Raw genomic sequence first — 115,343 nt, 5'->3', positions numbered from 1 at the left:
ATAGCCATAATAACGTTGCGCAAAATAATCTTCCTGATAGTCCTTAATCTCAAATCCGCCTAATGCGGTTATGGTATGTTTTTCATTGATTACATCGTCATAACTAAGTTGTATCCTTCCGTACTGGGAACGGATACTGGTATTAAACCTGTCAACTATTGCCCCCAATCCCACAACTCGGTTTACCGTGCCTGTTTCATCGATTGATGAAAACCTGTTGATATAATTACGGGCGTAAAATGAATTCTGATCTCGGTTAATAACATCTTTTTTTTCATCCTGTTGGTATTGATAATTAGCCTGAAGTTTTAAGTAGTCAGTAATGTTATAGGTAATTCCAGAGAGAAACCGGTATCCTGTTAGCTTAGACTCACGGTTTTCGTTGCGTTCATTTAAAGGATAATAATGCCAATCCAATAATCTACCGCTTCCGACAGTATCCACATAAGAAGCTCTCAGGTTTTGATTGAAGTAATCGGTTACTGGCAAAGGGTTTCCATTATTGTCTGCTAAACGGTCATAGGGTCTGTATGGCCTGTAAGTGTCTGCATTACTACCTGTGGTATTTTGGGAGAAATACACTCCTGTAAACACCTGTAACTTGTCTCTCAACAGGTTATAGGTATTGTTGGCATTGATGGTTACCCGTTCAAAGCTATTCGTGGTCAGGTTGTCAAGGTTTTTGTCAAATCCTCCCGAAATAAAATATTTTTGGTAATCATTCCCGCCACTGATATTAACATTGAGTTGTTGATTAATACTGCTTCTGTAAAAATATTTTTTCAGGTCATCCCGTACATCATAACTAGCCAATAGTGCTATTTTGCGACCATATTCATTTTGTGAAATCCCTCCCTCCCTTAAATGTTGCATTAATGCTACAGCTGGGGATATTGCGGAGTATCCGTTACTAATCTCATTATCGTAAAATCCTTGGTCGAACAGAAACTTCTCAAGCCCTATAAAATCAGGAGATGATATTTGGGATGGATAGTAAAGGTCTGGTTTTTGACCTACAGTAACATTTGAATTAATGTTGATGGTAGGTTTTGTATTTGGACTTCCTTTTTTAGTACTTATTACTATTACTCCGTTTCCTGCACGAACTCCCCATATACTTGCTGCCGCAGCATCTTTTAAAATGGTTATATCTTCAATATCATTAGGGTTAATGGAGTTAATATCGCCATCATAAGGAAAATTATCCACTATAATTAGTGGGTTAGGATTGGCAAATATGGTACTACGTCCACGTATAGTAATATTGGAATTATTATTCCCATCCTGAATTCTAGAGTTAAATAGAAGGCCACTTGACAGACCTTCCAGCCTTTCTAAAATATTTGTCCCGACGCGTCTGTTAATTAGGGCACTGTCAATATGAACAAAACTTCCTGTTGCCCGTTCTTTTGGCAAGTGCTGATATCCTGTATTGAAACTCAAGGTCACTTCTCCCAATTCACTCACCTGTTCCATAAGTGTCACATTAATCACTGTTTGGTTACCAACGGTTATTTCCTGTGGTGCAAATGCTAAAGCAGAAAACACGAGTATGCTCTCTGGGTTGGGTACAAGGATGGTGTAAGAGCCATCAAAATTTGTTGCAGTTCCTCTGGTAGTTCCTTTTATAAGGACTGTTACTCCGGGGAAGGGAAGTCCAGCGTGGTCATAAACCTTACCTTGTATCGATTGTTGTGGTTTGGTATTATCTGCGCCCTTTGGGTTTGGGGGAACTACCTTTTTTACAGTAAGTACAATCTGTTTTTCCACAATGTCATAATCAATAACAGTGTCTTTAAATAAGGCTTTCAATACAACATCAAGAGGTTGCTGTTTTATTTTAAGGGTAACAGCGCGCTTGGTATCGATATCTTCCAGATTGTAGAAAAACCTATAATCGGTCTGTTTCTCGATTTCCTTAAAAACCGTTTCAAGTGTTGTCCCTTCCGCATTCAGGCTTACTTTTGCCTTTTGTCCGTAAAAGGTAAAAGCCTGTAACTGGAATAAAGAAACAGCAACAAAGAAAACGGTGAGTTTCATCTTTAGGTCAAATTTAAAAGTACAAGGAACTAAGCCTCTTGTACAAAAAGTATTTTTCATATTTTTGTCTTTTGGTGGTTTGATTGTTACGATCACTAAATTTTAGTCATCGTGGGATGTTAGCGCATCCCACGATTTTTTAATGACTAATTCAAATTAAGAAAAATGGGGGTTCTTCCTATGGCGGTTTTCTAATAATAAAAGGGAAACTTTTCATATCTCTATAATTGTTTTAAGGGTGTTATTTATTTTCAGGTTTTTCAATAATTAAGGTATTGTTCTTTATGGTATAACTGAACAGACGGCTTTTTGCAAATGTTTTCATGATCTGTTCTATGGATTCATCTTCGAAGCGCCCTCTATAGCGTCCTGTATTGAGTTCGCTATAGCGGTTTTCGATTGAAACGTTGTATTTACGCTGCAACACCCTAAGCATTTCTTCAAAGGTCTTGCTCTCAAAAACCAGTTTTCCTTCTATCCATGAAGTGTAATCTTCCACATCTACCTTAGTAACATTTATTTTTTCAGTGGTTTTATTCCATAAGGCTAGCTGGCCAGGAAGCAGAATAACATTTGTACTTTTGTTGGTTTCTTTTTCTGTAATTTTTACTGAGCCTTCCACTAAAACCGTGGCAACTAGCTTTTCGTCTGGATATGCAGAAACATTGAATTTGGTGCCTAATACTTGAATATCAGTATCTGATGTTTGTACTATAAAAGGTTTGTCTTTATTAGGAGTTACCTCAAAATAAGCTTCTCCTTGCAAATAAACCTTTCGTTTAGATTCGGTAAAATTATTGGGATATTTTAACTGTGACCCAGCATTAAGATGTACAAGACTACCATCGGACAATTGTACTTTAAAGGTTTTGCCATAAGGTATCTTTAAGGTATTATAGGTTGTTTTATTATCTTTTGAGGTGGTGTCATAATACAGGATATCATGTTTTTGGGTAGAAATTTTTTCACCTTTTGCTGTTTGGATTTCACGAGTTTCTCCTAGTTGGATTTTCATTAAGGAACCATCCTCCAATTCAAGGGTAATCTGCGTTTCAGGTATTATGAGTTTATCATCTCCAGCTAACAATAAAGACCGTATAAGCCATGCTGAACCCAATAACATAACCATAAGGGCTGCATATTTAAATATAGATACCCATGGGAATCTCCTTGTTGCTTTTTTATGGAGCAAAGCGGTATTTCTTTTATAGGCTTTCTCAGTATCAACTGAATGTAATAGGGCATTAAGACGATAATACAGCTGGGTTTCTTCTTTTAGGAAATGGGCATTGTCAGGATGTTCCATCCACTTTTTTAAAGTTTCTGCATCCTGTTCGTTTAGTTTGCCGTTAAGAAATTCTTCTATAAGCCTATTGTCTTTGTTTTCCATTTTATATGGGATTATAACGGTTGTTTTATCTATAACACGCCATAATTCCTAAAATCCCCTACGAAAAAAATATTTTTTTTTAACAAAGGTTATCTTATCTTTATTTTTTCGTTACGTGACTGGCAATGGATTTTTCACCTGAATATGAACTTAGGATACTCCCCGAAATTAGGTGTGGTAACCAGCAGGCCTACCAGTCCCTTTTCCATTATTATTACGAGCGTCTTTACCACTATGCCTTAACTTTCACTTCTGACCAAAGTAAAGCTGAGGATATTGTTCAGGAGGTATTTTTAAAGGTGTGGACCAAACGAGAATCCTTCCATCCAAATGGTTCCCTTAAAGCTTATCTCTATCGAATGACCTATAATGAGTTTATTAATGGATATAGAAAAGAGAAACGCTATCATGAGGAGCTAGACGCCTTTAAATTCCAAGCACTAACACCACTATTGGAAGAAAGTGAGGAAACTTGGCAATTAAAGCTCAATAAATTAAAAGAAGCCATTGACAAGCTTCCACCACGTTGTCGTGAGATTTTCCTGCTCCATAAACAAGAGGGCATACCGCAAAAGGAAATCGCCAAAAAATTGGATATCTCTGTAAAGACCGTTGAAAATCAGGTTGGAAAAGCCGTCAGTATCTTGAAAAACAAACTTACCTCAAAAGTAATGACTTTGCTTATGCTTGTTCGCAAACCTTTTAAATAAGGATAGTAAATACCACTTCTCCCATTTTTTAAAGACATACATAAGAATTTCTCAAAAAAGGGAAGCTTTCCCAAAATAGAGGTTATCTCCTGAAAATTCCAGATTCTTAATAGAAAAAGAGTATGGATTTTCAAAAAATCCATATCGAAAATACGGTAAATCAACACATCATTGGTTGCAGATGAATCATTCTACAAATAGATTTGTCATGAATTCAAAAACAACGATTGTTGACCAAGTTACTGTTTCTTTATGTGTAAATTTTAACAAAAAGTATAGAAAAACTGTAAAATTTATTCTTACAAAGTTTATACTATTGTGCGATTTTATTTTCGTGTTATTATTAACACGTGCTAATTTCTATTTTATTAAAAATTAATTCTCGTAAAAATGACTGTATTAACCCGTACTTATATAACAGCGATACTGTTATGTACCACTATTGTGTCAGCCCAAGACATCCTTTGGGAGAAATCCTATGGAGGCAAACATGCCGAATTTCTATATGATGCCATTGCTACACCAGACTATGGATTTATTCTAGCAGGAAGCTCTATTTCTGGGAAAAACGGCAACAAAGAAGATGATAATAAAGGAGACCTAGATTATTGGCTTTGGAAAATGGATGAAAATGGCAATCTCGATTGGCAAAAAAGCTTTGGAGGGAACCAAGTAGACCTACTACAAAGCATTGCCATTACCCAAGATGGCGGTTTTATATTAGGAGGAACCTCTACTTCAGATAAAGGAATCGACAAAAAAGAAGCTTCAAAAGGACAAGAAGATTTTTGGGTGATAAAATTAAATGCCAAAGGACAAGAAATTTGGCAAAAAACCATAGGAGGCAGTAGCATGGAAAAACTACTAAGTGTAGCTCCTACAAAAGATGGTGGTTATATTTTAGGAGGCACTTCCAGTTCAGATGCTTCGGAAGATATTGAAAAAGACAAATACTCCAAAAATGAAGATTCCAGAGGGAATTTAGATTATTGGGTAGTAAAATTAAAGTCAGATGGCACGATGCAATGGCAAAAAACCATTGGAGGGCAATACCAAGACGAATTAAAAAGCATCCACCAAACTACAGATGGTGGTTATATACTAGGAGGTTATTCCAATTCCCCAATTTCGGGAGACAAAACCGAAGCCAATTACGGATTAGGTGATTACTGGATAGTAAAACTAAACGAAGAGGGTGTTATTGAATGGCAAAGCACATTAGGTGGTGATAAAGACGACAACTTATTTGCGCTTTCTCAAACGAAAGACGGTGGCTTTATAGTAGGAGGAAATTCCAATTCTGGAGCTACGAATTCCAAATCAAAATCCAACAAAGAAGGTACTGATTTTTGGGTACTAAAATTGGATAAAACAGGAGGCATCGATTGGCAAGAAACCTATAACTATGGTAAAATTGATGTCTTAACCTCGATTGTAGAAAACCCAGATGGAAGCTACTTGATTGGAGGCTATGCACAGAGTGAGGCACAAGTGAAAAGTCAAAAGTCAAAAGTGAAAAGTTTGCAATCAGACAAAGAAGGGATTAACGATTATATAGCTTTAAAAATCAATGCCAAAGGAGAAGAAATTTGGAACCAAACGGTAGGAAGTAAAGGTGATGAAGTACTAAAAAAACTACTAGAAACCAGAGATGGTGGATACTTATTAGCAGGAACTTCAAACGGAAATGCATCAAGAGACAAAAACTCCACAAAAGGAGGCACCGATTTTTGGGTAGTAAAACTAAGAGACAAAGAAAAAGAAGAAGAACTAAAAATCACAGTAGAAGCGATGCCCAATCCAGCGATTAGTTTTACCAATGTCATAGTCAACTTTGACTACCAAGACGGTACAGCTACTTTATATGATTTAAACGGAAGAAGCTTGCAAACCCAAACCTTAAAAGGAGAACACACCATTCCTATGGAAGTAAGCCACCTACCACAAGGTATTTATCTTGTAGAGATAAATACCAATACCCAAACAGGAAGCGTAAAAGTGATTAAAAAATAAATTTAAGATGAAAAAAATAACAAAAATAATTACTTCATTAATTGCAATTGTTTTCGTAACAACTTTACATTCACAAAATGAAGATATAGCATATCCACATGTGGTGCCCATGACTCCAAACGCTGCTGAACTTGCTAAATATGCAGACTATCCAGTTTCATACTATACTGGTACACCAAATACAAGTATTCCAATTTATGAAATTAACGTTGATGGTTTTAAATTACCTATTTCACTGAATTACCATGCATCAGGAATTAGAGTAGATCAGGAAGCAACTTGGGTTGGATTAGGTTGGTCACTTGATGTCGGAGGCAGAATATCAAGAACTATTAATGGAGCTGATGACTTTATGATGACTTCAGATAGAGGCTATCCTTTTATGCTTAGAGGTTATTATGACGCTCCAGATATTGATTCAAATTTAATCAATCACTATGGGCAACAGGGTAGTTCAGAATGTAATTATTGGCCTTCAGGATGTCCAGAATACCAATTATTTTACGATCCAGAGCCAGATATTTTTTTCTACAACCTGCCAAATATGAATGGTAAATTTTTAATAGATAAATCAAGAGGAGCTGTGTTGTTTGATAAATCACATAATTTAAAGGTTGAAGTAATTAGAAATGGATTAGGATCCAATGTGACATTTAAAATTACAGATTCAGAAGGAAATCAGTATCAATATAATCAATGGGAAACTACTAAAAATTATTCTGTTGTTGGTTGGTTAAATCAGAATATACATTCTTCTAATTCTGTATATGACACAAGTGCTTTAAGTTTCAATAATTGGTTTAATATAAGAGGAGATTTAGGCAGCGATGGGGGTTCTTCAGGCATGGGACCTCCAACAAATGTAACTAGTTGGTGCTTAACAAAAATAATCACTAGTAAAGGTAGAGAAATAGATTTCACGTATGATTCTGAAACGCAGCACCTGCCAACTCAAGAATCTCGTGAAAACTATCGTTATGGTACACCAATAGGTTCAAATAATTATAGTGATAGTCAATATAGCTACAAATCAAAAGTTGTAAATGAAGGTCTAAGGTTAAACAAAATAGAAGGCGATTTTGGAAAAATTGAGTTTAATTGTTCCTCAAGATTAGATTTAAAAACTACTGCTAAAAAATTAGATTCAATTGCTATTTATAATAATAAAAACGATTTAATAAAGTCTTACAGATTCAATTATTCTTACTTTAATAATGATTATTCTGGAGATATTCAGTATGAACACGTTTTCAAAAGGCTCAAATTAAATTCTTTAATCGAATATGTTGGAAATAATCCATTAAACAACGGTTATGTTTTTGATTATTTTGCAGGTAATTTTCCGCCAAAAAACTCAAAAAACGTAGATTATTGGGGTTATCAAAATGGGAAAAATTATGGCTCAAATTATTGTATAGGATTAAGAATTAATAATGATTTAACATTTGACGGAGTCGTAAAAGATGCAGATTTTGATAAAGCTATAATAGGTACTTTAAAAAGAATAACATATCCAACAGGAGGCTTTGCTGAATTTAAATTTGAAAGTAATAAAATGCCCTCTGGCTATTTTGAAACACATACTTACGATCCTTTATCAACTCAAAATAGTACTATTATTGATTTGCCAGTTTTTAATAGTATAAGTAATGCTTCTTATGAATACCCTTCTCAGGACACTCATACATTTGTTATTAACAATCCAACCACTATAAAAATTAGTTGCGATTTAGAAAACACAAATGGAACGCCAGATTTAAATTATAATTATAATTCTACTTCAAATCCTTTAGGTAGATTAAGGAAAATTAGTCCAACTTCAAGTACTATTTATTCTTATGTATGCCCATACGTTTTTGGGACATCTTACAGCATATCAAATCAAATATTTGGTCAAGGAGAGGAAGTTACTTTAACAGAACAAGAGTTTACATTAGATGCTGGTACTTATGAGTTTATAGCTTATACTCCTCCAAAAGATGTACTTGCTTATTGGAGATTTTTAATTCAAGAAAATTTTTATATAACACCAGGAGCAACTTATAATGCTGGAGGTATTAGAATAAGCGAAATAAAGACGGATGCAAAAACTAGAAAATTTAATTACCCAATTGGACAAATGTTAGTCGAGCCAGTTTTATATTATAAAGGTATTCGATTCGGAATTCCTAACGAGGCTATTGATAACTGTCTTGTTCAAGTTTCGGAAAGTAAAACTCCTTTGTCAACATTTAGTAATGGAAATTTTATAGGATATGACTGGGTCGAAGAATATATTATTGATGAGAATAATAATGTTTCTAAAACGAAATACACTTTTTTTAATGATACAGAATCGGATTTTTTTGACGATAATTTTCCTGACTCCCCACGTTATATCAACTACAAAAATGGAATGATTAAATACATAGATAAATATAAAAACTCTACTCTTGTAGAAAGAAATGAAATCAATTACAGTTCTACTTATAGTTCTATTATCAAAGCATTTAAAGATAAAGGCCCTGCTAACGGTCCAAACGGAGTGATTGGAGTTGGACCAAGTGTAATTGTGGCTAGAAAAATATTACAGTACCATTATCAGATTGAATGGCCATTAAAATCAAATGAAATAAACACACTTCATTTTGATAATGGACAAAGTATAGTTTCCGAAACAACTTATAGCTATAATTCTAGAGACTTACTACAGTCTTCTTCATCTCTTGTAAACAATTCTACACTAGTTCAAGATTTTAAATATCCTTTTGAATTTACCGATGCTGTAAGCTTAGCTATGGTGGACAAAAACATGATAAGCATTCCATTAAAAACAGAGACTTTTAGAGATAATGAAAAAACATCAACTAAGGTAACACAATACAAAGACTGGGGTAATGGGTTATTAGCACCCGAAATTGTCAAAACCTCTAAAGGAACAGCAACACCTGAAGACCGGTTGATATTTAATGCTTATGATGAAAATGGAAATATACGTGAAGTGCAACAAGAGAGTGGCATAAAAGTCACTTACATCTGGGGTTATAACAAAACCTTACCCATTGCCAAAATAGAAAATGCAACGTATGCAGAGGTACAACAATATGAAGCGAATCTACAAACGCTTTCCAATGGTACTAATGAAGGGAATCTAATCACTGCTTTGGATGCTTTAAGAACTGCCTTGCCCAATGCCTTAATAACAACTTATACCTATAAGCCACTGGTGGGAATTAGCACTGTTACCGACCCAAAAGGGAACATGATAACCTATCATTATGATAACTTCAATCGCTTGGAATTTGTAAGAGACCAAGACGGTAATAATTTAAGTAAGAACGACTATCATTATAAAAACTAAAGCCAGATGAAGAAATTACTATACATACTAATGCTAATCCCTGTTCTTGCTTTAGGACAAAGTCAAGATCAGAATTATATTAAAACCATAACCTATAAAAAGCCAACAACTTCAGGAAATGTGGATGTCACAAATCCAGCTAATGCTGTTGTTCAAATAACTTACTTTGATGGTCTGGGAAGACCCATCCAACAAGTAGCACATAAACAGTCCAATTCAGGGAATGACATTGTAACTCACATTGAATACGATGCATTTGGTAGACAAACAAAAGATTATTTGCCTTACGCCAATCAAACCCCATCCTTAGATTATACCAATCCTGCAACAGTTGCTACTGAATTAAGCAATTTTTACAGTTTCTATAATGGAGGTACAACCCATCCTTATAGTGAAAAGGAACTGGAAGCATCACCTTTAAACAGAGTGTTTAAACAAGCAGCACCAGGAAATGTATGGGCAATGGGCAGTGGAAAAGAAATAAAATTTGATTACCAAACTAATGTAGACGGTGAAGTAAAATGCTTCAAAGCCACTACTACTTGGAATGCAACTTCACAATTGTATGATATTGCAATTACAAGCCCACAAACATACTACAACCCAAGCCAACTTTACAAAACCGTTATCAAAGATGAAAACTGGACTTCAGGATTAAAAAACACGACAGAAGAGTTCAAAGACAAAGAAGGTAAAGTTGTTTTAAAGAGAACCTATAACGTCAATCACAAAGGAAATACCGAAAACCTTGATACCTATTACGTATATGACATATATGGAAATTTAACTTATGTTCTACCTCCTTTAACAGAAGGAGTTGGAACACAAGCCAATCTTGATAATTTAGGCTATCAGTACAAGTATGATTACCGCAATCGTTTAGTGGAAAAGAAATTACCAGGCAAACAATGGGAATTTATCATTTATGACAGATTAGATAGACCAGTAGCCACAGGGCCTGCTTTTTCCCCTTATGGAGGAAGTGATACAGGATGGATGATAATCGAATATGATGTATTTGGAAGCGTAACACAAACAGGTTGGAAGCAAATGCCAGCCACGGCGAGCACAAGAACAACTAACCAAAGCAGTATTACTTTAGGAAGCAACCCTTTTGTTTTAAGTATCAATGACATTTTAACTAAGAATTATTATGACAACTACAATTTTCCAAACGCTCCATCTCCATTACCTACACAAATTCTAGGGCAGACGATAGCGACCAATTTAAAAGGACTACCAACAGGTTCATGGACAAAAGTCCTGGATGCCAACAATCCAAATGCAGCGGAACTGTCTTACACATTGTATGATGATAGATATAGACCAGTAAGCACTTATACGTCAAACTATTTAGGAGGTCTTACCCAAGTAGACAGCAAGCTAGATTGGTCAGGAAAAACCGAATACACCATTACAACACACAAATATGACATTAATGCATCTGTTATTACCATAACCGATAGATTTGAATACACCGACCAAGACCGTTTACGCTTGCACAAGCAACAAATCGATCAAAACCCTGAACAATTAATTGCTGAAAACAGCTATGACGAACTGGGGCAATTAATTAGTAAAAACGTAGGTGGTCAATATGCTACAGGAGCAACAGGACTACAAACAGTTGATTACAGTTACAACATCAGAGGTTGGTTGAAAAATATAAACGATGTTGAAAACATAGGAACCGATTTGTTTTCGTTTAAAATTAATTACAACGATTTTGACTCCTTGGGAAATTATGACTACAGCGCTGACCCTTTATATAATGGAAATATATCATCCACCTATTGGAAAACTTCCAGTGATAATGTTTTAAGAAAGTATAATTACTCATACGATGGCTTAAACCGTTTGTTGGAAGCTAATTATTTAAAACCAACCAGTGCATCCACTCCCGATAACTACATGGAAAAACTTTCTTATGATAAAAACGGAAACATTTTACTCTTGCAACGCTATGGAGACAGGGATACGGATGGAGCACAAGCTCTAAATCGCATTGATGATCTGGCCTATACTTATGATGTAAACAACAAAAATCTATTAAGAAGAGTAACAGATTCGTCAATTTCACCACAAGGATTTAATGAAACATTGGACACAAACAGTAATGGTTTTACAGATACCGTTGACGACTATGATTATGACACCAACGGCAACATGATAAAAGATGAAAACAAAGGAATTAGCAGTATAGTGTACAACCACTTAAATTTGCCTACAGAAATTAATTTTGCAGGTTCTGAGAAAATTTCCTACATTTACAATGCAACAGGGCAAAAAGTATCTAAAGTAGTGGCCCATAATAGTACAATAACAAAAACGGATTATATGGCTGGAGGATTTCATTATAAAGACAGTTATTTAAAGTACTTTCCACATGCAGAGGGTTATGTTAGCAATACCATTGTAAATAGCAATAATGTTTACAATTATGTGTTTAATTACACCGACCATTTAGGAAACATACGGGTGAGTTATGGAGTTGACCCAAGTACACAAACCATAAAAATACTGGAAGAAAATCACTATTATCCATTTGGTTTAAAACACACTAATTATAATAGCGATATTAATCTATATACCAAAAGTTCAACTGGAGAAATAGCCCTAAGAAGGCCTGCTCCTAGTGCCTTAGTAGATCCTAGTTACCAGCTTAAGTACAACGGGAAAGAACTACAAACAGAGCTTGGACTTGACCTTTATGATTATCATTTCAGAATGTATGATCCAGCAATAGGAAGAATGTTGCAAATAGACCCTCATGCTAGTGATTATGGTAAAATGTCTCCATATAGCTACGCTTTTAATAATCCAGTTTTAGCTATTGATCCAGATGGTAGAGATGGTATAGTAACTGGTTCAGGTACAGCAGACGATCCATATGTTATTACTGCAAATTATTATTATTACGGTTTAAATTCTGATCAAAAAGATGGATTTAATAATTCTATAGCTGCATATAACAATAAAGGTAAGGCTTTTGAAATAAAAGATGCAGATGGAAATAAAACTCATGTTAAATTTAATCTCTCTGCTACAGAAGTAAAGGATGAAGATGCAGCTAAAGACAGAGCCTATGCAGACGTTATTAGTTCAGAAGGCTCAGACGGGAAAATCACTAATGTTTACTATGGCAATACTGTTACAGATGGTCCAGCAGGTGGGTCTACTGATTTAGGGGATGCTGATAATAGACATATTAATCTTGATTCTTCAAGTGTGAATAATATTTATAACTCACCAAATCCTTCATCGTCTCTTGCAGAAATTTACAAAGGTGTTAGTACTCATGAAATTGGTCATAATTTGGGAGGTAATCACAATGATCCTGGGAAGCTAATGGTCAAAGTAGATAGGTTATACAATACTGGAAGTGGTATAAATCAAACAGAGAGGACAAGTTACACCTTACCAATTGTGAACTCTCAGGGAGTTTCTGCTATGTTTGGAAGAGTTGTGAATTATAATGATGTAGTAAAAAACAGTCAAGCTGGCTATAATCAAGTAACAACAAGGAATTTTGGACCAAAACAAAACGCTAAAATCAAGGGAGGTTCAGTAGGTAGATTAGTATTTAGTAAAAATTAGTAAAGATGAAAAATATATTGTTTTTTCTTATTTCAATTTCCTCATGCTTTAATTTATTAGCGCAAACGGATCTTAAGTTCAATTTTGAAGTTTGCAATAGTGATTTTCAGTTTTATATAAAAAAAATATACTCTAAAGATATTATAGCTCAAATCAAATTTAACAGAGATTCATCATATAGCTATTATTCGGATTTTTATACATCAAAAAATCGAACTATAAATTATAAGAATAGTGATTCATTAAAGATTGTCCCATATCAATATGTTTTACAATATGATATTCATGACACTAATAATGACATTATAACTTCATTAAAAGTAGATTGTAGATGTTATGATAACTTGCTGAGGATTGATAAAATTGAAGACTTGGATGAAATTCTAAAACCTGCAATAGACGTTATTACAGGTAAAGCCATTACTGTTAAAGAAGCTTGTGAAATTGCTAAAGACAAAGGATATTCTATTAGTGAATGGGATATTGATTATGAAAAGAAAAAGGGTTCTAATGATTATAAACTTTTTCTCCCAAGATTAGTATGGACATTAAAAGAGAAACTTCCTGAGAAAGAAGGTGGTTACTACAAAGTTTTGAAAATTAATGCAAAAAATGGCAACATAATTAGCCAATATGAAGAATATGATTTATAAGTGGCATCAAAGTTGGTAATCTATATTTTAAGCTTAACAAATTATATAATCAGATAGTATTTAAAAGGAACACAAATTTGTGTTCCTTTTTTGTCTTATAAAATCTTAATAAAATGACAAAACTTTATTTTTTGTTAAACCATTTAATTTTCCGATTCTATCCCATCAATGGTTTCTAAGTTCCTCAATAAAATAGGTAGGTGAAATACCTGTTCTAGATACAAAGGCATTGGTAAAACGTTGTGTACTACTAAAACCAACTTCCTCAGCCAAGGCTTTATTGGTATAATTTCGCATTCTTTTATCCTCTTTTAATAACTCAATTACATAATCCACCTTCAAATCGTTCAGATAATCAACAAACTTCTTTCCTCTGTAATGGAAAATGATTTTAGAAAGATAGGTATTGTTGGAATTAAAGGAAACAGCAAGTTTTCCCAAAGTCCAATCTTTTTCCAAAAACTTCTTATCGCGTTCAAATTTCTCCAGTTGTTTTAACACAACCGCCACGGCGTCTGGGTTTATATCCAATACGGTCTTATTAGAAGAAGATTTAACTTGATCTGTGTCATTCTTTCTCATAAGCTCTTCAAACTTTTGTTTGTAGAGTTTCTTATTTTTAAAATAACGGTGTGCCAATAGTAATACCATGAAGAACAAAACCACTATTGCCGAAACACCTAAAATATCCCCCTGTTTTCTTTTTTGTAGCAACTGCTCAATAGCGTTCTTTTGCTCAAGTAATTCCTTGGTATCATATTCCTTATGAATCTTTCCCGATAAATACCTGAAATTAGTGCGTAAGATGCTATCTGCCTTTAAAAGCTTTTCTATATAATGGAGTTGGCTTTTAGGATTCTCTTTAGATTTGTAATATTCAATCATGAGCTCAAAATTCTCTCGAAGATCGGGGCGGATATAGTTTTTTTCGGTAAATGTTTTGTCCACCATTCGAAAGAAAGCCATGGCTTTTTCAGGTCTTTTCAACTTCCAGTAACTCTTTCCAATATAAAAGTACCCTACGGCTTCATTGGCAAAATCATGATTTTTCTTGATAAAAGGAATCGCATAAGTAATCTTACCTATGGCTTCTGCATAATTGCTTTTACCGTACTGATTGATTCCCTCCAAGTGGATAAAATAGGAATCCATTTCCTGATTGGAAAGTCGTTTGCCTTCATGGAGCCCGAGCGTATTAATATCCGAACAAAGACCATAGTCCCCAATCTTATTGTAACATAGTGCAATTGAATGTAAAGTGTTAAGATAGGCACGCTTACTATACGCGTCATTTTTAAAATAGGCAAGACATTCTTGAAAGAGATCTAAAGCTTCGTCAAAGAAACCCAAGTAATACTTAATATGGGCAATGTTATATTTTACCTTATTTTTAAGGTAATTGTTATTGGTCTTTACTATATATTCATTGGCCTTAAGATAATCATCCAAGGCTTCGGTGTGCATTTTCTGCCCGTAATAGACAATCCCTTTTGAGAGATAAGAAGATCCAATTAAGGCATTATCCTTTGATAGTTTGGCTGTATGAACCATACTATCAGCGTAAATGAGTTTTAAATCGACAGGTGAATAATACAAATAGTTTTTATACCCATTGACCATTTCCTCCCAATTATTTTCAGTTTTTGCTTTTTTTAGAAAGGCATCCAAATATATCCGCCGTTTAACCCGATTCCCATTAGAACTTTCAATCCGATCAAAGAGATAATCATAATCTTGATTTCTAAGGGTATCGTTCAGGTTTATAAAAGTCTGGTCGGCATATATGTGTTGAGCGATACATATACTGGCTATAATTAAAAATTTATGAATCATTATTATAAATAAAATTGGGGCTACACTACTTAAATAGGCTAATCTTTAAATATAGTCAACAATCTTGTAAGAATGCTTCAAAATAGGGAAAGTTTTTTCTAAATGTGAGGCAATCCCTTGAAAAGATTGGGTTTTCAGCAAAATAAGCAGTATGGATTTTTTGAAAATCCACATCGAAAATACGGTAAATCAATACCTAATGGGTTGCAGATGTATAGCTGTACCAATAGATTTGTCTCGAATTCAAAAGCAAAAAAGGCTAGCCAAGTGCTCATCCAGGTTCTGCTTATCCGGGTAAAATGAACTGAAAAAAAATCAGTCACATTTTAACAATCGTAACCATGAAAAAAATTTTCTTATGTACCCATTTATTGATTCTTTCTATTTTTGTTAGCTGTACTACAGATGATGTATATACAGTAGAAACAATCACACAAACTAAAGAATTTCAAGAACAGAATACCAACGTATTTTCAAAGGGCTTAGGTCACTACGATACCTTAGGGAGTTTCCATAACCTAGTTCTGGAGACCTATGTATCGGAAAACTATAGTTACACTACCCTTGAGGACATCTTCCTGCAAGTGAAAAACACCACCGAAGATCTCGGTAACACCACATATCTTAGTGGATTAGTTCCCTTGGAGGATTTGACATATATGGTGAATAATCCCGAGAGTAGTTTGGATACCTTTATTGAAAATTCCGATTTAACTGATGTGGCGAAAGCAAGTTTTTCCACTTTTGCTACCTCTCTTTCACTTATTGAAAGTTCGGATGATGACACCTTTTATAACACCATAACAGCTTATGAGCAATCAGTAAAAGCGGATGTGAACCTGAGCAGTGAGGATAATGAAAGTATTCTTACCGCTACAACCCTGCTAAAATATTCCTCTACCTTCAGGAAGAAGCGAAGAAAGGACAAAGATTGGGAAGTATCCGTAGGAAACAAGGTTAATATAGCGGCAAAATTCCAAGGCGCAGTTGCGTATGATGACACAACAGCCGTTATAATGAGTGTTACTATGGAGATCTATCTGAATATTAATCAATAAAATTATTAATCATGTATTCTTTTATAGTCTCAGCTATGGGGTCAAAACTAACCATTACCTTATCCATAGTCCTGTTAGTAGTGAATTTAATAGGCCTTTATTTCATCATATCTTTATATGGCTATGATGAAATAATAAGCCATGATGATAGCGGTATGGAAGTGAGCATCAATCTGCGTAATCTGATTTTTGTGTTCTTCCTCATATCGGTATTAAACCTGCTTTTTATCTCTATTTCTATGATGTCCAAGTTCTTTTCTTACGATAAGAGGTAACAAAACTGAAGCTATCTTGAACAGAAAGAACCGTAAATATCAGTATGCAGACCTTAAAGTCTACGTGCTAGGAAACCCGTATTTTGAAGAGCACCTTCACAGACGGCGTTATGCACACCATTTTACAATTCTTTTGGTTGCATATGGCATTATCAGACTACAAGTGAATGAAGAGGTTCAGCTTATAACGGCCAAAACATTACTTGTAATCCCTAGTAAAAACTTTTACAGCATTGTAGGTATGGAAGCCCAAGGGCTGGTTTACATCGTTAGCTTTCCTTTAGGCTTCGCTTTTAAAAACAACATCAAAAGGCCTCAAATGAGGCTTTTTGGGTTTTTAATGATGTCATTTTCCAAGGAAGTGGTACTCACACATAAAGAGGCAGCCTTATTATCAAATTTGATTGGGCTTTTGGTTCTGGGCATGCAAAAACCGGATACCACACTATTCAAGGAAAGAATCATAGGATTTAAATTCAATGTGCTATTATATGAGTTAATAGGGATATATTACAATCAGGACCCCCATTTCAGAATTAGAGCTACTAAAAAAGCGCAATTGGTCATCCGCTTTTTTGATCTCCTATCAAAACACTTTAAAAAGCAACATGGCGTACGGTTTTACGCCACACATCTTACGGTAACCCCAGAACACCTAAGCAAAACCCTAAAACAAATCACTGGTAAGACAAGCAAACAGCACATAAATGGGTTTATTATCGAAGAAGCTACGTTTTTGCTTCAAAATAATTTAACTATAAAAAACATTTGTAAGCGGCTACACTTTGGCACCCCTAGATCATTTGGTCGCTTTTTCAAAAGACAAACAGCAGTATCACCTTTGGCCTATCGCAGAAAGATGACCAGTATATAAGACCAGGAGCGCTATGGAGATTGCCGTTTTACTTAAAAACATTACCATATGACGCATTCTATTTATAAAAATACTCTTTTGAGTATTAGCAAACATGAAGAAGCACTAAGTTTAAAAGCAGCATCCATTATTGAAGAGTGCTATCAAATGACTATTTTTTTACGGGAGTTATTATCAGATTTGAAAAAAAAGGTCCAGGCTTCCGGTTTTAACACACCCAATGATGAGATCGATTTTTTTAGGAAAATCAAGCCTCAAGTATTAGGTAAACTAATTTATTACAATAAAGTATATCGAATCGAAAGTGGCTGTCCGGTAAACAATGGAAAAATGTACCATGATTATTTCTCAAATGAGCTGCAACTATTAAAACAAGAATATAAGGATTACATCCGTAATTCTGATTTTTATCGGTATTATAAAACCGGGAGAACAGACCGTGACCATGAGTTCTTTCGATTGGGAAAACTAAACCTTCCTATAGGATTAAACAGTTTTGTTTTTGAAATAGATTCCCAATTCTCTACCTATTACGATTATAAAGTGTCCCATATCATTGCCAATGAACTGCTCTATACCTATCTTCTTTCACGCATTACGCCTGATGAGATACAAGGGCCATTTTCCCCAGAAACCCCAGCAACCGCAAAGGATGTTTTCTGGACAGATTCAAAGAATGCCCTAATTGAGCTCATTTATGCCCTATATGTATCTGGTGCCATCTCGCATGGAAAAATAGGTATTAGAAAGATTAGTCTGGTCTTTCAGATCCTATTTCGCACCCCTTTGGGCGATATCCACCATGCCTTTCACCGTATGAAGGACCGTGCCGGTTCAAAAACCGCATTTTTAGACGAACTTAAATCTTCATTGGAAGAATATATGAACAAAGGATTGTAGTCCTTCGTTTCATATCTTCAAATCAGAGCAGTGTTTCCCTTCACTGCCTTTTTTATGCCCATAACTACCCATTGGCAAAACGCCCATTCCATTTCATTTTATTTGCTTCAACAAAAATAAAACCCCTGTATTTCAACATATTATTTCGATTGTAAAAATTTCAAGAAATCGCTTTTTCAATGGGCAAGGCTTGGCAGACAATCAGCGTCAAAGGCTTCAATTTTGTACAGACAACATTAAAAGGCTTAAGTATGAATATCGATAAAATGGAATTTACAGCATGGATGGAGCGCATCATGAACCGCCTGGACATCCTTAGCGAAGATATCAACGGTGCTAGAAAACACCACGCTAGTATTGACGGTGAGGAACTTTTGGACAACCAAGACCTGCTTCAAATGCTAAAAATCAGTCCCCGTTCCCTTCAGCGATACCGGTCTTCTGGGAAATTACCCTACTATACCATAAGCGGAAAACTATACTACAAATTATCAGATATACATCAGTTCCTACGGGAGTGTTTCACTACGCCCATATCCAAATCGAAAGCCAAGAAATGACACATGTTGCCAACTAGAGCCAACTAAGGGAAGAAGGTGAATGCTTTATTTACTTTGGGAATTGAATTTTAAAATATCAGATTATGAGCGATCAAAATGTAGAAAAGCAAGAAGCTCCTGAACAATTATCGGAGATCTTGTTGGTACTGGATAAGGAGAAAAAGAAAATCCAGGCAGTAAAGGGCATCGATGAAAACGGCAAGCTGGAAACCGTGGATGCCACTAAAAAGAACCAGAACCAGTTTATGCGCGTGGACAAGCATGGCGATTTCCTCTCCAACTTCTTTACCAACTTCGTAAGTCAACTAAAAAACCCTACCAAATTCTCATTTTTCAATGGACCCGCAAACTTCGCCGTTGAAATAGCGGAAGAATTGCAAAGACGGATAGATAATCCAACGCCAGAGAACAAAGAATTTTTTAAAAAAGCTGAGTTAAAAGCTGAACAAAAACAAGTAAATAAAAATAATATGGAAACAACGCAAACAACACCCGAAACAAGCGAGTACCGCTACCAGCCAGAACAAATAGATTGGGAGACCATGAAAAATCTGGGATTAAGTAAAGAAAAACTTGAAAAGATGAACCTGCTTGACCCGTTACTTAGAGGGTACAAAACCAACGAACTTGTGCCAGTAAGTCTTAATCTAGGTAGAGCCATAACCCGTATGGATGCTAGACTATCCCTGCAAGCCAATGATGAGGGACAGGTTGTAGTGGCCATCCATGGCATCCGAAGAACACCCAATTTGAACTTTCCTTTCTTCGGACATGAATTTAGCAAGGAAGATAAGGACAATCTGCTCCAAACAGGAAATATGGGACGGGTGGTCAATCTGACCAATCCCAAGACAGGCGAAACCATCCCATCCATTATCAGTGTGGACAGGCTCACCAATGAGCTGGTAGCCCTCAGAACAGAATATATAAAAATCCCCGAACATATCAAAGATGTAAAATTGGACGAGCAGCAAAAGCAAACCTTAATGGAAGGCAAACCACTTTACATCGAAGGCATGACTTCCAAAAAGGGAGATCCATTCAACGCCTCCGTTCAGTTCAATGCCGACAAGCGTTATGTGGAATTTCTTTTTGACAGAAGCAACTCCAATCAGCAATCGCAAAGCAACGGCCAGAACAACCAACAAAACCAATCCAATGAAGTGCCCAAGGTTTTCAGGGGGAAAGAACTAGACGATGCCCAATACCAAAAATTCAAAGACGGTCAGACCATATACTTGGATAACTTAATAGACAAGAAAGGAGAAAAATACCAAGGCTATATCACCCTTAATAAGGAAACCAATAAAGCAGACTTCACTTTCCAGCACCCCAATAAGCTGAAGGAACAAGCGAAGCCCACCGAGGCTCATAAAACACAAACAGCGGTCAATTCAGAAGGCAAAACCAATGAAGCGACCAAGCACACCAAAGAACCTTTGAAATCGGGGCAAAAAAATCCCGATAGCAAGAAACAGCAACAAGAACAGGAAAAGCCCAAAGTACCTGCTAAATCCAAAGGAAGAAAAGTATAAATATCCAAATACGTTAAGAGATGAAAGCCGTCATTGCAGAAAAGCCAAGTGTGGCACGTGAAATAGCTTTCCTATTGGGAGCTACAGAAAAAAGAGAAGGCTACCTGATGGGCGGTGGCTATTTAGTAACTTGGGCATTTGGCCATTTAATCCAATTGGGCATGCCAGAGGATTATGGTATATCTGGATTTCAGAAAGAAGTTCTACCCATACTACCCAATCCCTTTTTACTAAAGGTACGGAAAGTAAAAAAGGACAAAGGCTATACAGCAGATAAAGGTGCCTTAAAGCAACTGAAAGTCATTGAGCACGTCCTTACCAGATGCGATGGGATTATTGTCGCTACCGATGCTGGACGTGAAGGAGAACTCATATTCCGTTACATCTATGAGTACCTCAAATGCAACAAACCCTTTGAGCGCCTTTGGATCAGCTCCCTTACGGAAAAAGCCATAAGACAGGGATTTGACAATCTGAAACCCGGACATGATTTTGATGGTCTATACAGGTCCGCACAAGGCAGAAGCCGTGCGGACTGGTTAGTTGGCATCAATGCATCACAGGCACTCAGTATTGCAGCAGGTAACGGTGTTTATTCACTGGGAAGAGTACAGACACCAACACTCGCTTTAATATGCAGGCGTTATCAGGAAAACAAAAAGTTCGCGATACAGAAATACTGGCAATTAGAGCTCACGCATACCAAAGGGTTCACTGATTTTAAAAGCCTTTCCATTTCGAAATGGGATACTAAAAATGAGGTAACAGATATTCTTAAGTCCATACAAAGAAATGGGAACACAGCTACGGTTATATCCGCAGAAAGTAAAACCATTACCCAACAACCACCTTTGCTATTTGATTTAACGGGACTTCAAAAAGAGGCAAACAAGAAACTAAACTTTTCTGCCGAGCAAACCCTAAGTCTTGCCCAAAGCCTTTATGAAAAGAAATTCATCACCTATCCTAGAACCGGAAGTAAATACATACCAGAGGATGTATGGCCTGAAATACCACATCTTATCAGGGCTTTGCAGGACAAAGATTCCTGTAAGGAGGCTGTCAGCAAAATAAAATTTGGACGGTTCAATAAACGTATCGTGAACGACCTTCGGGTAACCGACCATCATGGTCTGTTGATTACGGGCAAAATCCCTTCGGCATTATCGGCAAAGGAAAATGCGCTTTACGATATGATTGCCCTTCGACTGCTCGAAGCGGTTTCTGGGGTCTGTACCAAAGAGGTAACCGACGTTACCCTACAGGTATTGCACTATGATTTTGCCTTGAAAGGTTGCAAAGTATTGGAACCTGGTTGGAGAGCTATTAAAGGTAGTTTCTTCGAGGATACTGAACCCCTGCAAGAATTGCCCGAACTAAAAAAAGAAGACGCACTTAAAATAAAAGAAGCTACCGTTTTAGAAAAGAAAACCAGACCGCCCGCTCTCTATACCGAAGCAGGACTTTTATCAGCTATGGAAAGCGCAGGAGGGGAGATTGAGAACGAGCAGGAGCGTAAGGCATTACAAAACCTTGGTATCGGTACACCCGCTACAAGAGCCGCTATCATAGAAACCTTGTTCAGTCGCAATTATATCCAAAGGGAAAAGAAATCACTGATTCCTACTGGTAAAGGCTTGCAGGTGTATGAATTGGTTAAGGACAAAAAAATTGCAGATGTAGCCATGAGTGCCCAGTGGGAACTTGCTTTACAGAAAATTGAAAATAATGAGGCTGATGTTGGGGCTTTTCAAAAAGAAATGGAAACCTATGCAACATCCATTACCCATGAGCTGTTGCAAACTTCCATAGCACAGATGAATCTACCCAAGCTTGTCTGTCCTAAATGCAAAGCGCAACAGCTCATTATTAGGGATAAAATCGTCAAATGCCCTGATGAGACATGCAGTTGGCTACAGTTCCGCAATGTGTGTGGTGTTCAGATTAGCATAATAGATATTGAAAGCCTAATCAATACAGGTAAAACGGCTCTTATCAAAGGAATGAAAAGCAAGGCTGGAAAGAAATTCAATGCCTACATCGTACTGAATGAGAAAGCCGAAAGCTCCTTTGAATTTGAAAAAAACAAAAGCTATAAAAAATAATGGAGCATAATCCGATTATAACCCGTCAAGAAATTGAAAGCCAAATTTATACCATTCGAGGACAACAGGTGATGCTCGATAGTGATTTGGCACGGATTTATCAGGTAGCAACCAAAGTTTTCAACCAAGCTGTAAAACGTAACAGAGAAAGGTTTCCTGAGCACTTTTGTTTTCAGTTGACACAAGATGAATATGATACCATCAACTTGAGGTCACAATCTGTGACCTCAAATTTGAATTACGGGGGAAGACGCTATTTACCCTATGTTTTCGGCGAATCCGGAATTGCGATGCTTTCTGCCGTACTACGAAGCGATATAGCCATAAAAGTGAGCATTGAAATTATGAATGCTTTTGTAGAGATGCGCAAAATGCTGATTGGCAATGCTTCCTTGTTTTACCGTCTGGATAAAATAGAACTCAAACAATTGGAATCAGAGCAAAAATTTGAAGACATCTTTAAGGCATTGGAAAGTGGCAAACTACACAGTGAAAAAGGTGTTTTCTACAATGGGCAGATTTTCGATGCCTATACTTTTGTTGCGGATATTATCCGCAGTGCCAAAAGTTCCATAATCGTGATTGATAATTATGTGGATGATACTGTACTGACCTTATTGGGCAAACGAAACGACAACGTGACAGCGACTATTTATAGCAAGACCATCTCCAACCAGTTAAGATTGGACCTGCAACGATACAACAGCCAGTATCCTTCAATTGAGGTGGAAATTTTCTCCGATGCCCACGACCGTTTTTTGATTATCGATACTACCGAACTCTATCATATTGGAGCTTCACTGAAGGATTTGGGGAAGAAATGGTTTGCCTTTTCCAAAATGGATGTGGAGCTTGGCAGGATGCTCCAAATTCTAAACAAACAATAAACCCTCTGGAAATTCCAGAGGGTTTTATTTTAGCCTTTTGAAGCTTCCAAAGAGGCTTTTCTAAACTCCTTTAAAAGTTTTTCCAGTGCCAATGTAGATTTACGGGCTCTTGTTCCAGCCGCTTTATTTCCTTTTTCCAGTTGCATTTCTGCATCCGTTTTGAATGTTTCAATCTCTGAGGAAATCTTTTCGAGTAGGTCTTTCATTTGTATATTATAAATTGTTATTAATAAAGGTGCAAAAATAAACTTTAAATTTGCATAATTACCATCCTAAAGTCAAAAAAGGACAATCTACGCCATCGAAAACCACCCCTTTTAAAACCTGTCAAAGCTGTTCTATATTTAGGGTTTAAATACAATATTTAATGAAAACACCACCAAAAAACCTTTCGTATTTCACCCTTCGATTGAAAGAACTCCTAAATACTAGTTTCCCCGAACATTCTGGCGACAAGGTATTTATCCATCACCGTTCCCGACTTGCTGCCAATGCGTATGAAGGGGCATTCATGGCAGGAAACACGCTTCCTCAGTGTGATGAGATTGCCAACTACATCCTCTTTGAAGGCTTGCACTTCTCCAAGTTCGATACTGTTTTCAAGGTAATCTGCAACGAGTTCGATATGATAATGGCAGATGAAGCATTACGACCATTTGCCCTAAAGATGCTACCAGTTTGCGAACCAGTCTTTGCAAACTACGAGCTTACGGATGATTTCACTGGTACCGCAGCATTTGACCTATGCTATACCGAACTGACGGGCACCATTGCCCTATGGATCGAAGAAAATGGGCTTCAGTAAACGACAACATCTCCAATCGAATATCAATGCCCTACGAATTGCCTTTAAATTAGAAAAGGAGAAACGCAAAGCAACCCAAGGGGAAAGACAGCAACTGATGCAATACAGCGGATTTGGCGGTCTAAAATTTGTGCTTAATCCAGTACAGAACCCCATAGACATCAACCAATGGAGAAAGACTGAACACGACCTTTTTCCTCCAACACAAGAGCTCCACCAACTTTTAAAAGAACATGCCACAGATGAAAAACAGTACCGTAGGTATGTGGATAGCATGCGAAATTCTGTCCTTACCGCATTTTACACACCTCCCTTACTCATTGATGCCATCTCTGGTTCCTTAACCAAAAACGGTGTACACATCAATAAATTTCTTGAACCCGCTGCCGGTATCGGTTCTTTTATCCAATCCTTTGCAGGTGATACCCCAAATGTTACCGCTTATGAAAAGGAGCTGCTCACAGGTAAAATATTAAAACAGCTGTATCCCGATAGCCATATTCACATTCGTGGTTTTGAAGAAATCCCTGAAAAGGAGCAGGGCAACTACGATGTGATAGCCAGTAATATCCCTTTTGGCGATACGTCCGTATTTGATCTTTCCTATTCCAGAAGTAAGGACACCGCAAAAGTACAAGCTGCCCGAAGCCTGCACAATTACTTTTTCCTAAAGGGAACCGATATGCTCCGTGATGGTGGCATACTGGCTTTTATCACATCACAAGGCGTGTTGAACAGCCCGAAGAATGAGCCCATACGTCGGGCGCTTATGCAAAACAACAACTTGGTTTCAGCCATTCGTTTACCCAATAATCTCTTTACCGACTATGCGGGTACGGAAGTTGGAAGCGATTTAATCATTCTACAAAAGAATACACAAAAGCAGCATTTGACCGAAACTGAAGAACTATTTTGTCAAAGCAAATTGACCCAGTACAACACACCAAGCAACGCTTTGTTTGGAGATAATAAAAGGACTATACATACAGATCAAGTGTTGGGTACCGATCCTTACGGACAGCCTGCGCTTATCTACACCCATAGAGACGGCGTGGAAGGTATTACCAACGACCTGAAGCAAATGCTTTCGGAAGATTTTTCCATGAGATTGGATAGGAACATATACCAAGGCAAACGGAAAGAACAGCCTGTTATACAAGTTCCTGTAATAGCTAAGCCAACATCTCCTGCAAGCGCACCTCCAATCCATAAACCAGAAGTAGAAATAGTATCTACTCCGTCACTAAATAATAGAGCGATAAAGGAAGAAGGGCAACTGAGCATTTTTGACCTGTTTGAGAATGAGGTGGAAACTGTTGCCTATGTTCCTGTAGAGCCAGTCAAAACCAAGAAACAACCTGCCAAACAAAAGAAAACGACCAATAAAGCCTATCAGACCAATCTGTTCAGTGGTTTGAATAAGCTACCTGATACGTCTTCCGTTTCCAAAACACAAAATAATGGAAGTACATCAAATAACAAAAACAAAGAAGATATCATTGGTGACTTGTTTTCGGGAACAAACGCAAACGGTCAGAATGAAAAAACTATCTCGAACACAATTCCAGAACCGGCAATTTATACCAAAGAAATACAGCCTTTCCATCGGAATGATTGTCTTGCCATCGATCACGATTGGGTGGGCTATCTCAAAGATTTCGCTAGTGATAAACAGCAGGCCATGTTCCATCCCCTGCAGTTGCCATCTTCACAGAAAGCAAGAGCCCAAGCCTATATTGCCCTTCGGGATGCCTATCTGGATCTATATCAAAAAGAAGCAACCACTCAAACAGAGCATAAAGAAGCACGTGAAAATCTCAACAGCCACTACGATGCCTTTGTAAAAAGATATGGCAATCTGAACAGTGCCAATAATATCATGTTCATTAAAACCGATAGTTCCGGTAATGAAATCCCTTATTTGGAACGTGTGGTGGGCGGTGTCGTTCACAAAGCAGACATCTTCCACCATCCGGTAAGTTTTTCTATAGCCGTATTGGCTACGGACAATCCCGATGAAGCATTGGCAGCTTCGCTCAACAAATACGGTCATGTGAATTTGGACTATATGTCAGAAATCAGTGGTATACAATCCGATGACTTAAAAGAGGCATTACAGGGACGCATTTTTTATAACCCACTCCAAAGGGAATATGAAATAAAAGAGCGTTGGATAGCTGGCAATGTGGTAGAGAAAGCCCAAGCAATAAATGGCTATCTCGAAGCCAATCCTGAAGATGCACAAGCCAAGGAAAGTCTTGGGGCCTTGGAGGAAGCCCGACCAAGGCGCATTGAATTTGAGGAACTTGATTTCAATTTAGGAGAACGATGGATCCCCACAGGAGTCTATGCCCGTTTCGCTTCACATCTATTTGATACCGAAGTGCGCATCCATTATTCCGAAAGCAGTGATGACTTTTCTATAGTATGCGACCAGAAGAACGTACATATATGGGATAAATATGCCGTAAAATCCCAAAGCAGGACCTTTGACGGTATAGCCCTTATCAAACACGCACTGGTAAATACCACACCGGATATTACCAAAAAGATAATGATTGGTGACAAGGAAGTCAAGGTTCGGGATATGGAAGCCATACAAATGGCAAATTCCAAGATCGATGAAATCCGTACAGCCTACACGGAGTGGCTACACGCCCAAAATGATGAGTTTAAAAAACGACTCACCGACCAATACAATGACACCTTTAACTGCTTTGTCCGCCCGCAGTACAATGGAAGCCATCAGGATTTCCCGGGATTGAATCGTACAGCGTTGGGAATAGAAGATCTGTACGCAAGCCAAAAGGATGCCGTGTGGATGATAAAGCTCAATGGAGGCGCTATTTGCGACCACGAAGTAGGTGCTGGAAAAACGCTCATCATGTGTACGGCCGCACAGGAAATGAAGCGCTTGGGACTGGCCCATAAGCCCATAATCATGGGATTGAAAAGTAATGTCCACGAGATAGCCCAGACCTACCGAACGGCTTATCCCCATGCTAAAATCCTGTATCCCGGCAAAGAAGATTTTACGCCCAAAAAACGTTTGCGCATTTTTGGGGATATTAAAAACAACGATTGGGATTGTGTGATCCTTACCCATGACCAGTTTGGGATGATACCGCAATCTCCCGAAATGCAAAAGGAAATTCTGCAGGCAGAACTGGACAATGTAGAAGAAAATCTTGCCGCTTTGGAGTCACAGGGTAAGGAGATTTCAAGGGGCATGCTAAAAGGCGTTATCGTAAGAAAGCAAAATTTGGAAGTAAAGCTCAAAACTTTAGAGTACGACATCGATAATCGAAAGGACGATGTAGTGGACTTTAAAATGATGGGCATCGACCACCTATTGGTGGACGAAAGCCATCAGTTCAAAAACCTGATGTTCAATACCCGTCATGAGCGTGTAGCGGGACTGGGTAATATGCAAGGAAGCCAGAAAGCCCTAAACCTGCTCTTTGCCATAAGAACTATACAAGAGCGTACCGGAAAAGATTTGGGAGCCACCTTTTTATCGGGCACTACTATCAGTAATTCACTAACGGAACTGTACCTTTTGTTCAAATACCTGCGACCACAAGCATTGGAAAAACAGGGTATCAGTTGCTTTGATGCTTGGGCAGCTATCTATGCAAGGAAAACGACCGATTATGAGTTTTCGGTTGCCAATACCATTGTACAAAAAGAACGTTTCCGCTACTTTATCAAAGTGCCGGAACTGGCACAGTTCTATTCTGAAATTACGGATTACCGAACCGCAAAGGATATTGGTATTGACCGTCCCGATAAGACCGAGGTGTTGTACAACATACCACCGACACCAGATCAGGAAGCGTTTATCAAAAACCTGATGGAATTTGCCAAATCAGGAAATGCGACCTTATTGGGAAGACCACCATTGACACCGAGGGAAGAAAAAGCCAAGATGCTCATTGCTACGGATTATGCACGTAAGATGTCATTGGATATGCGGATGGTAAGCGGTAAGTATGCCGACCATCCCGATAACAAAGCCTCGCATTGTGCTGTTAAATTAGCTGAGTACTATAACCGTTTCAAAGCTCAGAAAGGAACCCAATTTGTTTTTTCGGACTTAGGTACTTATAAACCTGGAGAATGGAATGTGTATGCGGAAATCAAACGCAAGCTCGTAGAAGACCACGGCATCCCTGCACACGAAATTCGTTTTATACAGGAAGCCAAAACCGATAAGCAGCGTAAGGAACTTATTGATGGGATGAACCAAGGGAAGATACGCATACTGTTTGGTTCTACTAGTATGCTCGGAACAGGTGTAAATGCACAAAAAAGAGCCGTTGCCGTTCACCATTTGGATACCCCATGGCGACCTAGTGATCTAGCCCAACGGGACGGACGGGCTATCCGTAAAGGCAATGAAATCGCTAAATTTTTTGCTAAAAATAAAGTGGATGTAATTATCTATGCTGTCGAAAAATCATTGGATAGCTATAAGTTCAATCTTTTGTACAACAAACAGCTTTTTATTGATCAGTTGAAAAATAACAGTTTAGGTAAGCGTACTATTGATGAAGGCAGCATGGATGAAAAATCCGGTATGAACTTCTCTGAATATGTAGCCATACTTTCGGGAAATACAGACCTGTTGGACAAAGCTAAACTGGAAAAACAAATTGCAGGACTGGAAAGTGAAAAACAGGCATTCAATCGCTCCAAATTCAGTTCCAAATATAAATTGGAAGATGTTAGCGCCATGCTTGAAAGTGCTGAATCCCGTCTAACGCGTATGAGTCTCGATTGGGAAAACCTGCAAAAACGCATACAGAAAAGACCAGATGGTACTATTGCAAATCCTGTAGAACTGCATGACCTATCTACGAATGCCAATGTAAAACTAATTGGAGTTAAACTTAACCAAATTGCGGATAAAGCTCGCACGGGAGGTCAGTATGAAGAAATAGGCAACCTTTATGGATTTACCTTGCTCGTCAAAACTGAAATGTCCCAAAAAGAAGGAATGGATATAAAAGTCAACCGTTTTTTAGTACAGGGTGAAGGCAATATAAAATACACTTACAATAACGGTATTATGGCCAAAGATCCTGAAACGGCAGCCTTGAACTTTTTAAAAGCGTTGGAAAAACTGCCTGGCTATATAGGACAGGAACAAAAGAAAATAACAGAATTGAAAAAGGATTTACCTGTACTTCAGGAAGTAGTCAATGGAACTTGGACAAAGGAAAATAAATTAAGCGACCTCAAAATAGAACTGGCAGCCGTTGAAAGGAAAATACAGTTGTCTATTGCTCCCGATTCTAAAGAACAAATGGTTGAAGAGCAGGAAGGATCTGTTAAAATCAATGATGCTCAGGTTCAAGAAAGTTCACCTGTACGCTTAAAGACAATTTAATGATAATCGTGCATGTTAAGTTAACTTTTGATTCTGGCTGTTTGCAATTAATTAGTACATAAGACTTTATTTCCTTTATGCCTTCGTCTTTCTTTTTCTATCGTCAGTTTCGTCGTCATTTCGTGCCGTTTTGCCAGACGTTGGTTTAGTGGTTGTTTTGCAAATGTGCCACCAATTGTGCTGCCATATTATTCTATCATTGTTTTGAAATATCCAAATTCGTTGTGTATTACTAAATTTCTGTCTAAATATAGGTTTGAAAGTTCGCAAGTCGTCTCAGGTGTCAAAGTACAGGAATGGCAAGCTGCAAGATTTAGCTGTCCAACCCCTTGTCCTTCAGATTCAATGCAAATAGGGTCAGAAGAACAGTCTGTTGCTCTGAATATTGCACTTTCAATAATTCTTCTCAAATTCTCTAAGTCATTGCAAAGATTTGAAAGTCCCCCCAAGTAGCCATCTGTACCGTCAAATGCAGATATTAAAAATCCGTGCATTGTTCCACTTACATAAAGTCTTTCTGAGAGTGAAGAAGATGGATAACCGCATACATATTCCAATTCTCTCATTACGAGATGTGAAAGTGTATGTATCAGTACTTTTCTTGGAGTTAATGTCTTTGCTATAATTTGATGGGATTTCCAATCTGCATTTTCTGCGTTGGATTTAATTTTTTCCGTTCTTTCAATTACATCTTGTTGCTTTTCCCATTGCTCTAATTTGCTTTTGTCTAAGATGAATAAAATACCTTCTCCATAGCTTTCTAAAGCAGGTAGAGTTTTAGAATCAAAATTGTTCTTTGAAACAGATTGTCTTTGAACCGTATATTCATATTCATTTTGGTCTTGTAAGATTGAATCAATATCAATTGGTTCGTTTCTGGTAAATGAAGTCTGAACTGTAGTTTTTTTCAATTTGTCAATTTTGACCAATTTTGAGAAACCATTAATTTGTTCAGCGCAGTCAATTACTTTGAATTTTATTTGCCTATTGTCTGGTTGCTCTTTCTCTAAGAAGTATTCATACTCAGTTTGACGGTAAACATTATCGGGAATATATTTTATCTCCCCTGATTCTAAATATTGCTGAATAAGTTCATTGTCAATTTTCTTTTGGATGCTAATAAGTTGAACAATTTGTTCAGTTGTAAATTGTTCACTTTCTAACATATTGTCAATATCTATTCTTATTTCATTAGATAGAGGGTTTTGAAGCTCAGGAATGAAAAGACTGCTTAGGGTATTTGCATAGTATACACTATTACTGGTTTTTAGCTTTACGGAAATGCTTGGTTGCATTGTAATGCCACATTCTTCTTCGTGAAATTTGCCGTTAAGTTGACCTAGCCAATATTTTTTACCGTCACACTTTTTTTCAAAATTGAAAACACCTTTTAGGTTTGCCTTTTTCTTGCACTTTTCATTTTTACACTCAATCCAAATACCTGAAAGTTCTGTATTTTCTCGGCTTATTCTATAAACTAAGTCTTGTTGGTCACCACAACATTTTTTTGTGTAATCTAATTGAGGACCACTTGGCTTTTCATTCTTGTTGTCGTCTTCTTCGTTTTCTTCTGCATTATTTCTATCAGATGCCAATCGATTATTCCAATACTCCCAAGGTAAATCGTGAATATGACCGTTACTACAAGTCATAACAAATCGAATTTGCTCTAAATGATTTTCCTTACAGTCTTTATTACTGCATTTTGGAGGGTTGAAAAAATCACGCTTTTTTCCTGATGCTAACCATCTTTTTAACCATTCATCATAAGTTGCTAATCTTGCACATTTAGGATTAGTACAATAGAACCATTTTGGAAAATAACTTGCTTTAGGTCTCACTTGATGTAAAAATGAATCTCTATCAGTAGGGATTGAAACTAAATGTCTAAGATTTAGGAATCTATTTTTAAGTCGCTGTAAAAGCCTATCATCTTTAATGATGTAATGAGCTAATTTCTCATTTAAGTCGGAATAGCCCCAATTGTCAAAAGTTTCAATGATTATTGAATTATCTGTTGTTTCAATTAGCGAACCAACTCCACCATAGTTTGATATATGCTTGCTTCTACCGTGCTTTATTTTATCGTTTGGCATATCTTCTAATATTGTCTGATTAATATTTCTGCACTTGGTTCTACGCTTCTCATTGATTGCATTGCTTTCAATGGATATTCTTCATCTGAATTTTCACTAGAAGGCATAATCAAACTTTGTTCAGGTTTGAAAGGAAGATAATATTTCATATCACCTTTGTCTTGAACTCTTGTTCGCCAACTATCTAAAATTCGGTCTATTTTTTCAAAAATTAATTCCAAATCATTTTGTGCGAATTGATGGGTTTGGAAAAGTTGAACAAGATTATTTTTTAAATCATTTTTGACTTCATCATAAGACAATGCAGTTGCAGTATCATTATGTGTGTATTGCGTTGTATGCCTGAAATAGGCAAGAATAAGCGTAAACAACATTTTGTCTAAGGCATTTTCTGCAAATGGTGTAACACTCAATGGTTCCACTTGCTTGTAAAATGTTTTATGAAACTGCACGAAATCTTCATAAAACGATAAATCTCTGCTGTTAAATGGGTCGTAGAGTGTAAAGACAACCCCTTCGTTTTTTCTAGCAACTCGGCTACTTGCCTGAATATATTCGGCTGTATTTGGTGGCATTCCGTTCATTATCATAACTCCTAAACGACCAACATCAAGTCCAACACTTATCATATTTGTTGCAAGAACAAGGTCATAGGCTTTATGGTCTTTTAAATCGCCATTGAATTGTATATCGAGTTTATCGAGATTCTTCTTGATCTTTTCGTTTGGTATTCTACTTGTCAATTCAATATTTCTGTAAGAAAGTTTGAGATAATTATTTGCCGAATTATAATTGTCAATTAAATATCTCACTTGTAGTTGCTTGATAATAGGTTTCAATTCAGAGTTTATCTTGTTTGAAAAGCGACCGATTTCTTTAAGACTTTTGAAATATGAAAGTAAAGTCCAAAAACTATCAGCATCAGTTTTATCAGTGGATTTTTTCCAAATTTCTAACCTTGCAAACATTAGCGAAGCTAATAATTGAAGATTGGTAACTACAGTGGTTTTACCGGTAGGTAAAACACCAATATATTTTCGTTTACTTTCATCAATTACTTTTGAGAAAAATGTATCATCTGAATTTGTTGCATATTGCGGAAATACTTTTGCTTCACGTCCGTATAACCCCAATATTTGTTTGTCTACGTTCTTTACTGTTGCAGTTGAAGCAATTATTTTTGGATTGTCGCAAAGCGTTAAAAGGGCATTTTCAAATAATCCTACTAAACTGCCTAAGGTGCCATTCAATAAATGCAACTCATCCTGAACTATCAATTCAGGTTTTCTATTTGAGCCATTATTAAAAAGTGTTGTCGATTCACCTTTCCAAGCTAAAGCAGCAAATTTGTCAACTGTTGCAAATAAAATAGTTGGTGGTTTTGAATAAATATCATCATCAATTAGAACAATTGGTAAGCCACCATTTTTTTCTGAAAAGTGGCAAGCGTCATTTAAACAATGGCTTTTAAGTTGCCTGTCAATCCTGTGTCCAATTTGGTAAGTAGAACTTTTTTGCTCTAACCTTGATATGATTTTTGTATTGCACCATTGACAATTTGAAAGTTGCAGTGGATTTGTATCATAATTTGGATTATAGGTTCCGTTATTAAATTTGGACTGCAATTTTTTTAGTTTGGCTTCCGCATCCTTTCCATTGTCATTTTTGAGTTTATTTGGAACGGTTTGTTTCCCAACCCAAAATCCAATAGAAATCATTTTATCCCCTAAATCTTTGTGATTAGTTCTAATAAATTCACAAGCTAAAATCATTTTTGAAGCTCTTTCAAATTGCTGTGCTGAAAGAAGTCTTAGCGTATATCTTATGATGATGTTTACACCATCATAACTTGTTGCGTACTGAATTCTTCGCCAAAAGATTAAGAAGGCTGAAACTGCTAAATATGCTTCGGTTTTTCCACCTCCCGTAGGGAAATACAATAAGTCAATTAACTCCTTCTCGTTACTATTCTCATCAACAAATGACGCTAAACATTGCAAAATAAACGCTAACTGAAATGGTCTCCATTCAGGAACTCTGTCAGAAGGAAAATCTAATTTTCCGTATTCTTGAAAATTATGTTGTAAAATTTCGCTTCGTTCCCAAACTTCAAATCCTTCTTTTTTTGTGCTAAAATGTTGTGCTGTTTGGAACATTTGCAAGTAAATAGCTGTGTTTGCTAATTGAAATGCTCGTAAAGCGTTGTCATTTTCTGAAAGTAGTTTAATTCCGTTGCTTATTCGACTGTAAATCTGTTCACATTTTGTAATGTTTTTTAAACCTAATTCATTTCCGCTTGCAGATTTCCGTTCATCTTCAATCCAATTCTTATAAGCTTCTGAAACCTTAATAAGATTTGAAATTATGCTTTTCGTATCTGTATTGTAAACTGAAAGTTTTTTGATATTTAGAATTTCGCCTTTGATTTTGTCTGTTTCGGAACTTTGACTTTTTACATCATATTCGGGCAAAAATGTAGATTCAATCCATTGTGGAGTATTTGGAGATTGTGCATTTTCCCAATTACAAGCAGTATTATGACCTATTCCAAATGCTAATTTTTCTCTATACAAATAATCTAACATTTTATCCTCGTCAGTTTTGTATAAGTGAGTTTTGTAATCTCGAAACGGCAATAGGTTTTCACTTTCAATTTTCACTTCTGATTGAAAACAACTAACTTGATTGACTTTTTCTTTTGATAATGAAAACTTATCCTTTGGTATTTGCACTTTGTTTTCAAGGACAGCTTTGATGTAATATTTGTCAGCGTAGTTAGAATACAGTTTTAAATGGAAAACAAGGTTTTCTTTCAATTCCTTATTCCAATTTTCAAAGTTGCAATTTGGCTGTTCAGAAAGTTTTAATTGTAAATGTTTGTTTGGAGCTGCATCTATCTTCGAAATATCAATGTCCAAAGAAATTGAGTTTTCAAATCTCTTGTATTTATCTTTGAAAAACAGTTTTGTAATGACTTTATATAGAGCAAAATCTTTGTCTGTATTCTGCCTCAATGATTTAAGGCAATCTTGAAAATGGAGATACTCAGGTGTGATTTTGCCGTCTTTGGTTCTTTGAATTTTTTGTGTTTGTGATAGTGTTTTGCTTTCTGCATCAAAAGTTACAAAATGGTTAAGCCCGAACTGCTCTAAAAAATGAATGCCTTCTCCGTTGTATGGAATTTTAATTTCTTGAAAATTGGCTTTCTTATAATTACCGAAATTGATTGTTGCTCTAAAGCTTTTGCAAGATTTGTCAACGGCAAATGTTATCCCGAAATGCGAAGGAAAAAATGTGTTTGAAGTATATTTTGGTTGAGTGTCTGTTTTTTCTATTTCGTCTTCTTCTTCAAACACCTCAATTTCTTTGGTTTCGCCTTCAGTTAAGTCAGAGGTTAAATCAGTCAAATCGTCCTCGTCTTCCTCTTTCATTTCCTCCTGTCCATTATCACTTCCATTGGGTTGAAGTTGCTTTGGAAAAAGAATTCCTGAAAAATATCTTTGCAAAGGCTTGCCTTCAATTATTTCATTACTGAAATCCTCATTGCATTGAAAAATATCTGAACCTGGACCTATTATTTCCTTTTTTACTCGTCCAATTAGTATATCTCTATTTTCTTTTACACTCATAATTCAATTAATTGTAAAGTTGATTCATCCAATGTCTCGATATTTTCACTAAAAACCTCTTTGCTATTTACGAGATGTAAAGGCATATACTCATCTACAAAAGCCTTTAATGTCGTTGCATTAAAATTTCGCTTTTGTAAAATCTCTCCAATTTTATTCTCTTTTAAAAACAAGCGTAATTCTTGTTTTAAACCTCGCCCAAGAACAATCATTGTGCTGTTATAGGTTGTTTTAGATTTAAAAATTGGTCTTGTCATTGAGTCTATTTCAATATCTGAATTCTCAGAATAGTAGAGTTTGAAAATAGCCCGTAAATCATTATTAAACATCGGAAATTTTCTGTGCCCTTTGCCATAAGTTGCTAATGTGTTTGGCAATATTCTTAGTCCTCTTTCTTTTAATTTTTGATAAAGCAATTCATCTCCGTATTTATGTCTCATTTCATTTATTAGTTGTTTCCAATAAATAGAATGTTCCTCGACTTTTCCAAATATTTCAGGCTCAGTTTCAACCGCCACTTGGTATAAGTTTTCAGCCAATTCCTCTTTAGGATAAACTCTAATTCTATCGCCAACTTTTACTTTATAGGTTTTATTCAATTCTCCACGCTCCGTAAAAACTGTATCGTTACTTTCAAGGTATAATTCAGAAAGGTTTGTGATTATTTTGTAAACAAGTTTTTCCTCACTATCATTTAGTAAAATATCACATTCATTTTTGTAACCATCATAAGCTCTATTTCCCAAATCATCCAATTTTGAAACAATGCCATTTATAGTCGAACTTACATCAATTGAATAATTTCTCGTTTCTTGATATTCAACTCCGCAAAGTAAAAATCTGTCAGTTGACTTTATTTCGTTTTCAATCAGCTTTTTCCTGTTATCTAAATACTTGTAGTAAAGATTTTTTTCTTGTTTATAAACTACAAGGATTACTTCATTATAAAGGTTATATAGTAAATCAAAATCTTTTTGACCATTGAAACTGTGAAATACAAGTGTTCTGTTCTCAAGTTGCAATTTCTTTAAGGCAGAAAAAGGCTGAATATCTACCTTTCTATTTCTGATTTGTTTTGTAGCAAAGTCAATATCATTATTGTCAAAAAAAGCAATTGTCCTTTTATTTATTTGGTTCAAGTGTTTCAATAAAATTTCTTGCTTTGGTAAATTTGATTGCAAAAAATCAAGAATTTCAAGCAGTTCATTTTTAGGATTATTTTCTCCGAGAAAATCAATTGTGTAGCCACCTGCGTTATCTAATGCCTTTTCAAGTTCTTTATTGATTTTTACTCTTTCAATTAGATTTTCAATAGTATCATTTTGAATTGCATTTATGGCGACTCTTAAAATATTTCCGTATGATTTTAATTCAATTCCAAACTTAGAATTGATAAAGGAAATTTTGTTATCAAGTCTGTCAATGAAGTTTTCTATTTCGGCACTTGGTATGTTTCTGAATTTAATCATATTGCATTTTTAATCATATTGCATTTACTATGTCCATTTCTTCTTTAAACCAATTCCAACTAGGTATTGAGGTGTTTTTTTGAGGAGAAAGGCTATTTGAAAGCACAATCAAATTAAAGCCGAATCTTTGTTTGTCAAGTATCATTTGTTCAATGTTGCTTGCCTCTGTATCGAAAACAATTATTGATTTTATTTTTTTGCCTTGCTGTATAATTTGCTGATAGCACACCTCATATTTTGGAGTGAAATAAACAAGACAATCTGATAATGCTGGAATTGATTTAATTTCAGATAGGTGGTTTTCTTCTCTAGGATTAGGTAAATAGATTGATGGAATTTTATTCTTTTCATTTAAGCTGTCCCATAATGGCTTTTTAGAAATAAATACTGTTTTTCTGTCAAAGTTCAGTCGTGGGAATTCGCTTTTTTCATTGTTGAGTTTTTCAAAAAATGAAAAATAGTTTTTTATTGTTCTTTCACTGATTCCCGTTCCGCTATCTATTTTAAGAAAATTCTTCGTAAGCCTGTCGTAGGTTATACCCGAAAGCGTTGCTGGTGAAATTTCGGTTTTTCTCTTTCTTAAAATTTGTCTGAGAGTATAATCGTCTTTTGCACTGTTGGTTATTTCGTAATACTGGTTGTCTCTAATCCTTTTTAGTTTATCGCCTATACAGTAATTGTCTGGCAAGTCATAATGGTTTTTATAAATGTCATTCGCCAATTCTATATATAGATGTCCTGCAATTTTCAATAGTGTTTCTTTTGAGTTTTGAAAGTTTATGTGGAGAGGGTAATTTTCTTGGGAATGTTTAAGGATAATCTTTACAGTCAGGGCGATAACATTATTAGAAAAATTTGTTTCAAGATGTTGAACATTATTGAATTTCTCCAAAAGTTTCTGATAATATGTCTCGTTTAATATCATTTATGAAAAGTTTGTTAGTTGGTCGTATGGGTAGGGGTAAAAGCAAATATACTGTTTTTTTCATGCTTTGAATGTTGCGATACAGCTCTTTTGATTTTGCTGGAGCATTGGCATTTTGTCCTTCATTTTTCTGTTCGTTTATTGTCGGTTGTGTTGTCTTTTAGGGTGTTGTATAACTTATTTATATACTCCGTTTTTTGATTAATTGTTGAGCAAACACACAAATTATGCACTATAGACAAAACTCATATTGAGTTTTGTTTGTTTAAGTACTTAAAAACTCTTAATGATTTATAGGCTTTTTACACCAACAATCTATATTTCTATAAAAAACACCTTATTATTATAAAGCTAATATATAATATTTTCGTAATATTCTTACATGTAGTTTTGCCTGTTTTTGAAAAAAAAGTATTTGATTGGTTCTATTTTACGAGAAACCGTAGTGGAAATAGATATTTAATCAATGAAGAATGAGTAGTGAAAGAGATTAGTTGTTGATGTTTATAAGAAATAAAAAAACAACCTCACTTCAGGATTGAAAACAGAGATATATTCGTCTTTATTCATACCTATTTCGATTATCCCTTTTGTACCAAATGCTGTAAATCAGGGTCATTTTTAATACGCTCCAATTCAGTTTCAATAACCTGAACAATATCCTGTTTTATCTGACGGTAATTGGCTTCTATGTCCTGCTTCATTCTGTCTTCACCATGTTCATTTGTAAAGGATAAAATTTGTGGTATCTTTTGATAGGCTTTTGTTTCAGCAGTTACCTTGTCATTATCCACTACAATTTCTGCATGGAATATTTTTTGTTCGATGCGTTGGTCAAAATTATCCGATACCGCTCCCACAAACATGCCTTGTGTCAATGTAGATATCTTCGAAGCTGGTATTAAGCTGTCCAATTGTGTGGATATGGAAGTCGATTTGTCATTTCGGTTGATGGTCATACTTTGCCGTTTTTGCAATACCTTTCCAAAGCGTTCAGATAGGCTTTTAGCAGTTTCACCTACTACCTGACCACTAAATATATTTCCCACTGTATTTTGAATCACTTTGCTTTCTTTATCCCCATAATCACGGGTCAATTGCGAAAAATCCTGAAAACCTAAACACACTGCAACCTTATTGCTTCTAGCTGTTGCTATAAGGTTATCCAATCCCCTGAAGTAAATGGTGGGCAACTCGTCAATAATCACTGAACTCTTCAATTGTCCTTTTTTATTGATGAGTTTCACAATACGGGAATTATACAAACCCAAAGCAGCGGAATAAATATTTTGACGGTCGGGATTGTTTCCTACACAAAGGATTTTCGGCTCATTGGGATTATTAATATCCAATGAAAAATCATCTCCAGTCATTACCCAATACAATTGAGGTGAAATCATTCTTGATAAGGGAATTTTAGCTGATGCAATCTGTCCCTGTAATTGGTCTTGAGCTCCACCTTGCCAGGCATCCATAAAAGGTGATAGATAGTTTTCCAGATCAGGGTAGGAGGTTAGAATAGTAAATACGTCCGAATACTTTTTGTTCAGTAATTCAATGGCATGGGGGAACGTACAATAAGTACCGTTTTCATATATTTTCAGAAACCAGATGATAGCAGCCAATAAAATAATAGGTGATTCTACAAAGAAATCGCCCTGTTTCTGTATCCAACTTCTATTAAGGTTCAGCATAATGGTATAGGCTGCCTCATATGCGTCGGATATATCGGTCATAAAATCAGGATTGAGCGGATTGCAGCGGTGGCTTCTTCTAGGGTCATCAAAGTTTATGACATAGAACTTGGGTTTTATTTTGTATTTATCAGAATGTTTCAATAGATGGTTGTAGGCAATCGTAGAAAGGTCGTCGAACTTAAAATCGTAGATGTACATTGAAAAACCTTTTTCAATTTGTTGCTTGATGTAATTGTTGACTATCGCATATGATTTACCTGATCCTGGAGTACCTAGCACAATAGTTGCCCTAAAAGGATTTACGATATTAATCCAACCGTTATGCTGTTTTTTTTGATACCAGAATTTAGTAGGTAGGTTTACGGAATACTCATTTTCCATGAGCTTGGTTTGCTGCATAAAACTTTCGTTTTCATTGTTGAAAACATCATCCATAAGGTTGTTGCTGAGCAAACGGTGCATCCATACACCAGCCATAAGCAGGGCAATATAGCCCAAAGCAAGGGTAAGTATATAAAAGAACGTTCCTATAGTTGGTGGTAACTTCAGGAGAGGGGTATTCAGAAAAAACAGTACAAAACCAATTCCCAAAGCGACTTGAATTTTTGGCCAAGTTATTTTTTCGTTCTTCACGCCCTTGGTTCCCAGACAACTTAGTGCCAACAGTACCAGAGCAAAAATTTTGGTGTAGAGCGTATGGGAAAATAGTCCAGCCGTACGCTGAAAATTACCAAGTATCTTATTGATTACCTCAAGTGTCCAACCTCTTTCAACAAAGAACCCGTAACAGTACCAATAGAGGTGCATCAGTACCAAAAGGATACTTACCGCTCTCATAAAAGCCATAATCTTTGCCAGTCCCCGTAAATCGTCTTCTCCTTGCATTATTTAACTATTTAATGTTCGGGCATGAATGTAAGAGGTGTGAAGATTTGACAAGGGAAAATGGAACTGTATTGCGGCAAGTGACCTTATTTGGCTAGTGATTATTTCCCATTCCTTTTTCGTTTTCTTTTCTTTTTCATTTGATTTTCAAAATCTAGTTCTTCATAATCTTCGCCCTGCATAATAGGTAATAATCCACCCATGTCTTCTAAAATACTGGTATCATTATTGCTGAAAACATTAGTATCTTTATTCAGAAAATCAAATAGTTTATGTGGATTTTCAATAGATACATCTTCCAATGTGTTTTGTTGATGTTTCCTAGATTTAGTCGCATTAAGGTCTTTTGCTTCTGGCTTGATACTATTGTTCCAGTAGTCATTAAAGGTTTTAGCAGTAAGAGCAGTCCCCAAGTGCGAACCGTTCCAAATGGTCTTGGAATTATGGTCAATAAACGTAATACCATAAATACGCCCAGTATTATTTCTTCGGACAACCACATTAATTCCCTGCTGTATTAATTGTTTTTTAAAATCTTTTTCGTTGTCTACAGATTGCAAGGCAATCGTAATGGCAGCTTTAAGAGTCTCTTTTGCACCGCTGCTTTTTAAAGTTTTTTTGCATTTTTCGAAATGCAACTCCAACATCGAAAGCCCTGCATTTTTTCCAAACAAAGATGCTTTGAAAGGATTGCTAGCTTTTTCGCCTTTGTCGTTAAGTGCAAAGTATAAAAGCCCCTGTTGAGGTTTTCCATGTAGTTCACCTTCCACTTTTTCAGCAGTAATATTAAAAAGGGACAGCAAGGCATTGTACTGTCCCAAAGTCTGGAATTGGTAATACTTAGGCAAATGTCGAATCACAGAAGCAATCTGGCTTTTAATATTGCCTGTTTGATAATTCACTTGACGGAAGATCTTGTCATTTTGTTGATGCTCTTTCTCTGTTGCCGGTATCAATCCATGTTTTCTTTCCAACTCCCTGCATACTTTCATGGATCGTCTTTTTTCGAATTTATCTGAAATCTTTTTGCCTTCTTCATCCACACAGACCGATACAATATGGATATGGGTACGTTCTATATCGGTATGTTTGAAAACCAAATAAGGCTGCTGGGCATAACCCATTTCCTGCATATACTGTTGCGCCATCAATTTGAACTCATCATCACTTACATCATCTTTTGGGTCGGGATTGAGAGAAATATGCAAAGTTGTTTTCTCCGTATTACGATTGGCTATCAGATATGGCTCAAAAGATTGAACTAATTGAGACACTGAATAATGTCCATTTGGTGTTTCTATGATTTTATTGGTAAGCAGAACCTGTCCGTTTTCCTTCTCCACTTTGAGCTGATTGTATGCCAGTGCTCCATATAAATTGCTACCTCTTCCAATTTTTGCCACCATTTCAAACGTCCTTTTTCAAATGTTTTGCTTCAAATTCTGCTGTTAACTGTATTATCTTTTGACATAATACTGCCATTTCTGCTGTTTGTTTTTCCAGTTTATAGAGATAGGCAGCCGCTTTTTTTTCTGAAAAATTACTGTTCAACAGCTTTACAATCTGGTTATAATTCACCCCAACGGAGCGAAACTGACCGTACAATGTCGTGAGCCGCATATAATAATCCAGAGCTGCTTTGTCGATTTTGACCGTTTTAATCTCCTTTCCAAAGAGTACGGAAATGATAAATTTTGCTTTATTGGTCATTCCCGATGCTTCAAAGAGCGCCAATAACTTGGCATTTTCCTCGTCCGTCAGACGAAAAACATGGCGGTGGATGCTCGGGTCACTTTTGGGTGTCCGTCCTCCTTTATTGCGTTTTTTGCTATTGTTTCCGTTCATCATTCATCCATTTTTAATTTTCACAAAAACCCTGACTTCGGAAGGTGTTTTCTGCTCCCAGCAAGGGCAAGTTGTTTTGGGGCACGAACTCAGTTTCGAGTGCCTCAAAACACAACTTGCTGTGTTCCAATGAACACAAAAATCCGCTCTTTCAGGCGGATTAAATATAGCAGGGAAAAACAGCTTCAGGCTGTTTCCTATCTTACCAGATAAGTCAGTGTGTCTTTGCATAAATCCGTTTATAAAAACCATAATGCAAAGTAAAACCTTGTTTTTCAGAGTGTTGTAATGTGTTATAGAGATAAAGTGTGCCAGGAAACGCCAATGAGGTCCACCTCGATATAGGAACATATATATCTACATTTCTTTGTAGGAGCAACTAATTGTAGGTAAGTGCATTTGTAGGCACATACGTATGTATGTCCGCAATCACCTAGGGATGTGTAGGCATATGAAATTAAGTAGTAACAGATAAGCGTATAAAACTATATGCTTGGATAAGTGATTATATATTCCTCTAGGTAAACAAAGACCAAAATAAGTATATGAATAAGTCTTTACATAATTACCTGAATAGATAAAAAGTCATGTAGCGAGAGCCATACATGAGCAAGTAATCTATCAAATAACTACGAAGCTATATACAAAAGTGGCTAGATAGCTATCAGCATATGGATAGTTATAAGTATCAACATATGTGAATAATTAAAAACAATGATAAAAATGAAAACAAAACACAAAACAGTATTTGTAGCCTTTTCTTCCCAAAAGGGAGGTGTGGGCAAAAGCACCTTTACGGCACTTTTAGCAAGTACACTACATTATCGACTTGGCTATAATGTAGCCGTATTTGATTGTGATTTTCCACAGCACAGTTTAATAAAGATGCGTGAACGTGACATCACCACCGTCATGGGAAATGAGGTATTCAAACAGATGGCACACAAACAGTTTACGACCATCAGTAAGAAAGCCTATCCTATAATTAAGCATAAGGCGGAAGGGGTGCTTGAAGCAGCCCATGATTTTATTGAAGTCTCATCGGTTCCTATTGATATCCTCTTTTTTGACCTTCCCGGAACGGTAAATACTGGCGGGATACTAAAAGCTTTGGCGGGAATGCACCACATTTTTACGCCCATTACCGCGGATCGTGTAGTGATGGAAAGTACACTTATTTTTACACAGTTAATGCAAAATGTAATCATGAAAAAAGGAGAAACCTCCATAGAAACTATAAGTCTTTTTTGGAACCAAGTGGACGGACGGGAACGTTCTGCCTTATATGAAATCTATAATAATCTTATTGAAGATTTGGGACTCAGCCTGATGCAGAGCCAGATAAAGAATAGCATGCGTTTCCGTAAAGAAACCGAAGTCAATGCAAAGGCTGTATTTCGTTCTACCTTATTACCTCCCGATGTACGACTTATGAAGGCCTGCCGTTTGGAGCTGTTCATATCGGAATTTTTAAGAACCATCAAATTATAGACTTATGGAAAACGAGAAAAGAAAAAATGTCACACCAAATATCGACGAAGATTTGATGATGTCTATAATGGAAGATGGCGTAAAAAAAGAAGGTCTACATATTCCGCCCAATCCTCCTAAAGAACCAGAACATAAAAAATCTGTACCCAGAGAACCAAACCGAATAAAGAAAACCAATAATGTAGATTATGAGGAGATTTTTTTTAATAAACCCGACACTAATGCGCGAGATGGGAAAACTGTGTACATACGTCCCGATTTTCATGAAAAACTCTCTCGCATTGTACAGGTTATAGGTGAAGACAAGATAACCATTTACGCTTATCTGGATAATGTACTGGACTACCATTTTCAGGAGTTTGGTAAGCAGATTACAACAAGTTTTAACAACAAATATAAACCCATTTTATAAGTAAAGTTATGGAAACAGTAATAGTCATCTGCCTGTTGATTGTCATTGTCCTGCTATTGCAGGACAAGATTGTTGTCCTTAAAAGGACTGAACAAAAGCAATCGCAGGAAAAAATAAATCCAAACCTGCCTGATATTATGGGGCAACCCAAGCCTGTAAGAAGCCTTTCAGTGCCAAGACAGGTCACTGAAAGTCAAAAGAAAGAACAGGAACCACAAAAGGATAATTTTGATTCAGATATTGATGACAAGAAAGTCAATATGCAAATTCCGCAGGAAGAGCTGGACGAAGTTTTCAGAAATATACCTGATTTAGAACAAGAGGAAGAAGAATGGAACAGGGAGGGAATATCTGGTGAGCATGAGCATGACGGTTTTGCCCAAGGGGTTACCTTTGAAGAACTAAGCACCGTGGGGATGTTGCTACAAAAAGAAAAATTGGAGCCCTCCCAAAAGGAAACAGCGGTTACTATTGTTCAGAAAATACAAGGAACCGAATTATTTAGCTTACTGGAAAATTCTATGGAAAGCGCTTCCCGAAAAATAGCTGAGCTATTGGACGATAGCCTTTCTTCTGAAACAGATACCAGTTCTTCCAATTTGCGGAAAAATGATTTAGAAGAGTTTGATATTGGGGAGTTTGTGTAAAGAGACCTCTATATCCCTACTTACAAATAGTTGATTATGAAAAGAGAATTGCCAATAATCAATATCGAAGGAACGGAGTTCCTTGTTGATGTAAATAAATTAGAACTACGGCAAAAAGCCAATGAACAAAACGTGATTTTCTTTAAGGATATGACTGATTTTGGAGAAGGATATTCTTTTGAATATAATTTAAAAAAACGGAACATTCCCCATAGATTTGAACGTAGTGATAAAAGAATAGAAATACCTGAGTTCGTGAATCTTGATCCTTTGGGTATGGCGCGTAAGTATGGTCACAGTGAGGAAGAGGTAAAAACAAAAACTGATTTCCAGTTGATGGTAGACCAAAAGGCATATGATATGCGGGTCAATAAAGGTATGTTGCCAACTGTCGATATTTCTGGACATACATTTTATGTGGACATACGTATGGACATGCTTAGACCAAAAGATGATTTTCTCTCCAAGGGAATTGTCTTTTCGAAGATTGGCAGATATTATGACGAAGACCTAAGAACTTATACAATTCCTTACAATCCAAGCAAACATGAGTTTCAGGAGATTGACTACGCCACAATTAAAGAATTGCCAAAGGATCTTATTGCCATAGAAATACCATATGAAAGAATTTTGGATCGCATTGGTTGGAATAGACATTATGGTTTAGAACCGACACATGGACTAAAACAAACAAATCTACAGGCACATTTCAAATCAAATATAATTCCTTGGGAAAAGACATTTTTACCTGAATTAATTAAAAGAAATCTAGAGGTGGATTTGAGAGTAAATAAACCTGAAATTTCCTCTAAAAATCAACGGAGTATAAAAAATAGAAAAAAGATGTAACAAATACTTTTTTCAAAAACACGTACCAATTCTTACAATTCATAAAAGGTGAATGAATGGTTTTGATATTGTGGAGTCTAAATATACTCCCAAGGTTAAATCCACATTTTTAATCTATCATTTATATTACTTTTCAAATTCAGTTATTCTTGCGTAGTAATGCTCGATAAAACTTTGTAGTGTTTGTTTTTTCTCATTGCTCAAGGTGAATTTTTCTAGTACGCTACAATGTATTGCTTTTCCGAGAATATAATTAATTTCTTCATTTGTTAAATCATCGAAGCTGTTTCGTGAAATTTCAGGAACAAATATCCTAGATGTTAGATTAACTACTAAACTTTCAATTTCAAATAGTGAAGCAGTATACGGTAAGTTTAATTTAAATTCTTTGATTAGAACACTACGTACAAATAATTCTTTTCTTTTTTTATCGTAGTTTCCTCTGTAATAGAAATATCTTTCTGCCTTATCAAAAGTTAGATATAATTTATTTTTTTCCCCCTCATATATATTTATAGTTTCTTCAAATATTGCTGTTGTACATTTTGTAGAATGTCCCAATTTATATAATTCTTTTAGCTTTAGATTTTCAAATATTCCACTATCTTCATCATCGAATGTGCATTGATATATCTCCTCTTGAAGATCTTTCTTGACAATTATAGATATCCATCTCAAATCGGTTTCTAATTTTTCAATCACGTCTTCAATAGCTGAGTTCGTGAATGTAATTCCATTAAGAAATCTTTCTTCTAAATCTTCCTCTACTAATGGAATCGAAATATATTTAATTTCATTGTCAATAATATATTCATCTAAATCAATAGTAGAGTGTTCATCTACTTTTTGAATACCGTTTATATCATCGTATGTATAAATATCTCCTTTGAAATCTAGATTTTCAATATTTGTAACGTAATCTTTGTTATTTTTAATTATAACATATCCTTCAATATCGTTGAGATAATCGCTTAAATTTATTTTAATGAAATTATTAGGTTCTGCGATTTCAAGTAAATTAATAATATCATGTGTAATTTCTTCTTCTTTAAGAATTAATTGTAGTGTGATTCCATCAGTTAGGAAATAGGTGTCTAAGAATTTTTTTATTTCGGCAACATTATTTCCGAAAACACTCATAAAATTTGCATAATTTAAGATAACTTCTGTTCCTTCGAAGTTGAAATCATCAATTTGAGTTAAAGAAGTATATTCATTATATTTCTCTAATTCTACTGTAAATTTACTTTTACCTTTATAATCTCTTGTAACTACTTTGACATTGTCTGATAACATGAAACATGAGAGAAATCCAATTCCATAATTGCCTATCGGTTTGTAATTTAAATCACGTAATTTAAAATCTGTGGAATTATAATATGAAACACCGATATTCAAAAAATGCTTTTTTATTATTTCCATAGACATTCCCATGCCATAATCTCTAATAGTTACAGTGTTGTTTTTTGAATCTAGGATTATTTTAATTTTTGGTTCATAATTGTCATCCCCAAATTGGTAGTTTTGTTTTTCGATTTCTTGCCTTACTCTGGAAGCATCAAGGGAGTTTTGAATTATCTCACGAAGTCCTAATGATTTGCTTCCATATATTTTTTCTCCCATTAACAACTGACTAATCGCGTGATAATCGAGGGACATTTTGTATTCTGAAAATGTGAAACCAATAGGTTTAATGTGTATTTTAGGAGACGAATCGAACAATAAATTATATTGATTCGGCATTATATTTACTAGTTCCATTGAACCAATCAATTCTTTTTCTACCCAATCAATATATAATAGAATTTTACGATGAATATTTGCAGTAGATGATTCACCATGAAACACCAATTGTTTTTGTTTCTTAACACTATCAAATTCAATTTTTTTGGTATTTGTTATTACAAAATGTTGTTTCCATTCATTTTCACTAATGCCTTTTGGATTGACTGATTTATATAAAGTATATGGTGTCCTGCTTGAATCAATATCTAAAATATCACCTAATCTTAATATGCAAGCGATGAATTGAGCATTATAATGAAAGTGTCCTTTTTTATCATTTTGCGTTAAATTTGCAGATATCCAATCAAAATCTTTTGTATGACTCTCACAAATTAACGCCAAGTCTTCAGTGAAATAGGCAGTTATTTGACCTGGAATTTGAAAAAACTCATTAAGGTTTTCTCTAATGTATTTTGCAGAGAGAGAGGAATGAAATCTTCTAATGTATTCTGTTAATGCTAAATCTTCATCATTATCCATCACTTTTTTCATTGATGAGAATTTTATGTCGATCGATTTAAAATCATCGTTTTTAATCAAAGTGATATCATTTTCACTGACTGCCATACCAATATCATGTAATAGAGCAGAATATATAAGTAACGTAATTTCTAACTCACTCAGTGCAGTAATATCCTGAATGATATCTGCCATATATTCCATTATTCTTATACTATGATCAATATTATGAAGAGTATAACTTCCGAAAATTTTTGGAATGCGATTGTTTAATAGAGGTTGTATTTTATTGTAGACAGTTTTGATGTTTGGTAAAAATTCACTGTTCTCTAAGTGTTTAATTAAGGCTAAATCATCAATTTTTAGCGTAGTATCGATTGTTAAATTTACATTATCTTGGTTCATATTTATTTGAATTACAATGTGTCTTGTGATATAGTGAATTGCTTATCTTTCATATTTATAGAAGTGGTCCTAAGATTAAATTCACTAAACTTAAATCTCATAAAATAAGATATTTCATCTTCATGGGTTGAAAGAATTATTTGTTTGTCCTCAAATTCATTTCTCAATAACTCGATAAAGGAGGACATATTGATTTCGTCCATAGTTTGTGTAGGATCATCTATCAATAGGATACCAAAATTACTTTTATCAAAAACTTTATTCATAGCTAAAGTAAAGGAAATGACTAACGCGGAAAGTTGTCCTGAACTCATTGAATATAATGCATCATGAGAAGTTTTATTGCCTTGAGTAAACTTTAAAATATCTGTACTTGTTTGATTCCACTTAATAAATAAACCAATGCCATATTCCAAACTTTGGAGTATTTTACTACTGAAAATAAAGAATGGTAATTCAATATTTTTACCTATTTGCTTTCGATGATCCTTAATGTTTTTATTGTAAATGTCTAATAATTTATGTGTCTTTTTTTCTATTTCTGTCAATTTTGTAAGTTGTTCATCTTCAATAAATTTATTTTGAGTTTGTAATTCTATAATACTTGCAGAATTTCCTTGAAAATATTGTTGATCGATATATGCCATTTTTGTCTTTAACTTTTCAACGCTAAGATTATCGATATTTGGGGTATATTCTTCTAAAAAATTAGAATAGTTATACTTAAAAGCAATATGATCATAATCTTCACTAATGAATTTTTTTTCAGAATTAAGTAAATTTATTAAACGCCCTCTACGTTCGTCTATATCTGAAGGATATACATCAATATTTTTATAAATTAACTCGTCCAGATCAATTAATTGATTTTCAATCCATTCTAATGTTTTTTTGACTTCAATCATTTTTTGTGAATCAATACTGATTTCTTCAAAATATTTGGAGTCAATTATATTTTCAGGTTTTGAAAGATATTCTTTTATTGTATTATTTAAATCATTAACAAATTCGTTGTAAAACTCTTCATATTTTTTCTCAATTTCAAGACTTGTACTACTTTTTAATTTTTCAATTTTATCTCCCTTTTCTTTAAATTCTGCTAGTAGTTGAGTATAACCTCCTTGCCAATAATTTCCACATAATGGGCATTCAGTATTATCAATATCAATATCTTTATTGTCTGTGATACTATCGAACAAAGAAATGATTTTTACCCGCGTATCAATGAAATCTCTTAAAATTTCATCGACATTCTTTTCTTTTTCTTTTAATGATATAATCGCATTTACATTGTCAAAAAAAACTTCGGCATATAAATAATTAATGTCATCAGTTAACTTATTAAAATCTATTTTTTCTATTTTTTTTAATAAATTTTCTTTTTTCAAATCTTCTAAAAGTGTATAAAGACGATTGTTCTTTTTTACTTCTGAATTAATTTCGTCGAGGTCTTCAATGAAATTGTAGATTAATAAAATAGTATTAAGATTTTCAGTATTTTCAATTTTGAGATCAATTTCTTTATTTGTATTATACTGTAGAAAATATAAGTAGTTCTCGTGAAAATCTTTTATAAAATTGGTTAAGGAAATTATCTCATTTTTATAAAGTTCTCTTTTTGATAAATTTTCATCATTTAAATCATTCAAACCATTAAGTATCTCATTATCCCACTCTGGTGGATATAATAAGAATTTAAAAATTTCTTCATATTCTAAATTATACTCCGTTTTTTCTTTATTAAGAAGTTGAATATTACTTATTTCTTTATTATTATTATCCCTTTTTTCGGTTAGAATAGAAATTTGATTTTTTAATTCTTGATGAATATTTTTAATTTTAGAGAATTGATGCTCCTCTTTTTCTGTATCAAAAAGTTTACCTAAAGTGTCCATTCGAGTATTCTCTTTCATTTTTAGGAAAAATGTAGAATCTTCTTGTTGGATGTAATGATATAAATTATAAAATCTATTTGGAGAATTAAACCATTGATCTATCTGTACCTGTGAAATGGAATTTAATTGGTCTATATTTTTAATATGGTCATTAAAACTATCTAATACAAATCGTTTGAAGTAGTTATAATTGTCAATTCGTCTTGCAGATTTTCCTAAATTGGCACCAGGTTCACCGTATACATATATGATTTTTGAATCAAATTTGCTTACAAATTCAATTACAATTTTCATGACAGAATTTTGATCATTTAAATATACAATATCATCAGCACCTTGATTACCATGTACAATATTATTTAATGCTAGTCTATGAATTTTACCACTTAGAGCAATTTCAATTACATCAAATATTGTTGTTTTGCCATAACCGTTTGGACCATCTAGAATAATAAAATCTTTGTTGTTAAAGTCATCGATCAGTATCCCGTTTTTTATCAATTTAAAATTTTCAATATAAATTTGTTTTATTTTATACTTCATCTGAATCTTTGTTTGTGGGAATACTAAATAACTTATACACGTCTGTTGTTGATGAATTTAAACATATTTGATGAATCTGTTCTAGGTCATCAAAAGTTGTTGATTTATTTACTTTTCCGTTTATTATATTCGTTAAATCATCTAATTCTTTTTCTTGAAAAGGTACTTTTAAAAATGGAATTTTAATGAAAAGATTTATTAGTAATGGTATGTAATCGTCACTTGCAGGATCGTTTTTAAACGATTCAAAATCTAATTGTTTTATTAGTTGATTTATTGAATCGACTGAGACAACAGGAAGCGCTTGAGTTATACTTGTAAATTGATTCAGAGAATATCTAATAATATATTTTTTAAAAATATATGGATTTTCTTCTATTTCAAATATCTGTCTTTTTATTTTTTCTTCGATTATGATTGAACCTTTATGTAATATAATTAGAGTGGTATTTTTGTTGAAATCAGTATGATAATTTTCACTGGATTTAAGCCAATCATTTAATTTAAAAACTAGGTTATCTTGCTCTAAAATTAACGGAATTAAATCAATGACTTCAATAATAATGTAATACTCCTTTCTTGCTTTATTATTAGATATAGCTAAAAAACCATCTAGAATTACTTCTGAATCTATTTTAATATTTTTAATGTCGAATAAATTATTGTCGGCGAATATATTTTTTAGTATTTCTATCATTTTAATTTGTCAATTAGATCGTTAATGTCAATGATTTTAAAGTTTTGAGAAACCATTATTTTTTCTAGTGGGATTATTTTTGAAACTAGTGGTGCTTTTGTTTGATTTGAGAGTACTTCATTAAATTTTTTTCCTCCATTTCCTTTTCCAATACAACCTGCGAAAGATTCCACATTGAAATTATAAGGTATTTGTTTAGAATTAGCTTTTATACGATTGTAAATTGATTGCTCTCTAGCTGGATTAAAATTTGTTTCATGGATAGTTGTCACTACGCACGATTCGTTATCAGCATTTTGAAAGCAAATATCAACTCCCTTATCGTTTCCACATTTACTAAAAAATTCAAAGAATGAATTACGAATACCAGAATCTTCTAATAAACTTGACTTAATACTAAGATTTTTTGTTTGTGGAGCAATCTTTTGACAAAATTCAATTAAACTTTTACCAGAATATGTCTTTAAATGAAAATCTGAAACTTTAATTAAATATTTACAGATTTCATCATCTTCAATTTTCTCATTTAAAAATTCTTCTAGAGATTTCGTGTAAATATCTTTTAAAATAAATGCATCATAGTCATCTGACTGATTATGATTTTCACTTATAATTTGTACAAAATCAGTAAATTTTATAGAATCAATTTTGTCCGTTTTTTTTTCTCTAATTGCTTGATGTCTTTTATTGACATGTTTATCAATATGTGCAGAAAGCATACAAATAACTTTAGCCAAATAGACATCTTGTATTTTCCAAAAATCCGGTTTATAATGTGGTTCAAGAATGGATATTAAATTTTTTAAGCGTAGAATTAAAAAAGACTCTAAATCATCATTTGTACAATTAAAGATATTGTGATCATATTTATATAATTTAATTTGTTTTAATGCGGTTTCAAAATTAATATTTTTGCATATGCTCGATTCAATTATTAATGTAAGATTTTTTATGTTATCCATTGTAAAGTCAGTAACTTCTTCTGCGACATGTATGTATGAGTTTTCAAGGTTAGTGCAATTTTGAGCAATAGCAACATAGTGCTTTATGACTTCCTTTAGGCGAAAAAGTACTTTTGTATGATCTTTAAATTTGTTTTCTAATTTATTAGGAAATGAAAAGTTTAATAAAGAGCTTTCGTCTATTTGTGTACAATCAAAGAGTGAAATTTTAGCGTTATTAAGCTCGTTATAAATTTCGATTGCCAAATTGGATTTCTCTTCTTTTGTGAGTCCTTTCTGTGTTATAACTTGCGTAAGTTCATTTGTTGTGAAAGTGTTCAATGATTTACATAGTAAACTAAGCAAAGCTTCGTCATAACTATTTAGATTATTATCTCCATAATTTTTGACTTGGTGTATAGAGATGTAATCATTGTTTTTCTTTATCGAAAAGTCTTCGAGCCATTCTAGCTCTAGATGAAATTCATCTATAGAATCACCATTTTTTTTTAATTCTATTAGTTTATCGAGAACTACTAATAGCGCAATTTTACCCTGATAATTGAATCCATTCCATGTTGGAGTTGCATCGTGTAAAAAGCTCATTTAAAATGTATTAATTTAATGTTACAATTATGGCAATTTAACAAAAATATTTGTAAGATTTAGAATATTTTTCGCACGTTTGCCTTTAATGGAATAGAATATTATTTTTGTTTATATTTGTTATTAAAATTTATTTCCATGGAGTGTAAAATAGTTTTCAAGTTAAATAATGGTATTGAATTTATTGGTAAAAATTCTATTGAAGAAAATCTTTATCATTTTCCTGATGGTATTCTTGAAAAACTTAAACCAATATTTTTTAAGACCTTATTAGAAACAACTAATTGGAATCAATCAATAATTACAGTACATCAGGACGGTAGTTATGAAATTGTTAAAAACATACCTCCTGATATTCCGTTTTCTTTAGACGATCTCTTTTTTTATAATAATCCAGGATAATTTCCAATCTTTTAAAAGGAATCAAATCGGTTTTCATATTAGTTTATACTATAATTACTTAATTTGTATAGGACTTTTGAGTTTTCAATATTCCATTTCTTTTTCTTGATGCAGTTCGACCAAGAACTGAAAAAAACTTCTTATAATTTTTAAAAGAGTAACGCTTCTGCTCACTTTTTATCGTTTTCACCTCAGTTGAAAAACAAAAAGCCCAATTTATATTTTTACATTAAATAATTGTTCTAGAAATTTTTTATTTAAAAACTTACATTTTAGCAATAAAATATATAATTAAGTTATTTGTTTAATACCTATCCATAATCATCTTCTCTAAGTGTCTGAATTTGAATTGTGTTCCTCTTTATGCTATAGCTTAGCAGTAAGGTTTTAATCATAACGCCTCATAGCGCCAAATAATACCCCTCACTACCAGTTTATTACAATACCACCATTTCCATAAGACATTTGCCTTTAAAGCCCACAGCTGTGGGAAAGCAATAACAGTTAAATGTGTTTAATTATGGAAAAACAAAGAAAAAAAGTTTTACTGGCAGTTATGGGAATGCTGTCCAGTTTAGGTATGCTGGCACAGGGAAACGGTACCGCTGGTATCAATGAAGCTACCCAAATGGTTACCTCATATTTTGCCCCAGCCACACAGCTCATCTATGCCATTGGGGCAGTGGTCGGTCTTATAGGAGGTGTTAAAGTGTACAATAAATTCAGCAGTGGCGACCCCGATACCAGTAAAACGGCAGCAAGCTGGTTTGGAGCCTGTATCTTTCTTATCGTAGCAGCTACTATCCTACAGTCATTCTTCCTTTAATCCTAACCTTATGAATACTTACAATATCAATAAAGGAATTGGGAGAACAGTGGAATTTAAGGGACTCAAAGCACAGTACCTGTTCCTCTTTGCAGGAGGACTGCTCGCAACGCTTGTCCTAGTGATGATACTTTACATGGTTGGGGTCAACTCCTATATCTGCCTGTTTCTTGGAGCTGGTGGTGCTTCGCTAATCGTATGGCAAACCTTCACACTGAACAAAAAGCATGGAGAACATGGACTAATGAAGATTGCCGCAAGAAAAAGACATCCCCGTTACATCATCTGCCGTAAACCCGTACACCGCTATTTAAAGTTCACTCCTAAATATAATGCGGTATGAGAAATGTAGCCAAGACCACTACACTAGAGAATAAGTTTCCCTTATTGGCTGTGGAAAACAATTGCATCCTATCGAAAGATGCAGACATTACCGCTTGTTTTAAAGTACGCTTGCCGGAACTCTTCACGGTAGCTTCAGCTGAATACGAAGCCATTCACTCCGCTTGGCATAAAGCCATCAAGACTTTACCAGACTATACGGTGGTACACAAACAGGATTGGTATATCAAGGAAAACTACGCGCCTGATATGGCCAAAGAGGATTTAAGTTTTTTGGGAAAGTCCTTCCAACAGCATTTTAACGAGCGTCCTTTTTTGAACCACTATTGCTACTTGTTCCTAACCAAGACCACTAAGGAACGCATGCGAACGCAGAGCAATTTTTCATCGCTTTGCAAAGGGACTCTAATTCCAAAGGAAATCAGGGATAAAGAAACAATCCACCGCTTTATGGAATCGGTAGCACAGTTTGAGCGTATCGTAAACGATAGTGGATTTATAACATTCCAACGCCTTACCGAAGCCGATATCATTGGTACTGATAGCAAGCAGGGACTGTTGGAACAGTATCTCACTTTGTCAAGGGAAGCTGCAGCACCGATGCAGGACATCGCCCTGGGCGCTGAAGAAGTCCGTGTCGGTAACAAAAGGATGTGCTTGCACACCCTATCCGATACGGATGATTTGCCCAGTACAGTATCGGCAGATGCTCGATACGAAAAGCTATCCACCGATAGAAGTGATTGCCGCTTGTCATTTGCTGCTCCAGTGGGCTTGCTCTTAAGCTGCAACCACATCTACAACCAATATCTGTTTTTGGATAACAGTGAAGACAACCTGCAAAAGTTTGAGAAGTCCGCACGCAATATGCACTCACTGGCTCGTTACAGCCGTGCCAATCAAATCAACAAGGAATGGATTGAACGCTATTTGAACGAGGCACATTCATTTGGTCTTTCTTCCATTCGTGCGCATTTCAATGTCATGGCTTGGTCGGATAATCCGGGTGAGCTTAGACAACTAAAAAACGATAGCGGTAGCGCATTGGCGCTGATGGAATGCAAACCCCGTCATAACACCACCGATGTTGCCACGCTCTATTGGGCGGGCATGCCAGGCAATGCAGGAGACTTCCCAAGTGAGGAAAGCTTTTACACGTTCATTAAACCCGCTTTGTGTTTTTTTACAGAGGAAACGAACTATCACAATTCACCATCCCCATTTGGTATCAAGATGGCAGACCGTCTAACTGGAAAACCCATTCATTTGGATATTTCCGATTTGCCCATGAAACGGGGTATTATTACCAATCGGAACAAGTTTATATTGGGACCTTCGGGAAGCGGTAAATCCTTTTTTACCAATCACATGGTACGCCAGTACTACGAGCAAGGTGCACACGTATTATTGGTGGATACCGGTAATTCCTATCAGGGATTGTGCGAACTTATCAAAGCCAAGACCAAAGGTGAAGATGGCGTGTATTTCACTTATACCGAAGATAATCCTATTGCCTTTAATCCTTTCTATACCGATGACGGTGTTTTTGACATTGAGAAAAGAGAGAGTATCAAAACACTCATATTGACTTTGTGGAAACGGGATAACGAACCACCAACACGTTCGGAAGAGGTAGCCCTGTCCAATGCCGTAAGTGGTTATATCGAAATCATCAAACAGGACGATGTCTATCCCTCATTCAATGGCTTCTATGATTATGTACAGGGTGATTATCGTAAGGTACTTGAAGCAAAAAAAGTCAGGGAAAAAGACTTTGATATTGCCAATTTTCTGAACGTCCTAGAACCTTACTACAAAGGAGGTGAATACGATTATCTGCTAAATTCCGATAAACAATTGGACCTGCTGTCCAAACGCTTCATTGTCTTTGAGATTGATGCTATTAAAGACCACAAAATCCTTTTTCCAATAGTCACTATCATTATTATGGAGGTCTTTATCAACAAGATGCGTAGGCTCAAGGGCATCCGTAAACTTATCCTGATTGAAGAAGCTTGGAAAGCCATAGCCAAAGAAGGCATGGCGGATTACATCAAGTACCTCTTTAAAACGGTCAGAAAGTTTTTTGGTGAAGCTATTGTGGTAACCCAAGAAGTCGATGATATTATTCAGTCACCCATTGTCAAGGAAAGTATCATCAACAACTCCGATTGTAAAATACTGCTCGACCAGCGCAAGTACATGAACAAGTTCGATGACATCCAAGCCATGTTGGGGCTTACTGACAAGGAAAAGGCACAGGTGCTTTCCATCAATATGAATAACGATCCCTCACGGCTTTACAAGGAAGTATGGATTGGATTGGGCGGAACTCATTCAGCCGTTTACGCTACTGAGGTATCCGCAGAGGAATATTTGGCTTATACCACGGAAGAAACCGAAAAACTGGAAGTCATGAAACTAGCTGCGGAACTTGATGGCAATGTAGAACTCGCTATCAAACGTATCGCTTCTCACAAAAGAGAAACAAAATAATTATTAACGCTTTAAAAAATCAAAAACAATGAAAAAGTTAATCACAATGGTGTGCGTGGCAATGGTATTGTCGGCAACATCAGCCACAGCCCAATGGGTAGTAACCGATCCTTCCAATCTGGCACAGAGTATCGTAAACAGCGCCAATGAAATTGTACAGACTTCCTCTACGGTAAGTAATGTCATTAAAAACTTTAAGGAAGTGGAAAAAGTATATAAGCAGGGCAAAGAATACTACGACAAGCTACAAGCGGTAAACAACCTTGTGAAAGATGCCCGAAAAGTACAGCAGACCGTACTGCTGGTGGGCGATGTATCTGAAATGTATGTCAACAACTTTGGAAAAATGATTAATGATCCGAACTTTTCTCCTCAAGAACTGTCGGCTATTGCCAATGGTTACTCAGCTCTGCTAAACGAGAGTACCGAACTCCTGAAAGAACTCAAACTGATTATCAATGCATCCACACTGTCCTTAAATGATAAGGAACGAATGGACATTATTGACCGTGTGTACAAGGAAGTAAAAGAGTACCACAATCTGGTACGCTATTACACCAATAAAAATATCTCGGTCAGTTTTCTAAGAGCAAGGAAGCAGAACGATACCGAAAGAGTATTGGAACTCTATGGAACGGCTAACCAAAAATACTGGTAAGCTATGGAATTTAACAATCTTCATGAGGTTTTGCGCTCCCTGTATGATGAGATGCTACCGCTATCAGGCGAGATGGCGGGCATAGCCAAAGGACTTGCCGGATTGGGCGCCTTGTTTTATGTAGCCCTAAAGGTATGGCAGGCACTGAGTAGGGCAGAGCCCATTGATATGTATCCACTGCTCCGTCCTTTTGCCTTGGGTATTTGTATTATGTTCTTTCCGACCCTTGTGCTGGGGAGCATCAACGCCATACTAAGTCCCGTGGTACAGGGAACACATGGCATTCTCGAAAATCAGGTGCTTGACCTAAACGACCTACAGGCAAAAAAAGACCTATTGGAACGCGAAGCGATGCTCCGCAATCCAGAAACCGCATATCTAGTGTCAAACGAAGAATTCGATAAAAAACTGGAAGCGTTGGGCTGGTCGCCATCTGATTTGGTCACCATCTCGGGTATGTATATGGAACGTCAGGGATATAAGTTTGAACAGACCGTCAAAAACTGGTTTAGGAAATTATTGGAAGTGCTCTTTCAGGCGGCCGCACTGGTAGTTGACACCATACGGACGTTCTTTTTGATAGTACTTTCCATTTTAGGACCTATAGCTTTTGCCATATCGGCCTGGGACGGTTTTCAATCCACGCTTACCCAGTGGCTTACCCGTTACATTAGTGTGTACCTCTGGCTTCCGGTAGCAGATTTGTTCAGCTCCATGCTCGCTAAGATACAAACCCTGATTGTTGAGAGGGATATCGAAATGCTGTCCGATCCCACTTTTATCCCTGATACCTCAAACACGGTCTATACCATTTTTATGATCATTGGTATTGTGGGCTATTTCACCATTCCCACAGTAACCGGCTGGATCATTCAGGCTGGTGGTGCAGGGAACTTTACCCGTAATGTAAACCAAACGGCAATGAAGGCTGGAAACGTTGCCAGTGCTGGTGCTGGCTCCGCTGCAGGGAATATCGGAGGACAACTATTAAAGTAATGAATCACTAAATAATTTAAAAAATGGAATTTAAAACCTTAAGAAATATTGAAAACAGTTTTCGGCAAATACGGCTGTATGCCCTTGTATTTGCCGTGCTCTGCCTTGGGATAACGGGATTTTCCCTTTGGAAATCCTACCAGTTTGCGCAGGAACAACGTCAGAAAATCTATGTACTGGATAATGGAAAATCCTTGATGTTGGCTCTTTCACAGGATGCGGCTATCAACCGTCCGGTTGAAGCAAGGGAACACGTCAGACGCTTTCACGAGCTGTTCTTTACCCTAGCACCAGATAAGAATGCCATTGAGAGCAATATGAACAGGGCTTTTAACCTTGCTGATAAAAGTGCTTTCGATTATTACAAAGACCTTTCGGAAAAAGGATATTTCAGCCGTATCATATCTGGCAACGTACAACAGCGCATTGAGGTCGATAGCGTGATCTGCAACTTTGATATCTACCCTTATGCGGTACGCACCTACGGCAATCAATTCATCATCCGCTCCAGCAATGTGACCAAACGCAATCTGGTTACTTCCTGCTATCTGGTCAACTCCGTGCGTTCGGACACTAACCCGCAAGGTTTCAATATCGAAAAATTTGCCGTGGTGGAAAACAGGGACATCGAGGTCATCCAACGTTAAAAGACAATCTTATGGAAAATTCACATAATCTGGACACCTTCACAAAAATCCTTACTGACAAGGGTTACAACGGGTACTTCCATACGCAAGGAGCCTATCCTGGCAAGCTAAAGGAAAGCATCAGTGCCTACTTGGAAAATTGCCATAATGGTGTGGAAAGTAGCTCTAAGCCTATGTTGTTGCTGACAGGCTACCTGCGATGGTCAGGAGATGATAAACCTCTCGTTCAATGCTACATGTATGTAAAACATCAAAGCGGAACATTTGACCTCCAAAAAATGGAGATCATAAAAAAAGACCGTTTTGGGCAATTATTAAAAAGTTCAGAATTAACAAACCTTTCTGTAGCCACTTTGCCAAAAGCAAATGAAGCAATCGCAATGGTCAGTGATGCCCCAAAGCAAAAGGTCGTCCATGGTAAGCGTTTCAGATTCTAAAAACACGATAATAGTTTAAGGTATGAAAAAATTAAAAACTAATATGGACAAATGGCTGGATAAACAGGACAAGCGCTGGCAGGCATTGCCAATAAGGAAACAACATAGATATACGCTGTACTTTTTTGCAGTTTATCTACTGATTACAGCTGTAGTCATTGCTAAAATATTGGACGACGCAGGAACCTCTCAAAAAGGTATGGTCATCGAGCCAATTGAAAACCCAGCATTAAAAAAATTAGAAACAAATAAAAATAGAATAGATGAAAGAAAATGAAAAAAAGGTCAGCTTCCTAGTTGAGGAAGGTAGCCAAAACAAAGTCTCCAACCTGCTTGATGACAAGCAGAACAATAAGGAACGTCTGAAAAAACCACTCATATTCAGTTTGATGGCTGTGGTATTCTTCGGTTGTATGTACCTCATATTTAAACCATCTACCGATAAAACGGAAATCGAAAAGGCTGGATTGAACGATGTGGTGCCACAGGCAACTGGAGCTGGAATGCCTGCCAACAAAGGGAAGGCATATGAACAGGAAATGCTTAAGGCCAAAGAACAGGAAAAACGAAATGCCTTATTATCTCTTTCGGATTACTGGAATACGGATGATAATGAAGAACCCGTTGAAGCCCTTGATGAAGAAGAGCCTAGCTATAGTGGTGGATATGAAAGACACAGTAATCCGGCATTGAACAGTTACCATAATGCGCAAAGCACATTAGGTTCTTTCTATCAAGGAGATAATTCCCAGACGCTGGAACTCCAAAAGCAATTGGATGAGCTAAAGGAACAATTGGCTGAGAAAGAAGTGCCAGAGACCGTTACCGTTGAGAACCAATTGTCACTCATGGAGAAATCCTATCAAATGGCCGCAAAATACCTTCCCTCGGGTACGAATACGGGAGAGGTTAAAGTTACTCCAGCTTCGTCCACACAAAAGGAATCCTTCGTGGCATTTACCTCCAGAAGGAAAAACGTCGTATCTGCCTTGTACCGTGAGCCTACCGATAGTGCTTTTATAGCCTATTGGAGTGAAAATCGCAACAGGCAGTTTTACACGCCTGGTTCCTCGCAACAGGCGGTAGAACCCAAAAACAGCATCAAAGCCTGTATTCATGAAACACAAACTGTTACAGGCGAAAGTTTTGTACGCTTACGGTTGTTGGAGCCTGCACAAACGCCCAACCGTGCCATTGTACAAGGAACCATCCTTACGGCCCATACCAAGTTTCAGTCTGGACGTTTACAGCTAAAAGTGACCTCCATGGAAGTGGATGGCAATATTATTCCAGTTGATATTACCATTTATGACCTTGATGGTCAAGAGGGTTTATATGTACCATATTCACCTGAAATGAATGCCCTAACTGAAATGGCTGGCAATATGAGTCAGACTTCAGGAACGAGCCTGATGCTTACCCAATCGGCAGGACAGCAGGTTGCAGCTGACCTGAGCCGTGGGGTGGTTCAGGGCATTTCAGGCTATTTCTCCAAAAAGGTGAAAACTCCAAAAATTACCCTAAAGGCTGGCCATCTACTGTTTTTGGTCTCAAAAAAATAAGTTAAACCATTATAAAAATAGAAATATGAAAAATCACTTAAAGACCTTTTGGGCAATTGCCCTTGTAATCGGCTTTGCCGTAACATCCTTTGCACAAAATAGTGCAAAAACCTCGCTTGCTTTGGGCAAGATAGAGCCTTATTGTATGGAAGTCACTTACGACAAAACTTCCCATTTGATTTTCCCAGCTGCTATTCGTTATGTGGATTTGGGCAGCGAATACCTAATTGCATCAAAGGCTGAAGATGCTGAAAACGTACTTCGCATAAAAGCTTCAGTAAAGGGTTTTGAGGAAGAAACCAATTTTTCGGTCATTACCGATGATGGACTTTTTTACAATTTTAATGTGTTTTACAGTCCTAGTCCTTTCCATCAAAACTATGATTTGTTAAGCATGCAGCAATCAGTAAGCAAGCAACAAGGAGCGGATGTGCTCTTTGAGGAATTGGGAAACAGCTCCCCATCCTTGGCAGGCCTGTTATTGGAAATCATCTACAAACAGGACAAGTGTATTATAAAACATATTGGGGCGAGAAGCTTCGGTATACAGTTTATACTGAAAGGAATCTATATCCATAGCGGAAAATACTATTTCCATACCGAAGTAAAAAACCGCTCGAATGTACCTTTCCAGATTGATTTTATCAATTTCAAGGTCGTGGATAAAAAGATTGCCAAGCGTACGGTGGTTCAGGAAAGACCGATGGTGCCGCTTCGTGCCTACAAGCCATTGGGTACCATAAACGAAATGACCATTGAACGAAATGTGTTCCTATTGGACCAGTTTACCATATCCAATGATAAGGAACTCCTAATTGAGATTTTCGAAAAGAACGGTGGCAGAAATCAAACGCTTCGGGTAGAAAACTCGGATTTGATAAGAGCACGACTGATTAAGGATATGCACCTGAAAATATAGTAACCTAAATAAAAACAATAAATGAAAAAATATCTATTTGCAGTGCTGTTTGTAGTAACAAGCATCACTACCGGTCAGGCACAACGCATGTTGCCCAAGCAAAAAGGATTGGAAATAAGTACAGGAACTTTATCCTATGATAGTCCAGGTAGGAACTATTATCTCAATATAGGGTTGACTGTAAATGACAGAAATGGAAATTACAAGCTTTGGGCATTGGAATATACCCACCAATATTCAAAATACAAAGGTCTGAGAATACCACAGGAAACCTATAGTATGGAAGGTGGATATAGTTTCTATCTACTGGGAGATATACCAAGAAATATTTCCCTGAATACAGCCATTACAGGACTTATCGGATATGAAACCATTAATCGTGGCACTGACATATTATATGATGGTGCAAAGATTCTTAATGAAGAGAATTTCATTTACGGTGCTGGAGGAAAATTGTCCATTGAAGCCTATCTATCCAATCATCTTGTATTGTTGCTTCAGGCAAAGGCTAAACTATTCTGGGGAACGTCCCTAGAACAACTTCGACCATCCGCAGGGGTGGGTTTAAGATATAACTTTTAAAAACAATAATTATGAAATCATTAATCAATTACAGAAACATCCGTTTTACAATACATTTAAAATATCTATGGCTATTTTTTGCCACAATGCTAAGCATGAGCCTTCTTTCTTCATGTGAAAAAAAGGATTTGGAAATCCAAAAAGGAGTTCCATTTGAAGTTAGTGTTATGCCAATTCCAAAGCAAATTGCCAACGGTCAAACCATTGAAATAAGGCTTGCGATTCAAAGAACCGATCACTATGTTGGCACTCAGTATTTTATTAGATATTTTCAATATGATGGTCAGGGTAGGCTACGATTCGACCACAAGTATGGTTTTCTTCCCAATAATTTATATCCAATACCAGCGGAGCAATTCCGCTTGTATTATACTTCAGAGTCTTTTGTGACACAATCCTTCACGGTATGGATTTCTGATAATTTTGGAAATGAAAAACAGCTGAGTTTTCAATTAAACAGCATAAATAGATAAAAACAGTAACGGTTACTATAAAGTAAATTGACCTGCTAAAATACAGCAGGTCAATTTTTTACAATTTGTTTTTTATGTTTTAAATCTCTAATTTAACTTCTTTGATTATATTTTTATATTAATATAAATAAATAAATAAATAAATAAATAAATAAATAAATAAATATGGATTATACCTTACTGATAATGGGAAGTTTGGCACTGTCAATAGGACTGTTTTTATGGTATTGGATAGGCAAAAGGCGGTTTGGCAGACGTAACTCCAATGGCGTAGAAGGCTTTACCAGCTATGAAAAAGCAGTAGTGACTCGTTTTTTTGAGCGAATCGGTCGTTGGCTAGCTTATATATTAATTATAGCTGGCGTACTGTTCTTATGGGGCTATTCCAGAGAAGAAAAGGAAGTGGAACAGCAAGCTGTCACTGAAAAACCGCTATTGCCCCAGACTGACCTGACGGAACGTTAAATTGATTCTTGGCAATACATTCCGAGCAGTTTTAGGTACCTGATGTTCCCAATATGAGTTTGTATTTCCTGCCATCAATAGGAAAGTACCGTGATGCAAAGGAATTTCTATCTGTGGAATATGCTTTAAAAGTTTATGACGCAGACGGAACATACGGGTTTCACCAAATGTTAACGAGGCAATGTTCATGTTTTTATTACTGCTCACAGTTTTATCACTATGCCAGGAAACACCATCATTCCCATTTCTGTAGAGATTAAGTAATACGGCATTGAACTTCATCTGTGTTTCATTTTCTACCCTTTCCCGGATAGTCAGCAATTCCAGAGGCCAGTTGGGATTGGATTTTCGGGAACTCCGGTTCGTTTCACCATACCATGAGACCATTCTAGGTGCAGTAACTACTTTGTCATACATTGGCATTTCATATTCACGCCATATAGTTTGATGGAGCAAAGTGTTATAATACCCATCAGACTCTTCCTTGGAAAAAAAATTATCAATCAATAGCAAATCAGCATCAGGAACGTCAAATATTTTTTTGCCACCTGTGCCAGATGCGAAAATTTCGGTGTCATTAAAAAGTGTCATCTTTCTATGTTTTTTACTTATTGTTCTTATTATGTCATTTTGTATCGTGGCATATGGTAGTCATGTTCCTGTGGATAGGGTTCCCGATGGGTCATACTCACATCTTCACGAATCTGCTGTTGTGTATGGAATCTTCTTTCATCGGTAGCAGAATAACGGGGGTCGGCAATAAAGGGCATCTTTGCCATTTTTGATATGGTAATGGTCGGAAAATGATAATCCACTTCTACTTTACCTTGTAACAAATAACAGCCACCACCTTGAAAAGGGTAGTTGTGCAGGCAATCGGCAAAATGGGCTGTGTCGAAATATTCCCCTTCACTATCAATCCAAGTCCCAAAATACATGTCCCCCCGTTTGGTGGGAACGTGTTTTCGTGAAATCAGATAGGCAAGCATCCTGACTGTTTTTTTATGGTATTTAGTCAGATCCTTTGCCATGACATCCCCACGAAAAGAAGTCTTCAATAAATTAAACGGTGTAACGGAAACAGGAAAATCAAGCAGTTCAATTTCATCAAAAGCGTCCTCAAAAGGGGAACGTTCCAGTACTGGCAATTTATACTTTTTTACAGGTTCTTGAAGCAATAGAAGATTGCGGTTCTCAGGTCTGAAATTGATTAAAATCAACCTTGCTATAATCAGCAATTCGTTTTTCTGCTTACCAGTAAAGCGAAAAGCATTAATGAAAATCAAGGTCTGTATGCCTTCAATGCCAATAGGGACACGATTGATAAAATCCTCAAGTGATTGATATGGGCCATTTTCCTCCCTTTCACTTACAATCAATTCTGCTATTTGGGATTGCAGGCTTTTCAAATGTTGAAACCCCAGATAAATATTTCGGCCTGATACATTGGTCTGCACATCACTTTTATTGATACATGGATTATGGATTTTCGCCCCTGACATCCGAGCCTCATGCACATAAACTTCAGTACGGTAGAAACCTCCAAAATTATTGATAACAGCTGTCATGAACTCAATTGGATAATAGGCTTTCAGATAAAGGCTTTGGTAACTTTCCACCGCATAAGATGCCGAGTGTGCCTTGCAAAAGGAATATCCAGCAAAGGATTCAATCTGCCTGTAAATTTCCTGACTTAATTCTAACGGATGCCCTTTTTGCTCACAGGAAGCAAAAAAGTTGTCTTTCACTTTTTGCAGGGCTGTTTTTGAGCGCCCTTTTCCACTCATGGCACGTCTGAGAATATCACCATCGGCAGCAGGCAATCCACCATAATGCAGTGCAATTTTAATCACATCTTCCTGATACACCATGATACCATAGGTTTCGCCCAACTGTTCCTTGAAAACTTCGTGGAAATATTCAAAACGATCAGGATGATTGTGTCGGAAGATATATTCCTTCATCATGCCTGATTGAGCCACTCCCGGACGGATAATAGATGATGCTGCCACAAGTACTTTGTAATTATCACAATTGAGCCTTCTGAGCAGACCTCGCATTGCTGGGCTTTCAATATAAAAGCAACCAATGGTTTTGCCACGACTTAGGAACTCGTTGCATTTTACCTCATCTTTAGAAATTGAAGTGTCCCGAATATTGACGTCGATGTTCTGGTTTTTTTTGATTAGTTTGACGGCATCATCAATATGGCCAATACCACGCTGGCTTAAAATATCGAATTTATCAAAACCAATATCTTCTGCTACATGCATATCAAACTGCACAATGGGAAAACCTTTGGGAGGCATTTCCAAAGCAGAATAATGGGTAATAGGCTTTTCAGAAATGATAATGCCACAGGAATGCATACTGCGCTGATTTGGATATTTTTCGAGCATCATTCCGTATTCTTGAACCATTTTGACAACATCATTTTTGTGATGTTTTGTCATTGGGTTCTTTGCCAATATATCCAGTTCCTCTTTTGGCAAGCCAAATACTTTGCCCACTTCACGGAAAATGGAACGGTATTTAAACTCTACGTTTGTCCCGCAAAAAGCCACATGGTCAGTTCCGTATTTACTGAATATGTATTCCAAAATTGTGTCACGTTCCCGCCAGGACCAGTCAATATCAAAATCGGGAGGCGTTTTACGGTTGAGGTTTAAAAAACGCTCAAAATACAGATCAAGTTCCAGTGGGCATATATCCGTGATATCAAGGCAATACGCAATAATACTATTGGCACCACTACCACGACCAATGTGAAGAAAGCCCTGACTGATGCTGTATTGGACAATATCCCATGTGATAAGAAAGTAACCGCTGAATTCCAGTTCATCAATTACCCTGAGTTCTTTTTCAACTCTAGCTTTGGCTTCACTATTCTCATGACCATATCGTCGAATCATCCCTTCATAAGCCAGCTTGGTTAACAATTCAATATCACCTTGCTTGTTTGTGGTATAGTGCCTTTTATTTTTTGGTGTATTGAAATCGTATTCGAAATTACAGGCAGTAATTATGGTTTGGGTATTTTGGATAATATGTGGATAGTCTGTGAATTTTTCCAGAAGAGTGTTCAATGGAATCATTACCTCAGAAATTTTGCAATAATCCGATTCGACCAATTTTGAACCTAGAATGTTAAGGTCAATCGCTCTTAATATTTTATGGAGATTGTACTCTTTTTTAGTTCGATATGTAACTGATTGTAAAACAACCATTTTGTCAATCTTATTTTTCCAATTGGCATTGTATAGTTTAAGTAACTGTTCTGGCGTAATACCTATAAATTCATTTTCCTGAAGCTCGTCAGGAACATTATCTAATGGATAGATGATAAAGACATTTTCAAAACAAGGCGCCTGATTGGGAAGCAGGCTGTTTTCAAAATTATGTTTGGTCAATAGTCGATTCATCTCGGCTATCCCTGCACTATTTTTTGCAAGTCCCACATAGAGCTGTTTGGAGCCATTACGGAAATCAATTCCAACCAAAGGTTTTATGTTAAAAGCTTTGCAGCTCTTCATAAAATCATAAATTCCCGTTACCGTGTTAATGTCTGTGAGTGCCATTGCCGTTACACCAAATAGCGTAGCCTGTTCCACCAGTTCATTTAGTGGAATAGTTCCGTAACGGAGTGAATGATAAGAATGACAGTTCAGGTACATTATTCAGTATATGTAGGGTTAATAAATTGGGCTCTCGGATTTGAAATAATGTTTGCTGCTTTTGATTTAAGGATTCTTCCTCCGCATCTTGTGACAGCATCAAAACCAAAACGATTTTTAATTTTGTCCATCGTCTGGTATAATGCCATCATTTCTTCAGTATCCTCAAACATATTAATCTGATAGGTTCCCCTGACCAAACCAGTAAATGTTATACCAACCAGTCTAATTCTCATACGGCGGTTGTACAATTTATGGAATAATTCCAATGCCGTTTTTGCTAAAATATGGTCACAGGAGGTATAGGCTATCTTTCTTTGTTGATTTTCAGTATCAAAATTGGCATACCGTATTTTTATGGACAGCGTTGAGACCAGCCACCCTTCACATCGTGCCTGATAGGCTAATTTTTCAACCATTCCCAATATCAATGATTCCACTTTTTTAATATCTATGGTATCCTGTAGATAAGTGTGTTCCGTAGAAAGAGATTTTCTTTCCCTGTAAGGTTCAACAGGCGAGTGGTCAATTCCATTGGCTTTTTTCCACAATTCCAGTCCATTTTTACCAATGAGGCTCTGTAATACTTCAGCAGGTGTTTCCGATAGTTTTTCTATATTCCGAATACCCAGTCTGGATAGCAGATTAAATGTGACTTCACCTACCATTGGAATTTTACGAATGGAAAGGGGGTTAAGGAATGGCTGTACCATGTTTTGCGGAATCTCCAAGTTCCCTTTTGGCTTTCCTTCGCCAGTTGCAATTTTAGAAACTGTTTTATTGACCGATAGAGCAAAACTTATAGGCAGTCCCGTTTCCTTGGTAATGCTATGGGAGAGTTCGTTTGTCCATTTGTAACAGCCATAGAATTTATCCATACCCGAAATATCCAGATAGAATTCGTCAATACTTGCTTTTTCAACTAGTGGCGCATTCTCTTCAATAATCTGTGTGACTTCATGCGATTTGTTGGAGAACAATTCCATATCACCTTTTATAATTTTTGCCTGTGGGCAAAGCTGCATAGCCATCCTGATGGGCATTGCTGAGCGAACTCCAAAATATCTTGCCTCATAGGAACATGACGCTACAACACCTCTTTCGCCACCTCCAACAATGAGAGGAATACCATTGAGTTGGGGGTTTTGCAGTCTTGCGCAGGAGACAAAAAATGTATCCAAATCCATATGTACGATGGCACGTGTCATGTTATCTTGAAAATTTTAGGTAGAAATATATTTTTACAAAATTAGGACGTTAAATCCTTATAATGATTATATTTGTGGTGACTTAAAATCCCTTTAACATATGTTGTACATTGCTGATAATCTTAAGTGGCTAAGAAGCAAGCGAAACTTGTCCCAGCAGGAAGTGGCTGACGGTATGCATTTACCTCTTGACCGCTATAAGAAATATGAATATGGAAAGAACACACCGCCAGCAGAAACGCTATTGGTTATTTCACGGTATTATTATATCAGTATTGATTTACTTCTCACCGTGGATTTAAGGAAAATCTCCATTGAAAATTTATTGCAGCTGGAAGATAACAGGATTGTACTGCCAATTGTAGTGGACCATGAAGGAAACAACTTAATAGAAATTGTGCCACATAAAGCCCGAGCAGGTTATCTTACAGGATATGCCGATGCTGAATTTATGGAAAGTCTGCAACAGCTGACATTGCCTTTTTTGGGTTCTGGGAAATTCAGGGCTTTCCCTATTGACGGTGATTCTATGCCACCTCATAATAACAAGAGTTTTGTGATTGGGAAATATATAGAGAACTTGGGCGAAGTAAGAAATGATAAGACGTACATCCTAATTACGGTTAGCGAGGGGATCACTTATAAACGACTGAGCAAAAAAAATTCGGACTCTTTTACGGTAGCACCAGACAATGTTATTTACAGCCCTTATGATATTAAACTCTCTGATATCTTGGAGATTTGGGAATATGTGGCTCATATTGGCAGGGATGACAGTAAACAGGAAACTGCGTCGACTTTAAGCTTGGAGCAAATGTTTCAACGGCTTAGCAATGATATGGATGAAGTAAAGCGAAGATTGTCTTAAAAAAGGATCATTCAGCATGTTACACATTGCACCTTTACCTAAAAACAGAGAGGTTTTATTCGGGAACGGCTTTGCTGTTTGCTTATTGGATAATACTTTGCCTGAAATAAAGACAAATATATAACATACAATCAAATAATACCTCTATAAGTTCATTGGATATCTTATTGAAAAGTAATATATTGCGTACATAAAAAGATTTAATTACATTTGGATTACTATTTATTGTGGTTATATGATTGTTGCTATTAATTGAGGAAAAACATAGATGAAAGAAAAAGAATTGGAATATTTCTATCCTTATAAGACTGATAAAAAGTATAATTATCGAGCCCTTGAAAAGAAATTTCAAAATGATAAAAACTACAATTTTGAAAATGACCCATACTATGAATTTCTAAATAGTGTATCAAAAGGAAATGAAAAATTAGCAGGTTATATTTCAGATGATTTATCAACTTGGTCTCTTTGGAACAGATTAGGGAGAAATATTTTCTCTTTTTCAAATGACTTACTTTTAATGTTAGAGAAAACAGATGTTGATGATATTTCATTTGATATGTTCAGTCTTCCATACGATGATTTTTATCTTTCATTAAAGTCTTTAGGTTTATATGCAAATTCAGATAATGAGAATTTAATAGATGGAGTCTATGTTCACCTTGAAAGGAGTGAAATGGAGGCAATTCCAAAATCTGAACGTGACCCAAAAATGAGAGACGATTATTACGAGCCTGAATATAAACTTTTAATCTACTTTCACTTTGTCGGAAATTTTGAGAATTTTGTAAAAGAGAAACCTGATGAAGTAATTTTTGACGAGGAAATTAAATTAAGCTGGAGTTATGGACTTGCCTTTCCAAAATATGAAGATTTTATTACAGTTGGAGATGCAATTGACCAAGAAATTGAAAAATTTGAAAGCCAAGTCTATCAAAATTTTCCGCAAGATAAAAATAAGCGAGAGAAAATAATAAATGAATATAAAGACTTTGTTGACAAGACAATTAGAGTATTAATTAACTCACTTTTATATCTTTCTCAACCAAAAGAAAAGATAAATTCAGAACAAGAATTTCCTCAAAATCTACCTTTCAATTTCAATCGAAAATTGAATTTTGCGAAGACAGATAAACAAAAGAAAAAAATTGAAAAGAAAATAAACGAAACAGGATTTTCAAAAATTTTATATTTTGGTAACAATAATAACAGAAATGTTAATGAATATGATGAAAGTCATAGAAAATCGTTGCATTGGCGAAGAGGACACTGGCGTAAACAACTATTTGGGAAAGATTTGCAAGAGAATAAGTTAATATGGATTAGGCCTGTATTAATCAATAAAACTGACGAAGATATTTTACCGAAAGGACATGTTTACGAAGTGAAAACCAACTAATATTAACAACGAAAAAAATCCGTGAATGGAAGAAATTAACGAAAAAGAATTTAAAAAACGACTTGCTTCAACGTAGATTTCTGAATACAATGACCTTCTAGCATACTTATGAAAATCTAGTAGGTTTTTATAAGTACAAAAAAAATAGGATTAAATTTTGAGTTCTGCAACTGTCACAATGACTATAAGCAACAATTAAACGAAAATAAATGGAGATTTATGAAGAATTTAGATTTTTCTCTAAGCCACTTCTCAAAGAAGCAAATGAAGCTTCAAATAGAGAAAAAAGAAATAAATGTATAAATCCTTCTCTAATAGAAAATTTACCACTTGATTTTGTTTTTCATGTTGTAAAGTTCATATATCATAGAAAAAATGAATTACGTTTATTTGTAGAAATTGACGAAACTGGCAAAATAGAATTACTTGACACAAGCATTACAAGATATGAAACACTACCTACTATTCGCTATTTTAAGAATGGAAAACATGAAATAAATTTTACAGAAAGACCATATCCAAATGGACGAGAATGGCAAGAATCAGAAATTAAAAAACCATTAAGAAAACAATCAAAATTCAGAAAAGAAGTTCTTGGAGCTTATAAGAACTGTTGCGCAGTTTGTGAATTAAACCTACCGAGTTTACTAAGAGCTTCTCATATATGGGATGTGAAAAATGGTGGGCCAGATACGATTAACAATGGAATAGCACTTTGTGTTAATCATGAAATTGCATTTGACAGTGGGCTTTTAATTATAAAACCTGACTATAAAGTTGAAACTAAGGATAAGATTGGAGTAATAGTAAAAGAACTAAAACTGCCTGAAAATAAGAGTGATTACCCCTGTAAAGAATATTTGGAAAGAAAGTTTAAGTTAATTAATAAAAGAGTTAAATAGCATATCTCATTATATGCTAAACGTCTTATGCTTTTTTAAAAAAATAATGTGTTAATATTAAACATTGCTTAAAGATAGAATGATAATCACCAACCGACCAACTAAAAATCTCAAAAACGAAATTGAAAAATTAGCAAAACAATCTGATCAAATTGACATTGCTACTGCCTTTTTTACCGAAAGTGATTTAATTAAACAATGGAGCGAAAATCAAATTCAAGTAAATCTACTGGTTTCTTTGAGACCACCAACAAGTTTTTATTCGCTAAAAAAAATACAATCATCAAGTAAAGTTGAGATAAGTTTTTTAGGCGATGAATTTCATTCAAAGTTTATCATATTTTACAAAGAAGGTTTTATCATTGGAGCAATAATAGGTTCATCAAATTTTACTTTTGGTGGTTTAGAAAAAAATATAGAAACAAATATCTATTCTGATGAAAAAAAGATTTTGAAAGGACTTGAAAAGCATTTTAGCGATTTAATAAAAAGTTCAAATCTACTTCAACCTACTGATCTTGATAATTATGAGTTTCTTTATAAAAATTGGTTAAAAAGACAAAAAAAACAAAACGCAGAACTAAAACGATTTAAAACAAAGATAACTGCGAATAGAACGAAACGGAACAAAAAACCTAGAATAACGAAAATTGCAAAACAGTATTTTGTTTATTGGGGAATTGTTGATGAAATTCGTGAATTAATAAAAGACATTGCGGAAAAGGAACATCCAAATATTCCATCATATTTGATTTTGGACCATTTTTGGCACTTCATAAAAGTAGTTTGGCATAAAAAAAGTGGAAAAATTTTGACAGAAAAAAATCAAAAGCAGATAATTCCAAAACTTTTCAAAGATTATATAAAATGGCATCGAGAATTTAAAGAAGATAACTATCCAAATTATATGGCTAATTTGTCGAAAGATGTTTATAAATTTAACTTGTCAAGAAAAAACATTGACAAATTAACAGAAAGTCAAGCAAGACAAGTATTTGCAGGTTTACATTCATCGAATATGCGAATTCAAAGATTTAATGCAGACGACTCATTTATAGCAGAAAATGGAATGCCCCGAATTCGTAAATCCTTAAAATATCTAATTCATTCAAATGATGAAATGGATTTAAAAATTCATAATTTGATAAAAAATCCCGAATATAAATTAAAGAGATTAGGAACTTCAGGCGTACAGGAGTTAAATGGTTGGACAAAACCGGAAAAGTATCCGATTAGGAATGACAAAGCTGATGATGCGATTAGGATATTGGGATATAAATTAAATTAAGCATCGAATAAAAAACTGTTCCCACAACGGTATCTGTTTCACAAAGTAAAAAAGCCCTTCAAATAGCAACAATGGGATAATGAATATCCCACGAAAAAATGTCGCAACCTGTTTGATAAAATGGGACTGGGGCATTGAGGTGAAGCGCATTTTGTCAAAGTGGTTGCACCGATTTGATGCAAAAAGACTGTCCCGACCATCGGAAGGGTCTGTCTTTTTGCCGCCCGATATTGGCTATCAGGCGACTTTTATGGGATGGGTACGGAAGTCCTTTAGATTGTGGAAAAATCCCCTGTATGGGGTCATACCATTGCGAAATAAACTCCATAATAAAGAACACCCCATTTGGGTCAAAGAGGAATTGATAAATAAATCTTGGTGTTCCAATGCTTCTGCAAGTGAACAGCTTGGAGTGTTATCTTCTTGTTCGGATTGTTTCAGTAATTCGCTAAATTCTTCAGTAACCATTGGCAGGCTTGCCACCGTTTCGTATTTTTCGGAGCTGGGTTGGGGAATGTTTCCAATGGTAGCTAACAGTACCTGCCCTGTATGTTGGCTATTGCCAAAATCCAACCAATATTTTGGTTCGTCCCTGTGATGTTTGTGGTTGTTTATATCTTTCAATATGTCGGCAACTCCAAATCTTGCCTGTACGCTGTCCACACAAGTAATAGTAATGATTGCCTTTGCTTTTTCGGGTATTCTGCCAAACTTGTCCTTTTCAAATTTTACCGTTTCGGCTTTCCAATTCGTTCCCATAAAGCGGTTTGCACGGTTTACAAGGGCAACGGATTTGTACAACGTAACCTCACATTCTGCAAAACGCTGTCTGCCTAAATTGGCACTCGTTACAATATCATCATCCCAAAGGCGGACTTGCAATCCTGCGTGTCCCAATGCAATTAGGCTGTAGTTCATTTCCATTAAGGCGGTCAATACTTTAGAGCCTGTACCACCCGAACCGATTAGGTTTACGGTAATGGGGTTTGTCGGATTTATCAGGTAATTGTCCGTAAAATGCATTTTTGTTTTTTCGGTACTCATCGCAGTAGATTTTTAAGTGTTCTGTTGTTTTTTTTCAATACCGCTTTTGGAAAGGCTTCGCCTGTTTGTATCAGCTTTTTCCAAAGGCTTACACAATTGCCTTTTATAGGATTGTGTTTTCCCATTAAATGATTGAAATAGCTATTAAAAAAGTAATCTTCCCAAGCGGTTGTAAATTCCTCTATCGAAGCGGAATTTTTGATGTCGACCGTTACCGTTCCCATACATACATTGCCATTTTCATAAATATTGAAGAAAGGCGCATAATACAAAGGCGTTTTTTCTGTGGGTCTTCGATTTGATGCAAGGGCAAACACGGAAAGACTGTTTTTATTGGCAAACCAAAGCATTGGCGGTAGATAAACTTTTCCATTAGGTATGCCAAGATTATCCACAAAGTACAGTTGTCGTATTTGTGCTTTGGTGTACCAAATTACCGTACCATTTTCACTCGGATTGAAATGTAGAATGTTGGTCGGCAAAATTCCTTTTGGCTTTAAAAAAGCTTTATTCTTTTCATTATCGGTTAGAAGTGCCTTTGCCAATACATGGGCTTCCCTTGTGGTCAATGGATGGGCATTGATGGGATTACCGTTTTTGTCCATATCAAAATGCTCCACATAACAATTGGTGCTTGTTCCGTTAGTTTCGTAGAAAACCAAAGCGGATTTGGGATGGTATAAGGTTCCTAAATTTTCGGTTATGTCGTTTACATTGTTCATTTTCTTGTGGTTTTATAGTCATACAATAGGCTACATATAGTGTCCAAAAGAGCAAAAAGGCGGTTTTCAAAATCAAGGTTGGTTTGCGTTATATTACTTCCATCAAAGCGTTTGCATAAGGTGGGTTCTTCAATTTCCCCATACTCATTGAACTCGTTGTTGATACAATCGGAAAGGCTTTCATAGAGCCAACCCTGGGTATCCGCTATAAAGGAAATGTACTTGTCCATTGTAATGGCTTCGATTTCGTTCTCTTCTCTTTCGGGGTCTTCATTGGGTCTTAGGGCATTTCTAAAAATACGCTCATGCGGATATTGCTTGTAAAGGGAAAATGCATCAGTAGCCACCTTTTGGCATTCCCTGTCAAATGTATCTCGGCTTTTAAAATGGTTTAAACGTTGTTCAAACACCTCTAAATTGATGCGGTTAAATAGTTTCTGTTCTATAGCATCCCCAAAATATTCGGCTTGCCTTAGTTCACGTTTATAGTCTTGTGTTTCTTCCGTTTCATCATCCTGTTCCACCCATTCGGTCATCATTTCATACATCCAATACAGATAACTGTTTTCCTCTCTATAATAGGGTATATCTGCAATATAGTATAGATAACTGCAAACCGATATAAGCAATTGCGCTGTCTTTTTACGCTTGGGGTCATGGAGCATTTGAAAGAGCGGTTTAACGGGAATGTAATACAGGGTCGAACCAGTGCTGTACCGCTCCTCACTTATAAAAAATGTTTTCTTGCCGTCCTGTACCAAACGAAGGCTGTCCCAATTGGCATTCCTTTGATTTATCTTGGTCTGGGCATCCCACATCGCTAGAGCCATATTGTAGGGATAGCCGTAACCCTTTGTGGGCATGGGCTGAAAGCCATAATGTTCGGCAATTTGGGAAATGGACTTATAAAAATCCCTCTGCGTTTTTGCAGATTCCCTACAAGCCTGTACAGATTGTGCCGTTTTCAGTCTAGGCAGAAAAGTGGATTTCAGAAAACCATTGGCAACATGGCTATCGGTACGGATTTCTGTTTGTCTTTCTGCACTTCGTTTGCATCTTTGGGTCTTTGCATCCAATGGGCGAAATCGACCAACTGTTGGTGCAACTGCCTTTGTCTTTTTTGGTCGGGTAGGCTGATAGTTCCCGATATAATGTTGTGTTGCATAATTCATCTTTTTACAATTTAGGTTTAACCTTTCGTACCCATGACACTTTCAAATCTGTACTCGACTGCATCGTCTTTGATTTGCGGTGCTGATACTTTGGCGGTGGTCAGTATGGGGTATGTATTGGCGTAAAAGTTCAATACGGCTTCCACGCTCCAATGTGGTTCGGGGTCGGTCAATTTGATGTCCTGTCCTTTATCCTTGAGTATAAACACTCGTTCTAATTGCGTTGCTAATAACATAGTTTTTGGTTTTTTAAGTTAAATAGGTTGTTCTTACTCTGTTGCGAATAGACCTGTTGAGGAAAACTGGTCGGACAGTTCCTTTTTGCGTTTGCGTAGCTCGTCCGCTTTTTCGGGAAACTCCGTTATATCGGGTACTTTCATCCACGCTTCACGGAATTTGCCCTCTTTTTCGAGTTCGTCCGCCTTTGCCATACCTTCTTTAAACTTCTTGTCTTTGGCTTCCTGTTCTTTCTTCTGCTTATCGGTTTTCTCTTTTTCCATTGCCGATTGCCTTTTGGCGTCTTCCAATTGTTTTAGGAACTTTTCCATATCCACCATCAAGCCCGATACCTTTTGTATAGGTGTTGTTATCTGCTGAAAAAATCCCTCGTCAAACTCTTGGGGTGTGGCGTTAAATGTCAATGGGGGAATAAGGTTTTTGGCATTATCTCCGCATTGTTCGTTGTTGAGCAATACTGTTACAATTAGGTGGTTTTCTATTCCTTTTGAAATGTTCAGTTGCAATACTCCTGTAAAGTCCAACTGCTGTATTTGGTTGAAAAAATTTGCGTTCATCTTTCTAAAAATTTAATTGTTGTTTAATCGTTCTTTTATGGCTGTTAGCTTCTCGTACATATCCGTCCAATAGGCTTTTTGTCTTTTGTCTAACTCGGAATAATTTTTATCCTCATGGCTATATTCTTTGTATTGGGCAGTTATCCCAATGGCTTCATCAAGGTTAGTTACCTCAATAAGGCAACCGTTCAAATCCGTTACTTTCATAAGAGTGCTGTTTTTCGTTCCAATAGGATTTCCAATATCTCGCAATCACTTTCGTAGGTTTCCCCTTCAAAGTGATAGTTGTCTGTTTCTTCGTTATAGTGATAGGTTTGAAAATCTTCACCAGACAAATAGGTGTCCATGAGTATGCCGTCTGTAAAGGTTGCCTTGCCATATACTAGGCATCCTGTTTCTTCATATTCCATAGTAAAACCGACCCCGAAATGTTCCGCTATTTGTTGCACGACCTCAGTATTGGGCGACCATCGACTCTCGTAATAGAGTACATCTTCTTCTTCCCAACGGATGTCAAAAAACCAATCCCCATCTTCCTTTATGAATGTGGGCAACTGTCCACACTTCGTCTCTTTTTCCATTTCTGCCATTTGTAAAAACATATCCCTTATCTTTTCTAAAGTGGTCTCATTTGCTTCAAACCAAACCACGTTACTGCACCAATTTGCCATGATTGTTGTCTTTAATAGGCTACCACCGTGTAAGGCGGTAGCCTGTGGTTATTAATTAAGGTTAAAGATTTCCGCTCCGTCCGTTGCAAAGGCGGTACATAGTTCAAATGCTTTCTGTGATTTAAGTTGAGCCGTTCCACCCATTACAATGCTCTGTAACTTGGCTTCATCGTCTTTGTAACTGCGTACATTCTGATAGTAGCCTGTCACGGCATTATACGCTCCGAACAAAGTACCTTTAGTGGTGTCCATTTGTTGGGTATCACTTACCATAGCGTATGCAAAAGCATCTTCTACGGTATTTTTGAAGACGGTTGAAACTTCATCTTCTGCGCCCTTTTTCAGTAAGTCCAATGTTTCCTTGTTCGGGCAAAGTGCCAATTGGATTAGCTTTCTTACTTCTCGGTCTGTAACCTTTACTTTACTCCATCCATTGAAAATCCCTTCTAACTGTGTGCTTAGAGTATTTGCCAATCCCATTATCTTGTGGGCGTTCTCGATACGCTGTTTTGCTCCCGATGTATGTCTGATACGCACAACATTGGTCATGTTGCGTAGTGATGCGTTAAGCGTGTTTTGGCAAACGATTCTAATAGGGGTGAAGGCTGCTGTTATACTTCCGCTACCATCGTGCGAAGTGGTCAGGAAAATGTACTTTTCCGTAACATCATCGCCATTACCTACACGGATGTAGTCGGGCAATTTTGCCGTAATAAAAATGCGTTCTCCCTGTCCCAATGCCCCTGCGGTTTCGTATAGGATACCCTCTCCACCGCCTACAATGGCATCAAAGAAATTGAAGGCTTCACGGTTCTGTACGATATGGTAGTCTTTACCCACTACGCCCAATACGGTATTGTTATCGCTACGGATGTTGGCAAAATAATTGGGAACATGCAATTCGTTGTCACCAATCTCGATACCGTTTGCTGTTTCTATAATGCCCGAACCTTTGGTATAAAGAGGACTTTTAACGACTTCATAATCTAACCCTGCGTGTTTGATAGCTTCCTCGCTTGTTGGGTACTGTTCTACGATTTGACCCAAACCGTGCCACGCTTTTTGTTGTACGCTAAAGAATGAATAACGTCCTGTTTTCTCGTTGAAATTAATGTTGTGTGCCATGATAAAATGATTTAAAGTTTATAAAATGATTGCATACTCGTTGTTAGAATGGGAGGTCGTCTGTTGTTTCCTGTGGTACAGGATTAACAGTTTTGATTTTCTTAGTAGCCTCTACGGTTTCTGCTTTCTTAGCACCTCCGTAGAATTTGATTTCTGTGGTATGGAAATTCAGTCCTGCTCTTGGTTCTCCGTCATTACCTGCCCATGCTCTTGCACTTACTCTCCCTGATAGTTCTACCAATGTACCTTTGGTAAGAAAATCGGCTACTTTTGGGGTTCTCCAATAGGAGCAATCGAAAAAGGCGGTTTGCTCTATACGTTCTCCTTGCTTGGTTTTGTAGCTGTCGTTTACTGCTACTGAAAAGCTTACTACTTCTTTGTTCTGTGACGTTGTGCGTACTTCCGCATCCCTTGTCAATCTTCCTGTGATGTTCATGATTTTAGATTTTTTGAGTTATTTTTTTTTTTTTTTTGATTTTATTTATTTGGCAATGAGAGGTGGTGCTGTTTCGTTTCACCCTATTACCAATTCCAATATTTATTTTCATTTCTGACATTTTTTTTTATTCGTTTAAAGAGCCGGAGTATGCTTTGTTTCGTTTCAGGAGCATAAAAGGTTCGTGTTTAGCAGGTACAAGGTTTTGACAAAAAAATACGACCTGGATAGGTGGAGATTTTTTTGCAAACCCGAAGGGCTTGACCTTGTACCTGCGTTAAGAACACGTAAATACCTTTGCTCTTGAAATGGAACAAAACAGCATACCGGTTCTTGGATAAAAAAACAAAGGGGAAGTAATGAAGATGGCTTTCGGTAACTAGCCAATGTGACCGGAAAGCTTGCCTCTATATGGCAGAATTTCTAAACAACTAGTGTTTTTGTGGTGTGTAAATATGGTGGCTTAGAAAGCCACTGAAAGGGTATTGAAAAATATCATTGTTGGGTGTCGCTGGGCGATTTTTTCAATACGCTTTCCCACAACATCCGGGCAAAGCTCTTTTATGAGCGATGGGATTTGCGTGGGAGAGATAAATGTGCTTTGGGATGAAAGAATGGGTATAAAAAAACAGGATGATTGAATCCTGCTTTATAAAACTAAAAACTTAAATATTGTATGGTTATATTTTACAATCCATTTAGCTACTTATAGGTTCGGATTAATCTATCAACGACAAATTCGTCTTGATTGGGATCTATAACTTTTACTTTGTTTGAAACCATATACATTAAAGAGGACATAGTTCTTTTGCCTTCAGTATATTCATAGGATTGGGTAAGAATAATGGAACGATTATCCTTTAAGCGCCAGAGATATGCAGAATGGCCCAGTAGCTGATTATCATTATTCTCTTGGGGAATCGGCACTAGTATTTCCGGCAGCCCGTTTAATTTTGTTATTTCTTTTAGAAGTAAACTGCTGGTTTGGGTGTTCTCAATAGCAACAACAACTCCAACAATAGTTGCATCTGTAGGTCTTGCCAATAATACACCTATACGACTCAATATCATATCATCCCCATCTGAATTTACAAAATTTACAGTGCCATATTTATATGATTCTACGTCATTTGTGTAGATAAATGGCAATGTTGTATTAATTTCTCTGGCTTCTACAGCAGTATTCCCATTTTGGAAAAAATCTTCTACGTTTTCATTAAGTACTAATTTATCAATTGCCATCTTATTTTGGGGATTACATGAGTACATTGTGCAGAGTAATAATATGGAAAATATTTTATTCATTATCTTTATGTGAACTTAAAGAAACAGGTTTTATTCGGTTTGTTTTAAAGTAAAATTAAATAGAATTTATATGGTATCCTAAACTATTCAGCAGCATATTTGAGTAATTGGAAAGCTTGCCAATATGTTGTAGAATTTTTAAACAACTTGTGTTTATGTGATGTGTAAGTATGGTGGCTTAGAAAGCCACTGAATGGGTATTGAAAAATATCATACAGGATGAAGTTAGGAGATTTTTTCAATACGCTTTCTCAGAACATCCAACAAAGCTCTTTTATGTGCGGTGGGATTTGCGTGGGTAAAATAAATGTGCTTTGTGGATGAAAAATAGTCATCTCAATAATTTTAACCTTAAATGTGTACCTCAAGTTGCAACTGTATTAAGTTGACAGTATAGAAATTCAAACGAGAAAGAATTATATTACATTCTATTTGGTTTTTCGTTACAAACATAACCCATACGGTACAAAAGTTTATTATATTAGTGCCCTCTTAAGGATAATTAATCCCTAATCTAATAACGATTATTTCAAATGTCAGAAGAACAGAAAAAAATATTGGAGCAACAGCTTTGGAATATAGCGAATACTTTACGAGGAAAGATGAATGCGGATGAGTTCCGGGATTATATACTAGGTTTCATATTCTATAAATATTTGGCTGAAAAAATGGAAATTTTTGCTGACTTAATTTTAGAACAAGATAACATTCAGTTCAGGAATATTGAAGAAAACACAAAAATAGGTCAAGAATATATTGAAGCTATTAGAGACGAAGCTCTAGAAAATTTGGGCTACTTTTTAAAACCATCTGAACTTTTTAGTGAAATTGCAAAAAGAGGAAACAGCGGTAGTAATAATTTCATTCTAGAAGATTTACAAAAAATCCTGACCAATATTCAGTTGAGTACAATGGGAACTCAAAGTGAGGAAGATTTTGAAGATCTTTTTTCAGATATGGACTTAAATAGTAATAATTTAGGACGAACTGCAGAAGCAAGAAATGCAATAATAGTGAAAGTTCTAGTACATCTTGATGAAATAGATTTTAAGTTGGAGAATTCTGAACTAGATGTATTAGGTGACGCCTATGAGTATCTTATTGGTCAGTTTGCAAGTGGAGCCGGTAAAAAGGCAGGAGAGTTCTATACACCTCAAGAAGTTTCCAAAATTCTTGCAAAAATTGTTACGACAGGGAAGAATAGATTAAAATCGGTATATGATCCAACCTGTGGCTCGGGATCGTTATTATTGCGTGTTGCACGTGAGGTAAAAGATGTCAATAATTTTTACGGACAAGAGATGAACCGTACCACATACAATCTTGCTCGAATGAATATGATCCTTCACGGAGTACATTATCTGAAATTCAATATTAAGCAAGAAGATACTTTAGAACACCCGCAGCATCTGAATGATATGCCTTTTGAGGCTATAGTAGCAAACCCTCCTTTTTCAGCCAATTGGAGTGCTAATCCTCTATTTCTGAATGATGACCGTTTCAGTCAATATGGAAAGTTGGCTCCAGCTAGTAAAGCAGATTTCGCTTTTGTGCAACATATGATTTATCATTTAGCGGAAAACGGTACCATGGCGATTGTATTGCCACACGGCGTATTGTTCCGTGGTGCAGCAGAATTACATATTCGTAAATACCTTATTGAACAAAAGAATTACTTAGATGCAGTAATTGGTTTGCCTGCCAACATTTTCTATGGAACCAGTATTCCGACATGTATTTTAGTGTTTAAAAAATGTAAGGAAGATCCAGACCATATTTTATTTATTGATGCCAGCAAAGAGTTTGAAAAGGTAAAGAACCAAAATATGTTGCGAGACAATCACATCACTAAGATTGTAGAAACCTATCGTAATAGAACGGTGATTGAAAAATACAGTCATTTAGCTTCTTTAAAAGAAGTTGCTGAAAACGATTATAATTTAAATATTCCTCGTTATGTAGATACTTTTGAACCAGAAGAAGAAATCGATATACATTCAGTAATGCAGGAAATCAAATCTTTGGAAGCCAAGCGTGCTGAGTTGGACAAGGAAATTGATGTATATTTCAAGGAATTAGGACTTGTTTTTTAAATTTTTTATATCCTTAATGTTTTTACTAACGAAAATTGAATTGTCAAGATGGCGAATAAAAAATTAAAAGTAGGTAACGTTCCTAATTTGAGATTTCCAGGGTTTACTGAAGAATGGGAAACTAAGAAGTTGGGTGAGATTACTATTATAAATCCTAAAAATGAAAACTTGCCTATTTCATTTGTCTATATTGATTTGGAAAGTGTAGTTAACGGATGTTTGTTAAAAGAAGAAAGAATTTTAAAAGATGAAGCCCCAAGCAGAGCCCAGAGAGGATTAACAAAAGGAGATATATTATTCCAGATGGTAAGACCTTATCAAAAGAACAATTTGTTTTTTGATAAAGAAGGAGATTATGTAGCCTCTACAGGATATGCACAAATTAGAACATTACATAATTCTCAGTTTGTTTTTCAGTATCTGCATAACCAAAAGTTTGTTGATAAAGTTATTGAAAGATGTACTGGTACAAGTTATCCTGCAATTAATTCATCAGATTTAGGAAACATTAGGATACATTATCCCAATTCTCAAGAACAAAGTAAGATAGCAAACTTTTTAGAACTATTAGATAACCGTATCCAAACCCAAAACAAAATAATTGAGGGTTTAAAATTGTTAAAACAAACACTAATTAAAAAAATATTTTCTCAACAATTACGTTTTAAAGATGATAATGGGAGTGAGTTTTCTGAGTGGAGCAAGAAAAAATTGAATGAGATCGGAAGGTTTTATGTAGGTGGTGATTTGGAGAAGTTGGATTATCAAAAAGAAAAGACATATAAATACTGTCATCCGATTTATGCGAATGGGGCCGGACTGGGATTATATGGCTATGCAAGTACAGCACAATACCCTAAAAACAGCGTTACTGTAAGTGGAAGGGGAAATTTAGGAGTTGCAAATGTAAGGCACGAAGAATTTAATGCTATTGTGAGACTTATAGTAATTGTTCCCAAAAGTGAAATTAGTTCTAAATATTTAGAAGAAGCTATAAATGACATTAATTTTGTTATTGAAAGTACTGGAGTACCTCAACTAACTGTTCCACAAATCTCAAAATACTCGATTAAAATTCCTTGTTTAAAGGAGCAAATCAAAATCGCTGATTTTCTTTCATCCATAGATTCCAAAATAGATATAGAATCACGCTTGCGGCAAAAATTAGAAGAGCAGAAAAAGTTTTTACTGCAAAATTTGTTTATTTGACTTTGTAATAATTTTAAATACGAAAAATGTTAATTAAAATTTTAAGATTGCATTGCTACAGTGTTATTATAAAACTTGTTCTTAACAATACAATAGATTAAACAAACATTTGCCGCAATAGGTATTGTTTCTGATTTTCAAGTTGTTCTAAAATCTCATTTTCAGTTTCTATTTTTCGATTAATTACGGAAAGGAAAGTACCTATTTTTTCTTGTTCCATGATAGAAGGAATATTTACATTAATATCAAAAAAATCAGTAATACCAACATTTAAAAGTCCGTGGTTCCGTGCTCCCTCTTGTGCAACTTTTTCTATTTCAATGTTTTGAATTTGTGATTCAAAATAATGTTCCATGTAATCTTTGTTAACATTTTCATTACATCGAAAGCAAATATATAATGTAGAGACAATTCCTTTGTCATATTTTATTAATCTCTTTATCGCTCCCATTGGATACCCATTTGAATAACTTTTATTATAAGCAAAGTCACCCTTACTTAAAAGATAATAACCTGAAACATCTTTTGCCGAAACAGATTTGTTAAAAAATTCAAGTTGACTTATTAAACCATATTGAGCTGATATTGTTAAAACGTTTGTGTTTTTTTCTGAATTTTTCTGAACGATTCTATGTGTAACGTCTTTGAGCTTACAACTCACCCAGTCAGGAAATTCACTCCCATTATCATCTTTAAATCTAATTTTATGCTTAAAAAGCATATCTCTGAGATTTTTAATTAAGGATTTATGATTTAATAGTATTTTGTTTTGGGTTTGGATACGTTCATCCAACAAGCTCAATAAAGCAGTAATTCTTTCTTGTTCTTGCACAGCAGGAAACGATAATTCAATTTTTGAAATCCGTCCAACATTGATACTTAGAACTTTTGACCCCTGAGATTCTTTTTGAATCTGTGTTCTTACTTGGTTGGATTTGAATAAATATCCATTAAAGCCCAAATGAAAAATATTTACTTTTGGTCTTGCTAATAAAGTATGCAATCCTGATAATAATTTCTCACCATTGACATTTATAACTTCTATACTTTTACCCACATCATTCAAATCTTCGGAAGCATCTGCAAATATAATATCTCCTTCTCTGCAATAATTTTCATCCGAAATTCTTCCCACATTCATTTCCTCATTTATAAATGGCACTGTTTCTTTTGAAATATCAAACAAAGTTTGAAACTTGGTATGAATATCACCATAATGGATGTTTTTTACAGTACCATTTTCATAATTCAAATTATCCCTCGAAAAGGAATTAGTTACTTTAAAATTCACAACTTCTCCTAACTTCTTAGTTTCCCATTCTTCAGTAAACTCAGGAAATCTCAAATTAGGAACCTTAGTGATAATAAAATCTTCAATTCTTTATTTCTTTCCTTTGGAGTTCACAAAAATTAAATAATAATGAATGATCAAAAACAAATTTCAGAGGTAATTGACCTATGGAAAACAAACAAAAAACAGTATGTGAAGAAATCAAGTTTTTCTGCTTATACACTTTTAATTGAAAATCATCTATTACCCATATTTGGTGATAAATATTCGATTGAGGAAGGAGAGGTACAGGCTTTTGTATTCCAGAAATTGGAATCAGGTTTGAGCCAAAAAACAATAAAGGATATTCTAATTGTTCTGAAAATGATTCTCAAATATGGAGCTAAACATAAATGGATGAATTATAATCCATTTGACATCCAATTTCCAACAGAACGAGAGAAATATACGATAGAGGTTTTAAACCGTTCGGATCAGAAAAAAATCATGAATTATATACAAGAGCATTTTACATTTCGAAATTTAGGCGTTTATATTTGCCTAAGCTCGGGTATGCGCATTGGAGAAGTCTGTGCCCTTACTTGGGAAGATGTTGATACAGAAAATGGTATTATCAGCGTTAACAGAACAATCCAACGCATTTATGTTATAGAGGATGGAAGTAGAAAAACGGAACTTATTTTAGATACACCAAAAACAAAAAATTCCATTCGAGAAATTCCAATAAGCAAAGATTTATTAAGAATACTCAAACCATTTAAAAAAATTGTTAATCCGGCGTTCTTTGTATTAACTAATGATATCAAGCCTACTGAACCCAGAACCTATCGCAGCTATTATAAAAACCTAATGAAAGAGTTAAAAATGCCAGATCTAAAGTTTCATGGACTTAGACACAGTTTTGCCACCAGATGTATTGAAAGTAATTGCGATTACAAAACTGTTAGTGTCCTTTTGGGACATTCCAATATCAGCACAACCTTAAATCTCTATGTCCATCCCAACATGGAGCAGAAGAAGAAGGCGATTGAGCAAATGTTTAAAGCTTTGAGATAAACTTTAGATTATGAATTAGGAGAAGTGAAAGAAAACCCTTTATTTTGTTAAATTTGTACATACTTAAAGCCAACACAATAACTCCTAATTCATAATCATTTTGAGCAAGCAGTCAGAACAAATCTTAGAACAACAACTAATAGTCCAATTACAAAAATTGGGTCATAAATACATTACCATTGCTGATGAAAAAGCTTTACTTGCAAATCTGAAAACGCAATTAGAAAAACACAATAATATACAATTTAGCGACAGTGAATTTGAAAAAGTATTAAATATACTGAATAAAGGTTCTGTTTTTGAAAAAGCCAAAATATTACGTGAAACGAAGCATCATATCTTAAGAGATAATGGAGATAATCTATATTTTGAATTTTTGAACGTAGAACATTGGTGTCAAAATGAATATCAGGTTACCAATCAGATTACACAGGAAGGAAAATACGAAAATCGTTATGATGTTACCTTGCTAATTAATGGACTACCATTAGTTCAGATAGAACTAAAGCGTAGGGGGCTGGAAATGAAAGAAGCTTTCAATCAAATCAACCGCTATCAGAAGCATAGTTTTGGAGCAGGAAAAGGGTTGTTTCATTTTGTACAATTGTTTATTATTAGTAATGGCGTAAATACCAAGTATTTCAGCAACTTCGGTATCCATAAACAGGAATACCTGCAAACCTTCCATTGGACAGACGAGAACAATAATCCTCTTAATAATATTCTGAATGGTTTTACTGATACTTTCTTAGAACCGTGTCATATCAGTAAAATGATATGTAAATATATTGTTCTTAATGAAACAGATAAGCGGTTAATGGTGCTTCGTCCCTATCAATATTATGCTGTGGAAAGTATTATAAAAAAAGTAACCGAAAACGAAATATTAAATGGCTATAATGTAGCGAAAAACGGATATATCTGGCATACCACAGGAAGTGGAAAAACTTTAACAAGTTTCAAAGCCAGCCAGATTCTATCAAAAATTGCTGCTATCAAAAAAGTAGTTTTTGTAGTAGATAGAAAGGATTTAGATTATCAAACCAATAAGGAATACGATAGCTTTAGCAAAGGATCAGTAAGTTCAGCAACAAACACAGATGACCTTATTAGAAAATTCAATGATCCGAATGTAAAAATTATTGTTACAACTATTCAGAAGCTGAATAATGCAATTTCCGGCCGTAATTTAGGTAAAATGAAAGCCCTTCAAAACGAAAGAATGGTATTTATTTTTGATGAATGTCACCGTTCACAATTTGGAGATACACATCAAAACATCGTGGGTTATTTTCATAATATTCAATTGTTTGGTTTTACAGGGACGCCTATTTTGGCAGAGAATGCAAATGGAGAAAAAACCACAGCCAGTTTATTCGGTAAATGCCTCCATAAATATGTAATTACAGATGCTATTAGAGATGAAAATGTTTTGAGATTCTCGATTGAATATATTCAAACTTTCAAGAAAAAGGATAATATCATTGACTTGAAGGTTGAAAAAATCAATGAAGCTGAGGTTTTTGAAGCTCCCGAACGTAAAGGAGCAATAGTTGATTACATCATTCAACACCACGATCAGAAAACACAATCCAAAAAATTCTGTGCAATGATGTGTGTTCAAGATATTGATGCCATTATTGAGTACTATGAAATTTTTAAACGTAAGAAACTGAATGGTGAACATAATTTAAAAATAGCCACTATTTTCAGTTATGCTCAAAACGAGGAAGAGATTGAGGATCAATTGGCTAGTCAACTGAATTTGGCTGCCGAGCCACAAATAGAATATGTCTTCAAACCGCACCGTAGAGAATTGTTGGAAACGTATGTGCAAGATTTCAACGAACTTTTTGGAATGGCAGAAAATATTAAGGATAGTGAAGGCTTTTACAATTATTATAATGCTGTTGCCAGAAAATCTAAACATCCTAAACATGAAACAGATATTTTATTAATCGCTAATATGTTTTTAACGGGTTATGACAGTAAAAATCTGAATACATTGTATGTTGATAAAAACCTTCAATACCATGGACTTATTCAAGCTTTTAGCCGTACTAATCGCACTTTAGACAAAAACAAGACACAGGGTAATATTGTATGTTTTCGAAATTTGAAAGATAAAACAGATGAAGCAATTGCACTATTTAGTAATAAAGATGCAATTGATGAAATTATCGTTGAACCTTATGAAGTCTATACCGAAAAATTCAATGAAGTAATCGAAAAATTACTAGAAATTGTTCCCCAGAGTAGCTCTGTAGATAATCTATATACTGAAGAAGATAAGTTAGAGTTTATTTTGATATTCAGAGCACTTATACGCCTGCACAAAAAAATGAGCCATTACTCCGAGTTTACTTGGGATGATTTGCAAATTGAGGAACAGTTATTTGCTGATTACACAAGTAAGTATTTGGATTTGAAGGATAAACTTAGCAATAGCACGACAATAGAAAAAACATCTATCTTAAATGATATTGATTTTGAATTGGAGTTGATTAGACGTGATACAATCAACGTTACCTACATTATTCAATTATTGATTAAGTTTAAATTAAAACACAGTTCAAAAGATAAGGAAAGTATTGAAAAAGAGATTTCAAACTTATTAAATACCGAAGTGTCATTAAGAAGTAAAAGAGAACTGATTGAAAAATTTATTCAAGAAAGTTTACCTTACATTGACGATACCGATATAATCCCCGAGGTATTTGAAAAATTCTGGAATGAAGAACAAGAAAAAGCACTTCAAGATTTGGTAAAAACAGAAAATCTTTCTGATGAAAAAACTGAAAAATTGATAGAAAATTATCTTTTTACAGAAAGAGAACCCTTAAGAAAAGAAATTTTAGACCTTCGTATAGAAGGAAGACCTAGTGTTCTAAAATCTAAAGAAGTGGGCGACCGAATATTGAATAAAATTTTAGATTTTGTGGATACTTTTGTTAATGGCATATCTGGAATATAATACCGAACTAACCATATTGCCTTATGAAATTAAATTTATGGCTATATAAAACGAGACATATTTAAAGCATACAATCATGATTGGATAAAAAAATAAGCCAGTAATTATGACAACTGAGGAAAGGATATGCAAAGAACTATTACACGAACCTGCTTCAACATGGTTTATCAATGGCGATTTTGGAGCGATTCTTTCGGTTTGTTTTAAAGTAAAATTAAATAGAATTTATATGGTATCCTAAACTATTCAGCAGCATATCTGAGTAATTAGAAAGCTTGCCAATATGTTGTAGAATTTTTAACACCTAGTGTTTATGTGGTGTGTAATTATGGTGGCTAAGAAAGCCACTGAAAGGGTATTGGAAAAAATATGGAAAAGGATTATGCAAAGCATTTTTTTCAATACGCTTTACCAGAACATCCAGGCAAAGCTCTTTTATGAGCGATGGAATTTCCATGGGAGAAATAAATGTGCTTTGGGATGAAAAAAGAGAGGAATAAAAACAAGATAATAATATTAATTATGGACTAAGATTTGAAATGAAAAGTTCATCATCATTGGTATTTCAAGACGAAAACATTAATGATGATCAGATTGGATATAAAAAATCTGTGAAAGGATTAAAATTTAAAAGTATTGTGTAATATCCGGAGTTTTATTTGAAAAAGATTTCAAGTTTTATTAAGTTTATATATAAACTTAATACTATGAACACTACAGAGCCTGAATATATACTATCTACCAATAGTATTGCCATGGCATTGTACATGGAATCCAAGCAAGCTCTTATGGCATCTGATTGTCATGATTTTATGGTGTTTAGATGTTACGGTCTGGAGACCATTTTGGAAGACCTGATGGAATGGGAGGAGTCTATCTCTATAGATGAAGTTACATATTTGGAGTTACATGGTAACCTTTGCACAAAACTAAGAGTCCATTTTAATATTTCCAAACTGAATTCATCGCTCTTGCTCTAGTTTTGGTCATAACCTTTAAGTAAATTTACTTATAGTGGGATATTCGTTCCATATTTCTCCTCAAATTCTGTAAAAAGGTCTTTCAAAGAATATTTTTCATATCTACATATGTTATATATAGTTGACAAAGGGATTTCATAACCCTCTGGATTTTTCAATTTGGTGAGCGTTGAAGAAGATAGCCCACAAGAACTAGCGTACTTATTTTGTGAAATTTCAGCACCATATTGATCATGGTAAGTATGCAAGAATTTATCAGAAATAAAATTACATAAATATTTATTGACTAAGACATTAGCCTTGTTTAACTCATTCTTATTTTTTTTATCCTTTGCCATATTTAATAATAATGCCAAATCAATGGAATTATCAAAAAAATACTGTTTGCGTTAGCGAATGATTTGGACTTTTCTTATATTGGCTTCAGAAAAAATATATATTTGCAATTCTTCAAATAAAAATATTAGAAGCAATTGCTTAGAATCTCGTTTCAGAAAACTGGTAATTTAAAGGAACGAGTGGATAAGTAAGATACTCTCTCGTCTCTCAATGGGCGTGGGCTCACTTATTCGTGTGTTGGGTAACCAGTACCTTTGAAACGTTTAAGTTGAGTTCCACGTCTTTTTTGTTTTCGCACATAAAGGGTTGAATGGGGTGTTAACCTTATTTTTTACGCAACTTCAACTTTACGGCACACTATAAAATGAGTATATATTAACCTTAAAGCTAATTTCTATGGAAAAAAACAAGGAACCTATAGAGCCCCATTCCTTTATACTGTCACAGCACGATATTATTACCTCATTGGCACTATTGTTGGACAGATCCGACCTCAGCAATGCTGTTAAAGAACACTGCGCCACTGCGCTTAAGGTAATAGGCATTATAAGTACCGATCTGGTCTATGGCACAGGAACACATCTTTTATCAAGAAAAGAATTTGACAGATTCTTTAAATCGCTTCCAGCTGCATATTTTAACAACAGGGAATTGATACCCGTTGTTACACTGACCAAGAACATAAAAAAGTGCATCGAAGCAGATGAAGTTGTGGCCATTGGACGGGAAGATGTATAGTCTTAAAAAAGACGAAAAACATATAGTTGAGATGCTTTGTCCCAATCAAGACTATTTTTATTTTGACTAACTCCATTCCAATAAAACCATAAGGGAAGGAAAAAAAGAACCAACACTTAAGGACTACAACAAATTTTCTAAGAGTCTGTACCCACAGCTATGCGTATTCGCATATAAGTACCTTAATGATTTGGAGATATCAAAAGACCTCGTTCAGGAGATTTTTATAAAGGTATGGGAAGACAAGACTGCTTTTCAAGATGATGACCATACCACTGAATATTTTTATAAAGCCGTGAGGAATAAATGTTTCAACCATCTAAAAAGCAAACGGCACTTGTTTACAGAGCGGTATTGGGAGCAAAATATAGAAACCTATGAAACGGAAGAATTCCTTATGTACGGGGCAGTAGTTGTGGAAACAACAGTCATCATAGAAAACGCTATCAAGACACTGCCAGACAAAGCGGCACAGGTTATTAGACTTAGCATCAAGGACTATACAAATGATGAGATTGCTAAAAAACTGTCCACCTCTGTTAATACAGTTAAGGGCCATAAAAAGGTGGCATACTGTAAATTAAGAAACCTGCTTGGGTTTTTAAGGCAAGTTTTAATAGTTATTACATAAAACTCTTTAATAACGTAACTATGTAATAATCTGGAAGCTATTCTTTATGTGGCATTTTAAAATAACTATTTATTGTTTATGTGATGTGTAAGTATGGTGGCTTAGAAAGCCACTAAAAGGGTGTTGAAAAATATCATGCAGGGTGAAGCTAAGCGATTTTTTCAATACGCTTTACTAGAACATCCAATAATGCTCTTTTATGTGCGGTGGGATTTGCGTGGGAGAAATAAATGTGCTTTGTGGATGAAAAAATGCAGGACTACTAAATCCTGCTTTCCACTTTTGAATAAGATACTAAATAGTTTGTACTTTCATTAATATTGTATAGAATAATATTCTAAGTCTATTTTTGGTTGTTAAAGACAAGATAGATCACGTTAAAAGAAAATATACAAAATAATGAGATATTTTTTACAAAAAAATATTATTTTTATAGAGTTAACATTTGAAGTTACTGAAAAGCAGTCTAGGATTTTCAAAAGTGTAGTAAAACTTGATAGAAATTTCGATATCTGCATTCATGGCAATAAGAAACTTAATGAAAAACCGTAAAACAAGATGGTCGGAAGTATTATGAAATTTATTATGAAGAAGAGAAGTAAAAGAATGTCAAAATCCAAAAAGAATTTATTATCCCATTTTGTATGAACACAACAAAAGGAATTTTTACTCAATTTGAAAGAGATGAATTAAATAAAATTACTGCTAAGTCGATTCTCGAAAAGCTAATGAATATTCGGCAAAAAATTGATGCTGAATTTACTGCAAGAAGGTTAGTTTGGGAACTCATTCAAAATGCTAAAGACAATGTTAGTCTTAGCAATAAAGAAGGAGAAAGAGTGAATATTAATATAAGTCTAACGGAGAATGAATTTGCGTTTTCCCACAATAAAGGGTATTTCACAAATGAACATATCCGAGGTTTGATAAGAAAATATTCATCCAGTGATAAAAATAGAGAAGCTGATGATCTTGGTAAGTCTCACAAAGTAACTGGACGTTTTGGTACTGGGTTTATGACCACACATCTGCTTTCTGAAAAAGTTAAAGTAATTAGTCATTACAAAAGTGACGATCTATCTTTAAAGCCATTTTCTTTTTGGTTAAATCGAAGTGGGAAAGGTGAAAAAGAGATAATTGATGGTATCAATGAAGCTTTCGAAGAAGCTGACACAAGTATTACGAATAGTTCAAGTATTCGACTGGATAACGAAATTCTACGAACTTCTTTTATCTATCCTTTATCTGACAAAAAAAAATCATTGGCAGCAATAGCATTTGAGGAGGTCAGAAAAGGGATAGCGTATACTTTAATTAATGTTTCTGATATAAGTTCTGTAACTCTTTGTGAAGATTTAGTTGACGAAGTTATATATAGTATCAAACAAACTGACACTAAGTCCTATTTAGGAAGTGAGATATTGATTTTTAATCTGTTAGTAAACGGAGAAGAAACAGAAAATTATTATGTCTCTACTCGGAATACAAGTGTACAAATAATACTTCCTATATTATATAATGAAGAGAGCAACAATTATTCCGTTCAGCAGTTGGATGGGTCAATTCCTAGACTTCATTTAGATTTCCCAATGATTGGAACTGAAGATTTACATTTACCTTTTATAATTAATAGCTCATTGTTTGAGCCAACTGAACCAAGAGATGGGGTAAGTCTTATTGATGATGATGACAATGAGTTTTCAAAATTGAACTGTAAATTGGTTCTACAAGCTGTAGAACTATACAAAGTACTGTTGTCCTATATTGAACAAAATACAAATTGGGGTGATTTATATAATTTGGCGAGAATAAAAAATCCAAAACAGCATTCTTGGATTGACAATAATTGGTTTTGTAGAAATGTAGTTGAAGATTTAAGAAAGAAGCTTCTCTATATTAACATTGTTGATATCACAGAGGATAATAGAATTTCTATGTGGAATGAAAATGGAGAGAATCAGGTATATTTTCCACATGCAAGTAATAGAATTGTCAGGAAGAAATTATGGAAATTACTTAAAAAATTATATCCTCAGTCAGTTCCAATGAATCATATAGAGGAGTGGGATGAGATTATTTGGAGTGATTGTTATAGTTTTTCAATCTCTAACTTATCACAAGAAATAGAAAAAATTGGAAGTTTAAGTAATCTTTCGGAACAACTTGAAAAAGAAGAAGAAAAAGCAATAACCTTCTTGAATGATTATTATAATTTATTGAATGTAGAAAAAAACCATGTTAAGGAAATAGCAACAGATGAATTTGCTGTAATACCCAATCAATTAGGTGATTTTCAAAAGAAGACCAAATTATATGTTGATAAGAATATTGATGAAGAGGTAAAAAATGTATGTTCTTTTATAAGCCAAAACCCTAGAGAATATTTAATTCATAAAAGAATATTTACAGGTAGTGGCATTGAGTATCATATAAAAAAACAAGACGATATTATATCGGAGATAAACAGTATTATTAAGGAAGGGAATAATGATAATATATCTGATTCTTGTGATTATTTAGCATCTTTATTTCCGGATACAAATATAACGGAAAAACGATTATCCATTTTTGAATTTTCTAGAAGAGTTTATCCTGATGATTTTTCAAAAAAAAGGAAAATAATTTATCCCGATGACAAATTATGGGAGGAATCTGATAAAAAATCACTTTTCTACATTGTTTCAAAAATTGCTAATTATAAAAATATTGAAAAGGCCGTAGAAGAATTAACCTTTAAAGATAAGGGCGATTTCCTAATATGGTTAGATTCTTTAATTTTATTTTTACTTAAAGAGAAATTTGAAAACAATATTAATAGAGAAAAATATCCCATTTTACCTAATCAAAATGGACATTTTTGCTCAAAAGAACATTTGTTTTTAGATGATGGAAATATTGATGAAATATTGAAAGATATATCTGAAGAACTGGGTTATGATTTTAGGGATGAGTTTTTGGATAAATCTATATTTCTCAAATTACCTGAAAACAGAACGTATACTATTGAAAATGTTGCAGAAAAGATTTCTGCTTTTGTGAAACCCATATTGAGAGATATTGATAAAAGAAAGGAACATAAAGAGACCTTAAAAAAGCTATATGTATGGATGAATGAAAACAAAGAAAAATCTAATACTCTTTTTTCCGACTTGTTTGAACGGAGATTTCTTTTTTTGGAAGATGATGATATTTCTTTAAACATGAAGAAAGCAACAGAACTCGATCAACTATTAGAAGAACATGGAATTGAAAACATGGAGGATTTGCGTATTCAGTTATCGAAACTTACTAACAATAGTAATGATTTTCAAGAAAATGAAGATGAGAAGATTGATATCACTCGTGAAATTCTGGTTAGCTTAGGGATTTCTTCTCCAGAACAATTAGAAGAAGCATTTAAAGACCCAACTATTTCTAGTAGATTTTATCATACATCTACTCACACGATTGACATGTTTATTTATGCACAAGGACTTATCGAGAGAACAAAACAGAATATAATTAAGTTACTAGAGAATCATCCAGATTATGATTGTACAGACTTGGAAGAAACAGCCCATACAACTTTGGCTGGGATTATAAAAAATGGTGTTCCAATTCAAATTGTAACTAGGCCATCTGATAATGGTGAAGTTATTGTTTATTATTCTTCTGAAAAGGACACCTTAGATAGTGACAATTCCGAACTTTGGGTTGACAATGGCGTTGATGAACCACATATTCTTACATTAGGAAGAATCCTTAAAAGTACGGGTATCAATCGAATCCCAATAAATATGAATTAATCCATGGAATTACAAGAACAAGTATCATCAATTATATTACAACCTGAAAGCGAAATACTAGAGTATAAAGCAGTATTACCACCCTCTAAATCCATTGCACAAATAATTTGCTCTTTTGCAAATACGAATGGTGGATTACTAATTTTGGGGGTTTCTGAAATCGGAGGACTTAAGGCTTCAGGTTTAAGTGAGGATTTTAGAGCCACTTCAATTACTCATAAAGCAATAGATTTATTATCACCTAGACCAGTAGCAGATTATGGATATGTGGAATACAATAGTAAAAAGCTATTTGCGATAAGGGTTGAAAAGTCTCCTGTTGTAATTTCCCTTGAAGGAAAAATATTTGAAAGACGCGGTGATAAGGTTGTTCAAACAAATCCAACTAATAATATATTCCAAGCTGGAGGATATGATAAAATTTCAGCAATCAACGCAATTTTAGAGTCCTTAAAAAGTAGTACAACTGGTTCCAAGTTAAGACTTTTGGAACATTATCAAAGTGTTTTGAAGATGATTGATAATCTTAAGCCTTTGCTATATCCTGAGAATCCTAGTAAATTTACAACAATTAAAGAAGGGAAAGTTTTATCTAGAATCTTATTTTCTTCTGTAGTAGATAACTTTGAAACTTATTTATCAGACATTCTTTTTGAAATTTATTTGGCTAAACCTGATACTTTAAAATCTGAACAAATGGTGAAGGTTGAAGATGTCTTAAATTGTTCGGACATACAGGATTTTATTACGTTTTGGGCTAAGCAGAAAATAGGGAAGTTGCAAAAAGGTAGTGTAAAGGGTTTTATAGCTGATAACAAACAGATTAAAGATTTGAATGCAATTAACAAATCTGTCCAAGATGATATAGAAAGAATTTTACAAATAAGACATTTATACTCTCACAGAAATGGAATCGTAGATGACAAGTTTCTTAAATACTTTCCAGTAGGATACTCTTATGGAACCGAACATCAAATGTCAATAGAGGAAGTTTTGGACAAAATAGAATATTTAGCTGGTATTATTCATAAGATTGATGATGCAGTAATATTTAAATATAATCTGTCTACACTTTAAGAAATCTAAGTCAATTTGATTGCGTTGACGCAATCAATTGCTTTAGTAAAACTATCCATTTTTTGCGAATTTGAATAAAAATTATCTTAGAGCTAGATTCCCTAAATCCTCTAAAAAATGGTTCGACAATTGTACAGTGAAGTCACTTAAGGAGACACTGTTTAACAGTTGTCTCCTTTTTTTATGCCAATAAAGTCCTGTAAACCAAACAGTTTTGTTTGGTCATTTGTAGTTCGATTTTTTTACCAACCAAAATCTTTAGATAGTATATAAAACTACCTAAATTCCTTGTTTTGGTACTTTTTTCGGCATTTTTTTCGAAGTTCGATTTCTCTTTAAGGTTTCGACTTCTTTTCCGTCTTTAGGTTTATTGTAATTTTTTGACATGAAATAAAGGAAGTCTAGTATAACAGCCGCTTCAGTATCATTTATCTCAATATCATTTTTTGCTAATGCAATAATTGCCTTCTTAATTGAAACTTTTTTATCCGTGAAACCCATATCTATTAATTTTTTGGTTGTCCTTTCATTACTAATATTTTTGATAGTGCACCATCCAGATTCAAAGAAATATCCCCTGTATTGAAATCAACTCTATGCGGCGGAATCAGATTGACAAGATACTTTTTATCTGCCGGATCCAAATTTGGGAATCCTTGAAAAATATTCACAAACGACCTGATCCCTAACTGACATTTTTCCTCAATATCTTTTAACTTACTATTAATATTACGTAACTCCCTTTTCAAATGTTTGGAATTGACATGGCATTCTCTTTTTAATTCGCCATAATCATCTAATTTTAGTATGTCAGCTACAAATAACTTTCGAGCCTTGGAAAGAATTAATTCCTGCTCATTTAGCTTTCTAACCGTCTGACCTCGATTTTGAAAATACTCTGTTTTGTGTGTGTTTGTATTACAGTTTTCTAAAATAAGTTTGAATAGATCAACCGCTCCGTTTGAAATTACCAGTTGCTGAAGTTTACGCTGGTAACAATCATTAAGAAAAAGTGCGTTGATTCTTGTTTTGCATCTACCTAGGCAATGGTAGTAGGGGTATCTTTTTGTTGTTCCCTTAGAAAAGCTTCCACTAAGTCTTCGGTCACAAATAGGGCACACTAAAAGACCTCTAAGAAAAAAAGTAGCTTTCAGGTGGTCTTTTTTGGAGGTAATCTTTCTTTTTGCTGTAATGACGCCCTGAACCTCGTAAAACAATGCTTCTGATATCAATGGTTCATGGGTTCCTTTTATCATTTCTTGTTCTTCAGAGTTTAATTTTATGGGTATAAGACCACAGTAGATAGAATTCCGTATAATTCTGAAAAAATGTGACCGGGAACACTTCAGTCCCATATCATACGCTATCTGTCGGATTTCCTCAATCGTATAGGTGTTTTTAGCCAACAAATTGAAAACTCGTCTTATAATACCCGCCTCGGGTTGCTTGGGCGCAATGATTTTTTTGCCGTCCACTGTTGTCAGATTAATAAAACCCAGAGGAGCTCTATTGGGATATCTGCCCATCTGTTTTGCACGGCGGATCCCATTTGCCGTGTTCAACGCTCTTCTATTGTTTTCCGCTTCAGGTATTGAAAGATAAACGGCAAGCATTACCGTGCTTTCCGGTACAGAAAAATCTATGGGTTGATCAATGGCCATTGCTGTTGTCCTGTATTTCCTGAGCATACCTATCATCTCATAGGCATATTCGATATTCCTGCTAAATCGATCCCATTTAATGAATAATATACTCTTATCGTTCTTTGATGAGTTACTTTTGATAGCTTCCATTAACTTTTTCCATTCAGGTCGGTTGAAGTTCTTTGCAGAGAAGTCTTCCCTATAAATGCCCTTGACTTCTATATTGTTTTCCTTACAATATTTTAATAACCGATCTTCTTGTTCTGGTAAAGAGTATCCCTTTCTCTTTTGCTCATCCGTACTTACTCGGACGTATAGATAAGTTGTTTTCATAATGAATTATGTATTTGTTTTATTGTTCAAATGAACATTTCATAGATTTTCAAACATTTGAAAATTAGTAGGCAGGATAATAATCTTATTCCATTTGAAATTATTTCAAAAGATTGACTTTTTAAGCCTGCTTATCTATACTGACACAAATGTAGAAAATGGATTACGAGATAATTTCCTCATAATAACGTAAAGATTTATGTGGGAATTGTTTAATTTTCTGTAAAAAGAAGAAAGAAATTATAAGGAAATAGAAATTCCTACGAAAGCTTAAACCGACATATAATACAGCGAAATTAGAAAGCCACGGCAAGGGTATTGAAAAATATCATTATTGGATGTTGCTAGGCGATTTTTTCAATACGCTTTACCAGAACATCCAACAAAGCTCTTTTATAGGTAGTGGAATTGTGTGGGAGAAATAAATGTGCTTAGTGGATGAGAAAATGGAGCATAAAAAAGCAGAATGATTATATATCATTTTGTTCATTGTATTTTACTAAATGTTGTAGAACAGATGTATAAGTCGTTGTATTAGTATGAAAAGATGCAATTAATAAAAGGCTTGTTTGATGATTTGTAAGAAAAAATAAATATATTTGATAACAATAATAAAGCGAAACAAACCTTCGCCAATCTAGATATATTTGGAGGTATATGCGAAGGTTTGTCTCGTCTATATACAAGTTATGCACAATACTAGAACGACAATGAAACAGACGATTTTAATATTAACTTTTGTTTTGACGACATTTTTATGTTTCGGACAAAAACAACATTTGGAACCTGCAAAGGACTTTAAAAAATACGAAGGAGTTCTAAAAGAATATTACGACAATGTTTTCCCATTGTTGTATAAAGGATATTCTGAAAAACCTATAGCGAGATACACATCAATGCCATCTTTCTCTAATGAATACTCTTTTTCTGTAGAGAAAATAGAAGGTAAAAATTATATAGTAAGCAATAGACTATCGGAAAGTTATTGGTATTCAAAAAACAAAAAAAAAGTTAAACTAATCTCAAACAAGACGGAATTAACCAGCGACTTGTATCTTAAAATTGTTGACTTATTCAAACTATTAGAAGAACAGACAAAGAAGCCAGAAGATGATTTAATGGGACTTGACGGAGTAACATACTATTTTGCATCAACCGACAAAAATGATGAGATAAAAATTGGTGAGACTTGGTCTCCTGCTGAGAAATCTTTGCTCGGAAGACTTGTTAAGATTTGTGACAATATTTATTCATTAGGAATTGGAAATAATTTATTCCAGTCAGACATTTTAAAAGAAATTGAAAAATTAAAAATCGACTTAAAACAATGAAGTACTGTGCATAACAGCACGAATTTTAAAGACGACCAATATGATAAAAGAAATACTAGACGGACTGACAAAAATACTTGGGCCAATTGCAACACTCTCAAAAGACAGACGTGAGTTAAAAGACAGTGCTTTAAGAGCAATTTCAAACGCACTTGATGAAACTTTATACTACCGAGACTTGGACAAAGGAAGCCCAAAAAATTTGGAAAGAGAAGCTTTATTGGCAAAATACTGGTCTGCCGCTGCAATTCCAATGAGACATTTTGATGAAAATTTATCAAATATATGCGACCATACATCCGAATATTGGGTCAATCCTGACAACTATGAACAAGAAGACATCAAAGAATTAGGTATTGGGCTAAATGACGTAAGACAGGCTTATAGAAAGATGTTACGACCGTTTTCATTATCAAGAAAAGATTAGAATGAACTTAACTGTAAATGAAATACTAAATCATCATTGGGTTTCAATAGACCTAACATTTGATACTTTAAACGACTGCAAAACTACAGTTCCAAGACAGCCAGGACTGTATTCAATTTCAACAAACACGCCAAAAGAAACACTCAGACAATTTGGACATCGTAATGACATAATGCACTATAATTTAATGAATAAAGTCAATGCCTCTGACCTTATCCCAAGTAAGTTTACCATTAATCAAAATGGTAACGAATTATATTGTGTTTACAATGGACACCATTCTAACTTACGACAGCGTTTATCCGAACATTTTTCAGGTTCAAGAGGAACAGGTTGCTTGGCTCTATTTGAACTTGAACGACTTAGAGAATTTAATTGGACTTTTAAATATTTAGTATTATCTAACATAAATAATTATGTGGACAGTAAAGTTTATAGAACATTTTTAGAACAACATTTAAGAGTAGAAACAGGATGGCCAATACTATGCGGACAATAAAAACTGGTGCTAACAGGCGTTTTGCAAAAAAAGCGGGTTCAGTGGTTAAATAAAGCTGTGCTTCGTATCAAGTTCAGTGGTGGCGGACAGTTTAGTGCTAGATAATAGGTTTAGTCGTAGTTAGTATAATTTGGATTGTTTATCCGAGACTATACTTATAAGAATAAATATAATGGCGGAATGATAGTTGGAAGAATAGGAAGAAATAGAGATGCTTTGGCATCTTTTTTTGTGGGTTTCGCCGCTATCCCTCATGTAAATTTGTGATAGGAAGAGTTTTGCTTTTTTGAATGTTAATCAGTTATATATTTTCTACATTGCATTAAAATATAAGATGATGATTGTCATACATATCTACCTGTTTTTTTGGGAGTGTTGGTATGATTTATCATACTCATATAAACTTTTTAGAAGTAAGCAAAGAGAGACTACCCTTAACAGAATAATCTCTCTTGACTTTAAAGCTTTTGATTAAGATTTAATTCCAAAACTCATCTTCGACATCTTGGTCTTCTGAAAATAACCAAACTTGAACAATTTTTCCATCCACAACTTCAAACAAATCGTTGCTGTTCATATCTACAGTTTTTTCTCCAATTTTGCCATTAAAATGCACAGGAAATGAAACTAAATTTCCATTAACCATCATTGCTCCAGCAGGTTTAATAACTAATGAACCTTGGGTTGCACCCATCATATCGCCAAGCATTTTGCCAATGGCTTCAAGCCCTATTTTTGTTCCAGCAAATTGATGATTTCCTGGTTGATGCCATTTTGCATCAGGACTAAAATGTGAAAATGCTGTAGGAATGTCTCCCTGTGAAAGTGCGATTGAATAAGCCGTTACTACTTCTATTGCTGTCATATTATTTGTTTTTATTAACTATTAAGAAATTCATTCGTGTTTTTCACATCAGCATAAAAGAAAGATAAAGCACTTAAAAATGCGTTGTGAACATCTTCAGCTTTTACCGTTCTACCGTTGATTTCTAAATCTCTTGAAGCACAAGCATCTCCAATTACAGTGCATTCAAAATCAAAGTCTTTTGCTGCTCTCACGGTAGCATCAACACACATATGTGTCATCATACCTGCAATTACTAGTTCTGTAAGGTTTTGAGACTTTAGGTAATCTAAAAGATCTGTATCTTTAAAACTGTTTGGGTAATATTTTGTAATTACTTTTTCTCCATCTAATGGTTTTACATTTTCGTGAATTTCTTGCCCTTTGGTTTCTGGCAAAAAAAACACAGAACCTGGTGCAACAGAAAGATGCTGTATGTGAACGATTGGTAGGTTTTCATTTCTGAATTTTGACAAAACAAGTTTGGCATTTTCACTTGCTGGAAAAGAACCTACTAATTCCATTGCTCCATTCTCGAAATAGTCATTTTGAATGTCTATTATTATTAATGCTTTGCTCATAAGTTTTATTTTTTACAAAGTTATTTGTGCAAAGATAACAATTCACTTACCTTTGCACAAGTACCTACAAATTAGTTAGGTACTTACCAAATAGTTAGAATAACTGGTTATCAATGGAAAAAAAATTAAAAATACATCCAGCATCCGATGAAAGATGTCCTGTTAGAGCTTCTTTAACGCTCTTAAGTGGCAAATGGACACTAATGATACTATTCCAAATCAATGAAAATGTGATGCGATATGGTGAACTGAAAAGGGCTGTCACTGGCATTAGTGAAAAAATGCTGATACAAGAGCTTAATATGCTTGTTGAAAACAAATTAGTTAGTAAAAAAGTTTATCCCCAAATTCCACCGAAAGTAGAATATAGATTAACTGAATTAGGTTTGAAAACTTTGCCAATAGTAGATCAACTTGCTGAATTCGGTTTAGAAAATTTAGTTTAATGATTCTTAAAATAATTATAAAAAAGCATAAAAAATAATTTCTTTAAAAACGACTTTAAAGAGGTTTGTTTTCTAGTTATCTATTTGGGATTACAAGTTGTCAATTCGGGATTGAAACTTTTTAGCACTACTTTACTTTTAACTACTGTTCTATTTTTGATGAATGGAATGGTATGAGATAATAGGTTTAGTCGTAGCTAGTATAACTGGATTGTTTATCCGAGATTATGTTTATAAGAATAAGGTATAATGGCGGAATGATAGTTGGAAGAATAGGAAGAAATAGAGATGCTTTGGCATCTTTTTTTGTTTATGAACTTTTCAATTCAGGATGATTTGTAAGAAAAAATAAATATATTTGATTATAAATATTGTGTGCTAGCAATCACACATATCCACTCTTAATTGGGTTGCTTTGTGTGACTTTGTCATACATATAAACTAGTTGTGTACAATTGTAACCTAACAACATTGATTCATGAATTATACGGTATTTTATTCTTGGCAATCTGACTTGGAAAATAGATATAATCGCTCTTTTATCCAAGATGTACTTGATAAAGCAACCAAAGCTTTTTCTAAAGACGAAAATTTTTCATTAGATGCAGTTGTTGATCGTGATACATTTGGAATGCCTGGCAGTCCATCAATTGTCGAATCAATTACAGGAAAGATAGCAAAATCTGATATTTTTGTCTGTGATATATCCATTATTAATTTATCTTCAACTGGGCGACCAACCCCAAATCCCAACGTATTATATGAATTGGGTTTTGCATCTGCCATATTAGGTTGGGATCGAATAATTATGATCCAAAATACCGCTTTTGGAAATATAGAAAAGCTTCCTTTTGATTTGCGTGGAAGACGTATTTTGCAATACCATTTGGACAGTACAATTGAAGGTAAAGCTGATGAGAAAAATAAGCTTAAAAAACAATTAACAGGTGTTTTTCAAGAAGCCCTTAAACACTACAACAAAGATTACATCACAAAGGAAAAAATTGTTTGGTGGGGAAATTGGAGTATAGAATCTAAAATTAAAATTCATGGTGGTAAATTACTTATTAACCGAGTATCCTCAGATGCTTTCTTTTTCCGCATCATAATATGGGACGGTGCAAGGAGCGGACAAATATCTGGTAAAGCACAAATAGTGACACCGCATTCAGCCTATACAAGAATTAAAACTTTTGACGATCAAGATTGCGAAATTATATTTCGAAGAAGATTAGAAAATGGAGAATGGTTTATTGAAATCGAAGAAGGTGAAGGTTGTAAAATTTTCCATGGTCATAATTCCATATTCTCTGGACATTATAAACATTTACCAGAAATGGTTATTAATTATGGATACTTGGACGAATTAGATTTTAATGAAATTGAGCGAATGACAGGAAAATATTTATCTGTATTTCTTGACAATTTTCAACAGTTTAGTATTGAAAAAGATGAAGAAGACAATGAATTAGTAGTCATTACTGCGGGTGTTAAAGGTCTTTATACAATTATGGAATCAATAGTTATTCTAAATAAGTTTGGCAATATTTGGTGTGCATTTATAGATCCTGAAATAGACAGTATACGCTACTTCACCAATCTAACAAGTCAAGACAAACCAAAATCAATGAAAGATTGGTTATCAAGACTTGCTCAGAAGCAGATTATAGAAAATGATGACAATGAACAAGATTCAAATTTAGATGAGTAATAACAACTGTACACAATAGTTAGAGTTTCGTTGCGTGCGTATCACGAACAATGAAACTCGTGTTAAACGGAACCGCTCTATATCATAGTTATAAAGGCTTAATATCTTCATAAAAAGTAGGTGTTCTAATGATAGCTGGAGGAAGAGAGATAAATAAGGAATACTATTAATTTAATCCAATACCACTGGGAAAAGATGCTTCGGCATCTTTTTTTATATACTGACTTCTCAATTCAGGATGGTTTGTAAGAAAAAATAAATATATTTGATAAGTAGTAAAATTTGACCGCTGGCAGAGCTATCCATCTAAAATTAGATTGATAGGTTTGATAAAAACAGAGCTACAGGCTAGTTATCAGAAATTTTTAAAACACGATATGAACTTCAATCAAATACCAAGTACTGAAAAATGGAATGAGCTATGGTCAGCATTTTTAACTATACAACCAAGAAAAGAAATTTTTGAGCAAAGTGCAGCGGAACATATCCAATTTCATTTTGATTTAAACACTGATTGGTCTCCAATGAGAAATTTCTTTTTTGAAAGATTATCAGCAGCAGAATTTCATTGGTTTTTCGTACAAGGAGTTGACTGTATGTTTAATGAATTTTATGTTCCCGCTGTTTCGTCATTTTTAAACGGTATCGAAGCAAGTTTAAGAATTACAATCGCCCAAATTCAAAATTCCGAAAATGACTTTGTAGAATTAACTCCGTATAAGGTTTTAAGTAATAATTTAATTATGGATGCGAGAAATTTAGGATTACCTATAGAAGCGCTTGCATTTCCAAACGAAACAGACTTTATTGAAAAATTAGAAAGCGTAAAGCCTAACATAAAAATGGTTGAAATCGTCAGGCATAGAAATAACATTTGTCATGGAAATATTCTAGAATTTATAAATACAGAATTGGGAAAAGGAAATTCATTCTTCACTCCTGTTTCTCTTAGGATTCTTTGTTTCGAGTTGTTGAGTATTTCTGGTAAATGGGCGGAACAACTTGGAGAATTCAGAAGGAAAAATAAAATTTCACATTGTGATAAGTAAAACATCTGCTAACAGCTAAGGGATTCGTTGCGTGCGTAGCACGAACAATGAAGCCCGTGTTGAATGGAACTGCTCTATATCATAGTTATAAAGGCTCGAGATTTTCATAAAAAGGGATGTCATGATGATAGCTGGAGGAAGAGGGAATAGGAAAGTTGCTGAGAAGTGTCTTTTTTTATTGATTGCGGGAAACCGTAAAAAGGCTAAAATTTTTGTACATACTTTTACAAAATAAAAAATATTTATTATGGGAGAATACAGAATTTCAGGGATTTGGAAGAATACCAATAATGTAATTACCGATTATGCTTTTCATACTGTCGGTGAAACCACTATTTCGAGAGCTATCAAAAAAACAAAAGTAGAAGCAATTGCGCTTTTAGAAATAAGAGGTAATAGTGCCACAACATGGATGTGGGATTATTCTAGAGCAGAATGGAAAATTGGTGAAATAGTACAAGTGATTAATGGAAGCAATGGAAAATATTTAAGATCAAATCCTGACAATAAATTAACTGACAATTTGGAGCATTTAATCGATTTTGATTGGATTGCGCCATAATTTAATCTTAATGTAAAAAGAAGATACTGAGAAGCATCTTCTTTTTGTTTTAATCCATATCAAAATGATATTTATCTTTGAAGTAACTTAACGGAAGTCCGCAACATTCCTTTTAAAGAAACAACCATGTCTATAGCAAATAAATTAGATTGGAAAACTTATGAATCAATTACAAAATATATCTACGAAACTTTAGGAAAGCAATCTGGAGTTACGATAAAGGGTTATGGTAGTAACTGTAAAGTTAAAGGTAAATCTGGTACAAGTCATCAAATCGATGTATTAACGACACATTCCGATGGAATTCATAGTTATGAAACTGCCATAGAATGTAAATATTGGAAGAAGAAAGTAAATAAGGATGTTGTGATGAAAGTTTCGTCAATTATTGAGGATACTGGCATAAGCAAAGGAGTCATAGTTACAAAGAGTGGTTTTACAAAAGATGGGCTGGAATATGCAAAATTTAAAAATATTGGACTTGTTGAATTAAGAGAACCAACCGACAAAGATCATGAATCTACCCCAAAGGAAATCGAGATAGCAACTTTGCAAATTAATTTAAACATCAGGGCTACTCGTCCGAAACTTTTACAAATCAATCTTGGCAATAATCGCAACTTAGACGTACAAGATGAATTTGATCTGTTCAACTATTTTATTTTACTAAGAGAAGGAAAACGCGTTCCCTTTTATGATTATGTAACTGATTTTCGTTTAGATATAGCAGATCAAAAGGAGGTGGATATTGAAATAACAAAAAGCTACAAACTTCCTGAAAGTTATCTTTTTAGGCGAGGTATAAGTGAAAGCATTCGATTTGACGAGGTTACTATTACAGGGAAATTAACTCAAAATGATTATAGCAAAGGTTTAGAATTTACCCTAGTTGACAAAGTGTGGTTACTAATGAAATCTATTTTTGAAGAACGGACATTTTCTTTTTCGGAAAATGGATTGATTATAGAACATAAGAAAATATAGTTTTAAAATGCTCTTGATTTATAATTGCAAGAGTAGGAAGAAATAGAGATGCTTTGGCATCTTTTTTTGTTTAGGTCAGTAAACTTATCATCCTTTTTTAATATAATTTTAAGTACTGATTTTATTGGGTTTTATAATGATTGATTCTGGAATTCAGCACTATATTTTTAACCTTTTTAAAGGGAATTATTGCTTGATTTGATTTCTGTTTTTTGAATGATAAGATTCCTGAATTTATGTATTGAAGTACCAAGTTTCAATTTGATTATAAATGGTTTAAAAAAAAATAGCTATTTTTGTAAAGATGATAAAAAAGCAAATCTATATTTATTTTCTTTTTTTAGCTTGTTCGCTACAATTAGGACATAGCCTTTTTCCGCATACTCATGCAGAAAATCATCATCATCACCATGGAGAAAAACATCATCACCATCATCATGAAGAAGAACATAATGATGATAACAGTTTGTCTCATTTTTTCTCCCATTTTAATCACCACTCAGATACTTCTTCGAACTATCCTATAGAGGAAGTAACTAAAATTATTAAAAAGGTTTCTAGCGAAGTATTGGCATTTGAAATCCCTTCAAATTGTACCACAAACTTTACTCTTTATCATAAAAAAGAAGTCGTTCGGAATAAAGAACCGCTCATTTTTATTTCACCCCATTTACACTCCTTACAATTTCGTGGGCCACCCACACTTTTTAGCTAAACTATTCATTATTTGAATTACAGGACACTTATTGCCTATTCCAGGCATTAAGTTATTTTTATATGTATCTATTTATTTTTCTTTATCGGTCATATAGAATTCGCATTTCATCTTTTGTGATTGCGACCAATTTTCATTAATACTCATTTCATATATATTAATTTTTTAAAAAAACTACAATGAAAAAATTATTGTTTTCAATGGCAATTGCAGGTATGTTATTAACTGCTTGTAACGAAAAAAAGACTGAAGAACACGGACATGACCACACAGATGGAACACATCAACACGCTGATGGTGAAGAACATGCAAATCACGAAACAGATACAGTTTCACAAGAAGAATTTACTGTTGGTAAAGATAGTACAGCTACAGAAGAAGCTCACGACCACCAACACGAAAATGGAGAAGAACACGACCATTAATTAATTCCTGATGCCCACGATGTCAACCATTATGGGCATCTTCTAAATGATTAAAATATATGAAAATAATAAATAAAATACTGCTTCTAAGTTTATTCTTTATAGGATTTACGAGTTGCAACAACAAAGAAGGAACTAAACACGAAGCTCATTTAGAACCATTAGCTTACACCCTTTATACCGAAAATTCAGAACTATTTGTTGAGTTTAAACCTTTGATTGTAGGCGAAACTTCAAAGTTTGCGGCTCATTTTACAGTTTTAGGTGAAAACTTCAGAGCTTTGACTGATGCTAAAATTACTGTCAGTTTGATTGTAGGTAACAAAGGCATTAAAAATGTGATTGATGCTCCTAGTTCTCCTGGTATATTTCGTTTGGCTTTAAGTCCAAAAACAGCAGGAACAGGAACATTGGTTTTTGATATCGTTACCGAAGATTTTACTGATAAAATCACTATTGAAAATGTAGTTGTTTATTCAGATGAAAAGACAGCTATTACTAAACAAGCGCCTCATTCAGAAAGTACAGATATTTCTTTTCTAAAAGAGCAAACTTGGAAAGTGGAATTTGCTAATCAAGCGATTAAAAAACAGACTTTTAATGATGTCATTAAAACAAGTGGTCAAATCCTTTCTGCTCCTGGAGACGAAATGATTGTTACTGCTAAAGCTAGTGGTGTAGTTGTTTTTTCTGGAAAAAATACTATTGTAGGCTCTGCTGTAAATTCAGGTAACTCGCTTTTTACCATTACTGGAGCTGATATGACAGAGAGTAATATTGATGCTTCAGTAAAAGATGCTAAAGCCAATTATTTAAAAGCTAAAGCAGATTATGAGCGTTCTAAATTATTGGTTGCTGATAAAATTGTTTCTGAAAAAGACCATCAACAAGTGAAGCTACAATTTGAAAATGCACAAACTGCCTACAACACCGTTTCTAAAAATTATAGTGGCAAAGGTCAGAATGTGTTAGCTCCAATGCTGGGTTTTGTTAAAAACATTTTAGTTACAGAAGGACAATTTGTAACTTCAGGAACACCGTTAGCTATTATTTCAAAAAACAAAAGATTATTGGTGCAAGCCAATGTTTCTCAAAACTACTTTAGTAGATTATCAAGTATTACTTCGGCTAATTTTAAAACACCTCAAAGTGATGTAGTGTATAATACGACTGACTTAAATGGTAAAATTGTTTCTTACGGGAAAAGTGCCTCTGCTTCAACTCCATTCATTCCTGTAACTTTTGAAATCAATAACGAAGGTCAATTGATTTCAGGTTCGATTATTGAAATTTATCTTAAATCTTCAGCTATTGCTGATGCTTTAGTTGTTCCGGTTTCTGCTTTAATTGAAGAACAAGGAATTTTCTATGTGTATGTGCAAACTGGTGGCGAAAGCTTCCAAAAAAGAGAAGTAAAACTAGGTGCAAGTGATGGTTTAAATGTCCAAGTTGTATCAGGAATAATTGAAAATGAAAGAGTAGTTACAAAAGGAGGTTATCAAATTAAATTATCTAGTGCATCAGGTGCCTTACCTGCTCACGGACACGAACATTAGAAATGTTGAATGTTGAATGTTGGATGTTGAATTTTAAATTATGAAAGGATGAAGAAAGAAAATATTATAGTAACTAAGTCTTTTGATTTTGCGTTACATATAATTGAGTTATACAAACAGTTGGTGAAACAGAAAGAATATGTTGTGTCAAAGCAATTATTGCGAAGTGGTACAAGTATTGGCGCAAATGTTCAGGAAGCAACTGCTACAATATCTAAAAAAGATTTTACAGCAAAAATGTCAATCTCATCAAAAGAAGCAAGAGAAACAAAATATTGGTTACAATTGCTTGATAGAAGTAAATTAGTAGATTTAGACTATTCAAAATTAATTGATGATGTTGATCAACTCATCAATATTCTTACAGCAATAGTCAAATCGTCTCAGAATAATGATTAATAAATAATTTTGAATGTTAAATGATGAATGTTTGATTATTCAATTCAAAATTTAAAATTCAGAATTCAAAATTCCATAGATGTTAAATAAAATAATTAAATTTTCACTACAAAACCGATTTTTTGTAGTGATAGCATCGGTTTTACTGTTGATTTTTGGTAGCGTTGTTGCTTCAAAAATGGAAGTAGATGTGTTTCCTGATTTGACTGCTCCAACAGTTGTTGTACTTACTGAAGCGCACGGTATGGCTCCTGAAGAAGTAGAAAAATTGGTTACATTTCCTATTGAAACTTCGGTAAATGGTGCAACCAATGTTCGACGTGTTCGTTCTTCATCCTCTGCAGGAATTTCTATTGTGTGGGTGGAGTTTGAATGGGACACGGATATTTACAAAGCAAGACAAATTGTAAATGAGAAAATAACCGCAGTAGCTGAAAAATTACCACAAGGAGTTGGAAATCCTACAATGGGTCCACAATCTTCTATCATGGGAGAAATTATGTTGGTCAGTGTAACAGCAGATAAAACTTCTCAAATTGATTTACGAACCATTGCCGATTGGACGATACGACCAAGATTATTAGCAACAGGCGGAGTATCCCAAGTAGTTGTAATTGGCGGAGAATACAAGCAGTATCAAATTTTGGCTTCGCCTCAAAAGATGAACTATTATAATATTTCACTGAATGAATTATTAAAAGCAAGTGAAGAAGCCAATGGTAATTCCTCTGGTGGTTTTATGAATGAATACAATAACGAATACATCGTTAAAGGTATTGGTAGAACTAATGAAATTCAAGCTTTAGGCAAATCTTTAATTAAAATGCAGCATGGAAATCCCATCAAAATTGAAGATGTTGCCGAAATTAAAATTGAGGCTTCTTTAAAAATTGGTGATGGTTCGTTAAAAGGAGAACCTGCTGTAATTATGACCGTAATGAAGCAACCTTCAACCAATACGTTAGAACTTACAGAAACTATTGATGCTTCGATTGCCGATATTCAGAAGAATTTGCCAAAAGATGTGCATATTAATACTAAAATTTTCCGTCAGGCTGATTTTATTAATGCCTCCATCAGTAACATTCAGAAAACTTTATTGGAAGGAACTGCTTTTGTAATCATCATTTTGTTTTTATTCTTGATGAATTGGAGAGCAACGTTTATATCCTTATTGGCGATTCCAATTTCATTAATTGTTGCGATATTAACTTTAAAATGGCTTGGTTTTACCATCAATACTATGAGTTTAGGAGGTATGGCAATTGCTATTGGCGATTTGGTTGATGATGCTATTATTGATGTGGAAAACGTGTTTAAACGACTCAAAGAAAATGCCCTAAAACCAAAATCAGAACAAAAGGACAAACTGACTGTAATTTTTGATGGTTCATTTGAAATTAGAAGTTCCGTTATTAATGCAACCTTTATTATTATCGTTGCCTTTTTACCCTTGTTTTTTTTATCAGGAATGGTAGGGAAATTATTAGCTCCGCTTGGAATTGCTTTTATAGTAGCGTTGTTTGCATCGTTAATTGTTTCAATCACACTAACGCCTGTATTGGCAAGTTACTTATTGACTAATGATAAAATGCTTTTAAAACAGCACAAAGAAAGTTGGCTGGTAGAACGTTTGCAAAAAGTATATTCCAATGCTTTGAACAAAGTTATGGAAATAAAAAAAGCAGTATTGATTGTTGCGGGTGGTTTATTTTTAGTTTCCTTGTTTGTAATGAGCCAATTGGGTAGAAGTTTTTTACCCGAATTTAACGAAGGTTCATTAGTAATTAGTGCAGTTAGCCTGCCTGGAATATCATTAGAGGAAAGCAACAAAATAGGTACGCAAGTCGAAAAAGCATTACTATCTGTTCCGGAAATAAAAATTACAACCCGAAGAACCGGAAGAGCCGAACTCGATGAACACGCACAAGGTGTAAATGCTGGCGAAATTGATGCACCATTTACACTTGACGAGAGAAGCCGTGAGGAATTTATGGCTGATGTTCGAGAAAAACTAGCAGGAGTTACGGGAGCTAATATTACTATTGGGCAACCCATTGGACATCGTATCGACCATATGCTATCGGGAACGAGAGCCAATATTGCCATTAAGATTTTTGGTAATGATTTGAATAAACTTTTTACACTTTCTAATGAAATAAAAGCTAAAATTCAGAATATTGAAGGATTGGTAGATTTGAGTGTGGAACAACAAGTGGAAATCCCACAAATTCAAATTAAAGCTAAACGTGATCTATTGAACCAATACGGAATTACAATTGGTCAGTTCAATAAATTTGTTGACGTGGCTTTTGCAGGTGAAAAAGTATCTGAAATTTATGAAGGTAATAAAACTTTCGATTTGATACTTCGCTTTGATGATGCCAACAAAGGCAAAATGGAAAACATCAAAAATGCGATGATTGATACTCACGATGGTAAAAAAATACCATTGTATTATGTAGCCGATATTGTAAGCACATCGGGACCAAATACCATCAATAGAGAAAATGTACAACGTAAAACGGTTGTTTCTGCGAATGTTTCGGGTCGTGACCAAAAAAGTGTTGTAGCGGATATTCAAAAAATCATTAATGAAGAAGTAAAATTACCTGAAGAATATCATATCGAATATGGCGGACAATTTGAAGCCGAAGCTGAAGCATCAAAAACATTGGTGTTAACTTCACTTATTTCGTTATTGGTTATCTTCTTAATTCTATATCAAGAATTTAAAAAGGTTAAAATAGCTTCCATCATTTTGTTGAATCTACCTTTGGCATTAATTGGTGGTGTTTTCAGTATTTACTTTACTAGTGGTATTTTGAGTATTCCAGCTATTATTGGTTTTATAACGTTGTTTGGTGTAGCAACCCGAAACGGAGTTTTATTAATTTCTCATTATGAAACTTTAGAAAAAGAAGGATTATCGCTTTATGAAACCGTTATTCAAGGTTCAAAAGACCGATTAAGTCCCATTTTAATGACTGCACTAACCGCAGGATTGGCTTTAATTCCGCTAGCTATTGCAAGTGATTTACCAGGAAATGAAATTCAAAGTCCGATGGCAAAAGTTATTTTGGGTGGTTTATTGACTTCAACCTTATTGAACATTTTTATTGTTCCTGTGGTGTATTATTTGTCTAATCGAAAAAAAGTAATAAATGAAAACTAACATAATTCTATTTTTAGTAATGATGTCATTTAGTTTGGGATATTCTCAATCCAATATTGATACTATTTTAACTGAAATTGCTAAAAACAATAAGACCATTCAAGCCAATATGAACTATTGGAATGCTCAAAAAGTGCAATACAAAACAGGTAATACATTATACAATCCAACGATTGAGTATGATTATTTAAAAGGAAGTCCTGCCAATGCAGGAAATCAAACAGATATTATTGTAACGCAATCTTTTGATTTCCCAACTGTTTATGGAAAGAAGAACGAGTTAGCTAAACAATTAAGCACTCAAGCCGATTTGCAATTGAAAGCGGCTAATCAAGAGTTGCTTTTGGAAGCTAAAAAGATTTGTATTGAATTGGTTTACCGAAATAAATTGCAAGTTCCGTTGACTAAAAGAAAAGAAGCTACTGAAAAGTGGTTGGCCAATTTCAAGAAGAAATTGGATAATGGCGATGGCACTATTTTGGATGTAAACAAAGCCGAAATTCAATTGTTAGAAATCAAAAAACAGTTTCAAGACAATGCTTCTGCTATTGCAAAACTCAATGAAAAACTAACAAGTTTAAATGGTGGAACTGCAATAATTCTTACTGATGTTGTGTATTTTAATGTTCCTGTCATTCCAAATTTTGAAACCTTGGAAAAGGAAATTGAAGCACAAGATTATATTCGAAAAACGTTAGAACAAGAAAAAGTAATTGCTCAAAAACAAATTGAAGTAAGCAAAGCATTAGCCTTACCAAAAATGGAAATCGGTTATCATTATCAAGGTATTTTAGGACAAACCTATAACGGAATTCATACAGGAATTTTATTACCATTATGGGAAAGCAAAAACACCGTTAAGCTTCAAAAAGCAAAAATGGTTTATGCAGAAGGAGCTTTGTCAGACCATACCAATGACTATTATTACGAAATAAAGCAGCTTTATGGTCGTTATGAAAGTTTGAAAAGTATTTTAGCTGATTATGAAAAAATAAACCAATCTGTTGAACCTATAAAATTATTGGATAAAGCGTTATCAGCAGGACAAATTTCGGTTTTGGAATATTTTGTAGAGCTTAATTATTACAATGACTCTCAAAATTCCTATTTAGAAATAGAAAAGGAATATTATGATGTTGTAGCTAGTTTGTTGAAGTATAAATTATAGGTTATTAGTTCAAGTTAAGTAGTATAAAACGCAAGTTCCCAAAATTAGGAAGCTTGCGTTTTTTGATTTTTTGAATTGATAGTAAATTTCTCTTTCAAAATCTTCATATCTTCACTTACTTTTCTATCCAAAACTTTTGCATAATGCTGAGTAGTTCTCAAATTTTTATGTCCAAGCATTTTACTAACGCTTTCAATAGGAACTCCATTAGTGAGCGTTACAGTTATTGCAAAAGTGTGTCGGGCAATATGGATGGTTAGTTCTTTTTCAATTTCACAAACTCCAGCAATTTCTTTTAAATAGGCATTCATTTTTTGATTGGATAGAATAGAGAGTATTAAATTCACTGTGTAGAATATTGCGAATAGAAAACTAATTAAGCTGGTAGTAAGTTAAGTTTATTACCGAAGCTTAATCATATTCCAAGATGTTCATATAAAACTTTAACTGATATAATTCTCGTTCTGCTTCATATGGGGTTTTATACTCCAATCTAATGAAGAATGCAATCGTTTTTTTATACTATTTGATTGTAGGTAGATATGAATTGAGCAGACAAAGTGAATCATCTTTGACGAATTATAATGTTAATTCTCCTAAAGCTAAATTCCTTAAATCCTCTAAAAAATGATTCGAAAATCGTACGAGGAAGGTCACTAAAACTAA

The 115,343-nt window shown here is 34.9% G+C and carries 95 protein-coding genes (1 of these 95 only partly in view); 60 read left to right on the top strand and 35 right to left on the bottom strand.

Annotated features, from left to right (window positions below):
* Window positions 1-2,100, bottom strand: partial view of a SusC/RagA family TonB-linked outer membrane protein gene (locus tag CJ739_RS03400; protein ID WP_117172646.1) — the 5' portion only. It extends 1,428 nt beyond the left edge of the window; the window shows 2,100 of its 3,528 coding nt (coding positions 1-2,100); it begins with the start codon at window positions 2,098-2,100; its stop codon lies beyond the left edge, outside the window.
* A 181-nt stretch (window positions 2,101-2,281) separates the two neighbouring features.
* Entirely contained in the window at window positions 2,282-3,430 is a 1,149-nt protein-coding gene (locus tag CJ739_RS03395) for a FecR family protein (protein ID WP_117172645.1), read from the bottom strand.
* 125 nt (window positions 3,431-3,555) lie between these two features.
* On the opposite strand from CJ739_RS03395, the gene CJ739_RS03390 reads away from it, so the two are divergent.
* From CJ739_RS03390 to CJ739_RS03370, 5 genes are all read left to right on the top strand, one after another.
* Window positions 3,556-4,140, top strand: a complete 585-nt coding sequence (locus CJ739_RS03390; RefSeq protein ID WP_117172644.1) for an RNA polymerase sigma factor — start codon at window positions 3,556-3,558, stop codon at window positions 4,138-4,140.
* Window positions 4,141-4,530: 390 nt separating this feature from the next.
* The gene (locus tag CJ739_RS03385) at window positions 4,531-6,153 is read left to right on the top strand and encodes a T9SS type A sorting domain-containing protein (protein ID WP_117172643.1); all 1,623 of its coding nucleotides are present in this window, start codon (window positions 4,531-4,533) and stop codon (window positions 6,151-6,153) included.
* Between the two features lie 7 nt (window positions 6,154-6,160).
* Window positions 6,161-9,493, top strand: coding sequence for a hypothetical protein (locus CJ739_RS03380; protein ID WP_117172642.1), 3,333 nt, complete (start codon window positions 6,161-6,163; stop codon window positions 9,491-9,493).
* Window positions 9,494-9,499: 6 nt separating this feature from the next.
* The gene (locus tag CJ739_RS03375) at window positions 9,500-13,090 is read left to right on the top strand and encodes a DUF6443 domain-containing protein (protein ID WP_117172641.1); all 3,591 of its coding nucleotides are present in this window, start codon (window positions 9,500-9,502) and stop codon (window positions 13,088-13,090) included.
* Window positions 13,091-13,095: 5 nt separating this feature from the next.
* Window positions 13,096-13,743 carry a PepSY domain-containing protein gene (locus tag CJ739_RS03370; protein WP_117172640.1) on the top strand — a complete coding sequence of 216 codons (648 nt, stop codon included), beginning with the start codon at window positions 13,096-13,098 and terminating at the stop codon, window positions 13,741-13,743.
* Between the two features lie 165 nt (window positions 13,744-13,908).
* On the opposite strand, the gene CJ739_RS03365 is transcribed toward CJ739_RS03370, so the two are convergent.
* Window positions 13,909-15,576, bottom strand: coding sequence for a helix-turn-helix domain-containing protein (locus CJ739_RS03365; protein WP_117172639.1), 1,668 nt, complete (start codon window positions 15,574-15,576; stop codon window positions 13,909-13,911).
* Window positions 15,577-15,917: 341 nt separating this feature from the next.
* On the opposite strand from CJ739_RS03365, the gene CJ739_RS03360 reads away from it, so the two are divergent.
* The 7 genes from CJ739_RS03360 (at window position 15,918) to CJ739_RS03330 (ending at window position 23,770) form a co-directional block, all read left to right on the top strand.
* Window positions 15,918-16,634 (top strand): hypothetical protein, encoded by a 717-nt coding sequence (locus tag CJ739_RS03360; protein WP_117172638.1) that lies wholly within the window; start codon window positions 15,918-15,920, stop codon window positions 16,632-16,634.
* A gap of 291 nt (window positions 16,635-16,925) precedes the next feature.
* The gene (locus tag CJ739_RS03355) at window positions 16,926-17,783 is read left to right on the top strand and encodes a helix-turn-helix domain-containing protein (RefSeq protein WP_117172637.1); all 858 of its coding nucleotides are present in this window, start codon (window positions 16,926-16,928) and stop codon (window positions 17,781-17,783) included.
* A gap of 48 nt (window positions 17,784-17,831) precedes the next feature.
* The gene (locus CJ739_RS03350; protein WP_117172636.1) at window positions 17,832-18,683 is read left to right on the top strand and encodes an RteC domain-containing protein; all 852 of its coding nucleotides are present in this window, start codon (window positions 17,832-17,834) and stop codon (window positions 18,681-18,683) included.
* A 251-nt stretch (window positions 18,684-18,934) separates the two neighbouring features.
* Window positions 18,935-19,243: a helix-turn-helix domain-containing protein gene (locus CJ739_RS03345; RefSeq protein ID WP_117178691.1), complete on the top strand. Its 309-nt coding sequence runs from the start codon at window positions 18,935-18,937 to the stop codon at window positions 19,241-19,243.
* Window positions 19,244-19,326: 83 nt separating this feature from the next.
* Complete coding sequence (locus CJ739_RS03340) at window positions 19,327-20,778, top strand: DUF3945 domain-containing protein (protein ID WP_117172635.1); 1,452 nt, start codon at window positions 19,327-19,329, stop codon at window positions 20,776-20,778.
* A gap of 20 nt (window positions 20,779-20,798) precedes the next feature.
* Window positions 20,799-22,883 (top strand): type IA DNA topoisomerase, encoded by a 2,085-nt coding sequence (locus CJ739_RS03335; protein WP_117172634.1) that lies wholly within the window; start codon window positions 20,799-20,801, stop codon window positions 22,881-22,883.
* A complete protein-coding gene (locus CJ739_RS03330; protein ID WP_117172633.1) occupies window positions 22,883-23,770 on the top strand; it encodes an ORF6N domain-containing protein in 888 nt (295 codons plus the stop codon). Before CJ739_RS03335 ends, CJ739_RS03330 begins: the two co-directional genes overlap by 1 nt.
* Before the next feature lie 29 nt (window positions 23,771-23,799).
* On the opposite strand, the gene CJ739_RS03325 is transcribed toward CJ739_RS03330, so the two are convergent.
* Window positions 23,800-23,976 (bottom strand): BF3379 family histone-like protein, encoded by a 177-nt coding sequence (locus CJ739_RS03325; protein WP_117172632.1) that lies wholly within the window; start codon window positions 23,974-23,976, stop codon window positions 23,800-23,802.
* 161 nt (window positions 23,977-24,137) lie between these two features.
* On the opposite strand from CJ739_RS03325, the gene CJ739_RS03320 reads away from it, so the two are divergent.
* Together CJ739_RS03320 and CJ739_RS03315 are read left to right on the top strand one after the other, a co-directional pair.
* Window positions 24,138-24,575 (top strand): DUF1896 domain-containing protein, encoded by a 438-nt coding sequence (locus tag CJ739_RS03320; RefSeq protein WP_117172631.1) that lies wholly within the window; start codon window positions 24,138-24,140, stop codon window positions 24,573-24,575.
* Entirely contained in the window at window positions 24,562-29,967 is a 5,406-nt protein-coding gene (locus CJ739_RS03315; RefSeq protein WP_117172630.1) for a helicase-like domain-containing protein, read from the top strand. The genes CJ739_RS03320 and CJ739_RS03315 overlap by 14 nt, the downstream gene beginning before the upstream one ends.
* A gap of 188 nt (window positions 29,968-30,155) precedes the next feature.
* Here the strand turns inward: CJ739_RS03315 and drmB are convergent, their stop codons facing one another.
* From drmB to mobA, 7 genes are all read right to left on the bottom strand, one after another.
* Window positions 30,156-32,063 (bottom strand): MrfA Zn-binding domain-containing protein, encoded by a 1,908-nt coding sequence (gene drmB / locus CJ739_RS03310; RefSeq protein ID WP_117172629.1) that lies wholly within the window; start codon window positions 32,061-32,063, stop codon window positions 30,156-30,158.
* A 5-nt stretch (window positions 32,064-32,068) separates the two neighbouring features.
* Window positions 32,069-35,692 (bottom strand): helicase-related protein, encoded by a 3,624-nt coding sequence (locus tag CJ739_RS03305; protein ID WP_117172628.1) that lies wholly within the window; start codon window positions 35,690-35,692, stop codon window positions 32,069-32,071.
* Window positions 35,689-37,161, bottom strand: a complete 1,473-nt coding sequence (locus CJ739_RS03300; RefSeq protein WP_117172627.1) for a DISARM anti-phage system protein DrmE domain-containing protein — start codon at window positions 37,159-37,161, stop codon at window positions 35,689-35,691. The genes CJ739_RS03305 and CJ739_RS03300 overlap by 4 nt, the downstream gene beginning before the upstream one ends.
* Window positions 37,162-37,174: 13 nt before the next feature.
* Window positions 37,175-38,053 (bottom strand): hypothetical protein, encoded by an 879-nt coding sequence (locus tag CJ739_RS03295; RefSeq protein ID WP_162880115.1) that lies wholly within the window; start codon window positions 38,051-38,053, stop codon window positions 37,175-37,177.
* A gap of 614 nt (window positions 38,054-38,667) precedes the next feature.
* Window positions 38,668-40,668 (bottom strand): conjugal transfer protein MobC, encoded by a 2,001-nt coding sequence (gene mobC / locus CJ739_RS03290; RefSeq protein WP_117172625.1) that lies wholly within the window; start codon window positions 40,666-40,668, stop codon window positions 38,668-38,670.
* Between the two features lie 101 nt (window positions 40,669-40,769).
* Window positions 40,770-42,074 (bottom strand): conjugal transfer protein MobB, encoded by a 1,305-nt coding sequence (mobB, locus tag CJ739_RS03285; RefSeq protein ID WP_117172624.1) that lies wholly within the window; start codon window positions 42,072-42,074, stop codon window positions 40,770-40,772.
* A 1-nt stretch (window position 42,075) separates the two neighbouring features.
* The gene (mobA, locus tag CJ739_RS03280) at window positions 42,076-42,513 is read right to left on the bottom strand and encodes a conjugal transfer protein MobA (RefSeq protein ID WP_117178689.1); all 438 of its coding nucleotides are present in this window, start codon (window positions 42,511-42,513) and stop codon (window positions 42,076-42,078) included.
* A gap of 723 nt (window positions 42,514-43,236) precedes the next feature.
* On the opposite strand from mobA, the gene CJ739_RS03270 reads away from it, so the two are divergent.
* From CJ739_RS03270 to CJ739_RS03255, 4 genes are read left to right on the top strand one after another with little or no spacing between them, the layout of a single operon-like run.
* Window positions 43,237-44,004 (top strand): ParA family protein, encoded by a 768-nt coding sequence (locus tag CJ739_RS03270; protein ID WP_117178687.1) that lies wholly within the window; start codon window positions 43,237-43,239, stop codon window positions 44,002-44,004.
* Window positions 44,005-44,008: 4 nt separating this feature from the next.
* On the top strand, window positions 44,009-44,416 hold the full coding sequence (locus CJ739_RS03265) for a DUF3408 domain-containing protein (RefSeq protein ID WP_117172622.1): 408 nt from the start codon (window positions 44,009-44,011) through the stop codon (window positions 44,414-44,416).
* Window positions 44,417-44,424: 8 nt separating this feature from the next.
* On the top strand, window positions 44,425-45,063 hold the full coding sequence (locus tag CJ739_RS03260) for a conjugal transfer protein TraD (protein ID WP_117172621.1): 639 nt from the start codon (window positions 44,425-44,427) through the stop codon (window positions 45,061-45,063).
* Window positions 45,064-45,099: 36 nt separating this feature from the next.
* Window positions 45,100-45,912, top strand: a complete 813-nt coding sequence (locus CJ739_RS03255; RefSeq protein WP_117172620.1) for a hypothetical protein — start codon at window positions 45,100-45,102, stop codon at window positions 45,910-45,912.
* A gap of 126 nt (window positions 45,913-46,038) precedes the next feature.
* Here the strand turns inward: CJ739_RS03255 and CJ739_RS03250 are convergent, their stop codons facing one another.
* Genes CJ739_RS03250 through CJ739_RS03235 form a run of 4 tightly spaced genes read right to left on the bottom strand, consistent with a single transcriptional unit; the run spans window position 46,039 to window position 53,243 of the window.
* Entirely contained in the window at window positions 46,039-48,561 is a 2,523-nt protein-coding gene (locus tag CJ739_RS03250; RefSeq protein ID WP_117172619.1) for an HD domain-containing protein, read from the bottom strand.
* Window positions 48,562-48,572: 11 nt separating this feature from the next.
* A complete protein-coding gene (locus CJ739_RS03245; protein WP_117172618.1) occupies window positions 48,573-50,999 on the bottom strand; it encodes an AAA family ATPase in 2,427 nt (808 codons plus the stop codon).
* Window positions 50,989-51,696: an ABC-three component system middle component 1 gene (locus CJ739_RS03240; RefSeq protein WP_117172617.1), complete on the bottom strand. Its 708-nt coding sequence runs from the start codon at window positions 51,694-51,696 to the stop codon at window positions 50,989-50,991. Before CJ739_RS03240 ends, CJ739_RS03245 begins: the two co-directional genes overlap by 11 nt.
* Window positions 51,693-53,243, bottom strand: a complete 1,551-nt coding sequence (locus CJ739_RS03235; RefSeq protein WP_117172616.1) for an ABC-three component system protein — start codon at window positions 53,241-53,243, stop codon at window positions 51,693-51,695. Before CJ739_RS03235 ends, CJ739_RS03240 begins: the two co-directional genes overlap by 4 nt.
* A 138-nt stretch (window positions 53,244-53,381) precedes the next feature.
* Here CJ739_RS03235 and CJ739_RS03230 point away from each other — a divergent pair, with 138 nt between their 5' ends.
* The 14 genes from CJ739_RS03230 to CJ739_RS03165 all read left to right on the top strand — a co-directional run bounded on the left by CJ739_RS03230 (window position 53,382) and on the right by CJ739_RS03165 (window position 64,048).
* On the top strand, window positions 53,382-53,645 hold the full coding sequence (locus CJ739_RS03230) for a hypothetical protein (protein ID WP_117172615.1): 264 nt from the start codon (window positions 53,382-53,384) through the stop codon (window positions 53,643-53,645).
* A 520-nt stretch (window positions 53,646-54,165) separates the two neighbouring features.
* Window positions 54,166-54,471, top strand: coding sequence for a DUF4134 domain-containing protein (locus tag CJ739_RS03225; RefSeq protein WP_117178686.1), 306 nt, complete (start codon window positions 54,166-54,168; stop codon window positions 54,469-54,471).
* Between the two features lie 10 nt (window positions 54,472-54,481).
* Window positions 54,482-54,814 carry a DUF4133 domain-containing protein gene (locus CJ739_RS03220; RefSeq protein ID WP_117172614.1) on the top strand — a complete coding sequence of 111 codons (333 nt, stop codon included), beginning with the start codon at window positions 54,482-54,484 and terminating at the stop codon, window positions 54,812-54,814.
* Entirely contained in the window at window positions 54,811-57,309 is a 2,499-nt protein-coding gene (locus tag CJ739_RS03215) for a TraG family conjugative transposon ATPase (protein WP_117172613.1), read from the top strand. The genes CJ739_RS03220 and CJ739_RS03215 overlap by 4 nt, the downstream gene beginning before the upstream one ends.
* A 28-nt stretch (window positions 57,310-57,337) precedes the next feature.
* A complete protein-coding gene (locus tag CJ739_RS03210) occupies window positions 57,338-57,967 on the top strand; it encodes a DUF4141 domain-containing protein (protein ID WP_117172612.1) in 630 nt (209 codons plus the stop codon).
* Window positions 57,968-57,970: 3 nt separating this feature from the next.
* Window positions 57,971-58,963, top strand: coding sequence for a conjugative transposon protein TraJ (gene traJ / locus CJ739_RS03205; protein ID WP_117172611.1), 993 nt, complete (start codon window positions 57,971-57,973; stop codon window positions 58,961-58,963).
* Window positions 58,964-58,986: 23 nt separating this feature from the next.
* Window positions 58,987-59,610, top strand: coding sequence for a conjugative transposon protein TraK (gene traK / locus CJ739_RS03200; protein WP_117172610.1), 624 nt, complete (start codon window positions 58,987-58,989; stop codon window positions 59,608-59,610).
* Between the two features lie 11 nt (window positions 59,611-59,621).
* Window positions 59,622-60,047 (top strand): hypothetical protein, encoded by a 426-nt coding sequence (locus CJ739_RS03195; protein WP_117172609.1) that lies wholly within the window; start codon window positions 59,622-59,624, stop codon window positions 60,045-60,047.
* Window positions 60,048-60,069: 22 nt separating this feature from the next.
* Window positions 60,070-60,324, top strand: coding sequence for a nitrogen regulatory IIA protein (locus CJ739_RS03190; protein WP_117172608.1), 255 nt, complete (start codon window positions 60,070-60,072; stop codon window positions 60,322-60,324).
* Entirely contained in the window at window positions 60,311-61,609 is a 1,299-nt protein-coding gene (gene traM, locus CJ739_RS03185; protein ID WP_117172607.1) for a conjugative transposon protein TraM, read from the top strand. Before CJ739_RS03190 ends, traM begins: the two co-directional genes overlap by 14 nt.
* 25 nt (window positions 61,610-61,634) lie before the next feature.
* Entirely contained in the window at window positions 61,635-62,528 is an 894-nt protein-coding gene (gene traN, locus CJ739_RS03180) for a conjugative transposon protein TraN (RefSeq protein ID WP_117172606.1), read from the top strand.
* Window positions 62,529-62,549: 21 nt separating this feature from the next.
* Window positions 62,550-63,110 carry a conjugal transfer protein TraO gene (locus CJ739_RS03175; protein ID WP_117172605.1) on the top strand — a complete coding sequence of 187 codons (561 nt, stop codon included), beginning with the start codon at window positions 62,550-62,552 and terminating at the stop codon, window positions 63,108-63,110.
* Between the two features lie 11 nt (window positions 63,111-63,121).
* Window positions 63,122-63,583, top strand: a complete 462-nt coding sequence (locus tag CJ739_RS03170; protein WP_117172604.1) for a DUF3872 domain-containing protein — start codon at window positions 63,122-63,124, stop codon at window positions 63,581-63,583.
* A 165-nt stretch (window positions 63,584-63,748) separates the two neighbouring features.
* The gene (locus CJ739_RS03165) at window positions 63,749-64,048 is read left to right on the top strand and encodes a molybdenum ABC transporter permease (RefSeq protein ID WP_117172603.1); all 300 of its coding nucleotides are present in this window, start codon (window positions 63,749-63,751) and stop codon (window positions 64,046-64,048) included.
* Here CJ739_RS03165 and CJ739_RS03160 read toward each other — a convergent pair.
* Genes CJ739_RS03160 through dinB form a run of 3 tightly spaced genes read right to left on the bottom strand, consistent with a single transcriptional unit; the run spans window position 64,016 to window position 68,930 of the window.
* Complete coding sequence (locus CJ739_RS03160; RefSeq protein WP_117172602.1) at window positions 64,016-64,639, bottom strand: alpha-ketoglutarate-dependent dioxygenase AlkB family protein; 624 nt, start codon at window positions 64,637-64,639, stop codon at window positions 64,016-64,018. The genes CJ739_RS03165 and CJ739_RS03160 overlap by 33 nt on opposite strands.
* 29 nt (window positions 64,640-64,668) lie before the next feature.
* Entirely contained in the window at window positions 64,669-67,722 is a 3,054-nt protein-coding gene (locus CJ739_RS03155) for a DNA polymerase III subunit alpha (RefSeq protein ID WP_117172601.1), read from the bottom strand.
* The gene (gene dinB / locus CJ739_RS03150; protein WP_117172600.1) at window positions 67,722-68,930 is read right to left on the bottom strand and encodes a DNA polymerase IV; all 1,209 of its coding nucleotides are present in this window, start codon (window positions 68,928-68,930) and stop codon (window positions 67,722-67,724) included. Before dinB ends, CJ739_RS03155 begins: the two co-directional genes overlap by 1 nt.
* Before the next feature lie 100 nt (window positions 68,931-69,030).
* Between dinB and CJ739_RS03145 the strand changes: the two genes are divergently transcribed.
* From CJ739_RS03145 to CJ739_RS03130, 4 genes are all read left to right on the top strand, one after another.
* Window positions 69,031-69,798 carry an XRE family transcriptional regulator gene (locus CJ739_RS03145; protein WP_117172599.1) on the top strand — a complete coding sequence of 256 codons (768 nt, stop codon included), beginning with the start codon at window positions 69,031-69,033 and terminating at the stop codon, window positions 69,796-69,798.
* A gap of 268 nt (window positions 69,799-70,066) precedes the next feature.
* Window positions 70,067-71,197, top strand: a complete 1,131-nt coding sequence (locus CJ739_RS03140; RefSeq protein ID WP_117172598.1) for an AcrVA2 family anti-CRISPR protein — start codon at window positions 70,067-70,069, stop codon at window positions 71,195-71,197.
* Between the two features lie 209 nt (window positions 71,198-71,406).
* The gene (locus CJ739_RS03135) at window positions 71,407-72,099 is read left to right on the top strand and encodes an HNH endonuclease (RefSeq protein WP_117172597.1); all 693 of its coding nucleotides are present in this window, start codon (window positions 71,407-71,409) and stop codon (window positions 72,097-72,099) included.
* A gap of 64 nt (window positions 72,100-72,163) precedes the next feature.
* Entirely contained in the window at window positions 72,164-73,387 is a 1,224-nt protein-coding gene (locus tag CJ739_RS03130) for a phospholipase D-like domain-containing protein (protein ID WP_162880114.1), read from the top strand.
* Between the two features lie 237 nt (window positions 73,388-73,624).
* Here CJ739_RS03130 and CJ739_RS03125 read toward each other — a convergent pair whose 3' ends face one another.
* The 10 genes from CJ739_RS03125 to CJ739_RS03075 all read right to left on the bottom strand — a co-directional run bounded on the left by CJ739_RS03125 (window position 73,625) and on the right by CJ739_RS03075 (window position 80,620).
* Window positions 73,625-74,431: a PRTRC system ThiF family protein gene (locus CJ739_RS03125; protein WP_117172595.1), complete on the bottom strand. Its 807-nt coding sequence runs from the start codon at window positions 74,429-74,431 to the stop codon at window positions 73,625-73,627.
* The gene (locus CJ739_RS03120) at window positions 74,428-75,153 is read right to left on the bottom strand and encodes a PRTRC system protein B (RefSeq protein WP_117172594.1); all 726 of its coding nucleotides are present in this window, start codon (window positions 75,151-75,153) and stop codon (window positions 74,428-74,430) included. The genes CJ739_RS03125 and CJ739_RS03120 overlap by 4 nt, the downstream gene beginning before the upstream one ends.
* Window positions 75,150-76,325: a hypothetical protein gene (locus tag CJ739_RS03115; protein WP_117172593.1), complete on the bottom strand. Its 1,176-nt coding sequence runs from the start codon at window positions 76,323-76,325 to the stop codon at window positions 75,150-75,152. Before CJ739_RS03115 ends, CJ739_RS03120 begins: the two co-directional genes overlap by 4 nt.
* A gap of 17 nt (window positions 76,326-76,342) precedes the next feature.
* Window positions 76,343-76,561: a PRTRC system protein C gene (locus CJ739_RS03110; protein WP_117172592.1), complete on the bottom strand. Its 219-nt coding sequence runs from the start codon at window positions 76,559-76,561 to the stop codon at window positions 76,343-76,345.
* A gap of 33 nt (window positions 76,562-76,594) precedes the next feature.
* Window positions 76,595-77,119, bottom strand: coding sequence for a PRTRC system protein E (locus CJ739_RS03105; protein WP_117172591.1), 525 nt, complete (start codon window positions 77,117-77,119; stop codon window positions 76,595-76,597).
* A 12-nt stretch (window positions 77,120-77,131) separates the two neighbouring features.
* On the bottom strand, window positions 77,132-77,326 hold the full coding sequence (locus CJ739_RS03100; RefSeq protein WP_117172590.1) for a hypothetical protein: 195 nt from the start codon (window positions 77,324-77,326) through the stop codon (window positions 77,132-77,134).
* Window positions 77,323-77,790 carry a DUF1281 family ferredoxin-like fold protein gene (locus CJ739_RS03095; protein WP_117172589.1) on the bottom strand — a complete coding sequence of 156 codons (468 nt, stop codon included), beginning with the start codon at window positions 77,788-77,790 and terminating at the stop codon, window positions 77,323-77,325. Before CJ739_RS03095 ends, CJ739_RS03100 begins: the two co-directional genes overlap by 4 nt.
* Before the next feature lie 51 nt (window positions 77,791-77,841).
* Window positions 77,842-78,915 (bottom strand): DUF932 domain-containing protein, encoded by a 1,074-nt coding sequence (locus tag CJ739_RS03090; RefSeq protein ID WP_117172588.1) that lies wholly within the window; start codon window positions 78,913-78,915, stop codon window positions 77,842-77,844.
* Window positions 78,916-78,958: 43 nt separating this feature from the next.
* Window positions 78,959-79,351, bottom strand: coding sequence for a single-stranded DNA-binding protein (locus CJ739_RS03085; RefSeq protein WP_117172587.1), 393 nt, complete (start codon window positions 79,349-79,351; stop codon window positions 78,959-78,961).
* Between the two features lie 702 nt (window positions 79,352-80,053).
* A complete protein-coding gene (locus CJ739_RS03075) occupies window positions 80,054-80,620 on the bottom strand; it encodes a hypothetical protein (protein ID WP_162880113.1) in 567 nt (188 codons plus the stop codon).
* Window positions 80,621-81,189: 569 nt separating this feature from the next.
* Between CJ739_RS03075 and CJ739_RS03070 the strand changes: the two genes are divergently transcribed.
* Window positions 81,190-82,749: a type I restriction-modification system subunit M gene (locus CJ739_RS03070; protein WP_117172585.1), complete on the top strand. Its 1,560-nt coding sequence runs from the start codon at window positions 81,190-81,192 to the stop codon at window positions 82,747-82,749.
* A gap of 48 nt (window positions 82,750-82,797) precedes the next feature.
* Window positions 82,798-83,958, top strand: coding sequence for a restriction endonuclease subunit S (locus CJ739_RS03065; RefSeq protein ID WP_117172584.1), 1,161 nt, complete (start codon window positions 82,798-82,800; stop codon window positions 83,956-83,958).
* Window positions 83,959-84,055: 97 nt separating this feature from the next.
* On the opposite strand, the gene CJ739_RS20440 is transcribed toward CJ739_RS03065, so the two are convergent.
* Window positions 84,056-85,303, bottom strand: coding sequence for a restriction endonuclease subunit S (locus tag CJ739_RS20440; RefSeq protein ID WP_117172583.1), 1,248 nt, complete (start codon window positions 85,301-85,303; stop codon window positions 84,056-84,058).
* Window positions 85,304-85,378: 75 nt separating this feature from the next.
* On the opposite strand from CJ739_RS20440, the gene CJ739_RS03055 reads away from it, so the two are divergent.
* From CJ739_RS03055 to CJ739_RS03045, 4 genes are all read left to right on the top strand, one after another.
* Complete coding sequence (locus tag CJ739_RS03055) at window positions 85,379-86,305, top strand: tyrosine-type recombinase/integrase (protein WP_117172582.1); 927 nt, start codon at window positions 85,379-85,381, stop codon at window positions 86,303-86,305.
* Between the two features lie 100 nt (window positions 86,306-86,405).
* Window positions 86,406-89,279: a type I restriction endonuclease subunit R gene (locus CJ739_RS03050; RefSeq protein ID WP_117172581.1), complete on the top strand. Its 2,874-nt coding sequence runs from the start codon at window positions 86,406-86,408 to the stop codon at window positions 89,277-89,279.
* A 106-nt stretch (window positions 89,280-89,385) separates the two neighbouring features.
* Complete coding sequence (locus CJ739_RS20690; protein ID WP_257791454.1) at window positions 89,386-89,520, top strand: hypothetical protein; 135 nt, start codon at window positions 89,386-89,388, stop codon at window positions 89,518-89,520.
* 466 nt (window positions 89,521-89,986) lie between these two features.
* The gene (locus tag CJ739_RS03045; protein ID WP_117172580.1) at window positions 89,987-90,259 is read left to right on the top strand and encodes a hypothetical protein; all 273 of its coding nucleotides are present in this window, start codon (window positions 89,987-89,989) and stop codon (window positions 90,257-90,259) included.
* 29 nt (window positions 90,260-90,288) lie between these two features.
* On the opposite strand, the gene CJ739_RS03040 is transcribed toward CJ739_RS03045, so the two are convergent.
* Complete coding sequence (locus CJ739_RS03040; RefSeq protein WP_117172579.1) at window positions 90,289-90,597, bottom strand: helix-turn-helix domain-containing protein; 309 nt, start codon at window positions 90,595-90,597, stop codon at window positions 90,289-90,291.
* 397 nt (window positions 90,598-90,994) lie between these two features.
* On the opposite strand from CJ739_RS03040, the gene CJ739_RS03035 reads away from it, so the two are divergent.
* The 4 genes from CJ739_RS03035 to CJ739_RS03020 all read left to right on the top strand — a co-directional run bounded on the left by CJ739_RS03035 (window position 90,995) and on the right by CJ739_RS03020 (window position 96,829).
* Window positions 90,995-91,336: a hypothetical protein gene (locus tag CJ739_RS03035; RefSeq protein WP_117172578.1), complete on the top strand. Its 342-nt coding sequence runs from the start codon at window positions 90,995-90,997 to the stop codon at window positions 91,334-91,336.
* Between the two features lie 88 nt (window positions 91,337-91,424).
* The gene (locus CJ739_RS03030; RefSeq protein ID WP_117172577.1) at window positions 91,425-91,967 is read left to right on the top strand and encodes a sigma-70 family RNA polymerase sigma factor; all 543 of its coding nucleotides are present in this window, start codon (window positions 91,425-91,427) and stop codon (window positions 91,965-91,967) included.
* Window positions 91,968-92,611: 644 nt separating this feature from the next.
* Window positions 92,612-95,752, top strand: coding sequence for a sacsin N-terminal ATP-binding-like domain-containing protein (locus CJ739_RS03025; protein WP_117172576.1), 3,141 nt, complete (start codon window positions 92,612-92,614; stop codon window positions 95,750-95,752).
* Between the two features lie 3 nt (window positions 95,753-95,755).
* A complete protein-coding gene (locus CJ739_RS03020) occupies window positions 95,756-96,829 on the top strand; it encodes an AlbA family DNA-binding domain-containing protein (RefSeq protein WP_117172575.1) in 1,074 nt (357 codons plus the stop codon).
* Between the two features lie 279 nt (window positions 96,830-97,108).
* Here CJ739_RS03020 and CJ739_RS03015 read toward each other — a convergent pair whose 3' ends face one another.
* Both CJ739_RS03015 and CJ739_RS03010 read right to left on the bottom strand, forming a co-directional pair.
* Window positions 97,109-97,330 carry a PTS sugar transporter subunit IIBC gene (locus tag CJ739_RS03015; RefSeq protein WP_117172574.1) on the bottom strand — a complete coding sequence of 74 codons (222 nt, stop codon included), beginning with the start codon at window positions 97,328-97,330 and terminating at the stop codon, window positions 97,109-97,111.
* Between the two features lie 5 nt (window positions 97,331-97,335).
* Complete coding sequence (locus CJ739_RS03010) at window positions 97,336-98,805, bottom strand: recombinase family protein (protein ID WP_117172573.1); 1,470 nt, start codon at window positions 98,803-98,805, stop codon at window positions 97,336-97,338.
* A gap of 710 nt (window positions 98,806-99,515) precedes the next feature.
* Here CJ739_RS03010 and CJ739_RS03005 point away from each other — a divergent pair.
* The 3 genes from CJ739_RS03005 to CJ739_RS02995 are packed head-to-tail and all read left to right on the top strand — an operon-like array spanning window position 99,516 to window position 101,062.
* Entirely contained in the window at window positions 99,516-100,136 is a 621-nt protein-coding gene (locus tag CJ739_RS03005) for a hypothetical protein (RefSeq protein WP_162880112.1), read from the top strand.
* 40 nt (window positions 100,137-100,176) lie between these two features.
* A complete protein-coding gene (locus CJ739_RS03000; RefSeq protein ID WP_117172571.1) occupies window positions 100,177-100,563 on the top strand; it encodes a hypothetical protein in 387 nt (128 codons plus the stop codon).
* A 1-nt stretch (window position 100,564) separates the two neighbouring features.
* Entirely contained in the window at window positions 100,565-101,062 is a 498-nt protein-coding gene (locus CJ739_RS02995; protein WP_117172570.1) for a GIY-YIG nuclease family protein, read from the top strand.
* Between the two features lie 478 nt (window positions 101,063-101,540).
* Here the strand turns inward: CJ739_RS02995 and CJ739_RS02990 are convergent, their stop codons facing one another.
* Complete coding sequence (locus CJ739_RS02990; protein WP_117172569.1) at window positions 101,541-101,927, bottom strand: nuclear transport factor 2 family protein; 387 nt, start codon at window positions 101,925-101,927, stop codon at window positions 101,541-101,543.
* 14 nt (window positions 101,928-101,941) lie between these two features.
* Window positions 101,942-102,487, bottom strand: a complete 546-nt coding sequence (locus CJ739_RS02985; RefSeq protein ID WP_117172568.1) for a cysteine hydrolase family protein — start codon at window positions 102,485-102,487, stop codon at window positions 101,942-101,944.
* 113 nt (window positions 102,488-102,600) lie between these two features.
* On the opposite strand from CJ739_RS02985, the gene CJ739_RS02980 reads away from it, so the two are divergent.
* The 11 genes from CJ739_RS02980 to CJ739_RS02930 all read left to right on the top strand — a co-directional run bounded on the left by CJ739_RS02980 (window position 102,601) and on the right by CJ739_RS02930 (window position 114,677).
* The gene (locus CJ739_RS02980) at window positions 102,601-102,933 is read left to right on the top strand and encodes a winged helix-turn-helix transcriptional regulator (protein WP_117172567.1); all 333 of its coding nucleotides are present in this window, start codon (window positions 102,601-102,603) and stop codon (window positions 102,931-102,933) included.
* A gap of 478 nt (window positions 102,934-103,411) precedes the next feature.
* A complete protein-coding gene (locus tag CJ739_RS02975; protein WP_117172566.1) occupies window positions 103,412-104,644 on the top strand; it encodes a hypothetical protein in 1,233 nt (410 codons plus the stop codon).
* 326 nt (window positions 104,645-104,970) lie between these two features.
* Complete coding sequence (locus CJ739_RS02970; RefSeq protein WP_205419386.1) at window positions 104,971-105,693, top strand: hypothetical protein; 723 nt, start codon at window positions 104,971-104,973, stop codon at window positions 105,691-105,693.
* A 247-nt stretch (window positions 105,694-105,940) separates the two neighbouring features.
* Window positions 105,941-106,255 carry a DUF3892 domain-containing protein gene (locus tag CJ739_RS02965; protein WP_117172565.1) on the top strand — a complete coding sequence of 105 codons (315 nt, stop codon included), beginning with the start codon at window positions 105,941-105,943 and terminating at the stop codon, window positions 106,253-106,255.
* 126 nt (window positions 106,256-106,381) lie between these two features.
* Window positions 106,382-107,239, top strand: a complete 858-nt coding sequence (locus tag CJ739_RS02960) for a restriction endonuclease (RefSeq protein ID WP_117172564.1) — start codon at window positions 106,382-106,384, stop codon at window positions 107,237-107,239.
* A 304-nt stretch (window positions 107,240-107,543) separates the two neighbouring features.
* Window positions 107,544-107,954 (top strand): hypothetical protein, encoded by a 411-nt coding sequence (locus tag CJ739_RS02955; protein ID WP_117172563.1) that lies wholly within the window; start codon window positions 107,544-107,546, stop codon window positions 107,952-107,954.
* Between the two features lie 179 nt (window positions 107,955-108,133).
* A complete protein-coding gene (locus CJ739_RS02950; RefSeq protein WP_117172562.1) occupies window positions 108,134-108,379 on the top strand; it encodes a hypothetical protein in 246 nt (81 codons plus the stop codon).
* A gap of 59 nt (window positions 108,380-108,438) precedes the next feature.
* Complete coding sequence (locus CJ739_RS02945; protein WP_117172561.1) at window positions 108,439-109,935, top strand: efflux RND transporter periplasmic adaptor subunit; 1,497 nt, start codon at window positions 108,439-108,441, stop codon at window positions 109,933-109,935.
* Window positions 109,936-109,983: 48 nt separating this feature from the next.
* Window positions 109,984-110,334 carry a four helix bundle protein gene (locus CJ739_RS02940; protein ID WP_117172560.1) on the top strand — a complete coding sequence of 117 codons (351 nt, stop codon included), beginning with the start codon at window positions 109,984-109,986 and terminating at the stop codon, window positions 110,332-110,334.
* 79 nt (window positions 110,335-110,413) lie between these two features.
* Window positions 110,414-113,509: an efflux RND transporter permease subunit gene (locus CJ739_RS02935; RefSeq protein WP_117172559.1), complete on the top strand. Its 3,096-nt coding sequence runs from the start codon at window positions 110,414-110,416 to the stop codon at window positions 113,507-113,509.
* Window positions 113,499-114,677, top strand: coding sequence for a TolC family protein (locus CJ739_RS02930; protein WP_117172558.1), 1,179 nt, complete (start codon window positions 113,499-113,501; stop codon window positions 114,675-114,677). The genes CJ739_RS02935 and CJ739_RS02930 overlap by 11 nt, the downstream gene beginning before the upstream one ends.
* A gap of 44 nt (window positions 114,678-114,721) precedes the next feature.
* On the opposite strand, the gene CJ739_RS02925 is transcribed toward CJ739_RS02930, so the two are convergent.
* Window positions 114,722-115,024, bottom strand: coding sequence for a tyrosine-type recombinase/integrase (locus tag CJ739_RS02925; RefSeq protein WP_409446058.1), 303 nt, complete (start codon window positions 115,022-115,024; stop codon window positions 114,722-114,724).
* Window positions 115,025-115,343 lie beyond the last annotated feature (319 nt).

Source organism: Mariniflexile sp. TRM1-10, assembly GCF_003425985.1.
Lineage (GTDB): Bacteria > Bacteroidota > Bacteroidia > Flavobacteriales > Flavobacteriaceae > Mariniflexile.
The sequence above is the reverse complement of the archived record's forward strand: the minus strand, read 5'-3'. Positions and strand labels throughout refer to the sequence as shown.

What these genes read in the sequence shown, in the direction of transcription:
- mobA (WP_117178689.1), bottom strand. Translation starts at nt 42,513, where the DNA reads ATGAACGGAAACAATAGCAAAAAACGCAATAAAGGAGGACGGACACCC.
- CJ739_RS03335 (WP_117172634.1), top strand. Translation starts at nt 20,799, where the DNA reads ATGAAAGCCGTCATTGCAGAAAAGCCAAGTGTGGCACGTGAAATAGCT.
- CJ739_RS20690 (WP_257791454.1), top strand. Translation starts at nt 89,386, where the DNA reads ATGACAACTGAGGAAAGGATATGCAAAGAACTATTACACGAACCTGCT.
- CJ739_RS03240 (WP_117172617.1), bottom strand. Translation starts at nt 51,696, where the DNA reads ATGATAGAAATACTAAAAAATATATTCGCCGACAATAATTTATTCGAC.
- traK (WP_117172610.1), top strand. Translation starts at nt 58,987, where the DNA reads ATGGAATTTAAAACCTTAAGAAATATTGAAAACAGTTTTCGGCAAATA.
- CJ739_RS03140 (WP_117172598.1), top strand. Translation starts at nt 70,067, where the DNA reads ATGAAAGAAAAAGAATTGGAATATTTCTATCCTTATAAGACTGATAAA.
- CJ739_RS03325 (WP_117172632.1), bottom strand. Translation starts at nt 23,976, where the DNA reads ATGAAAGACCTACTCGAAAAGATTTCCTCAGAGATTGAAACATTCAAA.
- dinB (WP_117172600.1), bottom strand. Translation starts at nt 68,930, where the DNA reads ATGACACGTGCCATCGTACATATGGATTTGGATACATTTTTTGTCTCC.
- CJ739_RS02930 (WP_117172558.1), top strand. Translation starts at nt 113,499, where the DNA reads ATGAAAACTAACATAATTCTATTTTTAGTAATGATGTCATTTAGTTTG.
- CJ739_RS03090 (WP_117172588.1), bottom strand. Translation starts at nt 78,915, where the DNA reads ATGGCACACAACATTAATTTCAACGAGAAAACAGGACGTTATTCATTC.
- CJ739_RS03255 (WP_117172620.1), top strand. Translation starts at nt 45,100, where the DNA reads ATGAAAAGAGAATTGCCAATAATCAATATCGAAGGAACGGAGTTCCTT.
- CJ739_RS03075 (WP_162880113.1), bottom strand. Translation starts at nt 80,620, where the DNA reads ATGTACTCATGTAATCCCCAAAATAAGATGGCAATTGATAAATTAGTA.
- CJ739_RS03340 (WP_117172635.1), top strand. Translation starts at nt 19,327, where the DNA reads ATGAGCGATCAAAATGTAGAAAAGCAAGAAGCTCCTGAACAATTATCG.
- CJ739_RS02935 (WP_117172559.1), top strand. Translation starts at nt 110,414, where the DNA reads ATGTTAAATAAAATAATTAAATTTTCACTACAAAACCGATTTTTTGTA.
- CJ739_RS03190 (WP_117172608.1), top strand. Translation starts at nt 60,070, where the DNA reads ATGAAAAAATTAAAAACTAATATGGACAAATGGCTGGATAAACAGGAC.
- CJ739_RS03025 (WP_117172576.1), top strand. Translation starts at nt 92,612, where the DNA reads ATGAACACAACAAAAGGAATTTTTACTCAATTTGAAAGAGATGAATTA.
- CJ739_RS03175 (WP_117172605.1), top strand. Translation starts at nt 62,550, where the DNA reads ATGAAAAAATATCTATTTGCAGTGCTGTTTGTAGTAACAAGCATCACT.
- CJ739_RS03350 (WP_117172636.1), top strand. Translation starts at nt 17,832, where the DNA reads ATGACGCATTCTATTTATAAAAATACTCTTTTGAGTATTAGCAAACAT.
- CJ739_RS03055 (WP_117172582.1), top strand. Translation starts at nt 85,379, where the DNA reads ATGAATGATCAAAAACAAATTTCAGAGGTAATTGACCTATGGAAAACA.
- CJ739_RS03230 (WP_117172615.1), top strand. Translation starts at nt 53,382, where the DNA reads ATGGAGTGTAAAATAGTTTTCAAGTTAAATAATGGTATTGAATTTATT.
- drmB (WP_117172629.1), bottom strand. Translation starts at nt 32,063, where the DNA reads ATGCCAAACGATAAAATAAAGCACGGTAGAAGCAAGCATATATCAAAC.
- CJ739_RS03265 (WP_117172622.1), top strand. Translation starts at nt 44,009, where the DNA reads ATGGAAAACGAGAAAAGAAAAAATGTCACACCAAATATCGACGAAGAT.
- CJ739_RS03380 (WP_117172642.1), top strand. Translation starts at nt 6,161, where the DNA reads ATGAAAAAAATAACAAAAATAATTACTTCATTAATTGCAATTGTTTTC.
- CJ739_RS03035 (WP_117172578.1), top strand. Translation starts at nt 90,995, where the DNA reads ATGGAAAAAAACAAGGAACCTATAGAGCCCCATTCCTTTATACTGTCA.
- CJ739_RS03160 (WP_117172602.1), bottom strand. Translation starts at nt 64,639, where the DNA reads ATGACACTTTTTAATGACACCGAAATTTTCGCATCTGGCACAGGTGGC.
- CJ739_RS03095 (WP_117172589.1), bottom strand. Translation starts at nt 77,790, where the DNA reads ATGGCAAATTGGTGCAGTAACGTGGTTTGGTTTGAAGCAAATGAGACC.
- CJ739_RS03100 (WP_117172590.1), bottom strand. Translation starts at nt 77,326, where the DNA reads ATGAAAGTAACGGATTTGAACGGTTGCCTTATTGAGGTAACTAACCTT.
- CJ739_RS03215 (WP_117172613.1), top strand. Translation starts at nt 54,811, where the DNA reads ATGAGAAATGTAGCCAAGACCACTACACTAGAGAATAAGTTTCCCTTA.
- CJ739_RS03040 (WP_117172579.1), bottom strand. Translation starts at nt 90,597, where the DNA reads ATGGCAAAGGATAAAAAAAATAAGAATGAGTTAAACAAGGCTAATGTC.
- CJ739_RS03195 (WP_117172609.1), top strand. Translation starts at nt 59,622, where the DNA reads ATGGAAAATTCACATAATCTGGACACCTTCACAAAAATCCTTACTGAC.
- mobB (WP_117172624.1), bottom strand. Translation starts at nt 42,074, where the DNA reads ATGGTGGCAAAAATTGGAAGAGGTAGCAATTTATATGGAGCACTGGCA.
- CJ739_RS03165 (WP_117172603.1), top strand. Translation starts at nt 63,749, where the DNA reads ATGGATTATACCTTACTGATAATGGGAAGTTTGGCACTGTCAATAGGA.
- CJ739_RS03220 (WP_117172614.1), top strand. Translation starts at nt 54,482, where the DNA reads ATGAATACTTACAATATCAATAAAGGAATTGGGAGAACAGTGGAATTT.
- CJ739_RS03110 (WP_117172592.1), bottom strand. Translation starts at nt 76,561, where the DNA reads ATGTTATTAGCAACGCAATTAGAACGAGTGTTTATACTCAAGGATAAA.
- CJ739_RS03360 (WP_117172638.1), top strand. Translation starts at nt 15,918, where the DNA reads ATGAAAAAAATTTTCTTATGTACCCATTTATTGATTCTTTCTATTTTT.
- CJ739_RS02965 (WP_117172565.1), top strand. Translation starts at nt 105,941, where the DNA reads ATGGGAGAATACAGAATTTCAGGGATTTGGAAGAATACCAATAATGTA.
- CJ739_RS03235 (WP_117172616.1), bottom strand. Translation starts at nt 53,243, where the DNA reads ATGAGCTTTTTACACGATGCAACTCCAACATGGAATGGATTCAATTAT.
- CJ739_RS03070 (WP_117172585.1), top strand. Translation starts at nt 81,190, where the DNA reads ATGTCAGAAGAACAGAAAAAAATATTGGAGCAACAGCTTTGGAATATA.
- CJ739_RS03065 (WP_117172584.1), top strand. Translation starts at nt 82,798, where the DNA reads ATGGCGAATAAAAAATTAAAAGTAGGTAACGTTCCTAATTTGAGATTT.
- CJ739_RS03115 (WP_117172593.1), bottom strand. Translation starts at nt 76,325, where the DNA reads ATGAATTATGCAACACAACATTATATCGGGAACTATCAGCCTACCCGA.
- CJ739_RS03370 (WP_117172640.1), top strand. Translation starts at nt 13,096, where the DNA reads ATGAAAAATATATTGTTTTTTCTTATTTCAATTTCCTCATGCTTTAAT.
- CJ739_RS03015 (WP_117172574.1), bottom strand. Translation starts at nt 97,330, where the DNA reads ATGGGTTTCACGGATAAAAAAGTTTCAATTAAGAAGGCAATTATTGCA.
- CJ739_RS03375 (WP_117172641.1), top strand. Translation starts at nt 9,500, where the DNA reads ATGAAGAAATTACTATACATACTAATGCTAATCCCTGTTCTTGCTTTA.
- CJ739_RS03390 (WP_117172644.1), top strand. Translation starts at nt 3,556, where the DNA reads ATGGATTTTTCACCTGAATATGAACTTAGGATACTCCCCGAAATTAGG.
- CJ739_RS03105 (WP_117172591.1), bottom strand. Translation starts at nt 77,119, where the DNA reads ATGAACGCAAATTTTTTCAACCAAATACAGCAGTTGGACTTTACAGGA.
- CJ739_RS03085 (WP_117172587.1), bottom strand. Translation starts at nt 79,351, where the DNA reads ATGAACATCACAGGAAGATTGACAAGGGATGCGGAAGTACGCACAACG.
- CJ739_RS02950 (WP_117172562.1), top strand. Translation starts at nt 108,134, where the DNA reads ATGAAAAAATTATTGTTTTCAATGGCAATTGCAGGTATGTTATTAACT.
- CJ739_RS02955 (WP_117172563.1), top strand. Translation starts at nt 107,544, where the DNA reads ATGATAAAAAAGCAAATCTATATTTATTTTCTTTTTTTAGCTTGTTCG.
- CJ739_RS03045 (WP_117172580.1), top strand. Translation starts at nt 89,987, where the DNA reads ATGAACACTACAGAGCCTGAATATATACTATCTACCAATAGTATTGCC.
- CJ739_RS03365 (WP_117172639.1), bottom strand. Translation starts at nt 15,576, where the DNA reads ATGATTCATAAATTTTTAATTATAGCCAGTATATGTATCGCTCAACAC.
- CJ739_RS03345 (WP_117178691.1), top strand. Translation starts at nt 18,935, where the DNA reads ATGAATATCGATAAAATGGAATTTACAGCATGGATGGAGCGCATCATG.
- CJ739_RS02985 (WP_117172568.1), bottom strand. Translation starts at nt 102,487, where the DNA reads ATGAGCAAAGCATTAATAATAATAGACATTCAAAATGACTATTTCGAG.
- CJ739_RS03300 (WP_117172627.1), bottom strand. Translation starts at nt 37,161, where the DNA reads ATGATTAAATTCAGAAACATACCAAGTGCCGAAATAGAAAACTTCATT.
- CJ739_RS03210 (WP_117172612.1), top strand. Translation starts at nt 57,338, where the DNA reads ATGAAAAAGTTAATCACAATGGTGTGCGTGGCAATGGTATTGTCGGCA.
- CJ739_RS03395 (WP_117172645.1), bottom strand. Translation starts at nt 3,430, where the DNA reads ATGGAAAACAAAGACAATAGGCTTATAGAAGAATTTCTTAACGGCAAA.
- traN (WP_117172606.1), top strand. Translation starts at nt 61,635, where the DNA reads ATGAAAAATCACTTAAAGACCTTTTGGGCAATTGCCCTTGTAATCGGC.
- CJ739_RS03245 (WP_117172618.1), bottom strand. Translation starts at nt 50,999, where the DNA reads ATGAAGTATAAAATAAAACAAATTTATATTGAAAATTTTAAATTGATA.
- CJ739_RS03315 (WP_117172630.1), top strand. Translation starts at nt 24,562, where the DNA reads ATGGGCTTCAGTAAACGACAACATCTCCAATCGAATATCAATGCCCTA.
- CJ739_RS03010 (WP_117172573.1), bottom strand. Translation starts at nt 98,805, where the DNA reads ATGAAAACAACTTATCTATACGTCCGAGTAAGTACGGATGAGCAAAAG.
- CJ739_RS02990 (WP_117172569.1), bottom strand. Translation starts at nt 101,927, where the DNA reads ATGACAGCAATAGAAGTAGTAACGGCTTATTCAATCGCACTTTCACAG.
- CJ739_RS03320 (WP_117172631.1), top strand. Translation starts at nt 24,138, where the DNA reads ATGAAAACACCACCAAAAAACCTTTCGTATTTCACCCTTCGATTGAAA.
- CJ739_RS03260 (WP_117172621.1), top strand. Translation starts at nt 44,425, where the DNA reads ATGGAAACAGTAATAGTCATCTGCCTGTTGATTGTCATTGTCCTGCTA.
- CJ739_RS03020 (WP_117172575.1), top strand. Translation starts at nt 95,756, where the DNA reads ATGGAATTACAAGAACAAGTATCATCAATTATATTACAACCTGAAAGC.
- CJ739_RS03225 (WP_117178686.1), top strand. Translation starts at nt 54,166, where the DNA reads ATGGAAAAACAAAGAAAAAAAGTTTTACTGGCAGTTATGGGAATGCTG.
- CJ739_RS03330 (WP_117172633.1), top strand. Translation starts at nt 22,883, where the DNA reads ATGGAGCATAATCCGATTATAACCCGTCAAGAAATTGAAAGCCAAATT.
- CJ739_RS03125 (WP_117172595.1), bottom strand. Translation starts at nt 74,431, where the DNA reads ATGAGTACCGAAAAAACAAAAATGCATTTTACGGACAATTACCTGATA.
- CJ739_RS02960 (WP_117172564.1), top strand. Translation starts at nt 106,382, where the DNA reads ATGTCTATAGCAAATAAATTAGATTGGAAAACTTATGAATCAATTACA.
- CJ739_RS02945 (WP_117172561.1), top strand. Translation starts at nt 108,439, where the DNA reads ATGAAAATAATAAATAAAATACTGCTTCTAAGTTTATTCTTTATAGGA.
- CJ739_RS02940 (WP_117172560.1), top strand. Translation starts at nt 109,984, where the DNA reads ATGAAGAAAGAAAATATTATAGTAACTAAGTCTTTTGATTTTGCGTTA.
- CJ739_RS03145 (WP_117172599.1), top strand. Translation starts at nt 69,031, where the DNA reads ATGTTGTACATTGCTGATAATCTTAAGTGGCTAAGAAGCAAGCGAAAC.
- CJ739_RS02995 (WP_117172570.1), top strand. Translation starts at nt 100,565, where the DNA reads ATGAACTTAACTGTAAATGAAATACTAAATCATCATTGGGTTTCAATA.
- CJ739_RS03005 (WP_162880112.1), top strand. Translation starts at nt 99,516, where the DNA reads ATGAAACAGACGATTTTAATATTAACTTTTGTTTTGACGACATTTTTA.
- CJ739_RS03305 (WP_117172628.1), bottom strand. Translation starts at nt 35,692, where the DNA reads ATGAGTGTAAAAGAAAATAGAGATATACTAATTGGACGAGTAAAAAAG.
- mobC (WP_117172625.1), bottom strand. Translation starts at nt 40,668, where the DNA reads ATGCAAGGAGAAGACGATTTACGGGGACTGGCAAAGATTATGGCTTTT.
- traJ (WP_117172611.1), top strand. Translation starts at nt 57,971, where the DNA reads ATGGAATTTAACAATCTTCATGAGGTTTTGCGCTCCCTGTATGATGAG.
- CJ739_RS03270 (WP_117178687.1), top strand. Translation starts at nt 43,237, where the DNA reads ATGAAAACAAAACACAAAACAGTATTTGTAGCCTTTTCTTCCCAAAAG.
- traM (WP_117172607.1), top strand. Translation starts at nt 60,311, where the DNA reads ATGAAAGAAAATGAAAAAAAGGTCAGCTTCCTAGTTGAGGAAGGTAGC.
- CJ739_RS03170 (WP_117172604.1), top strand. Translation starts at nt 63,122, where the DNA reads ATGAAATCATTAATCAATTACAGAAACATCCGTTTTACAATACATTTA.
- CJ739_RS03250 (WP_117172619.1), bottom strand. Translation starts at nt 48,561, where the DNA reads ATGAACCAAGATAATGTAAATTTAACAATCGATACTACGCTAAAAATT.
- CJ739_RS03385 (WP_117172643.1), top strand. Translation starts at nt 4,531, where the DNA reads ATGACTGTATTAACCCGTACTTATATAACAGCGATACTGTTATGTACC.
- CJ739_RS02980 (WP_117172567.1), top strand. Translation starts at nt 102,601, where the DNA reads ATGGAAAAAAAATTAAAAATACATCCAGCATCCGATGAAAGATGTCCT.
- CJ739_RS03155 (WP_117172601.1), bottom strand. Translation starts at nt 67,722, where the DNA reads ATGTACCTGAACTGTCATTCTTATCATTCACTCCGTTACGGAACTATT.
- CJ739_RS03135 (WP_117172597.1), top strand. Translation starts at nt 71,407, where the DNA reads ATGGAGATTTATGAAGAATTTAGATTTTTCTCTAAGCCACTTCTCAAA.
- CJ739_RS03120 (WP_117172594.1), bottom strand. Translation starts at nt 75,153, where the DNA reads ATGAACAATGTAAACGACATAACCGAAAATTTAGGAACCTTATACCAT.
- CJ739_RS03000 (WP_117172571.1), top strand. Translation starts at nt 100,177, where the DNA reads ATGATAAAAGAAATACTAGACGGACTGACAAAAATACTTGGGCCAATT.
- CJ739_RS02975 (WP_117172566.1), top strand. Translation starts at nt 103,412, where the DNA reads ATGAATTATACGGTATTTTATTCTTGGCAATCTGACTTGGAAAATAGA.